At 62.7% G+C, this 115,343-nt stretch carries 87 protein-coding genes, 1 tRNA gene and 6 pseudogenes (1 of these 94 running past the window's edge); 57 read left to right on the top strand and 37 right to left on the bottom strand.

Annotated elements, in window-relative coordinates; all coding sequences use genetic code 11:
* From dapE to H7F35_RS31725, 8 genes are all read right to left on the bottom strand, one after another.
* A protein-coding gene (gene dapE, locus H7F35_RS31760; RefSeq protein WP_187110461.1) for a succinyl-diaminopimelate desuccinylase crosses the window boundary here: on the bottom strand, window positions 1–700 show its 5' portion. 479 nt of this gene lie to the left of the window's left edge; 700 of the gene's 1,179 nt are visible here — the first part of the coding sequence; the start codon lies at window positions 698–700; the stop codon falls past the left edge of the window.
* A 16-nt stretch (window positions 701–716) separates the two neighbouring features.
* Complete coding sequence (locus H7F35_RS31755; RefSeq protein ID WP_187110460.1) at window positions 717–1,865, bottom strand: PilT/PilU family type 4a pilus ATPase; 1,149 nt, start codon at window positions 1,863–1,865, stop codon at window positions 717–719.
* Between the two features lie 64 nt (window positions 1,866–1,929).
* Window positions 1,930–2,763 (bottom strand): 2,3,4,5-tetrahydropyridine-2,6-dicarboxylate N-succinyltransferase, encoded by an 834-nt coding sequence (gene dapD, locus H7F35_RS31750; protein WP_187110459.1) that lies wholly within the window; start codon window positions 2,761–2,763, stop codon window positions 1,930–1,932.
* Window positions 2,764–2,806: 43 nt separating this feature from the next.
* A complete protein-coding gene (gene dapC, locus H7F35_RS31745) occupies window positions 2,807–4,027 on the bottom strand; it encodes a succinyldiaminopimelate transaminase (protein ID WP_187110458.1) in 1,221 nt (406 codons plus the stop codon).
* Between the two features lie 93 nt (window positions 4,028–4,120).
* A complete protein-coding gene (locus H7F35_RS31740; protein ID WP_187110457.1) occupies window positions 4,121–5,116 on the bottom strand; it encodes a DUF3829 domain-containing protein in 996 nt (331 codons plus the stop codon).
* Between the two features lie 126 nt (window positions 5,117–5,242).
* Window positions 5,243–5,881 (bottom strand): LysE family translocator, encoded by a 639-nt coding sequence (locus H7F35_RS31735; RefSeq protein WP_187110456.1) that lies wholly within the window; start codon window positions 5,879–5,881, stop codon window positions 5,243–5,245.
* 36 nt (window positions 5,882–5,917) lie between these two features.
* Entirely contained in the window at window positions 5,918–7,264 is a 1,347-nt protein-coding gene (argA, locus tag H7F35_RS31730; RefSeq protein WP_187110455.1) for an amino-acid N-acetyltransferase, read from the bottom strand.
* Between the two features lie 40 nt (window positions 7,265–7,304).
* The gene (locus tag H7F35_RS31725; protein WP_187110454.1) at window positions 7,305–9,275 is read right to left on the bottom strand and encodes an AAA family ATPase; all 1,971 of its coding nucleotides are present in this window, start codon (window positions 9,273–9,275) and stop codon (window positions 7,305–7,307) included.
* A gap of 284 nt (window positions 9,276–9,559) precedes the next feature.
* Here H7F35_RS31725 and hrpA point away from each other — a divergent pair, with 284 nt between their 5' ends.
* The gene (gene hrpA, locus H7F35_RS31720) at window positions 9,560–13,537 is read left to right on the top strand and encodes an ATP-dependent RNA helicase HrpA (RefSeq protein WP_410010745.1); all 3,978 of its coding nucleotides are present in this window, start codon (window positions 9,560–9,562) and stop codon (window positions 13,535–13,537) included.
* A 45-nt stretch (window positions 13,538–13,582) separates the two neighbouring features.
* Here hrpA and H7F35_RS31715 read toward each other — a convergent pair whose 3' ends face one another.
* The 7 genes from H7F35_RS31715 to lptF form a co-directional block, all read right to left on the bottom strand.
* Complete coding sequence (locus tag H7F35_RS31715; RefSeq protein ID WP_187110452.1) at window positions 13,583–13,741, bottom strand: DUF3309 family protein; 159 nt, start codon at window positions 13,739–13,741, stop codon at window positions 13,583–13,585.
* Window positions 13,742–13,908: 167 nt separating this feature from the next.
* Window positions 13,909–14,283 (bottom strand): rard protein, encoded by a 375-nt coding sequence (locus H7F35_RS31710; protein WP_187110451.1) that lies wholly within the window; start codon window positions 14,281–14,283, stop codon window positions 13,909–13,911.
* A 27-nt stretch (window positions 14,284–14,310) separates the two neighbouring features.
* Window positions 14,311–15,483, bottom strand: a complete 1,173-nt coding sequence (locus H7F35_RS31705) for a pyridoxal phosphate-dependent aminotransferase (protein WP_187110450.1) — start codon at window positions 15,481–15,483, stop codon at window positions 14,311–14,313.
* Window positions 15,480–16,421 carry a CysB family HTH-type transcriptional regulator gene (locus H7F35_RS31700; RefSeq protein WP_187110449.1) on the bottom strand — a complete coding sequence of 314 codons (942 nt, stop codon included), beginning with the start codon at window positions 16,419–16,421 and terminating at the stop codon, window positions 15,480–15,482. The genes H7F35_RS31705 and H7F35_RS31700 overlap by 4 nt, the downstream gene beginning before the upstream one ends.
* 63 nt (window positions 16,422–16,484) lie before the next feature.
* Window positions 16,485–16,862 carry a sirohydrochlorin chelatase gene (locus H7F35_RS31695; protein ID WP_187110448.1) on the bottom strand — a complete coding sequence of 126 codons (378 nt, stop codon included), beginning with the start codon at window positions 16,860–16,862 and terminating at the stop codon, window positions 16,485–16,487.
* Window positions 16,859–17,968, bottom strand: a complete 1,110-nt coding sequence (gene lptG, locus H7F35_RS31690) for an LPS export ABC transporter permease LptG (protein WP_187110447.1) — start codon at window positions 17,966–17,968, stop codon at window positions 16,859–16,861. Before lptG ends, H7F35_RS31695 begins: the two co-directional genes overlap by 4 nt.
* Entirely contained in the window at window positions 17,965–19,107 is a 1,143-nt protein-coding gene (gene lptF, locus H7F35_RS31685) for an LPS export ABC transporter permease LptF (protein WP_187110446.1), read from the bottom strand. The genes lptG and lptF overlap by 4 nt, the downstream gene beginning before the upstream one ends.
* A gap of 21 nt (window positions 19,108–19,128) precedes the next feature.
* Between lptF and H7F35_RS31680 the strand changes: the two genes are divergently transcribed.
* The 4 genes from H7F35_RS31680 (at window position 19,129) to H7F35_RS31665 (ending at window position 22,848) form a co-directional block, all read left to right on the top strand.
* On the top strand, window positions 19,129–20,658 hold the full coding sequence (locus H7F35_RS31680; protein WP_187110445.1) for a leucyl aminopeptidase: 1,530 nt from the start codon (window positions 19,129–19,131) through the stop codon (window positions 20,656–20,658).
* Window positions 20,655–21,095: a DNA polymerase III subunit chi gene (locus H7F35_RS31675; RefSeq protein ID WP_187110444.1), complete on the top strand. Its 441-nt coding sequence runs from the start codon at window positions 20,655–20,657 to the stop codon at window positions 21,093–21,095. Before H7F35_RS31680 ends, H7F35_RS31675 begins: the two co-directional genes overlap by 4 nt.
* 1 nt (window position 21,096) lies before the next feature.
* Window positions 21,097–21,504 (top strand): hypothetical protein, encoded by a 408-nt coding sequence (locus tag H7F35_RS31670; protein ID WP_187110443.1) that lies wholly within the window; start codon window positions 21,097–21,099, stop codon window positions 21,502–21,504.
* A 135-nt stretch (window positions 21,505–21,639) separates the two neighbouring features.
* Window positions 21,640–22,848: a branched-chain amino acid ABC transporter substrate-binding protein gene (locus tag H7F35_RS31665; RefSeq protein ID WP_187110442.1), complete on the top strand. Its 1,209-nt coding sequence runs from the start codon at window positions 21,640–21,642 to the stop codon at window positions 22,846–22,848.
* Window positions 22,849–22,931: 83 nt separating this feature from the next.
* Here the strand turns inward: H7F35_RS31665 and H7F35_RS31660 are convergent, their stop codons facing one another.
* Together H7F35_RS31660 and H7F35_RS31655 are read right to left on the bottom strand one after the other, a co-directional pair.
* On the bottom strand, window positions 22,932–23,321 hold the full coding sequence (locus H7F35_RS31660) for a response regulator (protein ID WP_187110441.1): 390 nt from the start codon (window positions 23,319–23,321) through the stop codon (window positions 22,932–22,934).
* Between the two features lie 100 nt (window positions 23,322–23,421).
* A complete protein-coding gene (locus H7F35_RS31655) occupies window positions 23,422–23,778 on the bottom strand; it encodes a hypothetical protein (protein ID WP_187110440.1) in 357 nt (118 codons plus the stop codon).
* 370 nt (window positions 23,779–24,148) lie between these two features.
* Here H7F35_RS31655 and H7F35_RS31650 point away from each other — a divergent pair, with 370 nt between their 5' ends.
* Both H7F35_RS31650 and H7F35_RS34955 read left to right on the top strand, forming a co-directional pair.
* The gene (locus tag H7F35_RS31650) at window positions 24,149–25,441 is read left to right on the top strand and encodes a tyrosine-type recombinase/integrase (protein ID WP_187110439.1); all 1,293 of its coding nucleotides are present in this window, start codon (window positions 24,149–24,151) and stop codon (window positions 25,439–25,441) included.
* Window positions 25,434–26,333, top strand: coding sequence for a helix-turn-helix transcriptional regulator (locus tag H7F35_RS34955; protein ID WP_261803435.1), 900 nt, complete (start codon window positions 25,434–25,436; stop codon window positions 26,331–26,333). The genes H7F35_RS31650 and H7F35_RS34955 overlap by 8 nt, the downstream gene beginning before the upstream one ends.
* Before the next feature lie 16 nt (window positions 26,334–26,349).
* Here the strand turns inward: H7F35_RS34955 and H7F35_RS31640 are convergent.
* Window positions 26,350–26,559 (bottom strand): annotated as a pseudogene (locus H7F35_RS31640) (JAB domain-containing protein); the annotation flags it as partial.
* A 1,184-nt stretch (window positions 26,560–27,743) separates the two neighbouring features.
* Here H7F35_RS31640 and H7F35_RS31635 point away from each other — a divergent pair.
* The 13 genes from H7F35_RS31635 to H7F35_RS31575 all read left to right on the top strand — a co-directional run bounded on the left by H7F35_RS31635 (window position 27,744) and on the right by H7F35_RS31575 (window position 48,870).
* Window positions 27,744–28,418, top strand: a complete 675-nt coding sequence (locus H7F35_RS31635) for a hypothetical protein (protein WP_187110438.1) — start codon at window positions 27,744–27,746, stop codon at window positions 28,416–28,418.
* Window positions 28,419–29,578: 1,160 nt separating this feature from the next.
* Complete coding sequence (locus H7F35_RS31630; RefSeq protein WP_187110437.1) at window positions 29,579–29,863, top strand: hypothetical protein; 285 nt, start codon at window positions 29,579–29,581, stop codon at window positions 29,861–29,863.
* A gap of 86 nt (window positions 29,864–29,949) precedes the next feature.
* Window positions 29,950–30,513 (top strand): hypothetical protein, encoded by a 564-nt coding sequence (locus H7F35_RS31625; protein ID WP_187110436.1) that lies wholly within the window; start codon window positions 29,950–29,952, stop codon window positions 30,511–30,513.
* 163 nt (window positions 30,514–30,676) lie between these two features.
* Window positions 30,677–31,504, top strand: coding sequence for a hypothetical protein (locus H7F35_RS31620; RefSeq protein ID WP_187110435.1), 828 nt, complete (start codon window positions 30,677–30,679; stop codon window positions 31,502–31,504).
* Between the two features lie 249 nt (window positions 31,505–31,753).
* Complete coding sequence (locus tag H7F35_RS31615; protein WP_187110434.1) at window positions 31,754–32,149, top strand: hypothetical protein; 396 nt, start codon at window positions 31,754–31,756, stop codon at window positions 32,147–32,149.
* Window positions 32,150–32,627: 478 nt separating this feature from the next.
* Window positions 32,628–43,091 carry a hemagglutinin repeat-containing protein gene (locus tag H7F35_RS31610; protein ID WP_187110433.1) on the top strand — a complete coding sequence of 3,488 codons (10,464 nt, stop codon included), beginning with the start codon at window positions 32,628–32,630 and terminating at the stop codon, window positions 43,089–43,091.
* A gap of 1 nt (window position 43,092) precedes the next feature.
* Window positions 43,093–43,347: a hypothetical protein gene (locus tag H7F35_RS31605; protein ID WP_187110432.1), complete on the top strand. Its 255-nt coding sequence runs from the start codon at window positions 43,093–43,095 to the stop codon at window positions 43,345–43,347.
* Between the two features lie 460 nt (window positions 43,348–43,807).
* Complete coding sequence (locus H7F35_RS31600) at window positions 43,808–44,356, top strand: hypothetical protein (RefSeq protein ID WP_187110431.1); 549 nt, start codon at window positions 43,808–43,810, stop codon at window positions 44,354–44,356.
* 76 nt (window positions 44,357–44,432) lie between these two features.
* Window positions 44,433–46,145, top strand: a complete 1,713-nt coding sequence (locus tag H7F35_RS31595; RefSeq protein ID WP_187114479.1) for a ShlB/FhaC/HecB family hemolysin secretion/activation protein — start codon at window positions 44,433–44,435, stop codon at window positions 46,143–46,145.
* 17 nt (window positions 46,146–46,162) lie between these two features.
* Window positions 46,163–46,876, top strand: coding sequence for a hypothetical protein (locus tag H7F35_RS31590; protein ID WP_187110430.1), 714 nt, complete (start codon window positions 46,163–46,165; stop codon window positions 46,874–46,876).
* A gap of 129 nt (window positions 46,877–47,005) precedes the next feature.
* Window positions 47,006–47,602: a hypothetical protein gene (locus tag H7F35_RS31585; protein WP_187110429.1), complete on the top strand. Its 597-nt coding sequence runs from the start codon at window positions 47,006–47,008 to the stop codon at window positions 47,600–47,602.
* A gap of 46 nt (window positions 47,603–47,648) precedes the next feature.
* Window positions 47,649–48,092 carry an AP2 domain-containing protein gene (locus H7F35_RS31580; protein WP_187110428.1) on the top strand — a complete coding sequence of 148 codons (444 nt, stop codon included), beginning with the start codon at window positions 47,649–47,651 and terminating at the stop codon, window positions 48,090–48,092.
* A 151-nt stretch (window positions 48,093–48,243) separates the two neighbouring features.
* Window positions 48,244–48,870 (top strand): protein-export chaperone SecB, encoded by a 627-nt coding sequence (locus tag H7F35_RS31575; RefSeq protein ID WP_187110427.1) that lies wholly within the window; start codon window positions 48,244–48,246, stop codon window positions 48,868–48,870.
* 176 nt (window positions 48,871–49,046) lie between these two features.
* Here H7F35_RS31575 and H7F35_RS31570 read toward each other — a convergent pair.
* Window positions 49,047–49,196, bottom strand: a pseudogene (locus H7F35_RS31570) (transposase); the annotation flags it as partial.
* 36 nt (window positions 49,197–49,232) lie between these two features.
* Between H7F35_RS31570 and H7F35_RS31565 the strand changes: the two are divergent.
* From H7F35_RS31565 to H7F35_RS31540, 6 genes and pseudogenes are all read left to right on the top strand, one after another.
* Window positions 49,233–49,420: pseudogene (locus tag H7F35_RS31565) on the top strand (integrase core domain-containing protein); the annotation flags it as partial.
* 189 nt (window positions 49,421–49,609) lie between these two features.
* Window positions 49,610–50,686 (top strand): SPFH domain-containing protein, encoded by a 1,077-nt coding sequence (locus tag H7F35_RS31560; protein WP_187110426.1) that lies wholly within the window; start codon window positions 49,610–49,612, stop codon window positions 50,684–50,686.
* 16 nt (window positions 50,687–50,702) lie between these two features.
* Window positions 50,703–51,386, top strand: coding sequence for a hypothetical protein (locus tag H7F35_RS31555; RefSeq protein WP_187110425.1), 684 nt, complete (start codon window positions 50,703–50,705; stop codon window positions 51,384–51,386).
* A gap of 16 nt (window positions 51,387–51,402) precedes the next feature.
* On the top strand, window positions 51,403–53,577 hold the full coding sequence (locus H7F35_RS31550; protein ID WP_187110424.1) for a tetratricopeptide repeat protein: 2,175 nt from the start codon (window positions 51,403–51,405) through the stop codon (window positions 53,575–53,577).
* Window positions 53,574–54,275, top strand: a complete 702-nt coding sequence (locus tag H7F35_RS31545) for a hypothetical protein (protein ID WP_187110423.1) — start codon at window positions 53,574–53,576, stop codon at window positions 54,273–54,275. The genes H7F35_RS31550 and H7F35_RS31545 overlap by 4 nt, the downstream gene beginning before the upstream one ends.
* A gap of 578 nt (window positions 54,276–54,853) precedes the next feature.
* On the top strand, window positions 54,854–55,576 hold the full coding sequence (locus tag H7F35_RS31540; RefSeq protein WP_187110422.1) for an SDR family oxidoreductase: 723 nt from the start codon (window positions 54,854–54,856) through the stop codon (window positions 55,574–55,576).
* A gap of 566 nt (window positions 55,577–56,142) precedes the next feature.
* On the opposite strand, the gene H7F35_RS31535 is transcribed toward H7F35_RS31540, so the two are convergent.
* The 4 genes and pseudogenes from H7F35_RS31535 to H7F35_RS31520 all read right to left on the bottom strand — a co-directional run bounded on the left by H7F35_RS31535 (window position 56,143) and on the right by H7F35_RS31520 (window position 59,309).
* Window positions 56,143–56,529, bottom strand: a complete 387-nt coding sequence (locus H7F35_RS31535) for an H-NS family nucleoid-associated regulatory protein (protein WP_187110421.1) — start codon at window positions 56,527–56,529, stop codon at window positions 56,143–56,145.
* A 236-nt stretch (window positions 56,530–56,765) separates the two neighbouring features.
* On the bottom strand, window positions 56,766–57,110 hold the full coding sequence (locus H7F35_RS31530) for an OST-HTH/LOTUS domain-containing protein (RefSeq protein ID WP_187110420.1): 345 nt from the start codon (window positions 57,108–57,110) through the stop codon (window positions 56,766–56,768).
* A gap of 806 nt (window positions 57,111–57,916) precedes the next feature.
* A pseudogene (locus tag H7F35_RS31525) lies at window positions 57,917–58,078 on the bottom strand (ATP-binding protein); the annotation flags it as partial.
* A gap of 142 nt (window positions 58,079–58,220) precedes the next feature.
* The gene (locus tag H7F35_RS31520; protein WP_187110419.1) at window positions 58,221–59,309 is read right to left on the bottom strand and encodes a LacI family DNA-binding transcriptional regulator; all 1,089 of its coding nucleotides are present in this window, start codon (window positions 59,307–59,309) and stop codon (window positions 58,221–58,223) included.
* A gap of 98 nt (window positions 59,310–59,407) precedes the next feature.
* On the opposite strand from H7F35_RS31520, the gene H7F35_RS31515 reads away from it, so the two are divergent.
* From H7F35_RS31515 to H7F35_RS31470, 11 genes and pseudogenes are all read left to right on the top strand, one after another.
* A complete protein-coding gene (locus H7F35_RS31515) occupies window positions 59,408–60,397 on the top strand; it encodes a tripartite tricarboxylate transporter substrate binding protein (protein WP_187110418.1) in 990 nt (329 codons plus the stop codon).
* Window positions 60,398–60,545: 148 nt separating this feature from the next.
* Complete coding sequence (locus tag H7F35_RS31510) at window positions 60,546–67,856, top strand: autotransporter outer membrane beta-barrel domain-containing protein (RefSeq protein WP_187110417.1); 7,311 nt, start codon at window positions 60,546–60,548, stop codon at window positions 67,854–67,856.
* A gap of 36 nt (window positions 67,857–67,892) precedes the next feature.
* Window positions 67,893–69,278, top strand: coding sequence for an ATP-binding protein (locus H7F35_RS31505; RefSeq protein ID WP_187110416.1), 1,386 nt, complete (start codon window positions 67,893–67,895; stop codon window positions 69,276–69,278).
* Window position 69,279: 1 nt separating this feature from the next.
* Window positions 69,280–69,642, top strand: coding sequence for a response regulator (locus tag H7F35_RS31500; protein ID WP_187110415.1), 363 nt, complete (start codon window positions 69,280–69,282; stop codon window positions 69,640–69,642).
* Window positions 69,639–69,854, top strand: a pseudogene (locus H7F35_RS35195) (MASE2 domain-containing protein); the annotation flags it as partial. The gene H7F35_RS31500 and the pseudogene H7F35_RS35195, both read left to right, overlap by 4 nt.
* A gap of 85 nt (window positions 69,855–69,939) precedes the next feature.
* Window positions 69,940–70,974 carry a sensor histidine kinase gene (locus H7F35_RS31495; RefSeq protein WP_261803434.1) on the top strand — a complete coding sequence of 345 codons (1,035 nt, stop codon included), beginning with the start codon at window positions 69,940–69,942 and terminating at the stop codon, window positions 70,972–70,974.
* Window positions 70,971–71,450: an ATP-binding protein gene (locus H7F35_RS31490; protein WP_187110413.1), complete on the top strand. Its 480-nt coding sequence runs from the start codon at window positions 70,971–70,973 to the stop codon at window positions 71,448–71,450. Before H7F35_RS31495 ends, H7F35_RS31490 begins: the two co-directional genes overlap by 4 nt.
* A gap of 16 nt (window positions 71,451–71,466) precedes the next feature.
* Window positions 71,467–71,811: an STAS domain-containing protein gene (locus H7F35_RS31485; RefSeq protein ID WP_187110412.1), complete on the top strand. Its 345-nt coding sequence runs from the start codon at window positions 71,467–71,469 to the stop codon at window positions 71,809–71,811.
* Window positions 71,808–72,698: a patatin-like phospholipase family protein gene (locus H7F35_RS31480; RefSeq protein WP_187110411.1), complete on the top strand. Its 891-nt coding sequence runs from the start codon at window positions 71,808–71,810 to the stop codon at window positions 72,696–72,698. Before H7F35_RS31485 ends, H7F35_RS31480 begins: the two co-directional genes overlap by 4 nt.
* Window positions 72,658–73,626, top strand: coding sequence for a GNAT family N-acetyltransferase (locus H7F35_RS31475; protein WP_187110410.1), 969 nt, complete (start codon window positions 72,658–72,660; stop codon window positions 73,624–73,626). Before H7F35_RS31480 ends, H7F35_RS31475 begins: the two co-directional genes overlap by 41 nt.
* Before the next feature lie 825 nt (window positions 73,627–74,451).
* The gene (locus H7F35_RS31470; protein WP_187110409.1) at window positions 74,452–75,147 is read left to right on the top strand and encodes a hypothetical protein; all 696 of its coding nucleotides are present in this window, start codon (window positions 74,452–74,454) and stop codon (window positions 75,145–75,147) included.
* 81 nt (window positions 75,148–75,228) lie between these two features.
* Here H7F35_RS31470 and H7F35_RS31465 read toward each other — a convergent pair whose 3' ends face one another.
* Together H7F35_RS31465 and H7F35_RS31460 are read right to left on the bottom strand one after the other, a co-directional pair.
* Entirely contained in the window at window positions 75,229–79,134 is a 3,906-nt protein-coding gene (locus tag H7F35_RS31465) for a tetratricopeptide repeat protein (RefSeq protein ID WP_187110408.1), read from the bottom strand.
* 251 nt (window positions 79,135–79,385) lie between these two features.
* Window positions 79,386–80,393 carry an inovirus-type Gp2 protein gene (locus tag H7F35_RS31460; RefSeq protein WP_187110407.1) on the bottom strand — a complete coding sequence of 336 codons (1,008 nt, stop codon included), beginning with the start codon at window positions 80,391–80,393 and terminating at the stop codon, window positions 79,386–79,388.
* A 972-nt stretch (window positions 80,394–81,365) separates the two neighbouring features.
* Between H7F35_RS31460 and H7F35_RS31455 the strand changes: the two genes are divergently transcribed.
* Window positions 81,366–82,955 (top strand): DUF3987 domain-containing protein, encoded by a 1,590-nt coding sequence (locus tag H7F35_RS31455; protein ID WP_187110406.1) that lies wholly within the window; start codon window positions 81,366–81,368, stop codon window positions 82,953–82,955.
* Between the two features lie 1,129 nt (window positions 82,956–84,084).
* On the opposite strand, the gene H7F35_RS31450 is transcribed toward H7F35_RS31455, so the two are convergent.
* The 3 genes from H7F35_RS31450 to H7F35_RS31440 form a co-directional block, all read right to left on the bottom strand.
* Window positions 84,085–84,175, bottom strand: a tRNA-Ser gene (locus H7F35_RS31450).
* A 35-nt stretch (window positions 84,176–84,210) separates the two neighbouring features.
* Entirely contained in the window at window positions 84,211–85,140 is a 930-nt protein-coding gene (locus H7F35_RS31445) for an SPFH domain-containing protein (RefSeq protein ID WP_099789315.1), read from the bottom strand.
* 37 nt (window positions 85,141–85,177) lie between these two features.
* Entirely contained in the window at window positions 85,178–85,603 is a 426-nt protein-coding gene (locus tag H7F35_RS31440; RefSeq protein WP_187110405.1) for an NfeD family protein, read from the bottom strand.
* Between the two features lie 214 nt (window positions 85,604–85,817).
* Here H7F35_RS31440 and H7F35_RS31435 point away from each other — a divergent pair, with 214 nt between their 5' ends.
* Entirely contained in the window at window positions 85,818–88,115 is a 2,298-nt protein-coding gene (locus H7F35_RS31435) for an arginine/lysine/ornithine decarboxylase (RefSeq protein ID WP_187110404.1), read from the top strand.
* Window positions 88,116–88,154: 39 nt separating this feature from the next.
* Here the strand turns inward: H7F35_RS31435 and H7F35_RS31430 are convergent, their stop codons facing one another.
* Window positions 88,155–89,009, bottom strand: coding sequence for a DNA ligase (locus H7F35_RS31430; RefSeq protein WP_187110403.1), 855 nt, complete (start codon window positions 89,007–89,009; stop codon window positions 88,155–88,157).
* 70 nt (window positions 89,010–89,079) lie between these two features.
* The gene (gene fabI / locus H7F35_RS31425) at window positions 89,080–89,862 is read right to left on the bottom strand and encodes an enoyl-ACP reductase FabI (protein ID WP_187110402.1); all 783 of its coding nucleotides are present in this window, start codon (window positions 89,860–89,862) and stop codon (window positions 89,080–89,082) included.
* 58 nt (window positions 89,863–89,920) lie between these two features.
* Between fabI and H7F35_RS31420 the strand changes: the two genes are divergently transcribed.
* The 12 genes and pseudogenes from H7F35_RS31420 to H7F35_RS35190 form a co-directional block, all read left to right on the top strand.
* On the top strand, window positions 89,921–91,732 hold the full coding sequence (locus H7F35_RS31420; RefSeq protein WP_261803432.1) for an extracellular solute-binding protein: 1,812 nt from the start codon (window positions 89,921–89,923) through the stop codon (window positions 91,730–91,732).
* A 19-nt stretch (window positions 91,733–91,751) separates the two neighbouring features.
* Window positions 91,752–92,765: a microcin C ABC transporter permease YejB gene (locus H7F35_RS31415; protein ID WP_187110400.1), complete on the top strand. Its 1,014-nt coding sequence runs from the start codon at window positions 91,752–91,754 to the stop codon at window positions 92,763–92,765.
* Between the two features lie 10 nt (window positions 92,766–92,775).
* Window positions 92,776–93,801: an ABC transporter permease gene (locus H7F35_RS31410; RefSeq protein ID WP_410010744.1), complete on the top strand. Its 1,026-nt coding sequence runs from the start codon at window positions 92,776–92,778 to the stop codon at window positions 93,799–93,801.
* Window positions 93,801–95,432: an ABC transporter ATP-binding protein gene (locus H7F35_RS31405; RefSeq protein ID WP_410010743.1), complete on the top strand. Its 1,632-nt coding sequence runs from the start codon at window positions 93,801–93,803 to the stop codon at window positions 95,430–95,432. The genes H7F35_RS31410 and H7F35_RS31405 overlap by 1 nt, the downstream gene beginning before the upstream one ends.
* Window positions 95,433–95,448: 16 nt before the next feature.
* Window positions 95,449–96,651, top strand: a complete 1,203-nt coding sequence (locus H7F35_RS31400) for a YbfB/YjiJ family MFS transporter (protein ID WP_187110397.1) — start codon at window positions 95,449–95,451, stop codon at window positions 96,649–96,651.
* A 188-nt stretch (window positions 96,652–96,839) separates the two neighbouring features.
* Complete coding sequence (gene rimP, locus H7F35_RS31395) at window positions 96,840–97,493, top strand: ribosome maturation factor RimP (RefSeq protein WP_187110396.1); 654 nt, start codon at window positions 96,840–96,842, stop codon at window positions 97,491–97,493.
* A 16-nt stretch (window positions 97,494–97,509) separates the two neighbouring features.
* Window positions 97,510–99,003, top strand: coding sequence for a transcription termination factor NusA (gene nusA, locus H7F35_RS31390; RefSeq protein ID WP_187110395.1), 1,494 nt, complete (start codon window positions 97,510–97,512; stop codon window positions 99,001–99,003).
* A 24-nt stretch (window positions 99,004–99,027) separates the two neighbouring features.
* A complete protein-coding gene (gene infB / locus H7F35_RS31385; protein ID WP_187110394.1) occupies window positions 99,028–102,003 on the top strand; it encodes a translation initiation factor IF-2 in 2,976 nt (991 codons plus the stop codon).
* A gap of 21 nt (window positions 102,004–102,024) precedes the next feature.
* Window positions 102,025–102,396: a 30S ribosome-binding factor RbfA gene (rbfA, locus tag H7F35_RS31380; protein WP_187110393.1), complete on the top strand. Its 372-nt coding sequence runs from the start codon at window positions 102,025–102,027 to the stop codon at window positions 102,394–102,396.
* Between the two features lie 2 nt (window positions 102,397–102,398).
* Window positions 102,399–103,376: a tRNA pseudouridine(55) synthase TruB gene (gene truB / locus H7F35_RS31375; protein ID WP_187110392.1), complete on the top strand. Its 978-nt coding sequence runs from the start codon at window positions 102,399–102,401 to the stop codon at window positions 103,374–103,376.
* Window positions 103,373–105,202, top strand: coding sequence for a translational GTPase TypA (typA, locus tag H7F35_RS31370; protein WP_187110391.1), 1,830 nt, complete (start codon window positions 103,373–103,375; stop codon window positions 105,200–105,202). The genes truB and typA overlap by 4 nt, the downstream gene beginning before the upstream one ends.
* A 39-nt stretch (window positions 105,203–105,241) precedes the next feature.
* A pseudogene (locus H7F35_RS35190) lies at window positions 105,242–105,343 on the top strand (permease); the annotation flags it as partial.
* A 69-nt stretch (window positions 105,344–105,412) separates the two neighbouring features.
* On the opposite strand, the gene H7F35_RS31365 reads toward H7F35_RS35190, so the two are convergent.
* The 6 genes from H7F35_RS31365 to smpB all read right to left on the bottom strand — a co-directional run bounded on the left by H7F35_RS31365 (window position 105,413) and on the right by smpB (window position 109,780).
* Window positions 105,413–106,864 carry a hypothetical protein gene (locus H7F35_RS31365; RefSeq protein ID WP_187110390.1) on the bottom strand — a complete coding sequence of 484 codons (1,452 nt, stop codon included), beginning with the start codon at window positions 106,862–106,864 and terminating at the stop codon, window positions 105,413–105,415.
* A gap of 99 nt (window positions 106,865–106,963) precedes the next feature.
* On the bottom strand, window positions 106,964–107,359 hold the full coding sequence (locus H7F35_RS31360; RefSeq protein ID WP_187110389.1) for an ATP-binding protein: 396 nt from the start codon (window positions 107,357–107,359) through the stop codon (window positions 106,964–106,966).
* A gap of 73 nt (window positions 107,360–107,432) precedes the next feature.
* A complete protein-coding gene (locus H7F35_RS31355; protein ID WP_187110388.1) occupies window positions 107,433–108,254 on the bottom strand; it encodes an anti-sigma factor family protein in 822 nt (273 codons plus the stop codon).
* 19 nt (window positions 108,255–108,273) lie between these two features.
* Window positions 108,274–108,789: an RNA polymerase sigma factor gene (locus H7F35_RS31350; RefSeq protein ID WP_187110387.1), complete on the bottom strand. Its 516-nt coding sequence runs from the start codon at window positions 108,787–108,789 to the stop codon at window positions 108,274–108,276.
* A gap of 33 nt (window positions 108,790–108,822) precedes the next feature.
* Window positions 108,823–109,203, bottom strand: coding sequence for a hypothetical protein (locus H7F35_RS31345; RefSeq protein ID WP_187110386.1), 381 nt, complete (start codon window positions 109,201–109,203; stop codon window positions 108,823–108,825).
* Window positions 109,204–109,303: 100 nt separating this feature from the next.
* Window positions 109,304–109,780 (bottom strand): SsrA-binding protein SmpB, encoded by a 477-nt coding sequence (gene smpB / locus H7F35_RS31340; RefSeq protein WP_093432407.1) that lies wholly within the window; start codon window positions 109,778–109,780, stop codon window positions 109,304–109,306.
* A 63-nt stretch (window positions 109,781–109,843) separates the two neighbouring features.
* On the opposite strand from smpB, the gene H7F35_RS31335 reads away from it, so the two are divergent.
* Window positions 109,844–110,290, top strand: a complete 447-nt coding sequence (locus H7F35_RS31335) for a type II toxin-antitoxin system RatA family toxin (RefSeq protein ID WP_187110385.1) — start codon at window positions 109,844–109,846, stop codon at window positions 110,288–110,290.
* Between the two features lie 3 nt (window positions 110,291–110,293).
* Window positions 110,294–110,629 (top strand): RnfH family protein, encoded by a 336-nt coding sequence (locus H7F35_RS31330; RefSeq protein WP_187110384.1) that lies wholly within the window; start codon window positions 110,294–110,296, stop codon window positions 110,627–110,629.
* Window positions 110,630–110,648: 19 nt separating this feature from the next.
* Here the strand turns inward: H7F35_RS31330 and H7F35_RS31325 are convergent, their stop codons facing one another.
* Entirely contained in the window at window positions 110,649–111,167 is a 519-nt protein-coding gene (locus tag H7F35_RS31325; protein WP_187110383.1) for a DUF4124 domain-containing protein, read from the bottom strand.
* A gap of 128 nt (window positions 111,168–111,295) precedes the next feature.
* Here H7F35_RS31325 and guaB point away from each other — a divergent pair, with 128 nt between their 5' ends.
* The 4 genes from guaB to guaA all read left to right on the top strand — a co-directional run bounded on the left by guaB (window position 111,296) and on the right by guaA (window position 115,202).
* The gene (gene guaB, locus H7F35_RS31320; protein WP_187110382.1) at window positions 111,296–112,765 is read left to right on the top strand and encodes an IMP dehydrogenase; all 1,470 of its coding nucleotides are present in this window, start codon (window positions 111,296–111,298) and stop codon (window positions 112,763–112,765) included.
* Between the two features lie 130 nt (window positions 112,766–112,895).
* Window positions 112,896–113,144: a type II toxin-antitoxin system Phd/YefM family antitoxin gene (locus tag H7F35_RS31315; RefSeq protein WP_187110381.1), complete on the top strand. Its 249-nt coding sequence runs from the start codon at window positions 112,896–112,898 to the stop codon at window positions 113,142–113,144.
* An 11-nt stretch (window positions 113,145–113,155) separates the two neighbouring features.
* The gene (locus H7F35_RS31310; RefSeq protein ID WP_093239586.1) at window positions 113,156–113,575 is read left to right on the top strand and encodes a type II toxin-antitoxin system VapC family toxin; all 420 of its coding nucleotides are present in this window, start codon (window positions 113,156–113,158) and stop codon (window positions 113,573–113,575) included.
* A gap of 10 nt (window positions 113,576–113,585) precedes the next feature.
* Window positions 113,586–115,202 carry a glutamine-hydrolyzing GMP synthase gene (gene guaA, locus H7F35_RS31305; protein ID WP_187110380.1) on the top strand — a complete coding sequence of 539 codons (1,617 nt, stop codon included), beginning with the start codon at window positions 113,586–113,588 and terminating at the stop codon, window positions 115,200–115,202.
* Window positions 115,203–115,343: the final 141 nt, after the last annotated feature.

The raw sequence follows: 115,343 nt of genomic DNA, 5'->3' as shown, positions 1-115,343 counted from the left end.
CGGCGTCCCAGCCGCCGGCCGTGTTGAGCGCCACCAGCTCGGCCAGCGCGGGCGCCACCGAGTGCACCGGGTTTTTGGCCAGATGCGGGTAGGCGATGTGGCCCTGCACGCCCTTCACCGTGAGCTTGCCGCTCATGGTGCCGCGGCGGCCGTTCTTGATCATGTCGCCGCAGCGCTCCACCGCCGTGGGTTCGCCGACGATGCAGTAGTCGATGACCTCGCCGCGTGCGGTCAGCGCATTGCAGACGATGACGGTGCCGTCGACGCCGGGGCCTTCTTCATCGCTGGTGAGCAGCAGGGCCAGCGTGAGCCTGGGCTCGGGCGTGGCCTGCAGGAACTCTTCGATGGAGGTCACGAAGGCCGCCACCGAAGTCTTCATGTCGCAGGCACCGCGGCCGTAGAGCTTGCCGTCGCGGTGCGTGGGCGTGAACGGGTGGCTGGTCCATTGTTCGACCGGGCCGGTGGGCACCACGTCGGTGTGGCCGGCGAACACCAGCGTCTTCGTTGCAGCCGCATGGGCCGGGCGGCGCACCGCCCAGAGGTTGGTCACGCGAAAGTCGGCCGGGCCGCTTTCGATGGTCTCCAGCGTGAAGCCCAGTTGCGCCAGCCGTTCGCCGAGGATCTGTTGGCAGCCCGCGTCGTCGGGTGTGACCGAGGGGCGCGAGATGAGTTGTTCGGCGAGCTGGAGCGTGCGGGACATCGGGAAAAGGCTTGGTTCAGAACTTCACGTCGAGCGTGATGTCGGTAAAAGTGGGCTCGTCGACCTGGTCCGTGAGGTTGCGGTCTTCGACTTGCGGCTTGGGTGCGGCGCGGTTCTGCAGGCGCCACAGCAGGTTGGTGGGCGAGTCGGCCTGGGCCAGGCCTTCTTCGCGCGTCACGCGTTCCTCGATGATGAGGCGCGCAATGTCTTCCTCGAAGGTCTGCGAGCCGTCGGCCATCGAATTCACCATGGCCTCCTTGACGGCGGAGAAGTCGCCCTTTTCGATCAGCTCGGCCACCAGCGCGGTGTTGAGCATGACTTCGAGCGCCGGCACGCGGCTGCCGGCCGGTGTGCGCAGCAGCCGTTGCGACACCACGGCGCGCAGGGCCGAGCCCAGGTCGCCCAGCATCGTGGGACGCACTTCGACGGGGTAGAAGCTCAGGATGCGGTTGAGCGCGTGGTAGCTGTTGTTGGCGTGCAGCGTGCTCACGCAAAGGTGGCCCGACTGGGCGTAGGCAATCGCGGCACTCATGGTTTCGCGGTCGCGGATTTCGCCGATGTGGATCACGTCGGGCGCCTGGCGCAGCGCGTTCTTGAGCGCGACCTGCAGTGACGCCGTGTCGTTGCCCACGTCGCGCTGGTTCACCAGCGACTTCTTGTTGGTGTAGGTGAACTCGATCGGCTCTTCGACCGTGAGGATGTGGCCGCTGGCGTTTTCGTTGCGGTAGTCGAGCATCGAGGCCAGCGTGGTGGTCTTGCCCGCGCCGGTGGCGCCCACCATCAGGATCAGCCCGCGCTTGTCCATGATGAGCGTCTTGAGGATGTCGGGCAGGTTCAGATCGGCAAAGCTGGGGATCTTCGAGGCGATGTGCCGCACCACCACCGCGTAGCTGCCGCGCTGGCGCATGGCGCTGATGCGGTAGTTGCCGGCGCCTTCGAGGGCAATGGCCAGGTTCAGCTCGCCCGTGCGCTCCAGCTCCTGGATGCGCTCGGCGGGCACCACTTCGGCCAGCAGCGCGAGCGGCGCCGCGGGCGGCAGCACCTGCGCGTTGATGGGCACGCAGTTGCCGTTGATCCGGATCTGTACCGGGGAGTGAGCCGAGAGGTAGATGTCGGAGGCCTTGCGCTCGGCCATCAAACGAAGAATTCGCTCCATCATGTTCATCGGTCTCTCTCCTCGGGTGCTGTTTTTCTAAGGGGAAGGATCAGTGGCGCAAGGCCGGCTGCATTCAGTCGCGCAGAAGGTCGTTCAGGCTGGTCTTGGAGCGCGTCTGCGCATCGACCGTCTTGACGATGATCGCGGCGTAGGTGCTGTAGTCCTGGCCCGACTTGGTCTTCTTGGGCAGGTTGCCGCTGATGACGACGCTGCCGGACGGCACGCGGCCGTAGGAGGTCTCGCCGGTTTCGCGGTTGAAGATCGGGGTGCTCTGGCCGAGGTACACGCCCATGCCGAGCACCGAGTTTTCTTCGACCACCACGCCTTCGACCACTTCGGAGCGGGCGCCGATGAAGCAGTTGTCTTCGATGATGGTCGGGCCGGCCTGCAGCGGCTCGAGCACGCCGCCGATGCCGACGCCGCCCGACAGGTGCACGTTGGCGCCGATCTGTGCGCATGAACCCACGGTGGCCCAGGTGTCGACCATGGTGCCTTCGCCCACGTAGGCGCCGATGTTCACGTACGAGGGCATCAGGATCGCGCCCTTGGCGATGAAGCTGCCGCGGCGGGCCACGGCCGGCGGCACGATGCGCACGCCCGATTCCTTCAGCTCACCGGCCGACAGGTGCGAGAACTTGGTTGGCACCTTGTCGTAGAAGCCGAGCGAGCCGGCCTGCATCTGTTCGTTGTCCTTCAGGCGGAACGACAGCAGCACGGCCTTCTTGATCCACTGGTGCACGGTCCACTTGCCCACGCTTTCGCGGGTGGCCACGCGCAGCTTGCCGTTGTTGAGCTCGGTGATCACGTGCTCGACGGCGTCGCGCACTTCGGCGGAGGCGGCGGCGGGCGAGATGTTTGCGCGGTCTTCCCACGCGGCGTCGATGATCTGTTGCAGTTGCTGTGTCATGAAGAAAGTCTCGGGTGAAAAATGGAGCAGGGAAGCGGGGCGGTCAGCGGCGGGCGTCTTTGACGAAGCGGACGATGCGCTCGGCGGCCTCGACGCATTCGGCCGTTTCGGCCACCAGCGCCATGCGGATGCGGCCTTTGCCTGGGTTCGCGGGGTTGGCGCTGTGCGCCGTGTCACGGGCCAGATAGCTCCCCGGCAAAACCGTGACATTGTATTGAGCGTAGAGCGCGCGGGCGAAGGCTTCGTCGTCGCCAGCCCACACTTCGGGCACGCCGGCCCAGAGGTAGAAACTGGCGTCGGGCAGGCGTACGTCGAGCACAGCTTCGAGCAGCGGCGTGACTGCGGCGAACTTGGCGCGGTACTTGGCGCGGTTCTCCACCACATGGGCCTCGTCGCCCCAGGCCGCGATGCTGGCGCCGGCCACGGTGCCGCTCATGGCGCTGCCGTGGTAGGTGCGGTAGAGCAGAAACTTCTTGATGATGGCCGCGTCGCCCGCCACGAAGCCGCTGCGCAGGCCGGGCACGTTGCTGCGCTTGGACAGCGAGGTGAGGGCGATCAGGTTCCTGAAATCCGGTCGGCCGAGCTTCACCGACGCTTCCAGGCCGCTGAGCGGGGGCTCGTCGCGGAAGTAGATCTCGCTGTAGCACTCGTCGGCCGCGATCACGAAGCCGTGGCGGTCGGACAGCTCGAAGAGCTTCTTCCATTCGTCCAAAGCCATCACCGCGCCCGTGGGGTTGCCCGGCGAGCAGACGAACACCAGTTGCGTGCGGGCCCAGATGGCCTCGGGCACGCTGTCCCAGTCGACGGCGAAGTTGCGCGACGGCACGCTCGGCACGTAGTAAGGCTCGGCGCCCGAGAGCAGCGCGGCGCCCTCGTAGATTTGATAGAACGGATTGGGCGACATCACCACCGGCTGCGGCGAGACGGTGGCGTCCACCACGGTTTGCGCCAGCGAGAACAACGCCTCGCGCGAGCCGTTGACCGGGAGCACCTGCGTGGCCGGATCGAGCGCAAGGCTGTAGCGGGTCTTCAGCCAGTCGGTGAAGGCGGTGCGCAGTTTCAGATCGCCGGCGGTGGCCGGGTACGCGGCCAGCGAACCGAGGCTGGCGCTCAGTGCTTCCTTGATGAAAGTCGGCGTCGCGTGCTTGGGCTCACCGATGCCCAGGCTGATGGCAGGGAATTCGGGGTTGGGCGTGACACCCGCGAACAGTTGCTTCAGCCGCTCGAAGGGATAGGGCTGCAACCTGGAAAGCAAGGGATTCATGCCCGGGATTATCGGCGACGGGGTGTGTCTTCACGGCGCCAGGGCCTCGGCGCGTCGTTTTTGGCGCCCCGTGGCCCCGGGACGGTCATCGCCTCAGCACAGCGGGTGGTTGAATTGGCCGATCATGTTGGCGAAGTTCTGGTTGTAGCGGTTCGCCGAGCTGACGATGCTGGAGCTGCGCATGTACGCCGGCAACCCGGCCATGGCGCCGGTTTCCTTGCGCTTGAACACGCCGTTCCTGATGTCCTTGACCATCGAGCGCGACTGGCCGATGAACTCGTTGATCTGCAGCATGCCGCCGCTGCAGCTCTTGCCGCTCTGGGCCGACTGCTCGGCGGTCTTCTTGCTCCAGCCCGTGGCCGAGTCGGCCACCAGCGCCAGCGACGCTTCGAACGCCGCCAATGCCTTCGGATCGTTGGGCGATTCGAACAGCGTGCGCGCATCGGCGTGGTTGAGCTTGCCGTGGTAGATGAGGCCGGCGCGGTAGTAGGCGGCGGTGTCCTTGGGCGCTTTCTCGAAGGCTTCCTTGGTCAGGGCCTGGTCGCGGGCGCTCAGGCCCTTGTCGAACGCGGCCTCGGCCTGCGCAACCGTGGTGAGCGCGGCCAGGTAGTCCTTGTTCATCTGGCGCGCCTTGTCGCCGTTGTCGGCCAGGTAGCCCTTGGAGTTGGCGTAGTCGTTCAACTCGCGGCTCAGGGGTGACAGCACCTTGAGTGCGGCCGAGAACGCCTTGGCCGATTCGTCGATTTCGGGCAGCGGCGCGTCGATGGCTACGGCTGCATCGAGCTTTTTGGCCGAACGGTCGACCAGGATGTCGTTCTGGATGCGCAGGCTGGTTAGCGGCGCCTTGGCCTGGAGCGGTGGCAGCTGGCTTTCCACGTAGCTTTCGCGCGCCTCCTGGAACGAGGTGCTCAGGCTGTTCGAGACGTCGACGTAGATGTTGTATTTTTCGACCAGCTGTTGCTCGGTGTTGCTCTTTTGGGCCTGTGCTTGTGAAGCCGCTTGCGCCGGCTTGTCTGCCTTGTCGCCGCAACCGGCCAGCAAGGCCAAGGCCGTGACAAGCGTTGCGCTCAGGATCGTCCAGTACTTCATTGATTCCTCCGTTGAAAAAACGCAGGCAAGCCTTGCTCTGCTTGCCGATAGGCCGTCGGAGCCATCAAGGCCCCGGGAAAACATCGTGGGGATGGCCGCCGTGCGAAGACGGCGGCGCTGCCGCGCTCAGGCGGCGCCGCGCCGGTAGAAGGCCAGCGAGCCGGCCAGCGCCAGCAGCATGCCGCCGCAGGCGCGGTCGATCCAGCGGGTGGCCGACACCGTCAGCAGCCGGATCGCACGGGCGCCGACGAAGGCGTAGGCCAGCATCACCGTCATGTCCAGGCCCGCGAAGATCAGCGCAATGATCAGGTACTGCGGCGCCTGTGCGGCCGAAGGATCGATGAACTGCGGCAACAACGCCGAGCAGAAGATGTAGCCCTTGGGGTTGGTCACCGCCACCAGGAATGACTTGAAGAAGATCCGGCGGCTTTCGCCCGCGGTCACCGACGCGGCGGCATCGGCGTTCGGCAGCTGGAAGCCGCCCTTGGAGCGCAGCATGCGCAGCCCCAGCCACGCCAGGTACACCGCGCCAACCCACTTCAGCGCTGCGAACCAGAATTCGGATGCCGCCAGCAACGCACCCAGGCCCAGCGCCACCGCGCCGACCAGCACGAAGTCCGACAGCACCGCGCCGAGCATGCCCGGCAGCGCGCGCCGCACGCCGTGCCGCGAGCCATTGCTGAGTGCCAGCAGCACGGTGGGGCCGGGCGTGGCGATGGCGGCGAAGGCCACGATGGCGAAGAGCAGGGCGGTGGCGAGCGTCATCGGGGCAGTCTCCTTCTTTGCTGAAGATTCAGGTCGTCAGAACTTCTTGACGAGCACCTGGCTCTTGCGGTCCCAGTTGTACTTGCGCTTGCGCGCCTCGGGCAGCCAGTCGGGGTTGACTTGCTGGAAGCCGCGCTTGAGGAACCAGTGCATGGTGCGCGTGGTGAGCACGAAGATGCTGTCCAGGCCCATGGCCTTGGCGCGGTGCTCGATGCGCTTGAGGATGCGTTCGCCGTCGCCCTGCGACTGCGATTGCGGCGACACCGTGAGCGCGGCCATCTCGGCGGTGCGCTCCTCGGGGTAGGGGTAGAGCGCCGCGCAGCCGAAGATCACGCCGTCGTGCTCGATCACGGTGTAGTGGCCGACGTCGCGTTCGATCTCGGTGCGGTCGCGCTTGACCAGCGTGCCGTCGCGCTCGAAGGGCTCGATCAACTGCAGGATGCCGCCGATGTCGTCGACCGAGGCTTCGCGCAGGCTTTCGAGTTTCTCGTCGATCACCATGGTGCCGACGCCGTCGTGCACGTACACCTCCAGCAGCAGCGAGCCGTCGAGCGCGAAGGGCAGGATGTGGTTGCGCTCCACGCCGGCCTTGCAGGCCTTGACGCAGTGCTGCAGGTAGAAGGCGGTGTCGGTGGGGCGCTGTGCGGGCGGCAGCGAGGCCAGCAGCTTTTCGGCGGCATCGAGCGGCAGTTCGGTGTCGATCGGGTTGTCCTCGCTCTCGGGCAGTTCGCTGTCCATGCGGATGCCCGGGATCTCGGTCAGGAAGATCAGCTTGTCGGCCTGGATGGAAATGGCGACGCTGGTGGCGACCTCTTCCATAGTCAGGTTGAAAGCTTCGCCGGTGGGCGAGAAGCCGAAGGGCGACATCAGCACCATCGCGCCGAAATCGAGCGTGCGGCGGATGCCGGCTGCATCGACCTTGCGCACCAGGCCCGAATGCTTGAAGTCGACGCCGTCGACCACGCCCACGGGGCGCGCAGTGATGAAGTTGCCCGAGATCACTCGCACCGTCGAGCCGGCCATTGGCGTGTTCGGCAGGCCCTGGCTGAAGGCGGCCTCGATCTCGTAGCGCAACTGGCCGGCGGCCTCTTGCGCGGAGTCGAGCGCCACCGCGTCGGTGATGCGGATGCCGTGCGAGTACTGTGCCTTGTGGCCCTTGGCGGCCAACTGCTCGTTGACCTGCGGACGGAAGCCGTGCACCAGCACGATCTTGACGCCCATGCTCTGGATCAGCGCCAGGTCTTGCGCGATGTTCTGCAGCTTGCCCGCCGCAATGGCTTCGCCCGCCAACCCGACCACGAAAGTCTTACCGCGATGCGTGTGAATGTAGGGCGCGACCGAGCGGAACCAGGGCACGAAGGTGAAATTGAAGACGGTGGACATGGGGCGTGATTGTGCATTCATGAAGTGAGATTTGCCTGACTCAGGCCAGGGCCTTGAGCACCCGGGCCGCGCCGGCCCTCGGACCCCTGGCGCGAGCCGGCACCGGGACGGCCGCCACGCGCGAACGGAAGTCCGTCAGCAGCGCCGCGTAGGCGTCGGTCGACTCGCCGGGCACGGGCGCCGGCAGGTCGAGCATGGCCGCCAGTTCGGCCGGCGCGATCGAGCCTTCGCGCATCAGCGCGTCGACCACCGCCATCAGCGCCGGCGTGTGGGCTTCGAGCAGCGCCAGCGCGCGTGCATGCGCCTGTGCCAGCAGGGCCTCGATCTCGGGGTTGGTGGCCGCCAGGTCGGTGTTGAGGTTGTCGTTCGCGTCGTTGGCGACGTCGGTGCGGCTCAGTCGCGTGCCGAAGGCGAAGTGGCGCACGTACTGCGCGGCATTCGACGTGGCCTGCATGAAGTCTTGCGAGGCGCCCGAGGTGCAGGCCTGCTCGCCGAACACCAGTTGCTCGGCGGCACGGCCAGCGAGGCTCACGCAGATGCGGTCGCGCAGGTTTTCCTTCGACCAGGTCTTGCGCTGCTCGTAGCTGTTGTAGCCACCCTCGAACGAGGCCACGTTGATCTTGATCTCCTGCGGCGCGCGGCCGAACAGCAGGCCGTAGACCACGCCATGGCCCGCCTCGTGCACGGCGAGCAGGGCGCGGAAGTCCTCGCTCGAACGTTGCTTGAGGCGGTTGAGTTCCAGGGCAATCGGAAACTGTCGTCGTGCCTTGCGGTACTTGGCCGCGATGCACGAGACGCCCGCATCCAGCGTCAGCCACACCGGCTCGCTGCCATTGGCGCCTTGCTCCAGCGCCCACAGTGCGGCGTTGACCAGCGTCGCGCTCAGGATCGCGTGGATCGACGAGAACAGCGGGCGCGTGCCCTGTGCCGGGAACACGGCGTTGGCGTAGATCTGCTCATACACGCTGGCGTCGAGCACGAAGCGCACGCCGGAGCTTTCCTGGATCTCGCCCACGTAGCGGTCGCAGATCGACAGGATCAGCCGCACGTAGGTCGCGCGGTTGAACGACGGGTAGATCACGTGGTTGTTGCCCAGCCGCGCGATCTGCTCGGGGCGGAAGCGCTCGGCCAGCGCCTTCTTGACGTCGATCATCGAGAGCTTCTTCGTGAGCGCATGGAAGATGTCGGCGTCGGTGTCGCAGTCTTCGACGCGCTGGGCCATCTCGGCATACATCTCGTCGAGGTTGCCCGAGACGAACACCAGCAGCTTGCTGTAGTCGGTTTCCCAGTTCTGCTGGCTGTCGCGGAAGGCGCGCAGGCGCGCATGCACCTCGGCGGGCTTCCAGGCCATGATCTGAAGCAGGGTTTCGGAGAGCTTCAGGCAGCGCTTCACTTCCTGCGCCTCCCAGGGCGAGAGATGCAGCTTGCGCTTCTTGAGCTTCTTCTTGTCGGCGGGACCGTCGCGGTCGTGCTCGAACTCGGCTTGCGCGAGCGACGATTCGATCTCGCCCAGCATCGACAGCGCGGGCGGCAGGCGGCCGTCGGACAGCAGGGCCCACACGTCCTGGTAGCGCTCGACCTTGGCGTCGTTGCCGTTGCCGTCCCGCGTGCGAAAGCGCTGGAACTCGTCGAGCACCAGAATGCCCGGCGTGCCCTCGGCAATGCCCGATTCGGCCAGCATGGCCGAGATCGAACCGCCGCTGTGGTAGCCCGAGCCGTGGCTGAAGCCGTCCATCTGCACTTCGATGAAGCGGTCATAGAAGCCCAGGTGCTGCGCGAGCTTGCGCACCAGTTGCGTCTTGCCGGTGCCGGTCAGGCCCCAGAGGCAGACGATGACGGGGCGGCTGATGAGCTGGGGCAGCACATACCAGGCGCGCAGCGAATCGATCACGCGATCGATGATGTCGTCGATGCCGAACAGCTCGGCCTTCAGCGCTTCGGCGACGGTCTGCAGGTGCCGGGTGCGCTCGGACAGCTCGGCATGCAGGTTGGAATGAATGTCTTTGGACATGATTTTTTTATGAAACGGACAGGTACGAAAAAGCGGCCGTTCCTTCGGGACGAAGGACACGGCAGGCAGACGCTGTGGGATTCAGTTGCGGCGCTTCTGTGCTCGAAGCGCGCACGAGGGCGCAGGCTTCAGGCCGGGCGAGGCAACTTGGCCCTTCCATGCGCGGCGGGCGCATGGCTTGCGCAGCGACTGCGCAAGGTGGTGAGGGCAAGGCGATAGGACATGGGAGGCGATCGTAGTAGCGGTTTACAGTTGAGTAAAGACTATTTACGCCACCTGTTGCAATGAAGCAGCGTGCTGTGGATGTCGTGCAACAACTGCAGTGGCCGCCGATAATCGACGGTTTGCCTGCCTGCCCCCGTGCAACCCCGGCGCGCGCGACCGACGACTGCCTTCCCTTGACGACCACGACACCCCTTCGCATCGAATTCCCCGAATCGCTCCCTGTCTCGGGCAGGCGCGACGAAATCATGGCCGCCATCCTGGCGAACCAGGTCGTGATCGTTTGCGGCGAAACCGGCTCGGGCAAGACCACGCAGTTGCCGAAGATCGCGCTGGCGCTCGGGCGCGGCAAGCTCAACGCCGAATCGGGCAAGGGCCGCTGGATCGGCCACACGCAGCCGCGCCGCATTGCCGCAAGCTCCGTGGCCAAGCGCATCGCCGAAGAACTGAAGACGCCGCTGGGCGACGTGGTCGGCTTCAAGGTGCGCTTTCAGGACCGCCTGAGCCGCGACGCCTCGGTCAAGCTGATGACCGATGGCATCCTGCTGGCCGAGACGCAGACCGATCCGCTGCTGAAGGCCTACGACACGCTCATCATCGACGAGGCGCACGAGCGCTCGCTGAACATCGACTTCCTGCTCGGCTACCTGCGCGAGATCTTGCCGCGCCGGCCTGACCTGAAGGTGATCGTGACCTCGGCGACCATCGATGCCGATCGCTTCGCGCAGCACTTCGCCTCGGCCAAGGGGCCGGCGCCGATCATCTACGTGTCGGGCCGCACTTTCCCGGTGGAGCAGCGCTACCGCCCCTTCGAGGAATCGCGCGAGCACGACATGAACGACGCGATTGCCGACGGCGTCGACGAACTCTGGCGCGATCCGCACAACGCGGGTGACATCCTCGTCTTCCTCCCCGGCGAGCGCGAGATCCGCGAGGCCGCCGACCATCTGCGCCGCCACCTGAGCCACCAGCCCCTGTTTCGCAATGCCGAAGTACTGCCGCTGTTCGCACGCCTGTCGGGCCCCGAGCAGGACCGCATCTTCGACAGCCACACGGGCCGTCGCATCGTGCTGGCCACCAACGTGGCCGAAACCTCGCTCACCGTGCCCGGCACCCGCTATGTGATCGACACCGGCACGGCGCGCGTCAAGCGCTACAGCTTCCGCAGCAAGGTCGAGCAATTGCTGGTCGAGCCGATCAGCCAGGCGGCCGCCAACCAGCGCGCCGGCCGTTGCGGCCGCGTGGCCAACGGCATCTGCATCCGGCTTTACGACGAGAAAGACTTCGACGGGCGCCCGCGTTTCACCGATCCGGAAATCCTTCGTTCCTCGCTCGCGGGCGTGATCCTGCGCATGAAGTCGCTGCGGCTTGGCGACGTCGCGCGCTTTCCCTTCCTCGAAGCGCCATCGCCGCGCGCCATTGCCGACGGCTACCAACTGCTGAACGAACTGGGCGCGGTCGACGACGCCAACGAACTCACGGCCATGGGGGGCGAGCTGGCCAAGCTGCCGCTCGATCCGCGCGTGGGCCGGATGATTCTGGAAGCCCGCACGCGCGGCGCGCTCGAAGAAGTGCTGGTGATCGCCTCCGCCCTCAGCGTGCAGGACGTGCGCGACCGGCCAATGGAAGTGCAGCAGCAGGCCGACCAGGCGCACTCGAAGTTCGACGACGAGAAGAGCGAGTTCAGCGGCTACCTGCGGTTGTGGAAATGGATCGGCGACGCGCGCGGCGGCCACGGCGATACACACAAGCTCAGCAACCGCCAGTACGAGCAGTTGCTGCGCCAGAACTTCATCAACATTCGCCGCGTGCGTGAATGGCGCGACATCCATTCGCAACTGCTCACAGTGGTGACCGAGCACAAGTGGCGCATCAACGCCGAGCCTGCCGGCTACGAACCGCTGCACCTGTCGATGCTCGCGGGCCTGCTGGGCAACGTCGGCTGGAAACTCGAAGACGATGAGGCCTATCTGGGCGCGCGTGGCATCAAGTTCTACAAGCATCCGGGTGCGCACCTGAAGAAGAAACCCGGCCGCTGGATCGTGGCAGCCGAACTGGTCGAGACCACGCGCCTTTTCGGGCGCGGCGTTGCCAACATCGAACCGCAGTGGCTGGAACAGGTGGCGGGGCATCTGCTGAAGAAGCAGTTGCTCGACCCGCACTGGGAGAAGAAAGGCGCGCAGGTCTCGGCGCTGGAGCGCGCGACGCTCTACGGCCTTGTGGTCTACAGCGGGCGCCGCGTCGATTTCACGAAGGTCGATCCGATCGCGGCGCGCGAAATCTTCATCCGCGAAGCGCTGGTCGGTGGACAGTGGGAAAGCAAGTTCCCGTTTCTCACGGCCAACCGCAAGCTGGTGCGCGAGGTCGAAGGGCTGGAGCACAAGGCGCGCCGGCAGGACGTGCTGGTTGACGACGAACTGATCTTCGCCTTCTACGACGCGCAACTGCCTGCCGATGTGGCGAGCGGCATCACCTTCGAGAACTGGTATCGCCACGCGTCGAGGGACCAGCCGCGCCTGCTGTTCCTCACGCGCGACGAGTTGATGCGCCATCAAGCGGCCGGCATCACGACGCAATCGTTTCCGGCCACGCTGCGGCTCGGCGGCGTCGATTGCGCCGCCACCTACCTGCACGAACCCGGCGACGCGAAAGACGGCCTGACGGTCAGCGTGCCGCTCTTCGTACTGAACCAGGTGAGCGAAGAGCGTTGCGAATGGCTGGTGACGGGCATGCTCAAGGACAAGATCCAGGCGCTGCTCAAGAGCTTGCCGCAGCGCCCGCGCTCGCGGCTGGTGCCGCTGCCTGAGTCGGCCTCGAAACTGGTCGAGGCCTTGTCGGTGCCCGAGCTGTTCGGCACTGGTTCGCTGACCGACGTGCTGCTCAAGCGCGTGCGCGACATGACCAGCATCGACGTGAAGCGCGCCGACTTCAAGCTCGACATGCTGCCGCCGCACATGTTCATGAACCTGCGCGTGATCGACGAGCATGGCCGCCAGCTCGGCATGGGGCGCAACCTTGGTGCGCTGAAGGCGGAGCTGGGTGCGCAGGCGCGTGGCGCGTTCCAGGCGCTGGCGGGGCTCAACGTCAAGGCGTCGTCTTCAGCGCAAAAAGTGCCCGCAACGGCCGATGGGCGGTCGCAAGCCACTGCAAAAACCGCAGCGGCCGAGCCGTCCGCCCCAGCCTTGCCCGCCGGCCAGCGCTACACGACCTGGAGCTTCGGCGAGCTGCCGGAGCTGATGGAGGTGCGCCGCGGTGCGCAGTCGCTGATCGGCTTCCCCGCACTGCGCGACGAAGGCGACGCCGTGACCATCGAGGTGTTCGACGAGCCGGCCGTAGCCGCCGCCAAGCACCGCGCCGGCCTGCGGCGCCTGTTCGCACTGCAGCTGAAGGACGCGCTCAAGTACCTCGAAAAGAACATCCCCGACCTTCAGAAGATGTCGGTGGCTTACATGCCGCTCGGCACTTCCGAAGAGCTGCGCACGCAGATCATCGACGTGGCGATCGACCGCGCGTTCTTGCTGGAGCCGCTGCCGACCGACGAGTTCGCGTTCAAGCGCCGGCTGGAGGAGGGCCGGGGACGGCTCACGCTGATTGCCAATGAAGTGGCCCGGCTCGCCTCGACCATCCTCATCGAGTACGCAGCCGCCGCGCGAAAGATCAAGGATACGAAGATCCAGCCTGAAGCCGTGCAGGATGCCGCGCAGCAACTGCAACGCCTGGTCGGCAAGCGCTTCATCGCGGATGCACCGTGGACACAGCTGCAGCACTTCGCGCGCTACCTCAAAGCCATCGTGCTGCGGCTCGACAAGCTGCGAGCCGACCCGGCGCGCGACACCGCCAAGCTGGCCGAGTTGCGTCCGCAGGAGCAGCGCTACTGGCGCCTCGTGGCCGAACGCAAGGGCGTGGTGGACGACCGCATGCTCGAGTTCCGTTGGTTGCTCGAAGAGCTGCGCGTGAGTTTCTTCGCCCAGGAACTGCGCACGCCGCAGCCAGTGAGCGTGAAGCGGCTGGACAAGGCCTGGTCCCAGTTGCAGGCATGAAAAAGCCCGCAGAGAGCGGGCTTCTTCATCAACTGGCGCGGGGCTCTATATGCGACCCATGAGCACCAGGATCACGACGATCAGCACCACGAGGCCCAAGCCACCACTGGGCCCGTAGCCCCAGTTCCGGCTGTGCCCCCAACTCGGCAATGCGCCGATCAGCATCAGGATCAGGACGATCAGCAAAATGAACGAGAGGGACATGGTTTTCTCCTGGGGCGTTTGTTGTAACGAGCCTCCATGCTCCGCGCCTCGGCGCGTGTAAAACGCGGGAGAGCCGCCCCTTCGGCGGTCAGGACTGTCCTACCGTGTCGTCGGCGCTTTGCCGGTGCCTCTGCAGGCGGGAGGTGCTTGGCAGTGACGAAGGCCCCTCAGTTCTGCAACTGCTCGACCAGCAAGGTCCCGACAGCGGACAGTACGAGGCCCCCCACCAGGAAGCCCGCGGCTTTGAGCGTGGCGCTCAACGCCTGCCGCCAGGGACGGGTGCGGAAGAAGTAGATCGGCAGCCCCAACAGCGGAAAGAGGCCGGCGACCAGCGCCGAGCGGCCGGGCGGAACGACGCCGCGTGCCAGCCCTTCGGCCCTGCACCATGTGTAGCTCAGAGCTCCGATGAAGAACGCGTGAACCGCGTCCAATGCGGTGTAGTCCTTGCCCCTCAGCAGGGGAAGGAAGGCGTCCGCCGCGCCGACAACGAAAAAGGACAGGCCCAGAACCAGCAGGATCCAACGCGGACGGTTCATCGTCATGCCGGCGTTGGGTCCGTGGGGTCGATGTCAGAGCTTGGCGAGCCGCTCGAGTGCGGCGAGCAGCGTCTCGTCTTTCTTGGCGAAGCAGAAGCGCACCACGCGCTGGTCGAAGCCGTCGCCGTAGAACGCCGACAGCGGAATCGCCGCCACGCCGATCTCGCTCGTGAGCCAGAGGCAGAAGTCGGCTTCCGAGAGATCGCTCACTGCCGAGATGTCGACGCACTGGAAGTAGCTGCCCTCGCTGCGCAACAGCTTGAAGCGCGTCTTCTCGGCCAGGCCGGCGGCGAACAGGTCGCGCTTGCGCTGGTAGAACGCCGGCAGTTCGAGGTACGGCTTTGGGTCGGCCATGTACCGCGCCAGTGCATGCTGCATCGGTGTATTGACGGTGAACACGTTGAACTGGTGCACCTTGCGGAACTCCGCCATCAGCGGCGCAGGCGCGGCCACGAAGCCGACCTTCCAGCCGGTGACGTGGTAGGTCTTGCCGAAGCTGCTCACGATGAAGCTGCGTGCCGCCAGGCCGGGGAAGCGAGCCACGCTCTCGTGCCGTGCCTGGTCGAACACCATGTGCTCGTAGACCTCGTCGGCGATGACGAACACGTCGGTCGGCGCGAGCAGCTCTTCGAGCTTGCGCATCTCGGCTTCGGTCCAGACCGTGGCGCTCGGGTTGTGCGGCGTGTTGATGATGATCGCGCGCGTGCGCGGGTTCAGGGCCGCGGCGATCTTGTCGAAGTCGGGGCGGAAGGTGCCGGGCACCAGCGGCACGCGCACCACGCGGCCGCCGGCCAGGTCGATGTTGGGCACGTAGCTGTCGTAGCAGGGCTCGAGCACGATCACTTCGTCGCCCGGCCGCACGATGGCGAGGATGGCGGTGATGATGGCCTGGGTGGCGCCGGCAGTGACGGTGATCTCGGTCGCCGCGCTGTAACTGCGACCATAGAGCGCCGAAATTTTGGCGGCGATGGCGTCGCGCAATGCCGGGATGCCGGGCATCGGCGGGTACTGGTTGTGGCCTGCGGCCATGGCGGCCGTCACGTCTTCGAGCAGCTTCGGATCGCAGTTGAAATCCGGAAAGCCCTGGCCCAGGTTGACCGCGTTCTTCTCGGCGGCCAGGGTCGACATGACCGTGAAGATGGTGGTGCCGACAGCGGGCAGCTTGGTCTCGATGGGGGGCGTGCGTGGGGAAAGCACAGTACTCATAGTTCGTAGTCTTGTTGATGGCCGCTCAGGGCTTTTGCGATCAGGTTGCGGTCGAGCCGGTCGGACAGCAGCTCGGCGAACTTGAAGACGAAGTTGCGCAGATAGGCACTGCGCTTGAAGGCGACACGCGCGATATTCTGGCCGAACACATGGCCCATCGGGCGCACCACGAGGTCGGCATTCGACTCGTCGCGCACTGCCATTTCGGCCACGATGCCCACGCCCAGGCCGAGGCGCACGTAGGTCTTGATCACGTCGGAGTCGATGGCTTCGAGCGCGATGCGCGGCGAGAGCTTCTTTTGCGCGAAGGCGTGGTCGATGCGCGTGCGGCCGGTGAACGACGGGTGGTAGGTAATGATCGGCTCGAGCGCCAGGTCTTCGAGCGAAATGCGCTCCTTGGCCGCCAGCGGATGGTCCTTGGGCAGCACCAGCACGTGCTGCCATTCGTAGCAGGGCAGCGTCACCAGCTCGGCATAGCCGTCGAGCGATTCGGTGGCAATGCCGATCTCGGCGATCTCGTCGATCACCATGCGTGCCACCTGGTCGGGCGAGCCTTGGTGCAGGCTCACGTTGACCTTGGGGTAGGCCTCGCGCAGGTTGGCCACGGGCACCGGCAGCACATAGCGCGCCTGGGTGTGGGTGGTGGCAATGGAAAGGGTGCCGCTGTCCTGTGCGCTGAACTGTTCGCCGATGCGCTTGAGGTTGCCGACCTCGCGCATGATCAGCTCGATGCTGGCAATGACATGCTGGCCGGGTTCGGTGACGCGCTTGAGGCGCTTGCCGTGGCGCGCGAAGATTTCGACGCCGAGCTCTTCCTCGAGTTCGATGATCGCCTTGGAGACGCCCGGTTGCGAGGTATGGAGCGCCTTGGCCGCCTCGGTGAGGTTCAGATTGCGGCGCACGGCCTCCTGAACAAACTTGAACTGATGCAGATTCATATCAAATTCCGTCTTATTACGGAATTCATTATGCCTTCGGAATCTATCGAAATTGCCGGATGTTCAGGATTTGATGGCAATTTTGGCCATCAGGTCGACCAGTTCGGGCTCTTCGCCCACGATGCGGGCGAGCGAAAAGTCGATGTCCGGGCGGGATTTCTGAAGCGCCTCGAGTTGCAGCGGCAGGTCTTCGCGGGCGTGCTTGCCCATGCCCAGGAACAGCGGAACCACGCGGATGGCGCGGGCGCCGCTGGCAATCAGGGCCGCCGCTGCCGTTGGCAGGTCGGGCATTGCCAGTTCCATGTAGGCGCAGGTCACGCGGGCGTCGGGCGCGTACTGGCACACGCGCGCGGCGACTGCCTCGATCGGCTCGCGCCAGCGCTCGTCGCGCGAGCCGTGCGCCAGCAGGACGATGCCCAGCACCGATCCGGAGGCGGTCATCTTCGCAAGACCAGCCAGCTGAAGGCTGTCAACGACATCACCGAATAAATCATCCCCGGCGCGGCCGCCGTCAGCCATGGCGACCAGTTGCTGAGGTTGCCCAGATAACCGAACACGTTGTTCAGCAGGAAGAAGCTGATGCCGATCATCACGCCGCCGAACACATAGGTGGTGATGCCGGCCTGGCGAAAGTGCAGGTAGGCGAAGGGCAGGGCAAGCACCACCATCACCAGACACGAGAGCGGATAGAACACCTTGCGCCAGAACTCGATTTCGTAGCGCTGCGCGGTCTGCCCGTTGGCGTCGAGGTGGCGGATGTAGTCGAACAGGTCGATGGTGCTCATGCGGTCCGGCCGCAGCAACGCGACCGACACCATTTCGGCGGTCAGCGAGGTGGGCCAGTCCATCTGCGGGATCTTGGTGGTGGTGATGCGGGCCGTGTCGGTCTTGCCGCGCGTGTCGTAGTCCTGTTGCTCGACGTCGGACAGCAGCCAGTGCCCGTCGTTGATGCGCGCGGTACTGGCGGACAGTTGCTTGCTCACATAACCGTTCTGGTCGAATTCAAAAATGCGTGCGTTCCGCAGTTCGCCATTGCGGGAAATCGCCAGCACGTTGACGGCATAGGACACATCGCCGCGCTTCTCCTTGAGCCAGGCGCCGGTGTTGCCGACGAACGAGTAGGTTCCCTGATAGCGCGACTTGATCAACTGGGCCGTGCGGCCGGAGATCGGCGCCACGTAGTCGCCGATGGCGAAAGTCAGGATGACGAAGCCCATGCCCAGGAGGAGCAGCGTGCGCAGCGCACGCCAGGGGCCCAGGCCACTGGTGCGCAAGATGGTGTATTCCGAACTCTGCGCCAGCCGCGCCATCACGAAGATACAGCCGATCAGCACGGTGATCGGCAACAACTCATAGAGGTGGTTCGGAATCATCAACGTGACATAGATGAGCGCCTGCACTGGCCCATAAGCCAGGCTTTCCGGCCTGCCGACCGATTGCAACTCGTCGACGAAGTCGAAGAAGAAGAACAGGCTCAGGAAGCCGAGCGTCACGAAGGCCACCGCCTTCAGTGCCTCGACGTAGATCAGTCGTCGGATGGTTTTCACGAAGTGGGGTCGATCTTTGAAGGCGAAAGCGTCTGCAGCGAGGCCGCGCCCTGGGCGGCGCTGAGCGTCTTCTTTCGGCTCCAGTTGTTGTTGCGCAAGGTCAGCCATGCGATGGCGACGAGGAACACGCCGCCGTGCAGAAGGAACATGAACGAGCCGAGGCCATAGCGGCCGGAGCTGACCCAGCTCTGCCCGAGGTTGAGCATGTTGTAGTAAAGAATGAACGCGAAGAGCGCCAGCACCAGGTTGCCGCTGCGGCCCACGCGCGGGTTGCCGCTCGAGACGGTCAGAGCCAGCAAGACGAAGTTGACGGCGGCCAGCAGCATGCCGATGCGCCAGCCCAGTTCGCCGAGGTTGGCGCTGCTGGGGTCGCGAAGGAGGGCGAGGGTGTTCAGGGCGCGTGGCGGGGTCGTGTCGCCGGTGAGTCCGGAATCGCCGCCGGACCGGGTGCCGTAGGACTTGAACTCGCTGATCTTGAGTCCTTCGGTCGGCATGAAGGGGCGCTCCAGCCGCTGACCGTTTTCCAGAATCAGGTAGCGGGAGTTGCCGATGGTGTCGATGTGGCCGCTGCGCGCAGACGTGGTCACTTGTTTGAGGGTTTCCATCGACCAGATGAAAACGTTCGTGGCCATGGCGTCACCGGGCGTTTCCTTGTCGACGAAGAAGACGCGGATGCGCCCGGCCGACTCGCGGAACTCGCCGGGCGAGACGCGCTCGATGTCGCTGCGCTGCTCGTACTGCTGGCGCATGCCGATGGTCTGCGAATTGGCCCAGGGCCAGCCGATCAGCGCCATTGCGGTGATCAGCAGCAGCACGGGCCAGGAAAAGCGGAACAGCGGCTTGACGAAGTCCACGAGCCCGCGGCCGCTGGAAAACCAGATGACCATTTCGCTGTCGCGATACATGCGCGAGAGCGTGCCGACAATGGCGATGAACAGGCTCAGGCTCAGGATGGTCGGCATGTAGCCGAGCACCGTGTAGGCCATCACGAGGAACACCTCCTGCGGATTCACACTGCCCTTGGACGCGAGCCCGAGGGTACGGATGAGCATCATGGTCATCACGATGGTGACCAGAACCACGAGGGTCGCTCCGAAGCTGCGTGACAGCTCCTTGCGTAGGGAAGAATGGAATAACATCGTTCGAGGAAAAAAAGGATTATGGACTTTCAACTCAAGACCCTCACCGTCGCCCAGGCCGCAGCCGAGAAATCCGATGTCCTGATCGTGCTCGTCGGCAGCGCTGCCCTCACCACCAAGGACCCGCTTTCCGTGTTGGCCGCCAGCGCCCGCAAGGCCGGCGACCTGCCTGACAAGGCCGGCAAGTTGCTCACGCTGTACCGCCCCGACGACGTCGTGGCGTCGCGCGTTGTGCTCGCGGCCATCAGCGACGGCAAACCCGCGTCGGTCCGCAGCGGCGTGACCGCGGCGGTCACTGCGGCCAAGGCCCATGGGCCGAAGCGGGTGGTCGTGGTGTTCGCGCAGGCAGCGGACGGTGCCTCGGTGGCCTGCGCCGTCGCGGCTGCGGCCGATGCCAGCTATGTCTACACCACCACCAAGTCCAAAGCCGAGCCGCGCAGCATTCGGCACCTGACTGTCGGCGTGGCCGATGCTTCAAGCGTGAGCGACACCTTCAACGAGGCTCGCGCCACCGTGCTGGGCATCGAGTTGGCCAAGGAATGGGGCAACCGTCCCGCCAACCATGCCACGCCCACGCTGCTGGGCGCCGCCGCCAAGGACCTTGCCAAGCTGCCCCGTATCAAGTGCGAGGTGCTGGGCCCGAAGGAAGTCGAGAAGCTCGGCATGGGCTCGTTTGCTGCCGTGGCACAAGGCTCGGCCGAGCCGCTGCGCTTCATCGTGCTGCGCTACCAAGGCGCATCGAAAGACCTGGCGCCCGTCGTGTTGGTCGGCAAGGGCATCACCTTCGACACCGGCGGCGTGTCGCTCAAGCCCGCGGCCGAGATGGACGAGATGAAGTTCGACATGTGCGGTGCCGCGAGCGTGCTCGGCACCTTCCGCGCGCTGGGCGAAATCCAGCCCGCCATCAATGTCGTCGGCCTCATTCCCTCGTGCGAAAACATGAACGACGGCCGCGCGGTCAAGCCGGGCGACGTGGTGACCAGCATGAGCGGGCAGACCATCGAGGTGCTCAACACCGATGCGGAAGGCCGCCTCGTCCTGTGCGATGCGCTGACCTACGCGAAGCGCTTCGACCCGGCTGCCGTGATCGACATTGCCACGCTGACCGGCGCCTGCGTGGTGGCGCTCGGCGGCGTGCGCAGCGGCCTTTTCTCGAGCGACGAGACGCTGGCTGCCGCGCTCGAGGCGGCCGGCGAGGCGTCGCAAGACCGTTGCTGGCGCCTGCCGCTGGACGATGACTACGCCGAAGGCCTCAAGAGCAACTTCGCCGACGTGGCCAACATCGCGGGCCGTGCCGGCGGCGCCATCACCGCGGCCAAGTTCCTGCAGCGGTTTGCCGGCGACTTTGCCTGGGCGCATCTGGACATCGCCGGCACCGCATGGAAGAGCGGCGCGGCCAAGGGTTCGACCGGCCGTCCGGTGGGCCTGCTGGTGTCCTACCTGACGAGCCGCGCGCGCAGCGGCGCAGCCGACAAGGCCGCGAAGACCGTGCGCAAGGCATCGCCCAAGGCTGTGGAAGCTCCGGCTCGAAAGGCCCGGTCCGCGAAGTGACGGAAATCGGTTTTCACTACAACGCGCCCGACAAGCTGAACTACGCCTGCCGGCTGGTTCGCAAGGCCGTGAATGCGCGCGGGCTGCGCGTGGTGGTCGTGGGCGACCCGCAGATGCTGGACGCGGTGGATGCCGCGCTCTGGCAACTGTCGCCGGTGGACTTCGTTGCGCACTGCCGTGGCGATGCGCCGGCCCATGTGGTCGCCCGCTCGCCCGTCGTTCTTTCCGCGGATGGCGCCGATGCGGCGTTGCTGCCGCACCGCGAGATGCTGGTGAACCTCGGGCTCGAAGTGCCCGCTGGTTTCGAGCGCTACGAGCGGCTCATCGACATCGTGAGCGACGAATCCAACGACCGGCAGGTCGGCCGATCGCGTTGGCGCCACTACGCCGACCGCGGCTACACCATCCAGCCGCACGACTTCGCAAAGAGTTCCTGACATGGCCAGCACGCTGCGCACTCCGCCACGGTTCGTTCCCACCCTGACCACGGTGCTCGAGATGCCGGCGGAGCTCGCCGCGGCCGAGGCGCCGCATGGGGCGTCCACCGCGCCGACGCCCCAGCCCGATCCGGCGAGCGCTGTGGCCTTGCCCCCGACGGCACAGCTTTCGCAGGCGGAAATCGTCAGCCTCGAAGAGCAGCTTTTGCATCGTGTGCTGCAGCGCGTCGACCTGTCTCTGGAAGAGCGTTTAAGCGACACGGTGTCAGCTGCCATTCAGCATCAACTCGATGCAATGGTGCCGCGTTTGCGTAATGAAATCGAAGCTGTCCTGCGTGCTTTGGTGATCGAGGCGATGGCCGCCGAACTCTCCGAAAACACAGGGTCTACGCCAGCTTCCAGCGCGTAAATCCTCGGCTAAACTGCGCCGCAGGTCGGAAGGGCGTGAGGGTGCCACTGGTCTGCGGCGCGAAACTTGCGAGGTCTGCGCGCCCGGATCAAACGACCGGTTTTTATTCTTTTCATCCAAGTTCTGGAGGTTCCCATGCAATTGAAATGGACTGCGGTCGCACTGGCTGCAATCACGCTTGTGGCTTGCGGCAAGAAAGAAGAAGCTGCTGCACCCGCGGCAACGCCGGCGCCCACGGCTGCGGCTCCCGCACCTGCAGCACCTGCCGGAGACACCTTGGTCGTCAAGATCGGTCACGTGGCACCTACCAGCGGTCCCATCGCCCACTTGGGCAAGGACAACGAGTTCGGCGCCAAGATGGCCATCGAAGACCTGAATGCAAAGGGCCTCAAGATCGGTGACAAGGTTGCCAAGTTCGAACTGGTCGCCGAAGACGATGCAGGCGATCCGAAGCAAGGCACGGCAGTTGCCCAGAAGCTCGTGGACGAAAAGGTCAACGGCGTGGTCGGTCACCTGAACTCGGGCACCACCATCCCCGCCTCGAAGCTGTACAGCGACGCTGGCATTCCGCAGATCTCGCCCTCGGCAACCAACCCCAAGTACACGCGTCAAGGCTTCAAGACCACGTTCCGCGTGGTGGCCGACGACACGCAACTCGGTGGCACGCTGGGCAAGTACGCCGTCGAAACGCTCAAGGGCAAGAACATTGCCGTGATCGACGACCGCACGGCCTACGGTCAAGGCGTTGCCGAAGAATTCGAGAAGTCGGCCAAGGCTGCTGGCGCCACCATCGTGGGCCACGAATTCACCACCGACAAGTCGACCGACTTCAACGCCATCCTGACCAAGCTCAAGGCCACCAAGCCCGACGTTCTGTTCTTCGGCGGCATGGACGCTGTCGGCGGCCCGATGCTCAAGCAGGTCAAGCAACTCGGCCTGAACGTCAAGTTCATGGGCGGCGACGGCCTGTGCACCGGCGAACTGCCGAAGCTGGCTGGCGATGCCATCGGCGAAGACATGGTGGTCTGCGCCGAAGCCGGTGGTGTCGACGGTGACTTCAAGCAACCGCTGGAAGACTTCAAGGCTCGCTTCAAGACCAAGAACGGCGTCGACGTGCAGATCTATGCACCGTACGTCTACGACGCGGTCAATGTGCTGGCCCAGGCAATGGTCGCCGCAGGTTCTTCCGACCCGGCAAAGTACCTGCCCGAAGTCGGCAAGATCTCGTACAAGGGCGTGACCGGCCCGATCGCCTTCGACGAAAAGGGCGACATCAAGAATGGTGCACTGACGCTGTACACCTACAAGGGCGGCGTGCGTACGCAGATCGCCGTGGTGCGCTGATCGCATTGGCAACTGCGCGGCTCTGGCCGCTAAAGAGAAAAGGGCCTTCGGGCCCTTTTTTTTATGGCTGTTTTTGAACGGCCTCAGAGCATGGCGAGGCCTGAAGGGCGATCGGTGTTGCAGTACTCGATGAAGGCGTCGAGGTCGCGTGACTTGTCGAAGACTGCATCGGCACCCAGTGCCTCGCAGCGTGCGCGGATGTCCACTGTCACGTAGTTGCTCAGCACCACGACACGCTGGCCCGGCTTGCGCGTCTTGCGCCCGGCCAGCACGCCGAGGCCGGAGCCTTCTTTCAGGAAGAGGTCGACGATCAGCAATTGCCAATCGTCAGGGTGAGCAGCCAGCCAGGCAAGCGCATCCGACTCGGTCTCGGCAAAGCCGACCACATGGCCATTGACCAGGTCCTCGAGTGCCGGGACCAGGTTGTCCCTGATGGTCTTGTTGTCCTCGACGAGGAACGTGATGAGGGCCATGCCGTGGTTTCGCTTTGAGAACCAATAGCGTAGCTTGCCTGGCGCTGCCTCAGCGTAGGAGAAGGGAGACGGACCGAAGGTTCGGAGGGTGATCCGCAGGTCAGCCCGTGCCCTCGGCGCGGATCTTGGCCTTGAGCTTTTCGGCCAGCGCCTGGCTTTCGTCGCGCTCGGCTGTCACTTCAAGCCGCTTCTCGATTTCTTCGCTCAAGGCCGCATTGACCTCGGCCAGTTTCTTGGCCGACTTGGCCAGTTTTTCCTCGAGCTGGCTCGTGTGTTCGATCGCCTGCGCCACTTCGCCGACCTGCACTTCGTCCGGCAACTCCTGTTCGAGCACCGTGCTCACCACGGCGAGGTTGTCCGATGCCCGTTGGACGTCGGCGGCTACCTGTTCGCTTTTGGCGAGGGTCTTGTCGAGCGATGTCGTGCCACGCGGCGAGGTTTCGGGTTGTCCAGCCATCGAGGCTCCTTTGCAGGCTTGAAAGTAAAACCTTTGGATCGTACGCCAGACGAAAGAGCCCGCGCGCGTGATCCCCAGTTGTTGCAAAGCAACGCGCCGTCTTGCAGGTCAGGCAACAAAAAAGCCCAAGTGCTTGTGGCGACTTGGGCTTCTTGCTATCTGCATGTTCGCGAACGGTTACGAACAATCAATCTCTGGCGGAGCAGGCGTCCCCAGAATTTCGGTCCAAGGAAATCCGATGGAATCCATAAGTTATTGATTTAAAAAGATATTGTCCTGAGGCCAGTCCAGCCAAGTCTGGTCGAATCCCATGACGGCCGGTGTTTTATGTGGGCACAATGTGGGACAGAAAATTTGACAAACTCTCCCCGTGCCCAAGATCGCTCCAGAACTCTCAGCCCGCGCTGTGGCGGCCCTCAAGGCCGAAGGTCGCCACGCAGTCGGCGGCGCCCCAGGCCTGCATCTGCGGATTGCCAACGGTCATCGCGGCTGGGTGCTGCGCGTCGTGGTCGGCGAACAGCGCCGTGACTTGGGCCTGGGCCCGTTTCCAGAAATCGGCCTTGCAGAGGCCCGCCAAAAAGCGAGGGAGATGCATCAGTTGGTCCGACAGGGCATCGACCCGCTGGTCACCAAGCGGGCCCTTCGCAGCGCACTGAACGCCAGGCAAGCCACCGAAAAGAAGTTTGACTGGTGCGTCACTGAATTCATCCGGTCCAAGTCGGACGAATGGAAGAACGCAAAACACCGACAGCAGTGGGAAAACACCCTCAAGACGTACGCCACGCCACACATCGGGCACTTGCTGGTGCAGGACATCGATCTTCAACACGTCTTGCTTTGCCTAGAGCCGATCTGGAAAACGAAGAACGAGACCGCCTCTCGCTTGCGCGGGCGCATCGAATCAGTTCTTGACTGGGCTTCGGTCTGCAAGTACCGCACGGGTGAGAATCCGGCGCGCTGGAAGGGCCACCTGGACAAGGTGCTGGCGGCGCCGATGAAGATCCAGAAGGTGCAGCATCATCCTGCGGTGTTGATCGACGATATGCCCTCGTTCATCTTGGCCCTGCGCCAACGTGTCGGTCTGGCCGCCCGTGCGTTGGAGTTCACCATCTTGACGGCGGCGCGTTCTGGCGAGACGCGCGGTGCCACTTGGGGGGAAATCGACACCGACGCGCGCATCTGGACGATTCCAGGGCCTCGCATGAAGGCTAAGCGCGAGCATCGGGTGCCGCTATGCAATGCGGCGATCGAGCTTTTGCAAAAGTTGCCAAGGACTAAGGACACCGACTTGGTCTTTCCTGGGGCCGAGGGCCGACCTTTGTCAGACATGAGCCTGACGGCCGTGATGCGCCGCATGGAAGTCGAAGCCGTGCCGCACGGTTTTCGCTCAACCTTCCGCGATTGGGCAGGTGACCGAACAGACTTTCCGCGCGATCTTGCAGAATTTGCCTTGGCTCATGCCATTGAGAGCAAGACCGAGGAAGCCTATCGGCGCGGCGATGCGCTGGAACGCCGTCGCGTCATGATGACTGCCTGGTCGACGTTCATCGGCTACCCTCGCACTGTTACCGCATTCGATCCGACAGAGCACGGCGCGCATCACAACAGCGAGGCGCTGTCGGAGACATCACCTACCCAGCACATCATTTCTTCTCATGAATGAGCGCGAAGTACCCGAACCTGAGGTCAGCTTGCCTGCCGTGTCAGGAAGCCGATCACCCAAGCGCTGCATCGTGATCCTGCCGCAGGCGGATTTCATCACCTGCATGGAGCTAGCCCATCAGATCGCTGATGCCGTTGACCCTTGGCGTTCCAATGGCCGAAGCGGCTACCCTGCGCTACGAGCGGCCTGGTCGGATGCCATCACCAGTGATTCGCGCTATCCGAGGTCGCAACAAGCGCGGCTGCTCATCCAGCGTCTGCGGTGGTATCGAGGCGCCCCTTATTCCAATCGATGGGATCCTTCGATGGTGAGTCTCAAGGAAGGTGACCCCCACCTGGCTCGATGGCTTGAGGAGGTCGAGCACCGTTTGAACGATCTGCAAAAGTGGGTGGAAAGAGGCGAGATATCGATCTTCGGGAGTGACTGGGTCAAGTACTCACGGGCGGGACACGACACCTATATGAAGCGCCGGGACGCAGCGCGGTATTGCCTTGAGTCCGGCTTTGAAGTAGCGCCCCCGCATGCAACGACGAATGGCGCGACCAGCGCCCCGTCGGTACAGGAGTTCAGGGTGCCTTCGGTTGCAGAGCAGCCGCAAGAGCCAAAGGAGCCACCGCCCCGCAGGGGAGATGCAGGTTCGGCGCCACGAAAGCAAAGCGCGGCGCAGCCTGACATTCCGGCCAGTGCTCCAGTGGGCGCGATGCTGCGCCCCAAGCAGGTCATGGCGCGTACAGGCTTGGCGAGGTCGACGTTCTATGAGCGTCAGAACCCCAAGGGCCGGTACTTCGATCCCACTTTTCCGCAGGCTCGATCGCTGGGTGAGGGCTCGGTGGGCTATCTGGAAACAGAGATCGACCGATGGGTTGCCGCTCGGCCCACGGCAAGGCGATAGCAGCGATATTCAGCGGCTAGCTATGGCGCGCTGGCACCCGCACGTTGACCAGCGAGAGAGCGCTCTTGAGCGTGCTGGTTAGCACCTCATCGGCGCGGCTCGGCGTTGCACGTCCGCTCGGGTGGCAGTGCACCAGCAGGAGCGCGGAACTGTTCCTGGACAGCGCATCCCTGACCACCTCGCGCGGATACATCGACGTTTGGCTCACCGTCCCCCGGAACATCTCAACGTAGTGGCGGGATTTCGCAACGAGAACAAAGCATTTCTTTTGGGAGGCAGCGGTGATTGGAAAGATAAATCGAATGTGTGTAGTGGCCTTCGCCACCGCGCTTGCGGGCAGTGGTCATGCAGGGATCTATGTCCCACCGAATGAAGGGCCATGGGCTGAAGTCACATTCACCAACTCTGCTGACTATGGGACGGACTTCGTCATCTATCAAGAGGCAGAGCAGTGCAAGGGGCCGCGATACGTGCAATCCCCCAAGGATCAATCGCGGACAACTAGAGTCAGGGCGGGTGCCCCAACGGCGTTTGCTGTCGGCTCTCCGTACACGCTCGGTTGCTTCATCAGCTTTCGTCTGACACCTGAGGGTGGGCGTCATTACCTTTTTGACTATTCAAAGACTGTTGTTTTCGATGGCGCCTTTTTTATACGCGCAAACTGCTCACTTTCCGTTCGACTGAGCTCGGTTGAAGGCGCCCCCACGCCAGTTTCGGGAATCGAGGAACTTAAGACCGTACAACCGTTCTTTCAGTCCGGCTCTTGGTGCGCAGTGAAGGAGTAGCGAATCGGCGCCGATCAATCAAGCACATCGCGCTTGTGGCCCTTGTTGATGCCCAAGCCGTAGCCACGGAGTTCCGCGATGCAGCGGGAACCATCTGAGCTCGCATAAGTCTGGGGGCTATTGGCTCACGGTCTATCCTGGGGGAGGGACGCATGAACATCACCCTGTGCGGGCGAGCGGCGTACGACCATCGGACATGGTTCCTCGCTGACAAGATAGCTCGCCGGCATCGACGTCAGGCCCGGTGTGTAGGAATGGGGTGAAACGCGTTTAGCAGGCCTTGTTCAGCCCCCCAGCTGATCGAACGTTCGACCTCAGTTTGTCGAACGACTCCGTCGTCATGGAGGCAATGATCGGAAGAGGCACCTGTCTGCTCTCCACCGGCGACTGCATTTGGGCCGCGCAGCAATCGCCCCCTGAGCGTCTGCTCTCGGCGAGGCTGATCGGCTCCTTAGGGCCCGTTCACGACGGCGGCACGACCGGCTACAGTCGGCCAAGACCGGACGTTCGACTCTGCCTCCCAAAGCGCGTGCGCGCCGACCAAGGCTCGGATCACAATCGGCCGATCACGGATCGTTCATCGCTCGGTTCAATTCGAACGGCATCTATTGAGGAAAAAAGCTAAATGCTTAAGAAAGCTTGGTTTCTTGGAGCAACTCTTATTTGGGGACTTTTCCTTGCCGCCACTTCGGCGTGGGCTCAGTCATGCATCTGCGTGGACTGTGGATGGTCTCCAGAGCAGCAGCATAGGCAAAAGGAGTGTGAAGAAGCGCGAAAACCTGCGGCGGAGAGAGAAAAGACAAAAGATAGCAGGTCAGCCAAACAAACTCCTGCCCCTGTCATTTCCTTTGACGGCTCTGATACTCCGGCACCTTCCGCCAAGCGGACTCTCACCGTTACCTCTAAGACAGCAAGGCATTTGCCAGTTCCCGTGAAATGGTTCGAGAGTGCGGAAGTGATGTTTGAACGTGATGCGGTGGCACTGGGCCCTCAGGGCCGCGAAATCATCATGTCCTTGTTGGGGCGAGTACAAGGCCCTCAACATTGTGAAGTGCAGGGGGTGACAGTGGTCGGCAGCACTCGATCGGATGAAGGAGGTACAAAAGAGGGAGCACGGAAGCTTGCGGAGCGACGCGCCGGATATGTCGCGGATCTCCTCCAGGATCTGGGTGCATTGCGCGACAACATTCACACGCAGAACGCACAGGCCGAAAGCCCGATTGGTAGCGTATGGATCGGGGCGGTCGCGTTGCGCGCAGGCGCAATCAATGCTCGAGACGGATGCGTGGACGGGTCATAGTTGCCATTGCTGCCGTACTAGAAAAATTTTCAAACAGAGATCGTCAAGCGTTGCCAAGGTGCTTCGTCAGCGCAGTATACGAGAGCGAGTTTCTTATGTGCTTCGCCTTTGTCTCGGTCAACTCCACGCTCTCCCGAGCGAGCCCGTATTTTGAGGTCGGATTCTCTTTGGCGACCGGCGCGCATGCCGAAGATGCGCCGACGTTCACTTTGACCGTGAAGGCGATCGTCGGTATCCCATTTCCTTTGCCGTAGTGAAGCACGAGGCCGCAGACAAAGCCGAGGCCGCGCTACGACCACGGCCTTGCTTGGTCATCTTCTGCGGCCGCTTTCGAGTGACACCGATGTCGGGTTCGGGCCCGTTCACGACGGCGGCACGACCGGCTAAAGTCGGCCAGAACCGGTCGTTGGCCGCTGCGGCAGAATTCAGCCAATAGCGGTCACTCGCGAAAGCGTCTATTGGACCTTCCTCGCTTCTGAAATCTGAGTAACCCTTTCTTCAGCAAATCAACCATGCGACGCCGTCACGCACTCTGTGCTCTTTTTACGTCCTTTGGAGTAGCTGGTTGTGGCTCTTCTGGCCCAATCTTTAAGTCGGTTCCAGATCACCGCCCGGGGCGTGCAGTTGTTTACGTTTTTCGGCCCGCAGCCAAAGGAGCGGCGATCTTGTCCGCGCTCATCGACGTCGATGGAGCAAACGTGGCTACATTGGAGAATGGTGAGTATGTATCGTTGTCGGTCCCATTGGGTGCGCACACGATCACTCAGCGATGGAAGGCTGGCCTACTCGGCAACTCAAAATTCGAGAACCGTCCGATTTCACTACCATTGGTCGTCAATACAGAAGACGAGAGCTTCGTCCGACTTGGCATGAGAAGTTCCTGGGACGTTCGCGCGGGCCTCACGGTACACAATGAGTGGGATTGGAATTTGGAATTGGTTCCAAGGTCTGCTGCAATGCCTGAAATCACACTTTGTCGCAGAGGCCAACTTAGGGCCGATCTCGGATGACGCCCTTTGAGTGGACCGCTTGGGAGCGGACGGAAGGTCGCCTTAGAGCCTATTCGCCGCAGTGGCGCGACCGGCTACAGTCGGCCACAACCGGCCGTTCGTTGAGCTGGCGAGTCCGGTCGGTCACCGACATTTTTTTGGAGAAGTGCCATGAAGCGTGCAAGCGCCTATGCAGTACTTGCAAGTGAGCTAGAGGCGTTCCGCCTGTTGCCTTGGCCGATACTTTCGGAGCATGTCATCGCCGGCCCGACATCCAAAACGGTTGACGTAGAAGGCGAGGAACTCCAGCTTGAAATTCAAGTGTCAAAGGCGACGACGCGCCAGCAAGCGGTGAGGGTAACTGCTGTTGCCTTCGGCCCGAGCCACTTGCAGATGGAGCGCCTCGAAGAGAGCGTGACGGTTGCAAAGCCTGATACGGCCCAGGCGCCCCAGTGACCTCCGACGTCCAACTGCGGACACTTGCCATGCCGGCATCGCCAGCCTGGAAGCGGTCACTACAGTTCATCTCCCTAAAACTTTTCATGAATGCAATCGTCCTCGCGCTCGCCCTTGCATTGCATGCCTCGGGTAGCGTCGCTGCAGATTTAGTCCTGCCGACTCCTGTTGTGGCGCAACATTACCAACTTAAAGATCCAGAGGACTTGACCGACGACGAATTCAAGGATCTTCTATCGAAGAGCGCAGCAGCACGGCCAGAGCGACCTGTCATTCCTTGGGACTTTCGTCCGAGCGGAACGACGGATTTTTACGAAGACTCAACTGGATTGAGCGCTGCAGCCAGAGAGAAGCTCGCGGCTTCTATGAATAGTTTCGAGAAACTCGATTACCCATACAGTTCTCTCTACTGCTACCGAGAGCTGGTCGTTCAGGGCTCCAAAAAATCCGATGCAAAAACTCAAGCGTTGGTGCTTGCTCGGGTGGCGTCAGTAGCAAGATGGTTTATCGAACATGGCTATGACTCGACGCTGATTCAGACGTATGTGGATGGGGCAAGCGCGGCCGACAGGGTTGACTGGGAAATTGTTGGTGGAATAAGCACACGGCGGCAGTGTGAACAACTGCGCGATGCGGTTCGCCGTAAATAGGTCATCCGTGACCACTCCAAGATAGGTGCCAACCGACTTTCGATACGTACCGGGGAACGTTGTGAACGTCCGCTTCTGGGAGATGGCTACTTCTGCTTCGGGCCCATTGCGTCAGGCCTACGACCAGCTACAGTCGGCCACAAACGGCCATTCAAACTTGATCATGAGCTTACTTGCACCAGTACCACTCTCTTGGTGTCTTGCTGCCGGCCTTAGCCTGCCTGTAGTGGCTATTGCTCAAGATCAAATGAGTCAACCGGGCTACGAAAAATTCGATGCTGCACGGCGCATCATGAAGCAGCGCTTCTCCGGGGATTTGGAGTTGCGAGGCAAACCTTTGCCGGAGGCACTCACCTTGTTGATGCAACAGCATTTTCTTTGCGGCATCGGCAGCGACGAGGTTCCGGGGTTTGAACCTGAGCGATGGGGTTCGCCCAGAAAGATTGTCTGTGTGCAACGCCCGTCATTTGATGAAGCGAATTGCAGAGAGCTAAAACTATCTTTAATAGGAAGCTGGCCCACGTCTACTCTGTCCCCAGAGCAGATCTACGACCAATTGGAGACATCGACAGTCAAAGGTTACAACGTGATATGCCCGTGGCCTCAAAGGGTCTCGCTGCAATCTTTGATGATCGAGCGACCTAAGGCCGAGGTGAAGTTCGCAGCGTCAATAGAGCGATTGATGCTTGCAGGAGGATCTGCACGCGAGGCCTATGGCCATTTCATGAAAGACCGCTTCAACTGTGGTTTACAAGTGGAGGAAGGAGCGGCAACGGCCGGCCAATCGCCACAACTGGTATGCGCCAGAACGCCGTCAAGGATCACTGGGTGTTGGGAGGGGCGGGTAACGATGACTGTGCAGTGGCCTGACCCAACCAAAATTTCTTCCAACGTGTTCCATCAGATGGATACGGCGCGTGTCTCTATGGTCAAGACGGAGTGTGCCGTCCCCTACGATCTGGAAGATTCGAACAAGAGTCTCAAGGGCTAGTCACTGCTGCCCTGATCTGTCTGAATTGGCTCAACGGAAGATATCTTGAGAGGCCGCTATCGGGGAGGCGCGGTGACAGCAACGGGCCCACTTGCGACATTCCTTGTTCTCGAAAGCGGTCTCTGGAGTACAGCTCAGACCTGCATGTACGGCATGGCGCGCATTGCACAATAGGCAGATGCTAGGCCTGAGTGAGCCGGAAAACGGCGAACTGTGTACGCAGGAAATTGAGCGGATGGCTCACCAGTCGTGCAGGGCGGATACGCTACGTTCGGTATCACGCAACCCGCTCGAAAATTTCTGAACAATGCTGAAAACAATTCTCAAGGCTGCGGCGCTCGACTATTTGGGCGGTTTAAAAAAACGTATGACCGCGGCCGTGCCGACTTCTTGGAGCGGAAGCCAAGCGCGGCAGAGAAAGCTCAAGCCCAAGCTGAACTGCAACAACGCCGTGTGCGCGAGTTGCGCGATGAGCAAAATATCTGGGTCCTCGCTGTATACCTGAACCGTCAGCTTTGGACTCATTTCTACTATCCGACAGAGGAACTGCGCCGGGATGCGGCTACTGGCTGGTGGGTCGAGCACTTTGATTTGCTGGGACTGCGCTCGGAGTACGACTTTAAGTACCTCGACCCTCGTGACTAACTGAGAAAGAGGACTGACAGGCGCGCACGGAAAAAAGGGCCCGCGCGAGGCAGGCTTTTCAAGCTCTGGAGTCGGGCGGCTTATGCGGTCTTCTGACGCTTCGCAGCCTGCGGGCCGCTGCGAACGTCCGCTCTGCAGAGTAGGGCAGTCGTCGCCTCCTGCTTCGCGATCTCTTCATGCCGCATCTCGAACTTGCAGTCGATTCTCGCGCGTAGAGGTGCCCAGGAAATCGACGACTAAGCATATGCCGCCAGCATTGGCTGTTCTCTGCAGGAGCACGATCCTGAGTGGCTGTGAGTACCCAGGTATTAATCTGGAAAATCTTGACATGTGCTGGCCCTCAATTTGTGATCTTGTGCGCAGGGCTGACATGTGGCGTCCCTCTGCCTAGGCCTTTCGTACCCTGATAATTGAGTTTCGATGCGTTTTGATACAAAACCGTCGCAGGTACTCAAAAAAATCCCAGGGAGGTCAGGACATGAATCGCCATTTGCACCGTGTTGTCTTCAATGCCGCCAGGGGCATGCGCATGGTGGTTCAGGAGACCGCTTCCAGTACGGGCAAGGGCGCCAGCAAGGCGACCAAGTTGGTCGTCGCCGGCACGCTTGCTGGTTCCGCGGCCTTGGCGCCGATGCTGTTGGGCGCCGCACTTGCTGGTATCTTGGCTTCAGCACCCGTGCATGCACAGATCGTTGGAGCGCCCAACGTATCCCCCAGTCTGCGTCCGACTGTGCTGGTGGCCCCCAACGGCGTCCCTCTGATCAATATCGCGACCCCGAGCGCGGCGGGTGTCTCTCGCAACGTCTACAACCAGTTCAACGTCGCTCCCAACGGCGCGATCCTGAACAACAGCCGGTCGAACGTCCAGACGCAATTGGGCGGGTACGTGCAGGGCAATCCGTTTCTGGCCACGGGGCCGGCGCGCATCATCCTGAATGAAGTCAACGGCGGCTCGCCGAGCCAGCTTCGCGGTTACATCGAAGTGGGCGGCCAGCGCGCGGAAGTGGTCATCGCCAATCCGGCCGGTATCAGCGTCGACGGCGGCGGCTTCATCAACGCGAGCCGTGCCACGCTGACCACTGGCACACCGCAGTTCAGCCCATCGGGAAGTCTTGACAGCTTCCTCGTGCGCGGCGGTACCGTCACCATCGACGGCGCGGGCTTGGATGCTCGCACGACCGACTACGCGGCAATTCTTGCGCGTGCCGTGCAGACCAACGCCGGCATCTGGGCCAGTGAGCTCAAGGTGGTCACGGGCGCGAACCAGATCAGTGCCGACCACACGCAGATCACACCGACAGCGGGCACGGGTGCTGCCCCGACCTTCGCCCTGGATGTCGCTGCCCTTGGCGGTATGTATTCTGGAAAGATCGTGCTCGTGGGCACGGAAGCAGGCCTGGGCATGCGCAATGCCGGCGCCATCCAATCCGCGCCAAGCTCTCCTGCGATGGCGGGCGCAGGTCAACTCGTGGTCACCAGCGCAGGCCGCCTCGAAAACATCGGCACGATCCAGGCCACGGCCGACGCGAACATCGCGGCATCGGGCGTTGCCAACAGCGGGCGCATCAGCAGCGGCGGCAACCTCAAAATCGCCACGCAGGACACGCTGGCCAACTCCGCCAACGGCACGGGTGGTGTGCTGGAAGCGGCGCGCCTTGAACTGTCCAGTGCGGCAGGCAACATCGACAACCGCAACGGCGGCACGCTCCGCCAGAGCAGCAGCGCCGCGCTGAGCATCTCCGCTGCGACCGTAAGCAATACCGCAGCCGGCGTGATTGGGCCTGAGCCTGTGTCCGACACACCCGCGCAGCCCAGTGGCGGCACGAACCCTGGCACACCAGGCAACTCAGGCACCGGCACCACCACGGCCTCAGGCGCACCCGCAACGACGGGCAGCACCGGCCCCGGCGCAACCATCACCCCAGCGCCGTATGTCCCGCCATCGCCCGGCTCCATCACGGCGGCGGGCGCGGTCCTCAACGGCGGCAGCCACATCTTCGCGAGCGGTCCGATCACGCTACAGACCGCGAACCTCGTGAACAACGGGGGCACGCTGTCGGTTGCGAGCATGACGCTCAATCAGCCGAGCTTCCAGAATGTCGGGGGCAAGCTGAACGTTTCGGGCGCATTCACCGCCAACCTGGGCACCTTCAATAACTCGACAGGCACTTTGCGCGCCGGCAGTCTCGACATCACAACCACGGGTGACCTGAACAACCAGGACGGTGTGTTGACCAGCGACGCCAACGCGAACCTCACTGTTGGTGGCTTTGCCAACAACACCCGAGGAAAAATCTCGGCCACAGGCGCGCTGACCACCAACGTCGTCGGCGCGATCCAGAACACATCGGGGACTCTGGTCTCGAACCAAAACCTCAGCGTCAGCGGCCAGTCCCTCGACAACAGCCAAGGCCATGTGCAATCGGCCAGTGGCAACGTCCAAGCCACCATTGACCAGCAGCTTCTCAACACCAACGGCCAAATCGCGGGTGGCGCCAACGTCACGATCCAGACTGGCAGTCTTGATGGCACCAAGGGCACCCTGCAAAGCACCGGTGACCTGAACGTCACGGCTGCTCAAGGACTGACCGCCACGGGCACCAACGTCGCCGGTGGCAAAGCCACGCTGCAAGGCGCATCCGTCGACATCTCCGGGAGCCAGACAGCAGGTACCAACATCGGCCTCGAAGCCACCCAAGGCAACGTGACCACCAGCGGTGCCACTGTTGTCGCGCCGGGCACGTTCGCCATCACGGCCAATGCGCAGCCCGGCCAGACCTTGGTGAACAACGCCGGCACCCTGAATGCGGGCCAACAGCAAATCAACGCCTCGAACATCGCGAACACCAACGGCGGCCAGATCGTGCAGACAGGTGTGGGGGCTACCACCTTGGTGGCCAGCGGCAGCATCGACAACTCCGGCGGCCGCATTGCCAGCAACAGCCAGGACCTGAGCCTGCAAGCAACAAGCATCGTCAACACAGCGGGCAAGATCGAACATGCCGGTACCGGCACGCTGAATATCGCCGGCGGCAGCTACAGCGGTGCGAACGGCACCATCACCGGCAACGGTGCGCTGGCTGTCAATGTCACAGGCGCATTCAACCAGGATGGCGGCACGACCACCGCGCAGCAGATCACCGTGGACACGGGCTCGCTGAGCAACCGGGGCGGTCAGATCATCCAGAGCGGCACGGGTGCCACGCGCATCGCGGCGACCGGCGCAATCGACAGCAGTTCAGGTCTCATCGCCACCAATGGCCAGAATCTGACCCTCAAGGCCGCGTCCATCACGAGCGCCAGCGGCAAGATTGAACACGCCGGCACTGGCACCCTGAACATTGCAGGAGGCAGCTATAGCGGTGCCAATGGCGAGATCACCAGCAACGGTGCGCTGGTCGGCAATGTCACAGGTGCGTTCAACCAGGATGGCGGCAAGACCTCGGCGCAGCAGATCACCCTGGCAGCAGGGGCACTGAGCAACCAGGGCGGCAGCATCGTTCAGGTGGGTACCGGCGCCACCACCTTGACCGTTGGCGGTGTCCTCAACGACAACCAGGGCGTCATCGCGAGCAACGGCACGATCACCGTCACCGCAGGCTCGATGACCAATCAGGGCGGCAAGCTGCAAGCAGCCGGCACCTCCGACCTGAACCTTGCCGTCACCAACCAACTCGACAACTCCGCGGCCGGCAAGATCCTCGCGGGCGGCAACGTCACCGTGGCGGCCGGTAGCCTGAACGACAACGCGGGCAGCATCACCGCTGTCGGCAATCTCAATGCAACCGTCTCCGGCGCGGTAACGAACCAGGGCGGCACCCTGGCCGCCAACGGCAACACGATCCTGGCCGCAGCGAGTCTGGACAACAGCGGTGGGACCACCGCCGCCGTCACCGGCGACTTGACCGTGACGACCTCGGGAGCCACTACCAACAATGCGGGAACCCTGCAAGCAGGGGGTATCACCACATTGAGCAACGGCGGCTTGAGCAACCTTGGCGGCAAAGTCTTCGGCAATGCCCTGGCGATAGAGGCGCACGGGAACGCCGTGAACAACAGCGCCAAGGGCACCTTGGCCGCGACCACCACCGTCGATCTGAAATCGGGCGCTCTGCAGAACGACACCGGCCTTGTGCAATCCGGTGGCGCGATGACCATCAATACCAATGGTCAAGGCCTGACGAATACGAACGCTGCCGGCTACAGCAACGGCCAGGGCGGCATCACCAGTGCCGGCACCTTGACGCTCAAAACGGGGGCAACGAACAACAACGCCGGCTTCATCGGCGCCAAGGGCGACCTCAATGCCTCCACTGGTCAGCTCACGAACGCCAACGGTGGCACCGTGCTGGGCCAAGCCAACGTCGCCATCAATACGAACGGCGCGACTTACGACAACCGAGGCGGCCAGACGCTGGCGGCTGGCGATCTGACGATCAATGCTGGTGGCGGCACCATTGACAACACATCCAGCCTGTTGCGCTCCAGCGGCACGACGACGTTGAATGCCGCAGCGGTCACCAATGCCACCACCACCGGCACCAATCAGGGCATAGAGGGCACCCACGTCGCGATCAATACCGGGACCCTGGGGAGTCAAACTGGGGCGGTGCGCGCCGCTCAGAACCTCACGGTGACCAGCGGCGGCACCATCGACAACTCGGCGGGCGGTCTGCTCTCGGCCGGCGACACCCTCAAGGTCATCGACCCGAACGCCGCCAACCCCAGCACTAAGACCCTCAACGTCATCAACACCAACGGCACACTGGTGGGGACCAAGAGCGTCCAGCTCGACGCAGCGACCTTCAGCGGAGACGGCCAACTCGTCTCCGGCAAGGATCTGTCCGTCGCGCTGACCCAAGACATCGTCAACAACGCCGATGTCATTGCCAACGGCAATCTCAGCTACGGCACCACGGGTCATCTGACCAACAACGGCAAGCTCATCGCGGGCAACACCCTCACGGTGAGCGGCAATCTGGTGGACAACACCGCCAACGCCGAGATGTCGGGCACCAACACCACGTTGAACCTCGGGACCCTGAACAATCGCGGTCTCATCGACAGCGCCGACAGGACCCGCATCAACGCTGGTGCCGTGAACAACGTGGGCACTGGGCGCATCTACGGCAACCAGATCGCCATTGCCACGGGCTCTCTGACCAACGATACCGAGACGGCAAACGGCACCACCAAGGCCGGCACCATCGCCTCGCGCGGCAACCTGGACATTGGTGCATCGACCATCACCAATCGCGAGCATGCGCTGATCTTCAGTAGTGAAAATATGGCCATCGGTGGGAGCCTGGATGCCTCCGGCAAAGCCACAGGGCAGGGCGGGACGCTCAACAACCTGAGCGCCACCATCGAATCGCTGGGCAATATGTCGATCTCGATGGGGCAGACCAACAACTGGGATACGCATGTCCAGTTGGGGCCGCAGACCACGACGACCAAGCAGGCCATCAGCGTCGCACCGGTCGGCGGTGGCGGCTTCTACACGATGGACCAGGTCATCGTTGTTCCTGGTCAGCCTTTCGTGTGGGCACGCAACCCCGACGGCGGCAAGGGCGCCCTGCTGTACAGCAACGGCTACGGCATCTGGAACACCACCTTCACGACGACCGCCGATACCGCGATCAACGCCGACCCGGCAACCATCTCCTCGGGTGGCGATATGACGCTCGTCGGCGCTGTCTCCAATCGGGACAGTCGCATCATCGCGGGCGGAACGCTGACGGCCTCGAATGTCACGAACACGGCGCTGCAAGGAAGTTACAGCACGAGCAGCGTGGCCGTCGTGACCAGCGACACGGGCCAGATTCAGCCGTTGGTCATTGGGCCGTCGTCGAGTGGGATGATGGATGTGGGGGCTTATCAAAAAGTCGACCACGTCAATGCCACGAACAACTACAACTCGGGCGCTGCTGCCACGGGCGCAACCAATGCCAGCGGTGGAGGCGCCAGCGGCGCGAGCGGCGGCTCGCGCACGGGCACCATCGTGGAGGTGGCGGCCAACGTCGGAGGGGTTGCCGGAACAGGCGGCACGGGCGCATCGGGCGCCAATGGAACGACGGCCGGAGCTGCCGGCAACGCCAGCGGCGCGACCGGGCAGACCATCCCGATGGTGGTCCGTACCAGCACGCCGAGCCTGGCGGTTCCGCAGGCCAGCCTCTTCAGCACCCGCCCCGATCCATCAAGCCACTTCTTGATCGAGACGGACCCGCGCTTTGCCAACTACCGAAATTGGCTCAGCAGCGACTATCTGCTGAACAGCCTTGGGCTCGATCCGAACAACATCCTCAAGCGCTTGGGCGATGGGTTCTACGAGCAGAAGCTCATTCGCGAGCAGGTGGCGCAACTCACGGGTTATCGCTATCTAGATGGCTTCAATGATGACGGTCAGCAGTACGCCGCGTTGATGAATTCAGGGGCGACCTTCGCGAAGCAGTATGGCCTTACACCAGGAATTGCGTTGAGCGCAACGCAGATGGCGCAGCTCACCAGCGACATCGTCTGGCTGGTGGAGCAGACGGTGACCTTGCCCAATGGGACGACGCAGCGAGTGCTGGTGCCGCAGCTCTATGTGCGCGTGCGGCCGGGGGATATCGACGGATCGGGCGCGATCTTGAGCGCGGATGCGACGGTGATCAAGAGTTCGGGCGATCTGGTCAACACAGGCACTATCGCCGGTCGAAGCTTGGTCAAGATCGATGCCGAGAACGTCAACAATCTGGCGGGGGGGCGGATCGCTGGGGGCAGTGTCGGTATCAACGCGCGCAACGACATCAACAACATCGGCGCGAGCATCACGGCGGACGATGCGGCGATTCTCACGGCGGGGCGTGACATCAACGTGCGCACGACGACGGCTTCCGGCGCTGCGGGCAACAGGAACATCGACCGTGTGGCGGGCGTGTATGTGAGCAATCCGGCCGGCGTACTCATCGCTTCCGCTGGACGTGATGTCAATCTGATCGGCGCCGCACTGATCAGCGGTGGTGCTGTTTCGGTCGGCGCGGCCCGCAACGTCAACCTGAGCACAGTGACTGAATCAAGCACTGCGTCGGCTCTCGGGCAGAACATTGCCGGCATCGCCAGTCAAAGCCGCGACGTCGGCTCGATCATTCAAGGTCAGGAGGATGTGCGCCTTGCCGCCGGCAATGACCTGAATATTCGTGCCAGCGCGGTCCAGAGCCTCAACGGCGCGTTGGTCGCCACAGCCAAGAACGACATCAACGTCACTTCGGGAGTGGCCACCTCCAACGTGGCGACTGCCACCGTGCATTCGTCGAGCACGCTCTTCACGAAGAAGAGTTCCAGCGCCTTCGACAGCAGCAACACGACCGATGTGCTGTCCAGCAGCCTGAGCGGCAAGAGCATGGCGCTGGTGGCCGGCAACGACATCAATCTCCAGGCCGCGCAACTGCGCTCCGACAATGCCATGAGCCTGGCGGCGGGTCACGACATCAATCTCACCACGGCCAACAAGACGGACCAGGAACTGCACGCCAGCCAGACCAAGAGCAGTGCCACCGGGCTTGGCAACGCCATCGGCATGTCCATGGGGCCGGACCAGCCGACCGGTGCCGCCATGATGGGAGCCAAGTCCGGCACCCAGGCCAGCGCCAGTTTCACCACCGAAGCCGTGGGCACCAGCATCTCCGCCGGTAGCTTGCAGACCGTCAGCGGCCGTGACACCACCTTGCAAGGGGCCACGGTCGTTGCGGACAACGACATCACGATGATCGCAGGGCGCAATCTCACTATCGAGAGTGCGCAGAACACCAGCGTCAGCAGCAGCTACAACGGCAGCAGCAAGAGCGGCATGGTCGGCACCTGGTACAACCCGGCCGTCGGCAACATCAAGGGCTCGCAAGCCAACGCTACCGCCACCACGACCCAGCAAGCCAGCCAGGTTGCCAGCCTCTCCGGCAACGTCTCCATGGTGGCCGGCGACACCTATCGCCAGACCGCCAGCAGCGTGATGGCGTCGGGACAGGCCGGGCCGCTGGCGGGCGGTGACGTCAACATCCTTGCGAAGAACGTCGTCATCAATGCGGCCGACAACACCTCGCTGTCGGTCACGCTGGACAAAAGCTCCAGCAGCATCCTGGGCGGCAGTGCGAACTTCGCTGGCGTCAGCACGAACAATGTTCAAGGGGCAGTCAATACCGTCAGAGCAATGGGGGATACCGGCGGCGATGGGCGTATGCAGGCCCTGGGTGCTCTCAATCTAGCCATGAGCGGCAAGCAGGCCTACAACGCCGCACAAGCCATTGGAGGTTCGGGCCAGTTGAGCTACGGCGTGAGTGTCAACGTCAGCCGCAACACCAGCCAGAGTACCAGCTTCACGAGCAGCACAGAGGCGGTGGGCTCTGGCATCGTGGGCGCCAACAACGTGAACATCGTGGCCACGGGCGGCGGCAAGGGCTCGAACATCGATGTCGTGGGTTCGACCATCGCGGCGGGCAACACGGTGAACATGGCGGCCGACAACAACGTGACCCTGGAAGCCAGCGCCAACACCAGCGTCACGACTGGCCAAAACTCCAGCCACGGCTCCAACGTGGGTGTCACCTTCGGCGGCGGCGCGCAGAACGGCTTCAGCATCCAGCTGGGCGTGAGCAACGGCAAGGGCAGCAACAACCAAAATGACGTCAGCTACAACGCCACCCAGGTCAGCGGCGGCAAGGCGGTCAACATCTCTTCGGGCGGTGACTTGACGCTCAAGGGCGCCACGGTCCAGGCCGACCGCGTCGCGGCCGATGTGGGTGGCAATCTGAACATCGAGAGCCTGCAAGACGTGAGCGTGGGCAAGTCCAGGCAAAGCAGCTCGGGCTTCAACGTGAGCCTGTGCATTCCGCCGATCTGCTATGGCATCGTCGCAACGGCCAGCGCCAGTGCGGCAGGTGCCAAGGCGGACGGCGTCTTCGTCAGTCCGGCCGTGCAGTCCGGCATCAAGGCCGGGGACGGTGGCTTCAATGTGAAGGTCGCGGGCAACACCGACCTGAAGGGGGCGGTCATCGAGAGCACGCAGGCGGCCATCGATGCGGGCAAGAACAGTTTCGCTACCGGTGGAACGCTCACCATGAGCGATCTGAAGAATGTGAGCCAGTCCAGCGGTGACAGCTACTCGGTCAGCGGAGGTATCGGCATCGGGTACACCACGGCGCCGACGGCCGGGACTGCGACGACACCGGCACAGGGCATGGGCGCCGCGTGGTCGGGGCCGAACAATGTGCCCAGCGGAAGCGCGGGTGTCGGCAGCTACAGCGGCAGCAACCAAAGCAGCGTCACGAAGTCCGGTATTTCAGGTATTGCGGGCGACCAGAGCGTGAGGACCGGTGACAACAGCAGCGCTGGCACTTTGGTCAAGGACTGGAACACCAAGGAAATTATCAAGAACGTCCAAGCGCAGAGCTATTTGACTGAGCAATTCAATGGTTCGGCAGCGAAGGCAGTCGGTGAGTTTGCCAACGGTGAAACGCGCAAGTACGAGGATGCGAGTCGCTTGGCAGACGCTGCAGAGAGAGTGTTAGGCGACCCCAATTTGACGCCGGAACAGCGACGGCAAGCAGAGGACGCGCGTGATGACGCTTTCCGCGTTATGGCCCGCGAACAGACCACCTATGACCAGTGGAAGGAGGGAGGTCTTGGCCGAGTGGCCGCACACATGATCGTCGGCGCGCTGGGCGGCGGCGCGAATGGCGCATTGGGCGCATCGAGCGCGGCACTGGCAGCGCCATTGATAGACGAGTTCACGGCGAGCCTACCAGATGGAGTGAAGAATGCAGTTGGTGCGGCAATCGCTGCTGGAATCGGGGCGGCTGCTGGTGGGAGGGCTGGGGCGGTAGCGGGGTACAGCGAGGATGCGAATAACAGGCAGCTCGCACAAGCTGAGCGAGATTGGCTTGCTGCAAACAGAATGCGCGTGGCGAACGAAGCGAGAGCAAGAGCTCCCGGCGCTTTTGCATTACTCAGTGATGAGCAAATAGCGGGCCTTGTAGATAAATTTGCACTTTTGAATCTTGATGACGCCACCACCCAAATGCTTGTTCAGCAATATGGGAAAACCGCAATCGCGGCAATGGGGGCTATTCGAGTTTCACTTCTTTCTGATACGCAAGGGATGGTGATTACTGATAAAAATGGCATCACGTTGCAAATGTTCACCAATACGGCTGTGACTCGGGGGGGGCTCACGCCTCAACCAAATTATTACTACGATTCCAGCATGTATAGTGAATCGCTGCCGACAACAGCGAGCGCCATTGCTGAATTTGTTAGTCGATATGGATATCCGCCGCCGCTTAATAAAAATCAAATTGCTGCACTTGATGACGATGCCAAGTCCGCTTTGGGGGTTGCTGCTGGCAACCAGTTGCTGGCATCGTCTGGAAATATTGCAATTACAATTCTTAATATTGTCGAGATTTTTGGAGGGTCCGGAATAGGAAAGGGATTGAATCTTAATGGGGTTCCAATTGGGCGTGGTGAACCTGCCGTTGCACCGATCGATCCTGTGAAAATAATAAATGAGTCTTTGGGGAAAACGCCAAGCATACTTGGGGCAGACGTGCCACCAGCAGGCACGACATTGAATCAAGGTGCGAGAATTGCTTTGTATTACAAATCTCTTGAGGGCGCTCCAGCAGCTACCAATGCTAAAGAGGCTTTTAATTTAATTGCAAACACACTAAATGCAGTTGAAAATGCATATAGCGGTGTTCCAGCGGAGGCAAATCCGGGGCTGGCGTACAAGGGGAGAATGTATCCCCCCAGACCAGATTACACGACTACTAATCCCGATGGAAGTCTGACTGCCACCACAAAAGGTAATAAAATTGATATGGCCGTAGATGGCACAATTACCATCTACAAATTAAATGCCGATAGAACGGTGGGCCCCGTTGTTCTTGTGAAGCCAGGTGCGAAGTAAAATGAATTACGAAGAATTTTTGGTTGCAATAAAAATTCAGTTTCCGATGGCGAAAATAGGGGAGACTCAATCGGGCGCGTGTATTTGGGTGGGTGTTGACAATTTAATTAATTCATTTGTCGTGCAAATAACTCCGCTGGAAGGAGTTGGGGTCTCATTGACCAATCCTTCGCTTGCCATTGATTTCTCGGGACATGATGAGGTTTTTAAAGATCTTGCTATGGCATTTGATTTTATTAAATCAAATTTCAATTGAAGGGGGTCTGGCAAATAACTTTGGAAGCTGAGATTTTGGAAATAGAATTATCATGATTGTGGATGAATTTTGATCGGTCTTGATTTCTTTGCGGTTATTGAGAAATTAGGGGGAAGAAAAGAGTTCGGAGAGGGATATTCGCATATGCACTCGTATCTTCCTGAATTGTTTGAGGAAGCGACCGCTCGGCGACTCGCAGGCGATCCATTGCTGGATGTTGAATTGCTCCGGTATGCGGAGAACTTGGGCCCCGAAAATAGGGGCGATGCCTCGAACCTTTGGGTTGATCGACGCGCTCGGTGGTCTTCTGAATGGCATGCGTTCTGCAGCAGCCTTTCCCCCAAGGACTGGTCTCCAGCGGCCAGTTGGCGAGTCCAATCGTTTCCATCGGATCGATAGCTCCGGCCGGTCATCCCAAGAATGAAATGCGCAGAATTTTTTCTCGACCCTTGTTGCTGCCATGCTTTCAGCATGTACCTACAGTGAAATCAACCCTAACGCGGCACTCGCCGACATACGCGCCAACAACGGCTATTACGAATTGCGTGATGTTGAACCCGACACAGCCAAGCTCATATTGCGGTCCGCTGGATCGGGCTACCCGGCAAACTTCTCTGTCAGCACGTCACCACAAGCTTGTCAGGACTTCACTTCCCTGGGCAGCGTGGCCTACGCTGGTCGCGGCATCGTGTACCCGTGGATCGCTAATGCGGTGCAACGCGGGCGCAGGACCGAGCCCTATATCGTTCAAGACGCGAAGCCTGGCAAGCCGATTCAGGTGCGCAGCTATGGCTCTTGGGCGGATGGCATGGGCTCGGGATATCGCTCTGGCAATTGCGGCCCCGTCGTCGCGAAATTCACGCCGCAAGACGGGCGCGCCTACGTCGTCGAATTCCTGTGGGGCAGCAAGCCGGCCTGCAGCTTGAACGTCGTGGATGCGACCGATCCAGATGCACCTGTTCCCGTTCCAGCAGAAGCCATTCCTGGTTGTCCCGCGCCGCTTCGCTGAGAGTTGTCGCTTGGGCCGATGAGGCCTCGGTCAAGAAAAATGAGATAGGGAGTTCAAATTGAAATACAACCTGCTGATGGTCACTGTGGCCATTTGCCCGATGCTGGCTGTCGCCCAGCAATCACCCTCCACACCGCAACCTTTCGTCGAGCAGCAACGTCAGCAAGAGCGCGAACGCGCCTTACGCGAGCAGAACGAGCGCACTGTTGATCAGCGTCCACAAGCAGCTCCACCGGCACCCCCACACCGCATCCCCGAGTCCGAGTCCCCGTGCTTTCGCATCGACCGCGTGTTGCTTGTTGGTGAGCAGTCCGAGTCCTTCCAATGGGCCATTGCCGATCTGTCTGGCCCCGATGGCAACGATTCACCCATCGGCCGATGCCTCGGCACAGCCGGCGTCAACGTAGTCCTTGCACGCGCCCAGCAAGCCGCCATCGCTCGCGGCTACGTGACGACCCGCGTTCTCGCCGCGCCACAAGATCTCTCGACCGGCACCTTGACGCTGTCGCTCGTGCCGGGCCGCATCGCAGCCATTCGTACGACCGCCGACTCTTCATCGACATTGCTCGGCAGCTCAGCCTTGCTCGCCACAGCCATCCCCGCCCGCCCCGGCGACCTGCTGAACCTGCGCGACATCGAGCAAGGCCTGGAAAACCTCAAGCGTTCCCCCACCGCAGAAGCCGACATCCAGATCGAGCCTTCGACCGCCGCCAACGCCAAGCCCGGCGACAGCGACCTTGTCGTCAAGTACGTCCAATCCAAGAAGTGGCGCGTCACCCTGAGCCTGGACGACAGCGGCACTGAAGCCACGGGCCGCTACCAATCCGGCGCCACCGTCTCGCTGGACAACCCTCTCGGCCTGAACGACTTGCTCTACGTGAGTGCCAACCACAGCATCAACAACCACGTCTTCGGTGACCCGGCCAAGGGCACCGAAGGCCAGACCGTTCATTACTCGCTGCCCTACGGCTACTGGCTCCTGGGCTTCACCGCCTCCAACAGCCAGTACCACCAGAGCGTGGCTGGCCTGAACCAGGACTACATCTACGCCGGCAAGAGCAACAACGCCGAGATCAAGCTCTCGCGCCTGATCTATCGCGACCAGCAGCGCAAGACCACGGTGGCCATCAAGGGCTGGCGCCGCGAATCGCGCAACTTCGTGGACGACACCGAGGTCGAGGTGCAGCACCGCGTGGTCGGTGGCCTGGAGTTCAGCCTGAACCACAAGGAGTTCATCGGCGATGCCACGCTCGAAGGCACGCTGGCCTACAAGCGCGGCACCGGTGGCTTCGGCTCGCGCGCCGCGCCGGAAGAAGAGTTCGGCGAGGGCACTTCGCGCCTGAAGCTGTACACGGCCGACATCAGCCTCAACGCGCCGTTCAAGCTTGGTGAGCAGAAGATGCGCTACTCAGGCCTGATTCGGGCGCAGTGGAACCGCACACCGCTGACGCCGCAAGACCGCTTTGCCATCGGCGGGCGCTATACGGTGCGCGGCTTCGATGGCGAGACGAGCCTACTGGGCGAGCGCGGCTGGCTGCTGCGCAATGACATCGGCTGGGCGGTGGGGCAGAGTGGCGCGGAGCTTTATGCAGGCATGGACTACGGCCACGTTGGCGGCCGCTCCACGGTCGACCTTCTGGGGCGAAGCCTGGCGGGAGCAGTCATCGGCGTGCGGGGCCAGTGGACCAAGCTGAGCTACGACTTCTTCGTCGGCGCGCCCATCCGCAAGCCCGAGGGCTATCGCACAGCCAAGGTCACGCTGGGATTCAACCTCAACGCGAGCTTCTAACCAAAGGGAACATAAAAATGAACAAGCAAATGTTTGCAAAAATGGCTGCGCTGCTCACTCTTGGTGTGTTGTATGGCAGCGCAGCGAGCGGTCAAAATCTGAACGCACCCGCTGCGCCAATCGCCAGCACCGCATCATTGAATGGCGCACGATTGGCATTGGCCGTACCAGAATCGCCCAGCTTTTTGGCTCGCACACCGCCAGATTGGAAGGACACCGCGGTTGGCGCGGTCGGAGGCATGGTCGGCGGCGCAATTGGTGGCGTAGCGCGTGCATCGTCTCAAGCCAGCGATGGTGATCGCATGGTCAAAGAGTTCGCCATTGCCGATCCGGCTCTGCCGATCGGCCAAGGGCTCGCCACGCGGCTGCGCACGACCTATCGCATGACCGAGGTGCCGGCCACACCCGCGCCGGTCACACAAACTGTCGACGCCGTGATCGCATCGGCACCGACGACCGACATGATCCTCGATGTGCGAAGCCAGGTTTTCGGCTTGAACTACACGCCGAAGGAACCAACGAATTTTTTTGTCATGAGCATCAGTTGGGCTCGACTGATCGACGCGCGCTCGCACGCTGTGCTCGCGGAGGCTCGCTGCATTCCGGTCAAGTCACCACCGATGCAGAAGTTCGATCAGCTCGTTGCGAACAATGGAGAAGGCATCAAAGCGGGCTTAGCAGCTTATGTGGATCCTTGCGTCGAGCAACTGGCTGAGAAGATGAAGTTATGACCTCAGCTGGTGCGCTCAATCTTGGCGTGAGTCCTGATTTGACCCGCGGAAAGCGCACGATCGTGCCCAAGACTGCCGGGGGCGTCAGAGTGGCCTTCAATCTCAACGCGACCTACTGATTCAAGAAAAATGAAAACCAAACTGGGAGGCGCCCTTTGGCTATCTGTGCAACTTCTGATCTCTGTGACGCTGCTGAGCGGGTGCATCTTTGCGGGCTATCGAACGCCAACAGCAGACGAGCCTCATGCGGAACTCAGGATCGATACAAAGGATCGTCTTCGCATCCTCCTGCTCAACGAAAAAGGATGCATGACTCACTCTCAAGGGCTTGCCGAGGGGCCATCTTTTCTGGGTATGGTGTCGTCGCGCTCCGACCCATCGGTGTCGCATCTCCTGCGCACAGACCAAGATGTCATCCTGGAATACGCAGCACCGTCGTTTGGCAAGATTTGTCGCATCACTTTTTCATTTCGTCCGGAGAACGGCGAGCGCTATCGGTTCGTCGGCGGCCGTTTCATCGACCCCAAGGGTGACACGTTCTTCGGCAAGGAAGTGTCGGCGGAGAAGTGCGGTTTAGCCGTCATGAAAGAAGAGGGCGCCGGCGGGCAGCAGACCTCCGTGCCTATCCAGCGACTTGCCGCCGACTTGGCGTCCCCCATCTGCACCAGATTTATCACGCCTGAGGAGGCGCTTAAAAAGCGTCCTCCTGCAGTTCCTCAGTTCTGATTCACGCGCACTCGTCGCGAGTTGCTGGCTTGTTGGAGACTCAATCATGCCAAAGGGCATACCGAATCCACCGTCCATGCGCGGCATTTGGCGCATGGAAGACCGCTGGGAAGTCTCGATCATTCGACAGGGCCAACGCCACCGCCGAGTGTTCTTGTTCAGCACGCACAGTGGAGTTCGCGCTTCGCTGAAGGTTGCCAAGCAATGGCGCGACGAGGTTGAGGCCAAGAAGCCGTTGACGCCCCGCTATGTACAGGCATCCAAGCCGCGCGTCGATTCGCCCAGCGGCATCGCCGGCGTGACCTGCATTCGTTGGGCTCCAGATGGTGCCCCCTCCGTTTGGCGAGCCCAGACACGTGTTGACGGTCGAAACTTGAACAGATCGTTCAGTATCGGGCGCTACGGAGAGCGTGCTCAGGACTTGGCCATCGAAGCTCGTGAAAAGCAACTTGAGCAAATGAAGCAGTGGCTGCTATCACGGAATGCGTGAGCAACGACCTCAGTGAGGCATTTCGCGGCTCACTGGCCCAGATCGGTGAGCTTGGGTAGATGATTCAGTGAGGCTGATGAGGATCATTCGTCGGTCGTCGGTCGTCGGTCGTCGGTTGGTGGACGACTGTTGTGGCCCCCGCTCCTCGCTTATGCTGTCCGACCACGCTCCGTGGAACAGAAAGCTGGCTGTTGATGCGACCACGCATACGGCTGGCAAGGACTTCCATCTTCATATCCTGACGCGCATCGACATGTTTGCCTTTCAATCAATACGAACGTGCCGCGTCTCGGCCTTGTGGTTCTTGGTTCTCGAGGCCTTAATCTGCTGGAGCTTGTCGTTCGGCGTCCAGGCGCAAGATGCCAAGTTCTTCAAGATCGAGCGAATCTATCTGAAGCAGGCATTTGTGGAGCAGCCCAGATCGCCCTATGTGTTTCTCGAAACAGAGTTGCCCGATGTCAACATCATGATCGATACCTCGACCCAGGACATCGGCAAGGACCTGATCGAAGTTTCCGTGCTCGCGAAGATTTCAGTGATCAATGCCAAAGGCGTTGTCTTCACACTGAGTGCAACCCAGGCGGGCGTGTTTGAGATCAAGGGCCTTTCGCCGGCGGAGATGGAAATACAGAAGAAGGTCACGCTACCGCAGTTGCTCTACCCGTACCTACGCGCGAACGTGACTGACCTTGTAATGAAGGCTAGCTTTCCACCGGTGATCCTTGCCGAGATTGATTTTCGACAGTTGAAGAGGCCGAAAGAGGATGCTCGGAAGTAGCTCGACTTTTCGACGAACTTCTGCCGCATTGCAGACTGCCATCGCGCTGATCTCCAACCATCCCTAGAACGCATCTGGACTCAGAGCGTGTAGCGGCCATCGGCTAGGAGCAGCCGGTCGCAAATGACAGCTATCAAGAGAGATATATACAACGCACCAGAGCTGGGTGGGGGCTGGGCCGCGCAGCCGACCTCGGTGATGCCTTGGGTGAAGCTGGCCTTGTACCCCGCATAGTCATCGCAGACCAGCTTGCCCTTCCATGGCTCATTGCCCCGTTGCAGGAACGCTCGAGCATGCTCGCCGGCACGGCTGTCCGCGAAGTCGTAGAAGCGCGCGGCCCGCTGGACATCGGTGAGCACCTCGAGCGATTCATCCAGACCTGTCTGCGCGAGGGGGCCTATGGCCGCGTCTCGGCCAATAGCAAGGAGCGCACAACATGGTTGGCTGCGTTCCTGAGCTATTACAACGCCTGGAGAGGCCGCATTCGGCCTTGGGCTACAGACCTCCAGTTTCCCGACTTGGCGGGAATAACCTATTGCATCTCGACAATCAGTTTGTCGTCCGATGCGCGATGCGCGTCGGTCGCAGTGCCCGTCAAGTCCGCGGTTTGTTAGGTCACCCTCAGACCCAAAACGCCAAAAGCGTGAAGAACCGCACGTTGCCGCCTGTTGGTAAGAAATTTCTGACATTTATCGTTTCACGATGTTACGATTAATACAAAACTACAAAGGTGGAGCGCGTGGCAGTAATAGATCTGGTGAAGTGGGATGGCACCCCAAACATCGTTGCATGGAAATATCCGAGCACCGAGCTCTCCACTTGGACGCAGCTCATCGTCAGTGAGTCTCAAGAAGCATTTCTTGTGCGTGGGGGCGTCTATGACGGCCCGTTCGGTGCAGGCAGACACACGCTCAGCACTGAAAACCTACCCCTCCTGCGCTCGCTGATCGGCATACCTTTCGGGGGTAAATCACCGTTCAGCGCAGAAGTTTGGTACGTCAATCGCGTCACCAACCTGGACGTGAAGTGGGGCACGGCCGATGCAATTCCGCTTCAAGATCCCAAGTACGGCATCATGATTCCGGTGCGCGCTTTCGGGCAGTACGGCATTCGGATTGTGGATTCGAAGCGCTTTCTTCTCAAACTCGTGGGCACGCTGCCGGGGTTTGACGTCGACACGCTTTCCAGCTACCTCAAAGGCGTCCTGATCACGCGGATCAAGACCGAAATCGCGACTTGCATCGCTCGCGCAGGCATTTCGATTCTGGAGGTCGCTACGCAGCTTGATACGCTGTCGGCGTCTCTCAAGGCCGCACTTATCCCTGAGCTTGCCGAATATGGCGTGGCGCTTGCTCAGTTCAATATCCACTCTATCAACGTCCCGGAAAACGACGAGGCGGTGATCACGCTGCGCAAGGCGCTCGCCAAGCGCGCCGAGATGGGAATTATTGGTTTCACATACCAGCAAGAACGCAGCTTCAATGTGATGGAGACCGCCGCAGGTAATGAAGGTACTGCCGGCGGTGTCATGGGCGCCGGTTTGGGATTGGGAATGGGCATTGGCATGGGCCCGAGCATCGGCAGCAACTTTGCCCAGGCTGCAGCCGACATCCGGCCATACGCAGCGCCGCCGCCCCCAGCATCTGCCCCGGAGGCGGTTCCTCACGCCCCGCCGCCACCGCCTGTTGCCGCCCCAGCCAGCGTGGGGCCGTCGGAACGGATCCGACTCCTGAAGGAGTTGGCGGAATTGAAGCAATCCGGCGTTTTGACAGACGCGGAGTTCGATAGCGAAAAAGCTCGAATCCTCGCGAGCTGAAGGATCCCCCATGTCAATGAAAATGAAGTTCGGCTTGGCCGGGTCCGTCGTTGCGCTCGCCGCAATTGCCATCCTGGTTGTACTGCTGCCATCGGGCGTCTGGAGCGCCCCGGTTATTGCAGCTACCGCATTGGTAGCAGTTTTGCTGGGTGGATTTTTCTACTTGCCCGCGCCTCTGGCACCCTCGTCCAGGTCGGAGGAATCGCGCCTTGCGCTGATTGGACCGAGCGGCGCCGTGATATCGCTGGCTTTGCTCGGCGCGCTCGCCGCGTTTGCGGTGGGTCTGGCGGGGTACAACGCGCTTTCCTGGTCGCTGACAATCTTGACGTCGGCAGGCCTCATCGTGAGCGCATTGGTTCTCCATGCTTCGTCTGGCGTGATAGATCAAGCAGTGGCTTCCCAGCCCGACAACAGCGACCGAATGGAGTGGCAAGGCCTCCTGAATGAGGCGGCATCGCGCAATGCGGGCCGCCCACACACGGAGCGGTGTGCACGTCTGATCGAATCGCTTCGATATACCGCATCGAGCATCAAGAACCAGACGGTTGCCGAAGACGCGGCGATCCGAGCCAAGCTGGTTCAGTTGCTCGGATTCTCCCCATCGGAAAGCGACGCCGCTTTTATACAAGCAATGGACGAGATCGAAGCGCTCGTCATGCGCCGTCAACAACAACTCGTGGCATCACGCTCCAAAGCGTGAGCCGATACAGCACCTCATGGATAACAACACGCTCAAACTGATTTGCAGCGGCTGCGGCTCTTCTCTGGAATACTCGGCCGGCAATCGCGCGCTCAAGTGCATGTATTGCGATGCGATCACCGAGATCGAGCAGGCTCCGAACGATGATGGAAGACCATCCAATGCGGAGCTTGTGGTCCCGCTGGGTGTTACAAGGGCCGCGCTCGAGGATGTCGTCTACGCGCATCTTGCGCAGGGAGACCTGACACCAGATAACCTGCTAGAGCACGCAGTGTTCAGCAAGGTCGAACAGTTCTATGTGCCCGCCTTCATCTACCGCGGAACGTACGAAGCCGATTGGACCGCAAGCTTCGGTTTTGACCGGCAGGAGCAGTACACGGTTTACGAAAAGGACTCACAAGGAAGATCGCGCCCCGTCACCAAGACGAAGACCGTCACTGACTGGCGGCCTGTCAACGGCGCCGACCGGGGTGACTTCACAGCCATCGCCTACGCTGGAGAGCGGCTGTCCTCAGCCGGATTGGACCTTCCACGGATCTTCGTGGAACGCCCGGCAGTGGACGAGCTCAAGCCATTTGATACGTCATACGTGACAGGCTTCGAAGCCGAAGCGTTCACCGTCAATGCGCAGGAGGCATACACCGCGCGCGGGTCCGATCTCGTCGATGCACAGATCGATGCGGGAGTGAGGCAGCATGCGCAGGGCGATCGTCAGAAGGACTGGCGCTGGAAGGCCACGACGTCCAAGACCGACGCCAGTGTTTTTCTGCCCATTTGTCATGTCGTATATGACTACGAGGGCCGTACCTACAACGTGTGGACCGATGGTACGACAGGCGAAAAGCTGGTTGCTGATCCCGCGCCGGTCGACCACGAGCGAAAGAAGGCGATCCGCTGGGGCTATGCGCCGCTGGTCGTGTCACTCCTTGCGGCCGGTGGCGGTTATGCGTACGCGGAAGCGCATCGAATCGCCTTCAGCCCAGGGCTGGCCGCCGGCGCCGTGGTCGCTGCATTCGTATTCGCCGCCTGGCGCAAGCATTCGATCTTGTCGTACTCAAAAGGCATCCGGCAGGCACTTTTGAGCCAGCGACAGCTGAAGAGCGTGGATTCGCTGCAGCTCGGTTCTGCCGAGCGCCAGGCGCTGCTCGAGAGCGGTACCAGGCCGAGCCGTCCATTTCTTTCACTGACGTCCAAGGATGCAATGCTCATCCCTGCGGTCTCGTCGATCGCCGCCGCAATCTTCCTGGTACCCCTGATACCCGCGAGTTTCAAGGGTTCGCCGAATCCGAGCTATGCGAGCGCATCTACGCCCTCCAGGCCCCAAGCACCTGCGGCACCCCCGCCGGTTCAAGTCCCCCCGCAGCAGCGCGCGCAGAGCGTCGAGACTTCCGTTTCTGCCGCACCTGTTGCACCCGTCGCGGTAGCTGCGGTGGCGGCGGTCCCTGTCGTCGCACAGGTGCCAGCAGCCCCGGTGGCAGCGACACCAACGATCCAGTTTGACCCGCAGTTGATGCAAATGCTGATCGCCGCAAGCAAGCACCAATGGGACGTCGTCGATTCGGCGACTGCTGCGCCGCTGGCGCTGCGCAACGTGAATCGGGATCGTTCGGCCGGACGCGCCGCGAATGCCGAAGGTAAAAGCGCTTTGCAGCGCGGAGAGAACCAGGCCGCGATCGAGGCGTTCACGCGCGGCGTCAAAGCCGATGCAGTTGATCCTGAGATCGTGAATAACCTTGCCTTCGCCTACCAGGAGAGCGGAGCACATGCCGAGGCGATCGACGCCTTGAACGAGACTTTGCTCCTCGCGCCGCGTCGTGTGGCTGCGTGGGCGAACTTGTCCGCGTCGCTTGCAGAAACAGGCGACCGTGCGGCATCGGCGGCCGCGCTTTCGTTAGCGCTGCACTATTCGGGCAGTCGCCAGAAGACGCTCACGTTTCTGGGCGAACAGGCGCAGAACGGGCGCTCCGATGCAGCCCGCGCAGTCGCCAGCGCCGTCCTTTCCGCGGCAGATGAGATTCCGACGCTGGGCGATAACGTAACGACGGCTCGCGCGGACGTTCCGGCGCGTGCCATGTCGCCGCGACCGGCACGCACAGACGCACCTCCTTCGCAGATCAAAGCTGAAGAGGCCTACGCGAAGCAGATGAATCGGCAACTTGAACAACAACTCAGAGAACTGAGCCAGAAATGATGACCACGCGTTTCCGACTTTCATCCGTTGCAGTTTTTACTGCTCTCCTATTTGCGGCGTCTGGCTGCGCAAACAACCAGGGCAGAACTGTCACTGGCTCGAACGCAACGGACCAAGCTGCTCTGGGCGCGGGCATCGGCGCACTGGCTGGCTTCGCTGCCTGTAGGGCTGTCGGCGGTAAGGGCTCCTCGTGCGCAACTGCTGCGGTGGCGGTGGGCGCCGTCGGAGGTTTTATTGGCTGGCGCAACGGTAAACAGAAGGACTTGGCAGAAGCCCAGGCATTTGATGACGCGATGCGCGCCAACCACATGGCGGTCGTTACAGATATTGCTCCGATCCAGCGTGCCAACGACCAGGGTCGCCCGGAAGCTGTGAACGCGTGGAAAGGAACCACTGTGGGGTTGCCGTCCAATTTGTTGGCGCGCCGAAGCCCGGACGTGCAACGCAGTGTTGAACTGGCCGGCAAACTTGCCTCGTCGCGCACGGATCCTTCCCGCGTGCTGGTCAGCGTGCCCAATGGGGACCGCGACGCAGTGCAGGGCTGGTTGCGTACGGGCTTCAGCCAAGGAACCGCACGCGGCCCGCGGCCTGAAGTCCAAGTTCTGGACGCCTCGGCAGGCTCGGTGCCGTTCGTGCGTGTCGAGCCAGCCAACCAGGTTCAATTTGGGATGAGCGCAGAAAAGTCGAACCAAGGATAGCAACCTGCGGCAAACATCGCGCGTTGGCTAAATGCGATAGCGATCAACTGGTCGACTCATGTGTCGGGGAGGCTGAGGCCCCCGCCCAGTCCGGCAGATATGAGACCTTGCTATGAAGACGACGATTTCGCGATCCTACTTGCCGCCGGTGCTGACACTTCCAGCACCGGCGCCCTGACATCGGCGGTCGACTCGGGCTCGTGGCGGACATCGAAGTCCCGGTCGAACGGCTGGTTCCATGGGCCGTTGCTTCTGGCTTGCCAGGCGGACTGGTGGCCAATTGCTGATGACCATCGAGTTCAACACGTATTTAGCCATGATTGCGGCAGCGTTCGCTGCCCGTGAACTGGATGGCGCTGGCGATGCTCAGGCCGTCGGCGCTGAAGCCCAGCGCGGTGTCCCGCATCGCTTGTCCAGTGGCACCGTGGCCGACTGTAGCCTGTCGTCTCCTCGGCGCTTCGGGCCCATAGGGTCCTGCGAACTTATCCGAAGCTGGCTCTCACTCTATGGGGTGGCGAGCTCGACGCTGGGCGCCTGTATATTTCCCAGCTTGCGACGCTCAAAGCGGGAACCTGCCCATGACTTCTACGAATCTCGACGGCCAGGTTGCCGTTGTCACTGGCGCCACAGGAGGCATCGGCCTTGCAGTGGCGAGAGAACTTCACTCTCTCGGAGTGAAACTTGTTCTGACAGCGCGCTCCGAGGTCCAACTGTTGCGCCTGCAACATGAGTTGGGCGCATCGTTCATCGCGGCGGACATCACCGAGCCCGACCTCCCAAGTCGATTGCTCGAGTTGGCACTGTCGACTCACGGGCGTTGTGACATCGTGTTGAATAACGCGGGAGTGATCGAGGTCGGCGCGATCGATGCCATCGACATCGACAAAGTTTGCGGCATGGCGCGTGTCAATGTCGAATCCACTTTCCGAGTCGCCTATACCTTCGTGCGTCATTTTCTGGCGCAGCATGGTGGGCATCTGATTAATATCTCAAGCGTTCTCGGCACCAAGGTGCGTCCTACGGCGGGGGCCTATGCAGGAACCAAGTTCGCAATCGAGGCGCTTTCGGAGGCGCTCCGTATGGAATTGGCGGGCACAGCCGTGGCTGTCACCTGCATCGAGCCTGGTTTGGTCATGACGGGGCTGCATCGGGACTGGCAAGTCCATCCCAGTGAAGGCATGAACATCCAACGCCCCTTGCAACCCGAGGATGTCGCACGATGCGTGAGCTTTGCACTTACCCAGCCCAGCCACGTCAGAATTCCCAAGCTCATGGTGCTGCCGGGCGAGCACCAGATATGAACCCCGCTACGTGCAGTACGTTTCGGATTTTCTGCGCGGCCGGTTGTCGTGCCGTATAGGAGATCGATGAGTTCAGCGGGCCGGCCGCACGCCCATCGCCGTCAAGACTTCCGATCCGATGAACGACAAGCCCGCCAGCCGGTTGCCCCATACCGCGTGCCGGGTCGCTCCGCCGAAGCGAGGTGCGACCAGCCCGGCGTCCTGCACGTAGATCGGGTCAGTGCAGAACGCGATGCCGATGAAGACTCCTGCCGCTTATAGCGTGTGGGCTGCTCAAGATCACCTACGACCTCACGCTTTGGCGCCCCATGCGACGGGATCGGCTGGATGGGGGGAGTAGCTGCACAAAGCCCTCCTGATCTGGAGTGCTTCAGTAGGCTAGAAGCACCTATGTGCGAGTGCCTTCTACGCCGGATGGCGAACGATCACAATGATCGGCATGAGACGCCTGTCGAATGATTCTTCAGGCGGCCGTTGCGGACTGACGGTGGTTCTAGACCAGCCCGCAACGTGCAGAACTCTCACAACGCAGAACTTGCTCTTCTTGGGTGGACCATTCAAGCCTGCTAAGCATCTGTAGCGAAGGACGCTGCACTCTTGCCGGCGTTAATCTGGGCCTGAAGCCATCCGACAACGCGGCCTTTTGCGCCGGCGATCCATGTCTCGCCTGTTTCGGGATTCTTGTATGTCGTGCCGGTTTCGACCTCGCGCGGCGGACGCGGTGCAACGCCCGAACGCCTGGCCTTTGTCGTGTCGTATGGCGCCAATGCATTGATGCCCTCGGAGATTGAGAATCCTCCGGCTTGGAGCTTCTTCGCATATGCGTCGGCGAGAACCTTGATCTCTTCACCACGCTTTGCTTGGAGCGCTGCCTCAAGCACTGCACGTTCAGCATCCATGTCTTTGATCCGCTTCTGGATCTCGGCATAACTCATATTTTTTGCTTCTGGCATCGGCTGTTTTCTCTTGGTAGGTAGGTGACTGATTTTTGAAAGGGCATCATCGTCGCCGAATTTTCCGGCGAGTCGGCCTTCCGCTTGTTGGCACTCAGGATGTCCCAGCTCAAAAAGCCGATGGCCACGACCTGCAGGACAGGCCACAGCCCGGTTGATGGGGCCTCGCTCTCTGTAGGAGGGGGCGGTCCATACGAGTGAGGATCGACCGCTGATCGTCGGCAGAAAAAGCCACGTTATTTCAACCGAACCTCGACGTGCACGAATCCTGTGCCGTCGGGTGCATCTACCACGTCAAGGTACGGCTGGGCGCGTACCAACTCGCTCAGCTTCTTGAAGCCATAGTTTCTCGGATCGAACGATGTGTGCGTCTTGCTTACGAGTCCGCCAACAGTCGACAGTCTGGACCCTCCGCTGTCCCTGATCGTCTCTGGGATGGCGTGGGTCAGCAACTCCCTAAGATCTTGCTGTGCGGTCAGATGCACGGTTGCCTGACCACCTGGGATGTCGTGAGAAGCGTAGAAGCCGACATCCTTCGAGGCCAGATCCTTGATCACTTCTGCAGCATGCATATCCATCATTCTCTTGCCAACCCAGATCTGGAAAATTGGATATTAGTTCTCCGAGTGGCACATGGAAAGGGCAGGCACATCTGGTCGATGTGGGTGATGTGCGCTTTCAGGGGATGAGGCATCAGTAGTTCGGCGAGATGGGGAATGTAAGTAGGGTGCACGGGCGCACGATTCCTCGGCGTGCTAGTTGCTTGACTCGTTACGGCGATAGTCGGCAACAAGTACCGGCGCCAGTTCAGGGAACAGCAACTCCAGCAGCGCGTCGTACGCGCCTGGCCTCGCTGTGGTGGATCACCGTGTGTCTCAACGTCGTGCTCGCTGTCCGCGATGGCAGGACGCTTCGGGCGGCCGGATACGACACGTCGAAGATGGGTGCGTTCTGGATCGTGCCTGTCTATCTGTACAAGCGAGCCAAGGCGCTCAAACAGAATCAGGCACCGTTGATCATCTGGTGTGTTTGTTGGCTGGGGATGATTCTGGTGGTAGCTGAGTAACTTCAGAGAGTGTTCTCGAAGCCGCGACCTCCCGCCGCTGGAAGTACTTCCGCAGAACCGCATTCCCTGTCAACAAGCTCTGATAGTCAAGCTCCTCGCTCTCACCGTTCGCGGTGGGGGTGCAGAGCGGTCTCTTTTTTTCTTCACTCGACCTTGGGGAGCGCGACTCTGATATTGAGGGCGTAGCAAGAGGCTGTGTATCACCTCGGCTTTGGCCGGCCGCAGCCTGGTATCTGACGAACCAGAAGCAAGGTGTCAGCGCCTTGGGGTTGCTACCGCCAGTGCCGGAAGCTGCCTGCGCCGAGCAGGATACGCAGCTGCCTCCGGCAGGCGTGGCACGCGCAGGTATAGCGCCGAGTAGCTTTGCCGACGCGCATACTGCGCCAGCGCGCAAGCCAGCCATGTCTTTCCCAGGCCCGTAGCGCCAGAGAAGCAACTGGTCTCGCCGCGTTCGATCCGCGACGACGACAGCGTCAGGCTCATCAACGCTGAGCGATCGATGCCACGGATGAACACGATTCGCCTGCGCTTCGCGTAGATGCTGCAACAACAACCGATGGGTACGCCGCTGTAGACGCGCGAGCGCGGCGGCGTTCGCAAGGTGACTTCGAGGAAAGGCCGCCCCTCAGGCCGAGTCGCGCATGACCAGCTCGAAAGGTCGCTCAAAGCCGCGGCCTGGTTGGTCCGCGTCGAGGCCGTCCAATCGCGCAATCAGCAACTCGGCTGCAAAGCGGCCCATCTCGTGTTCGAAGCGGCGCACCGTGGTCAACGCAGGATGCAGCAGTTGCGCAGAGGGAATGTCGTCGAAGCCGGCCACCGCGACATCGTCGGGAATGCGTCGGCCTGCCGCGCGCAACGCTGCCATGGCTCCGATCGCCAGCAGATCGTTGGCCGCGAACACGGCGCTGCAATGGAAGTGCTCGGCCAACTCGGCTTCCATGGCACGCAAGCCCGCCACTTGTGTGAAGTCGTCGGCGGTAATGAGACTGGCTGAAAGCCCCGCCTTCTGCATCGCGGCATGAAAGCCACGCTGGCGTTCCGCGCCCGGGCCTCTCGGGCAGGAGAGCATGGCGATGCGTTGGTGCCCTTTGTCGATCAGAGCCTGTGTCATGGCCTGCGCCGCCGCTGCGTTGTCGATATAGACCTGGTCGATGTCGCCGGACGGCCGGTACTCGCTGACCATCTGGACCACGGCAATGCGGCCGTGCAGCGCCTGCGCCAGATCGGCGTCGTCGAAGTGAAAGAACAGCGCCATCACGCCGTCCACATGCCCCTGCGACAGCCACTGCAACGCCCGGCGCTCGCGCTCGAGCGTGCCGTCGGTGTCGAAGATCATCGTGTCGTACCCTGCCGCGTCGGCAGCGGACTGGAAACCCCGCACAAGGGCGGGAAAGGTCGGGTTCGTGATGTCCGGGATGATGCACGCCAGCGTGTGCGTTCGCGCGGACTGGAGGTTGCGGGCCATGCGGTTGGGCACATAGCCCAGCCGCTGTGCGGTCTGCAATATCAGTTCACGCGCTTCCGCCGACACCGTGGACGGCTCCACGCGGTTGAGCACCAGGGACACGGCGGTCTGCGACAAGCCCGTGGCGAGGGCGATGTCACGCTGCGTGGGGCGTCGCTGGCCCCTCGCAGGCGCCCTGGCCTTGCTGCCGGATGCCACCGAGGGGCCGGCCCCGATGGGAGCGGGTTTGCCGGCCGTGGGATTTTTCATGCTTGACTGTCACCAATAATACGTATTATTTCTCACCCCCTGTCTGGTTCCAAGAGGTATTAGTCCGGATGATGCCCCGAAAAACGAAGGATTCCGCCATGACCATCTCGCGCCGTGCGATCGCCCTGTCGGGCATGGGCGCAGCGCTGCTCGCCGGCACATCCCGCGTTTGCGCCCAAGCCCGTACCGGCACTCTCACCATCCTGGTGGCGCAGCCTGCCGGCGGCGTGACGGATGTGTTCGCGCGGGCTGTTGCGCCGGCGCTGGGTCAGGGGCTGGGGCGTGTCGCGGTGGTGGAAAACGTCACCGGGGCGAGCGGCTCCATTGCCGCCAACCGCCTGCTGGCCGCCGTGCCCGACGGCAGCACGCTCTTCGTGGGATCGCCCTCCGAGACCGTGCTCGCACCGCTCACCCTGCGCGCTGTCAGGTACAAGGCCTCGGATTTCCGGCTCCTGGGCTTGATCAACGATTCGCCACTGGCGCTGTACGCGCGCCGCGACTTGCCTGCAAACAACCTTGACGAACTCATCGCACTGGCGCGCAAAGGCGTCGAGCGGCCCCTGAGCTATGGCAGCACGGGTCAAGGCTCGTTGTTCCACCTCGTAACGGAGACGTTGCTGTCCGCCACGGGCATCCAGGCGACGCACGTGCCTTACCGCGGCGGCATGCCCATGCTGACCGACCTTCAGGGCGGCGTCATCGACTTCGCGGTGATGCCCGTGGACGCGCTTCTGGGCAGCATGGTCGCCGGCGGCAGGTTGAAGGTGTTGGGCGTCTCGTCCGCGCGGCGGCTCGCGCGGTTCCCCGCCGCTCCAACCTTCGACGAAAGCCGAGCCGCGCCTGCCATCGGTCGCCCAAGCATCTGGGTCGGCCTGCTGGTGCCTGCCGCGATGAGCGAGAGCGACAGCGTGCAACTGCACAAGATCGTCACGCAGGCGCTCGGCAATGCGGATGTGCGCAAGACCATCGATGCCGCCGGGGGGGCTGTCCCGCCTCCGATGTCACGGCTCGACGCCGCGCGTTTCTATGCCGCGGACATCTTGAAGCTGCAGGCGCTCGCAAAGGCTGCGCAGGTCGAGCCGATGTAATCGGCGTCGAGCCGGTTTCAGCCAGCCAGGTGATTGCCTCGGGATCGATTGAATCATCAAAGTAATACGTATTACAATAATTCTAGCCCTTGTCTTGCGGCTGCTCCTCATGCGTGGGCAGCTCGCGCATCTGGAGAGATTTCCTGTCATGAATATCAGCTACCGAAGTGTCTGGAACCGTTCCATCGGCGCGTGGGTTGCCGTGTCGGAAGTCGTCCGTGGTCGCGGCAAGCGCGGGCGCGGTGCGGCGGCGCGTGCACTGGCCGTTGCGGCGCTGGCGTTGACAGGCGCGGGCAGCCATGCCCAGACCATCGTGGATCAAGGCCCTCTGGTGGTCAGCTCCGACGCCCAGCTTGGCGCCGATTCCGTCGTCGTGGACAACACGCTCAACCGCAATGCCACGCTGAGGATCAATTCCGGCGTCAGCATCGGCAACGAAATCATCCTCAACAACGGGGGCACGCTGAACAACGCCGGCACCATCTCGCGAACCGCCGTCGACGATACGGCGGTCCGCTCCGATGTGGGCGGCGCCACGGTGAACAACGCCGCCACTGGACGGATCTTCGGCGAGTATGTTGGCGTGGGCCTGGAGGACGGCGGCACGGTGAACAATACCGGCGGCACCATCAGCGCCGCGGCGGCGGATGGGGACGACAAGGGTGTGTACATCCAGGGCAAGCCGGGTGCCGTCACCAACCAAGCCGGCGGCAGCATTATGGGTGTCGCGGTCGGCGTCAAGATGGAAGCCGGCGGCACGGTAAACAACATCGGCGCCGGCAGCGTCATCAGCGTTGGCGGTACAGGCGTGACCATCAGCGGCGGCAATGGCACAGTGACCAACAGCGGCACGATCGCGGCCAGCGGCGTTGATGGCCAAGGAGTGGTCATCGGCGGCGGAACTGCGCAGGTCACCAACTCCGGCACCATCCAGGCGCTTGGCAGCGGCGGACGGGCCATCTACCTTTATGCGGACCCAGGCGACACCCTCACGGTGAACAACCAGGCGGGGGGGAAGATCATCGGCGCGGGAACCGGTGTGCAGCTCAATGGCAATGGCACGGTGACCAACAGCGGCCAGATCAGCACAACTGCCGCGGATGGAATGGGCGTGTACTTCGGCACCGCCGCAGGAGCGGTCGTCAACACGCAGGGCGGAACGATCACGGGCGGGGCCGCCGGCGTGCAGTTTGACTTCGGTGGTGACGTGACCAACACCGGCGGCACCATCCGCGCGACCACGGACGGGAAGAACCTCGATGGCGGCCACGGCGTGGCGATCGTCGGCGGCCTGGGCACCGTCATCAACCAAGGCGGCGGCACCATCGCGGGCAAGCTCTACGGAGTGAGCCTTGCCGACGGCGGCACGATCACCAACATCGCCAGCACGATCAGCGCCGATGGGATGGACCCGCTTGCCGCTGGCGTGGGCATCAGTGGCGCGCCGGGCACGGTCACCAACACCGGCGCGGGCAGCCTCATCAAGGGCCCCGCGGCAGGCGTGCGCCTGATCGATGGGGGCACGGTGATCAATGGTGCCGGCGCCACCATCCAGGGCAAGTCGGCGGTGGAAGTCATTGCCGGGAACGCAACACTCAGCAACGCTGGCGCCCTGGTGGGCAATGTGGTGCTGCGCGGCGCCAGCACCAACAAGGTCACGCTGTTCACTGGTTCCAGCATCACGGGCAACCTGGGTATCGGCACCAACGCCGCGTCCATGCTCACGCTGGACGGCCTGGGCGATCAGCTTTATTCAAACGCCGTGACCGGCACCACCACGCTCGGCTCGGGCAGCGTGGTCAAGGTCGGCAGCGGCACCTGGACCATGGACAAGGCTATGACGCGCAGCGGCGCCACGCAGGTCGCCGCCGGAACGCTGGTTGTCGCCAACAACACGGCGCTGGGCACGGGCAGCGTCACCGTGGACAACACGGGCAAGGCCGCTGCCACGCTGCAGGTCGACGCTGGCTTCAGCATCACCAACCAGGTCGTCGTCAACAACGGGGGCACGCTGAACAATTCGGGCACTGTCACGCGCACGGGTGCGAACCAGATCGCCGTCGAGACGAAGGTCGGAGGGGGCACCATCAACAATACCGGTGGCCGTCTTGCGGCCACAGGCACCAACACCATGGGTGTCAAGGTCACCAACGGCGTTGGCACGGTGACCAACCAGAAAGGCGGCACGATCGCAGGCGGGGAGGCCGGTATCTGGCTGACCGGCGGTGGCTCGGTACGCAATACCGGGGCCGGCAGCGCCATCAGCTCGGGCGCCAGCGCAAGCCTTGGCTACGGCGTGTACGCGACATCTGCCACAGCCTCCGTGACTGTCACCAATGAGGCCGGCGCCAGCATCGCCGGCAAGGCATCGGGCGTCTACCTCGGCGCTGGGGGCAGCGTGATCAATGACGGCCTCGCGAGCAAGATCAGCGCTGACGCGAACGGCAGCGTTGGGGTGTCGATCGGCGCATTAAGCGGCACGGCATTGGGCATCGTCAACAACCTGAACGGCGCGACCATTCAGGGCGCCAATGGCGGCGTCGTCCTGTACAACGGCGGTGAAGTATTCAACGATGTCGCTTCAGTGATCAAGGCCAATACGGCGGTGATCGTCATGTCCGGAGGCACCAGGCTCACCAACAAGGGCCAGTTGATCGGCGGCGTGAATCTGAATTTCCAGAACCCACCCCAAGCGCACCAGGTCACGCTGTTCACTGGCTCCAGCATCACCGGAAGCCTGGGCATAGGCAGCAACGCCGCGTCCACGCTCACCCTGGACGGTACAGGCCAGCAGCGCTACGCCAATGCCGTCGGCGGCACCACCAGCTTCAGCGCCGGCACCCTCGTCAAGCAGGGTCTGGGCACCTGGACGCTGGACCAGGCCATGACGCGCAGCGGCGCCACGCAGGTCGCCGCAGGCACGCTGGCGGTCGCCCACGGTTCGGGTCTGGGCAGCGGCACCGTAACCGTGGACAACACAGGCCGTCTCGGCGCCACCCTGGCGGTCGACTCGGGTGTCAGCATCGGTAACGCGGTCATCGTCAACAACACGGGTACGCTGAACAACACGGGCACCATTTCGCAAACGGCTACGGGCCAGAAGGCAGTGATTTCAGATACAGGCGGCGCCACGGTGAACAACGCGGCCACCGGACGGATCGAGGGGGACACACGTGGCGTGGATCTGGTTGATGGGGGCACGGTGACGAACGCAGGCGGCACGATCCACGCCAACGCCGCAGGTAGCTATGGCGTTGCGACGGGGGGGGTAGCCGCCACGGTCAGCAACACATTGGGCGGCACGATCTCGGGCGTACAAGCCGGCGTGGCGGTGTGGGGCAGCAGCGGCAACACGGTAGACAACAACGGGGCCACTATCACAGCCTCCATCGGCCATGCCGTGTATGTCCAAAACAGCGGGGCAACGGTCACCAACAGGGGGGGCGGAAAAATCACCGGCGAGGCAGCCGGCGTGTTATTTGTCGCGGGCGGCACGCTGATCAACGACGCCGATTCGACGATCGAGGGGACAGCAGGCGCGGCGGTGCTTTCGAACCTCGGAGGCGCCGTCACGCTACGCAATGCAGGCAAGGTGATTGGAGACGTGAACCTGGCCTCCTCTGGGGCCAATGAAGCCCACGAGATCACGTTGTACACGGGCTCCAGCATCATGGGCCGATTGCAGGCGGCTACCCAGGCTTCCACGCTGACGCTGGACGGTGCGGGTGATCAGCTCTACTCCAAGGCCGTCACCGGCACCACCACCTTCGCCGGCACCCTCGTCAAGAAGGGCCTTGGCAACTGGACGCTGGACCAGACCCAGAACGGCCTGACCACCGGCAACGCCCGCATCGATGCAGGCACTTTGAACGTTGCGACCAAACTGAACAGCACCCGTGTCGACGTCCTCAGCGGCGCGACGCTGACCGGCAGCGGTACTCTGGCCGGCGCGGTGAACATCGCCGACGGCGGCCATCTGGCCTTGCTCAGCGGCAGCACCCTGTCGGCAGCCTCGCTGGTGCTTGGTGCGAACAGCAACCTCGACGTGGCCCTGGGCGCGCCGTCGGACACCCGCTTGCTCAACCTCACCGGCAACCTGACGCTGGACGGCAAGCTGAACGTCACCGACGCGGGCGGGTTCGGGCGTGGTGCCTACCGACTGATCGACTACGGCGGCAGCCTGACCAACAACGGCCTGGACCTGGGCGACCTGCCCCTGGGCTACAAGGCTGGCGACATGACGGTGCAGACCAGTGTCGCCAAACAGGTCAACCTGGTGGTGGGCGCCAGCTCCGGAACCCTGCGGTTCTGGAATGGCAATGTGCTGCAGGCCGATGGCACCGTCCATGGTGGCGGCGGCACCTGGAACGCCGGCAGCACCAACTGGACCACGACCGACGGCAGCGCGAGCCAGGCCTGGGCTCACGACTTCGGCATCTTCTCGGGCAGTGGGGGCACCGTCACGGTGAACGGCACTCAAGGCTTCAGCGGCCTGCAGTTCTCCGTCGACGGCTACGCGTTGGTGAATGGCACCAATGGCAAGCTGACGGCGGTCAACGACAGCGATGGCTACGCGCAGATCCGCGTCGATGCGGGCGCGACTGCCCGCATCGCGATTGCCATCGACGGCGGCGGCAAGTTGGACAAGCGCGACCGAGGCACCCTGGTGCTCAGCGGGGCCAACAGCTACACCGGCGGCACCGCCGTGCATGGCGGAACACTGGCAACAGCCAGCAACACGGCGCTTGGCACCGGCACCGTCACGGTGGACAACAGCGGCAACTTCGACGCCAGGTTGGAGGTCAACGCGGGCGTGCGCATTGGCAACCAAGTCATCGTGAACAACCTGGGCGCGCTGGACAACTCAGGCACCATCCTGAGAACTGCCGCAGGCCAGAAGGCGGTGGTTTCGGCAACTGGCGGCGCCACGGTCAACAACGCGGCCACCGGACGGATCGAGGGCGACACGCGTGGCGTGGACCTGGTCAATGGAGGCACGGTGACGAACGCAGGTGGCACGATCCACGCCAACGCCACCATCAACGGCACTGCCGTCGCGACGGGTGGCGTGACAGCCACGGTCAACAACACACTCGGCGGCGTTATCTCGGGCCAGGAAACTGGCGTGGCGATGTATGGCAGCGGCGGCAACACGGTAGTCAACACCGGGGCCACGATCCGCGCCGACAAGGCCGACTATTCGGGGGTGTATGTCATTGGCGGCGCAGCCAACATCACCAATACCGAAGGCGGCCTCATCGCAGGGGACGGAAATGGCTTGTTCCTGCAGGCCGATACCGCAACGGTGGTAAATGGCGCGGCCTCGACCATCCAAGGAAAATATGCATCGCTGTATGCGTCCAAGGGCGACGTCACTTTCAGCAACGCGGGCAAGATGATCGGCAATGTCGCGCTGTCGGATGCCGGCACCCACAAGGTCACGCTGGTCAGCGGCTCCGTCATCGAGGGCACCTTGGAGATGGGCACCAACGCAGCCTCCACGCTGACACTGGACGGCACGGGCGTTCAGCTCTACTCGCGGGCGGTCACCGGCGACACCACCTTCGCCGGCACCCTCATCAAGCAGGGCAGCGGCACCTGGACGCTGGACCAGGCCAGTGCGCGTTCAGGCGGTACGTCTCTCAAGGCCGGTCGCCTGAATCTCGGCCACAGCATGGCCCTGGGCACGGGCACGCTGTCCATGGACGACGGCACCACCCTCGGCTTTGCTACCGATGGCTTGACCATCGCCAACGCCATCCACATGACCGGCAGCAACGATCCGGTGATCGACACCGGTGCCTTCAGCGAAACCCTCGCCGGCGTGATCTCGGGCGGCGGCTTTCTCACCAAGCAGGGCACGGGTACCCTGATCCTTGCTGGCGCGAATGTCTACACCGGCGCCACGAACGTGGCCGCAGGCACCTTGAGGGCAGGCGCCGCGAACACATTCGCCTCGAGCAGCGCCCACAGCGTGGCCGCCGGCGCCACCTTCGATACGGCCGGCTTCGACCAGACCGTTGCCGCTCTCGCCAATGCCGGCACCGTCAACCTGCGCAGCGCTGGCGGTGCCGTGGGCAGCACGCTCACCGTCACCGGCCCCTACGTGGGCAACAACGGCGTGCTGCAGATCGCCACAGCGCTGGGCGACAGCACCAGCACCAGCGACCGGCTCCTGCTGAGCGGTGCCAGCGCCGTCGCCAGTGGCAGCACGCAGGTGCAAGTGACGAACGTCGCCGGCCTGGGCGCGCTCACCAAGGGCAACGGCATCCCGGTGGTCGTGACCGAGAAGGGCGCGCGCATCGAGCCCAACGCGTTCAGCTTGCCTGGCGGCCACGTCGATGCCGGCGCCTTCGAATACCGCATGACCACCAACGCCAGCGGCGCCTGGCTGAACTCGAACGTCCCCCCCGTGGACCCGATGAACCCTGCAGACCCAGTGAACCCTGTGAACTCCGGGGGCGCAGGCACGCCAGGACCATCTGCGCCCCTGTACCGTGCCGAAGTCCCGCTGATCGCCGCGCTGCCCGAGCAACTGCGTGAAGCCAACCTCGCGATGCTGGCCAACCGCAGTCAACGCGTGGGCGACAGCGTGGGCGCCGATGCGCCTGCAGGCTCCCGCCAGGCCTGGGGCCGCGTCCTCAGCGTGCAGCGCGACATCGCCCAGGGCGGCGCCGTCAGCCCGCACAGCCGCGGGCGCCTCACCGGCTTCCAGGCCGGCACCGACCTCTTCGTCGGCGGCAGCGCCGATGCGCAATGGCAGGTCGGCGTCTCCGTCGGCCAGCTCGACGGCGACATGAGCGCCAGCGGTTTCGCACGCGGCATCGCGAACCTGCAGGTCGGGCGCAACAACCTGAGGAACCAGTACCTGGGCGCCTACGGCAGCTACCAGGGCAGGAGCGGCCTGTACGCCGAAGCCGTGCTGCAGGCCGCACGCCATCGCTATGGCGTGGAGGCGATCACGAGCAGCAGCGCCAACGGCAAGGGGTCGAGCCTGCTCGCCTCGCTGGAAGTCGGGCAGTCCTTCGAGCTTGCGCCGGGTTGGCGCATCGAGCCGCAGCTACAGCTCATTCGCCAATCGCTCGACCTGGACGATCTCGCCCTGGGTGGCCTCACCACCGTGGGCCAGAACACGAAGAGCGGCTGGAGCCTGCGCATGGGCATCCGGGTGCAAGGCGAACTGGCCACCGCCATCGGCACGCTGAAGCCCTATGGCCGGCTGAATGTCTACAAGAGCCCGAACGGCACGGACAGCGCCAGCTACCGCACGCCGGCTGCGCTCACCGTGATCGGCACGCCCACCGGCGGCACGCGCACGGAAGTGGCCATGGGCGCCACGCTGGCGCTCAGCGAGCGCACCAGCCTGTATGGCGAAGTCGGGCAACTGAACGCCAGCGGCGGCAACACGCGCACCGAGGGGGGCGTGAACGCGAGCGTGGGCTTGAAGATGCGCTGGTAAGGGCCCGGACATGGAACTGCACGGAGTCTTTGCTCGATGACCGCCGTACGGGGCCTGCCATCCCCGAGGCCGCGGCCGCGCGTCCATCCGACCGTGCGCCTGGACTATGGCCTGCGCGTGGTGGGACACGGGTTCTTCGGTGCCGTGGCGCTCTCGGTATTGCAACTGCGGCCGATGCCTGTCGGCATCTTGGTGCTGATGTGCGGCACTGCCTTGCTGTGGCCGCACCTGGCCTACCTGGCGGCGAGCCGCGCCCGCGACAGCAAGGCCGCCGAGCGGCGGAACCTGCTGATCGACAGCTTCCTCATGGGCGCATTCACGCTGCTGACCGGCCTCGACCTATGGATCTGCGTGGTGTCCTTCACGGCCATCAACGCTGCCAACCTGAGCATCGGCGGGCTGCGCCTGGGCTTGGCCGGCGCCGGGTGCTTCGTGCTCGGGATTCTGGCCGTGGGGCTCAATGCCGGTTTCGACGTGTTGCCGGTCCCGCTGCTGGCACACGTGATGACGGCGCTCGCGGTCACCACCTACACGGCCGCGTTTGGCCTGGCGTCGCATTTCCGGACGCGCCAGGCCATTGGCGCGAAGCGGGAGGTGCATGCGCGCAACCAGGTCATCGAGCAACAGAAGGCGGATCTCGAGCAGGCCGGCGTGATTGCCGAGCAGGCCCGCGAACAGGCGGAGACCGCCAACCTGGCTAAGAGCACCTTTCTGGCGAACATGAGCCACGAACTGCGCACGCCGCTCAATGCGGTGATCGGCTACACCGAGATGCTGGAAGAGGACCTGGCGGAGCGCGACGAACTCGACACCGCGCTCGCCGACCTGGGCCGCATCAAGGGTGCTGCGCGGCACCTGCTGCAAATGATCAACGACGTGCTCGATCTGTCGAAAATCGAGGCCGACCGGATGGAGCTGCATGTCGAGTCCTTCGAGCTGGCCGAGCTGCTGGACCAGGTGCTCTCGACCACCCAGCCTCTGATGACCGTGAACCGCAACAGCTTGCAGGTGCGGTGCGCACACGGGTTGAGCCTGATGCAGTCCGATCTGACGAAGCTGCGGCAAGTGCTGATCAACCTGGTGTCGAACGCGGCCAAGTTCACCAGCAACGGCCGCATCTCGATAGCCACCACCGGCGACGTCGATGCGAGTGGCCAGCCTGTCGTGGTTTTCGAGGTCAGCGACACCGGCATCGGCATGACTCCTTCGCAGTTGGGCCGACTCTTCCAGCCCTTCGTGCAAGCCGAATCCCGGACGACGCGGAAATACGGCGGAACGGGCCTCGGATTGGCCATCAGCCGCCGTCTGTGCCGCCTGATGGGCGGCGACGTGACCGCCGTCAGCACGCTCGGCGTGGGCAGCCGGTTTCGGGCGGTCGTGCTCGCGAAGTTGCCCCTCGCAGAAAACGCAGCCGAGGACTGACATGCCAAAGATCCTGCTGGTCGAGGACAACGAGTTGAACCGGGACATGCTGTCGCGGCGGCTGTCGCGGCGCGGCTACGACATGGTGATGGCCTTCGACGGCGCGGATGCACTGATCGCGGCCACGAGCGCTAGGCCGGCGCTGATCCTGATGGACATGAGCCTGCCGGTCATGGACGGCTGGGAGGCCACGCGCCGCCTGAAGGCCAACCCTGATCTGCGCGACATCCCGGTGATCGCACTCACCGCGCATGCCATGGACGGAGACCACCAGCGCGCGATGGACGCGGGCTGCGACGACTTCGACACCAAACCGATTGAACTCGAACGGTTGCTAGCGAAAATCGAGGGCCTGCTGTCATGACGGCGCCGCGGCGCCTGTACGGCGGGGTTCGGGTGAACTACCCGGTGCGTATCGGCGCCCATCTGGCCGCCGGCCTGCTGCTCGGCTCGGTCTTCACCACGCAGCCGCCGATCGCGCTGTGGTGGGCGGGCGTGGTCATGCTGACGTGGCCGCATCTGGCCTACTGGCTGAGCTGCCGCGCCGCCGATGGCAGGCGCAGCGAGATGCGCGCCTTGCTGGTCGATTCTTTCCTGATCGGAATCTACGGCGGACTCTCGGGCATCAACCCCTGGATCATCGTCGCGTTGGGGGGGGGCCATGCATGCATCGAACGTGGGTTCAGGCGGCGTGCGCCACGCCTTGCGGGGCCTGTTGGCCGTTGTGCTCGGTATCGTGACGGGCGCCGCCGCAACGGGCTTCGAGTTCCGTCCAGACACCTCCTTGCTGACCATCTCGCTGTCGGCCGTGGCCGCGGCGCTCTACCTCTCGCTCTTCGGGCATGCGATTCACGCCGAGTCGCTGCGCACCGCCCGCACGCGTGCGGCATTGCAGGAGCGCAATCGCCAGATCGAAGCCCAGGCCCTGCACCTCGAACAAGCGCGACAGGAGGCAGAGTCGGCCAACAAGGCCAAGAGCGCCTTCCTGGCGAACATGAGCCATGAGCTGCGAACGCCGCTCAACGCCGTGATCGGCTACGCGGAGCTGCTCGAAGAAGAACTGACCAACAGCGTGCCCGCCGCAGCCCACGCGGACCTGAGACGCATCAAGCATGCGGCGAAGGAGTTGCTGTCGATGATCAATGCCGTGCTGGACCTGACCCGGCTGGACGCCGACAAGATTCAGCTGCACCTTGAGGACTGCGACCTGCACGGCCTGCTGACGTCCGTGGAGGCCGCCGTGCGGCCGCTGCTGATCGCCAACGGCAACCTCATGCGGACAGACGTGCAGCAGGGCCTGGTCCTGGTCGATGTGGACGCTCTTCGCCTGCGGCAAGTGCTGATTGCGCTGGTGTCCAACGCGGCCAAGTTCACGACCCAAGGTCGCGTGCAACTGCGCGCGTCCACACGCGAGCGGCAAGCCGGCGCACTGGAGGTGCGCTTCGATATCGAGGACACCGGCATCGGCCTGAGCCCCGTGGAGATCGGCAAGCTGTTCCAGCCCTTCCTGCAGGCCGACGAGGGCAGCACGCGGGCTTTTGGCGGCAGCGGCCTGGGCCTGGCGATCAGCCGCCGCCTGTGCCGCCTGATGGGCGGAGACATCGAGGTGACCAGCACGCCCGGCGCGGGCTCGTGCTTCACCGTCTGGCTGCCCCAGCCGCCGTCGTCGGACGCGCCATCGAAGAGCCGGGCATGACAGAGCAGCGCATCTCCCCCCTCGGACTTGCCAGCGCGCTCGATCGCATCACGTGCGGAGCCGAGCTCGCCAACCTGCCGGCGTTGCTGGCCATGGTTGCCGCCATGTGCAGTCGCGAGTTGATCGACGAGCAGACATGCCACGACCTTCGGCTCATTGCCGAGGAGGCCTGCGTCAACGTCATGCACCACGCCTACCCCGTGGGCCAGGTCGGCCCGTTGACGCTGGAGCTGCGGATCGTGCATCAACGCGGCCCACGCCGCATCGTGTTGACGCTGGAAGACCAGGGCAAGCCCTTCGATCCGCTGACGGTCGCGCCTGTGGACGCCACCGCGGTGCTGCAGGCACGTGCGCCGGGCGGCCTGGGCGTTCACCTGATCCGTGAACTCTCCGACCGCCAGCACTACCAATGCCGCCCGCGCCGAGGCAACGTCCTCACCATCGAGAAATACCTGGTGCCGCTCGCATCCTACTGACCCCTGGAGAAAGCTCGTGCAGATCAACATCACACAACACGATACGGTGGCCGTGCTGGCCATCACCGGCAGCGTGGACAGCCTCAACGCCGATGCGCTGACCCAGCGCTTTGCGGCGTCGATCTCCGGGGGTGACGTGCGCCTGGTGGCCGACTTTTCGCTGGTGAACTACACCAGCAGCGCCGGCCTGAGGTCCTTGCTCGGCACCGTCAAGAGCTGCCGTCTCGCCGGCGGCGACCTGCGCATAGCCGCCGTGCAGCCTCAGGTCAGGCGGGTGCTCGAGATCGCCGGCTTCACCAGCATCCTCAAGATATTTCCCGACGTGCGCCACGCGGTGGAGAGTTTCACGGAGGCCGCATGAAACGCGCGCCGGTTCAGGGGCCTGCGGTCACGCTGGTGATCGGCTCGGGCAGCGTCAAGTGCGCGGCCTCCATCGGCGTGGTCAAGGCGCTGACCGACGCGGGCATCGGCATCGATCGCGTGGTCGGGTGCAGCGGCGGCGCCTTGTTCGCGGCCGGCGTTGCGCTCGGCTTCGACGCCGCCAGGATGACCGACGTCACCTTGCGCACCTGGACCCGCAAGATGACCTCCAGGCGCAACCATATGGGCTTCCTGCGCCTGCTGGCACCCAGGCTCTTCGGGTTTCGGGCGGACAACTTCGGCTTGCGCGACGATGGCTCGATGCTCGCGGCCTTTCGCCATGTCTTCGGGCAGCGGCGCATCGAGGACACACCGATTCCGCTGCACATCACGGCCACCGACTTCATGAATGGCGAACTGGTCGACATCACTCGCGGCGACATGGTCGATGCGATTCGCGCCAGCGTCTCGCTGCCGCTGGCGTTTGCGCCCGTGAAGCTGGGCGGCCGGCTGCTGGTCGACGGCTACATGTCCGACCCGCTGCCGGTCAGCGTGGCAATGAAGAACGGCAGCCGCGTGATCGTCGCAGTGGGCTTCGAGAGCCCATACCAGGACAATATCCGCAGCGCGAGCCGCTTTGCGGCCCAGCTCAGCGCGATCCTCGCGAACAACCTGCTCCAGTCACGCCTGGCTTTCCAGAGCGCGGCGCACCACTCCGAGATGATCCTGATCCTGCCGCAATTCAAGCAGCGCGTGCGCCTGTTCGACACCGACAAGGTGCCCTACATCATCGAAGAGGGCGAGCAGGCCGCCTTGCAGCAACTGCCGTACCTTCACGCGTTGCTCGATGCAGATCGCCGCGAACGCGTTGAGTCCGTCGCGGCCTGAGTCGATGCCGATGCCAACGCAGCCGCCAGAGCGCCCGATGCACATCCTGGTGGTCGACGACCTCGAGATCAATCGCGACCTGCTGGTGCGGCGCATTCGACGTCTGGGCCATGAAGCCGGCGTCGCCGTGAATGGCCGCGATGCGCTCGACAAGTTGCACCAGCAGGACTGGGACCTGGTGCTGCTGGACATCACCATGCCCGAGATGGATGGCTACGAAACCCTGCGATGCATCCGCGCCGACCCCCAGTTGGCACAACTGCCCGTGGTGATGGTCTCGGCCATTGACGAAAGCGAAAGCGTGGTGCGTTGTCTCGAGCTGGGGGCAGACGACTACCTGCCCAAGCCCTTCAACCCCGTGGTACTGCATGCGCGCATCGAATCGTCGCTGGCCAAGAAGCGCCTGCAGGATCACAAAAGCCAGTTGCTGCAGGCGCTGTCCCGCGAATTGCAGATCGGCCAGAAGATCCAGCAAGGCTTTTTGCCTGCGCAGCTGCCGAGTCTGCCTGGATGGTCGGTGCCATCGCGGCGAAACCGTTTCCATGGCGGCGTGAGCGGCGCCTCGCCGAAGCTGGTGGCCTACCTGGTCAACGCCGATGGCATTCGGCATGCGGCCTGGGTGGCCTGCATCTGGGGTACTGACGGAGAGGAAATCATCGGCGAAGCAGGCTGGTTCGTCGTGGACCTCGAACGCGGCAGCGCCGAGCTGGCCCTGAGCGTGCTGGATGGCTGGCAGGGCTGCGGCGTGGCAGGCCGGCTGATGTCCACCCTCATGACAGGTGCCCGCGACGCAGGCTTGCGCCACCTCTACGGCGATGTGCTCGACGCCAACCTGCGCATGCTGGCCTTCATGCGAAAGCATGGGCTGGAACCCGGTTTCGACGAGCCCCCCGACCGAGGTGTGGAGCGCGTCAGCTGCCGGCTTTGACCTACCTGCGTGCCCACCTTGGCCTCGAAGAAGCAGCTCTCACGAAGCTTGAGTCGTGCAAGCAGCACAAGCGATTCCTGATCGTGAAGCTGCCGTTGCGACCGCCGCTGACCGAGTTCATGTACAGGGAGTACAGGAAGGACCACGTATCGATGTTGAGAAGATCCTCGCCGAGTATCGGGCGCAGGAGCCAAGACTCAGCGTCCGAGGCTTGGACTTTTCCTCGGGGAAGGCGTTCGGACCACTTGTCGTAGAAGCAGTTATCGCTGTGCACGATGCTCTTTCCCAGCTCTTCCCACGCTCTGGCGTGCCGCATCGCGTTTAGGAGAGGGCTCTGAGTGATCGCCCCCTCCTGTGCTCCGACGAGTTCACGCTGGCTGTAGCGAATGGCGCGTGCTGTCCAGACTTCGTCGATTGTTGGGGCACTGTTGATGGAATGCATGGGTGACCTTTTTAAGGGGTGGTGCAGCCGGAGCACCAAGGGGATGGAGAAGATGAAAGGCACGAGCAGCGGCTTGTGCCATCCCATCTGTCATCGCGTTATTTTTTGTGCGCAAGCGCTCGCATAGGTCTGCGCGCGTCGGCACATGTTCCATCGTCGTTTTGACAGCGCGGATCCTGCTCGTCAGCACAAGTGCAGGTCCAGAGATCCCGCAATCCGTGACTAGGTGCATCGCACAGGCACGTGTTGCCGAAGGTCGTGAAATCTTCCTTCGCGGACGATTCGCTAAGCTTCCGGGTGCGTTCTTGGACGTACGATTCAATGGTTCAGTCCCAAACCTCGGCAGCGCGTCTTAGAAATCGAATCACAGCGGAATCTGATCCTTGAAGAAATCAACCATTGCCACTGCGATCCTCGGCCTTCTTGGCGCCATCGTTACCTATTTCACTCAAGCGCCCGCGTCCGAGAAGGCTGCGTCAATCCAGCAAAGTGGAACAGTTGCGATTGGAAATGGAAATCGGCTGAACAACGTCACGATAGTCAACCAGGCGCCCAACAAGGCGGCTGGCAGTGAAGCAGAAGGCGAGAAGTCGCAAACCTTCCCAGAAGCCTTGGTGGGCCGATGGAAAGGCGTGGCGCGGTATGTGCTGCCGGAGGGGGAGATTATTGCCACCGGCTACACACGATTTCAGCAGAATGGCGCCTACAACTTCAGTGGGGAATGCATCATGCGCATTCATGGGGAGTCAACGCCAAGCAAAACAGTTGTCTGGACGGTTTCTGAAACCGGCACGTGGCGTGCGGCGGGCAAAAGTGTTTCGATCACGTCGATCGATCTGAAGTCGCTCAAGACCGTGGTGCGTCAGACCGGCCAACCGGACCTAGACATTGATCGCGTGACGGCCCTTGCGCCGACAGTCGGAATGCCGCCACCACCACGCTATCGCCTGGAAGACCTGACGCCTCGTGGAGGATCACAGGAATACTCGATTGTCGAGTTGACGGAAACAGGCCTGCGTACGGCCGGAAAAGATCTACGTGGCAACAACATGGAGTACGTCGCAACACGGCAGCCGTGATCAACTCCTAAAGAGTTGAACGGCAGGCGTGGACGCTTCAGCCAAGAGCATTCACACGGGCTTCTTTCGTCGAAAGCGGGACTATCGGCCTCGCTTGCGTTGCGGCCACGCAGTTTTCGGTTGCTCGGCTCGGAGCCGTAGCGGAGCTTTGCGTAGGCCGACATCCTGGAGCGATCGCAAATGGCTTTTGCGCCAAGCATCCATAGCTAGTGCTGATTGTTCTGAATACGGGCTGGGAAGGCTACGCCGTACAAATCGAAAAAACGTGCCGTACACCAACCGAAGCTCATGTGTCGCGTGCCGACTCAGTGACGACAAGGCCGTCACAAGTACGGCGGACAGAACGCCGACGGCCACCCTGCATTCAGCCAATCGCTGCAGATATTCAGCCATTACTCGGAGCCCACTTGGCAGGTCCAGCAACGGAATTCGCAGGTAGCGAATCATCTCGAGCACCCCAGGAGTGACGGACGTCGCCTCCACGTCCGTGAGGGTCATGAGGTCCTGTGCATTGAAGGAGATGAATTCATAGTTCGCCGTTGCAAACGCTCGCAAGACCTGCGCGTGCTCGATGGCCGTGATCCGCCCCTTGACTGCTGCCTCTCGGAAAAGCGCGGTGGTAGGCACCTGTAAGGCCCCCGAGGTCGCGGCCAGCGCTTCAAGCGCAATGTCGTCGGCAACCAGGACTCGATTCTGAAATGCTGCCAACTGCATTCCGTCAGCGATGTAGTGGGGCCAATCGATGCGCATGTCTGCATACACTTCTTCCTGCAGGCCGCTGGCCGGCGCTGGGACCACCTGGACATGGTCGTCCACCCATCTCATGATCCGATCGAAACGCTCGATCTCCTTCGCGTTTATCTCCGGTGTGATCTCAGTTCTTTCATAGAACCCGTTTTGCGTGCTTGCGCCCAGGAGTGTCTGCGTCTTGCCTTGATTTTTCGCGAGAATCAACTGCTTGCTGCGAATGAGATCCACAGCGGACACGGTCATCGAAATAGCGCGTGTGGACTTCAAGGCGGAAGGAAGCAGTCCGAACGCATCCCAGCTCACAAGCGCCAAGGGGTCAAGAACAATGTCGAGTGACCCTTGAAGACGTTGGGAGAACCTCGCCGCCGACTCGGCGCCAGCCGACATGGCCTTGACACGCCGATGCGTCCCGACCAACTTCGCCCAGACGTCAATCGGATGCCGATGCATCGCATGGGCCAGTACCCCGATAGGGATCAAGGTATCCGCGTAGAAGGACAGGGCTGCATCCGATGCTCGCTTGCTATCGTCCAGCATCTTGAAGAGTGCGGAGAAGTCATATTCGCCGCCTTTCCCTTTCACGGAAAAGCTGCGTAAGGAATCCACCATGGGAAGCTGGCTGCCATAGCGGCGTTGGATGAGCTGAAAGGCACCAACAAGCACACCCACAATCGACTCAATTTTGAACGGTCCGCCGGGGAAGGCATTGAATTCGATCCTCGCCTTGCGCGGCTGGCCGAGTAGCGCTGAGATTCGATCGGAATGTGGCGTGAACCAGCCGCTCGCGACGTCTTCAGGAAACCGTTCGTCGATCACGATCCAATGCGATTGGTGGTCTCCGGCGGTCGCCTTGAGGCAGACACCGCACTGACGTTCGACCGCCGAAAGCCCAAGAGGAACTGGGCGCTCCTTCTTGTCGAGCAGTACGTAGGAGAGGAACCATGCGGCGTTCTCCGGGACATCGCCGTGTTCACGGATCCAGCGATATGCCAGATCGTCGGCCATCGATTCTCGACCCAGTGCACGTGCCTCCCTCGTATAGAGGCTTACAGCATCCAACGATGCATGGGACTGGTACGCCGTGTTATCAAGTAGAGACACTGCCTCAGCAACCTGTCCACTCTCGCGCAGCAACACGATCTCCATCATCTGGAGCTTGAGCTCCGCCGGTCTGCGCGCCAGCGCGAGGTGAACTGCGCTCAGCGCGGCGGAACGATCCCCACGCGCGAGTTGGTAGTCGATGCGGTAGGCATCGAAGCGTCGGGCGTCGGAAGCTTTCGGATCCAATCCCAGCAGCAGTTTGCCGAGCGATTCGAGTCGATGCAGTCGCAGCAAACAGAAGGCCACGCGCTCCTCCAGCAGCCCGCCCTGAGGTTGATCCAGATTCACGTGCGGAAGCAACAGTCGGAGTGCTTCCTCCTTTTCTCCGAGCGTCAAGTGGGCGTCAGCGATGAAAAGCAAGAAGTCGGGGGCAGCCCGTTTCTGGTAAAGAGCAATGGCTTGACGCGAATACTGCAAGACTAGCTCCGGGTGACCCAGGCTTCGTGCGTTTTCCGCGATGCGGCGACATGCAGACAGTTTGTCATGTGCCTGCTCGTAGTAGCCTCGCGCCATTGTTTCGAGGCTGGCGGACGGGTGCGTTTTTGAACGCGCTGCCAGTAGCATCCAGCGCAAATCATCGGCTTCGTGGCCTTCTGCCGCCGACTCCGCCGCCGCCAGCGTTGCTTCGGCTTTGCCGAAGTCTCCAAGGTGCATCCAGGCGCTGGCTCGGGACAGCTGCAGCATGACGCTTCCAAAGCCCTTCGGTTTTGACAGATCCAGTGCGCGTTGCTCGTGGCCACCCTCCGCCATTGCAAGAATAAGCCTGTCGAAGTGCTCGTCCACGTTGCCCAGTACGTCGAAGATGCGGGCGGCGAGGTCGGCAGCCTCTTCGTGCTGATCGAGCATCTTGTACGCGGTCACGAGGTTCAGGGCAGAGGGAAGCCAGCCGCCTTTTTCGCGTACAGGGTCGCGTTTATCGAGAGAGGCGCGGTAGAGCGATAGAGCGGCCTCCACTGCACGGCGTTCGCGACCTGACACGAGGCGGCTTCGAGGGCTCTTTGGATCGCCAATGGCCTCGTGCATCAGCAAGTCGGCTTGCAGTGACATCACATCGGCATCATCCGGGTTGTCCCTGGCGACTTCGTCCAGTGCTTCCTCGGCCAGCGCGAATTGGCCGTCCACCGCGGCCATATGCGCCCGGATCAAGCCCACGTCACGATCGGACTTGAGGCGCCGGCTCAGGCGTGCATCAATTTCAGCCCGTCTTCCAAGATGTTGGCTGCTGATCAATGCTGCCAGCGCTGCCAGCGTGGAGGGCGGGTCAAGTGCAAGTCCGGGAATCGCTGCAGCCAATGCCTCTTCATGGCGCCCCTCGAACACCAAGGCTTGCGCCAAGCGGCCGTGTCGGAGGTCCTCGGATGGCTCTGCTTCGGCGGCCTTGCGCCACAGTCGCGCCGCCTCTGGCGCGTTGCCTGCCCGCCCCACCAGCACGGCCTTCTGGCCGTATGCTCGCGCCAACTCGGCGTCAGGCAGCGCGTCTTTGCGCTTGAGGACCAGATCAACCAGCGCTGTGGCACCAGCGATATCGCCGTCGGTCATGTGCAGCTTGACTTCGTCCAGCATGACCAGGTAGGTCGCGGCCGTGCTGGCACGGCTCGTGACGGCATCTTGAGTGATGACGCCGGCTTCGCTCGGCGGCTTGGAGACCGCGTGCAACGCTTCTTTTGTCGGGGTGCTTGCAAGCGTGTCGCCGCCTGTGCCATCCAGTCGATCAAAGAGGTTGTAGCGCCGCACTTCCTCTTCAAAGTCGCGCCACATCGCGTATTCGAAGGATCTGCCTTGGGCTACAACGGCGGGGCGCAGGGCGTCCAGCGCGTTGGTCGTCTTGGCATCGCTTGGCGCCGATGTATAGAGCAGGAACTTGGTGATTGGCGGAACGATCGCTTGAGAGGCCTTGATGTCTTCCGCGACCTGGGCGACGTTCAACCGACTGCCGAGGGCGACAAACTTGCACTGGATACCCACGCGCGCATCGCCGTCATAGACTACGAAATCGATGCCGTCCTGGGCTTGTCCATGGCGTCCGTACGCGTTGGCTCGACTTCCAAATTTGGATTCGAGGACGTGCGATACCCAGGACTCCCACACCTTTTCATTGGCGGGCAGGTGGACGCCCCGTCCATCTACGTTGGCCACGGATATGCGAGTGTTGAAATGCGGTTCAGGTGTCGAAGGAACAGGGCGCTCGCAGCCTCCTTCGGGCTGTCGGCGGCACCTGCGCATCTGATCATTATTGACCACCTCTGGTCTATGGACGCCGCAGGCAACTAGCGCCGCGATCAGGGTAGCCCGTGGCCGTCGAGCACTTCAACGAGCTTCCTGGGCCCCACCTGAAGATGAAATTCTAAAAAAGAGCCCACGCGGCTTCGAGCACGTGATCGGGACTCTCAAGCAAGAGGATCTGAGGCCAGCCTCATGATCCTGTCGCGGTGAACAGGTCGAGGCTTATGCCGACTGTTCGTCTTGGCCTTGCTCGACGGGCGAGGGCGCAGCGTAATGTTTGGCTTCTTGCCCGGCTTCGAGAGCGCTGGCCGCTTCTTGGGCGGCCGACCGCGGCGAACAATGTTTTTCTCCGGCATCTCGCTTCTCCAGAACGTCAGATCGCCTTGCGGCATGTGCGCTTTGATGAAAGGATCGTGCTTGCGCAGGTAGCAGGCGGTGCGTTCCAAATTCTTCCTGCCGAGCGGGTCACGGCGGTGGATCATTCCGATGCCCAGCAGACCCCGTTGCCTGTAGCTTTCCTTATTGACGTGGCAGTTGTAGTAGTGCCCTCGCTGCGCGGTAATTACCTCTTTCCAATACTCGCCGATTTCTCGCGCGAGCAGTTCGTCGCGCCGGTGCTTGCTGCCTTTCAAGAGCACGAGCAGGTGGTAATGAAACCCCTTGTCCAGGCCGTATTCGAGGCGTAATGCATACCCCACCAGGGTTTTAGGAAATCGCTTGCGCAAATACGCTATCAACGCTTCACGCGCTTCCCTAACCTCTGCGTAGGATACAGATCCTTCAAGCGCATCCCACGTACCCTCTGCTGGTGTGTTCCATCCCAGGTCCACACGCAGCACCAGAATGCGGCGATGATTCAGAAAGTGGGTGCCCAGGAATTTCGTGATCAAGCCGTTGCGCTGCTCGACCAGATCTTTTTGGCGACGAAGCTTCTCCTTGAACTCCAGGCTACCCCCCTCGGAGCGAATCGCATAGACAACGTTATTGAGCAGCTTGATCTGCTGCGCTGCGACGTCCGAATCCATGCAGACGAAATCCCACTCAAGGTCTTGCTCAAAGAGATTAGAGGCATGTATGTGGCGAACCAACAATTCCGCATGAGCATGGTCTATCCATGAAATTGGATAACCATCCGTCATGTAGGTGGCTTGCTCGCGGCGCAGGAATTCCACGAATGGCTTCATTGCTGGACCCCATTTGATATCAAATCTATTGCGGGGGAGCTGCGTACACTGTATACGCCCAGCGCTTTCGATCAGTGCGCAGCACATGTTGACATACCGCGTCATTCTTCGAGAAAGAGGGCCTTTCTCGTTTTCTTCGTCAAGTGGACTCCAAGCGCATTGTTCAGCATCGTCCTGCGTGGTTGAGTTTTCGGTGGTGAAGAGAGTAAATGGTTCCATAAGAGGATTCCTGAGGCTCGGGTTGAGATGGAATGCATGGCTAACGGTCATGCATGGAAGAGGCTGACGCTCGTTGCAAAGCAAGCTAGGTTCTATTGCAATAATGACTGGCCGCTTCCTATCTCATAAGAGCCCTAGTTAAAATTTACTCAAATCAATGCGTTGAAAATAGATTTTTCCTCGAAAAATGAGGGGAATTGAGCGTGGAGAAATGAGTGAATTCCCCCGGCAAGTTGATGGGGCATCGCGTGATGCTTATTCGGGATTTGCGCTTGGTGCAAGAAGGTTGAGCGAATCTGATCATCGCAAACTGTGCCGCTATGGGTGCTCAGCGCAGATCAATCGCTGAAGTCGTAGGGGCGGAGAGCTTGCGCGCGAAAAAGGGGTGGGGGCTGAGGCGGATCGGATCCATCGAACAATGGCGTAAGAGAGATTGAAGTGACAGGCGACTAGTCGGCGAAGCAGTCGAGGCACCGCGAACGATGGCAAATTGGCTGCTCGGCATTCTGTCGATGATCAGCAACAGCACCAAACTTTCGTTTGCTGGCAGGCGCTTGCGCCGGCACACATGTCACCCGGATTGCTCCCTAAAACTGCCATCGCTTCGCACTCGATAGCCAGCGACGACCCGACTGATGGTGTCGTACTGAAACCTCAATGTCGAGTAAATTTAGAAAAACGGAGAAAAACCATTGCTAAGCTTTGCTAAAGTAGCAGTCATTAGCAAAAAATTGGTAGGCAATGGACAAATCGAGCCTTGATGATTTGTGGGACGTTCCTCGGATGTCTAGAAGCGAGATCGACGAGAAGTACGGATCCTGGCAAGCGCGTGAAGAGGAGGCCTTGAAGGCGGTAGGGCTTGCACACCCAGGTGGATGGGCGACAGCTGAAGGCTGCCCGATCAGCTACGAGATTTTGAAACCATCAACTCCTTGGTACGAAGAACCCCGCGCGCCTCCTTTTCCGACGGACTATCTGCTTGAGCCCTTGCGAGAAGCAGTTGAGGAGGTTCGTGCGCTGGTTGGCGCGCCTGCTGCATTGATCAGTGGGAGTTTGATTGCAAGCCTATCCGCGGTATGCCAAGCTGGCATCAAAGTGCAGCGCCCAGGTCTCGAACCCAGCTCCTGCGGTCTGTTTTTGGTAACCGTTGCGGAGAGCGGTGAACGGAAGACTGCAGTGGACAACATTTTCACCGCACCCCTCAGAAACTTCCAGGAGAAAGTCGATCTTCAAATGAGCGAATCGCGACTTGAGTTCAAGGCGAAGCACAGAACCTGGACAGCCCAAGTCAGAAAAGCAAATCGTTTATATAACAAGGCCAGCGGCGGCAGTGAGGCAACCGCCTTGATCGAGCTGCATAAATTGAATAGGCAGGAACCCACGCCTCCAGTGGTTTTGAAATTACTTCAAGAGGCCGCGACATTTGCTGCTTTCAAACGCGCGTTTTCCCAATGTGTTCCTGTTACTTCCCTTATTTCAAGTGAAGGACTGAATGTCACAAAATCGGGTGCAATGGAGGAATTGGGTTTTTTGAACTCTCTTTGGGATGGGAGAAATGTCCATCTAAAAAATAGAGACTATGACATTGCTGTCAAGGATCCTCGCTTCACATTAGGTCTGATGATTCAGCCGCAGGGATTTGAGAAGCTCATAGCAAAGCGAGATGGAGAGTTTGCTGAAAGTGGGATGCTGGCGAGGTGCCTTGTTTCTCACCCTGAATCAACACAAGGACAGCGGTACGGTATCCTTAGAAAGAGTCGAAACTATGTTCAAAAGATTTTGAAGAATTTTGACGCGCTATTGGCGCAGCAGGCACTAATAGATTTCGATGTCCGTCAGGCGATAATTTTGACATTTGATCATCGAGCAGCACAAGCATGGATATCTTTTGTCCGGCACCTAGAAGAATCCGTGACGAAAGGCGGGCGTTTCAAAAATATCCGATCTGCGGCAGCCAAGGCAGCCGAAAATGCTGCCAGGCTTGCAGCTTTGTTTTCCAAAATGGAATCAGATGATCCAAATATTCGTCTTTACCACATCACGAGTGCGATAAAACTGGTCATTTGGCACTTGAATGAAATGAATTATGTATTGTTCGAGAGGAAAGCTTTTGACCAGCTTAAAAGTGATGCAGATCAATTGCTTAATTTTTTGGAAAAAAGATGGACGATGACCGATTTTCAGCCGATTTCTCGAACTGAGATTGCTCATTATGGGCCTGGTCGTCCAAAGATAAGCGCATCTCAACGCGCCAGAACATTGGAATACTTGGTGCGAGAAAATAGAATTGTTGCTCGGGCTGACGGCATTGTCCGCGCGTGGGCGCGCTAATTTTTTAGATGCACGAGTGTTGATGCCCCACTCAAAGTCCTTCATCTGGTAACGGTGCGGGACGGCGTGCTAGTTCGACTGAGGCAATTCAGTCGCCATAACGATCGTCGCCGGCAAGTGGCGATACATGGGCGGCGCCCAGTGGGGACCTGAGTGGCCGCTGCGCGGTCCGTGGTCGGGGCTATCGCCTCGCCGTGGGGCGGGCGGCTATCCGTCGATCGCCCTCTGTTTCCAGGTAGCCCGCCCAGCGATCGAGCCTGCGGAGAACTAGGATCGAAGTATCGGCTTTTGGGGTTTTCTGACGTTCATAGAACGTCGACCTCGCCAGGCCCGTGCGCGCCATGACCTGCTTGGGGCTCAGCATCGCGCCCGTCGGAGCGCTGGCCACGGCCTCATGCCGCGCAGTGGCTTGTCCTCGTGGTGAGGAATCGGCGCCGGCTTTGGACAAGGTCGAATGGTGCGGCCGCTCGGCAACGGAAGGTGCCGTGACTTGTTGTGCCAATGTGGCGTGCGCCGAGTCACTCGTCGTTGTGTCGCCCCTCGTCATTTCGAAACCAGACTTCAGGCAATACCAAACTGCATCGTGGAACTTCATGTAGGTTGGGAGCGCTGTAGCGTTCGAAGGAGCGCGTCAGGTGGTGGTTGATCAGCAACGCTTTTGCGTCTGCCGCGAGATCCGTTCGTCAATGTCCCGCTCTAGAAATCAGCGTGCGCGTCGGCCAATTTCGACGCGTTTCGGAAAACCTGGATCAGAGTCAGCGTAAAACGGATTGATCCGGTTGAAGACGCTCGTGCGGCCTGAGCCTGTTTGTGCCCGTGCCTTGTTGAGGCGAAGCACCTTCGATCCTGCGTATCGACCCTGCGTCTGGGCTCGCGGGTCGACGTGTGGGTGGACGCAGCAGTAGCGGGAAGGGCCAGCCACTAGGGGGCGGCCGGCGCAAATAGTTCTCGGGATCCGGAGCGGAAACTTCAGGCAAAGCTACAAGGCAGGCGGCTGGGTGACAAGCCTCCGGCGCGGATTGCGGTCTGAAACAAAAAAGCCGCTGCTCAAAGAGCAGCGGCTTTATGTGGGTTTCTATGTGGGACAAAACCCAAAAACAGATCTAAGTTATTGATTTACTTAGATAACTGGCGGAGCAGGCGGGATTCGAACCCGCGGAGGGCTATTAACCCTCACACGCTTTCCAGGCGTGCGACTTAAACCGCTCATCCACCGCTCCTGAGCCCACGATTATAGCGTGGCTTCGGGCCGTTTTCAGGTCGGGCCGGAGCTCTTGCCGGTCTGAATCATGCGCATGGCCGACGAGATCAGTGCGGCCGTCTCGGTCATGTTGCTCGGCACGATCAGCGTGGTCTTGGAGTCTGCGGCGACCTTGCCGTAGGCATCGACGGCGCGCTCAGCCACCTTGAGCTGCACGGCCTGCTCGCCGCCAGGCTTCTGGATGGCGGCCGCCACGCGCTCGATGGCGTCCGCCGTGGCGGTGGCCACGGCGGTGATGGCCGCGGCCTCGCCCTGGGCGTTGTTGATCTGGGCTTGCTTTTCACCCTCGGAGCGGGCGATGAAGGCTTCGCGTTCGCCGGTGGCGATGTTGATCTGTTCCTGGCGACGGCCTTCCGATGCGGCGATCAGCGCGCGCTTGCCGCGCTCGGCGGTGATCTGCGCCTGCATGGCCAGCAGAATTTCCTTCGGCGGCGTCAAGTCCTTGATTTCGTAGCGCAGCACCTTCACGCCCCAGTTGAGCGCGGCCTCGTCGATGGCGGCGACCACCTGGGCATTGATGACATCGCGTTCCTCGAAGGTTTTGTCGAGTTCGAGCTTGCCGATCACGCTGCGCAGCGAGGTTTGAGCGAGTTGCGTCACGGCCACGATGTAGTTCGACGAGCCGTAGCTCGCGCGCATCGGGTCGGTCACCTGGAAGTAAAGGATGCCGTCGACCTGCAGCTGCGTGTTGTCGCGCGTGATGCAGATCTGGCTCGGCACGTCGAGCGGGATTTCCTTCAGGCTGTGCTTGTAGGCCACCCGGTCGATGAACGGAATCAGGAAGTTCGGGCCGGGCGTCATGGTGCCGTGGTACTTGCCCAGGCGCTCGCGCACCCATGCGTTCTGCTGCGGCACGAACTTGACCGACTGGCTGATGAAGATGATCGCGATGACCAGGATGATGAGAGGTACGGAGAATTCCATGGTGCGCTTCCTTTTCTGAGTTCTGTGTTCTGACTGACTAGACTTTGTCGACGACGAGCCGGGAGCCGATCATCTCGACCACGCGGTGCTCGCCGGTCGAGGGCGTATGCCCCGCGCGCTGCACCACGGTCCATTGCGCGCCGCGATAGCGCACGGTGGCGGTGCCGTCGGGGTTCCATGCATCGACAAAGACGCTTTCGCCGATGTCGAGGTTCACGTCGCGGTTGGTGCCTGTCGGCGGTGCTGGCGGGCGCTTGCGCTGGATCGAATACCAGACCAGCACGGCGCCCACGCCGATCACTGCCGCCACCAGCAACTGTGTGACGGTGCCAAAGCCCAGGTGCGCCGCAATCGCCGCGGCAGCGAAGCCGGCGGCCAGCAGCAGCAGGTAGACAGTGCCGGACAGCAGCTCGACCACGATGGCGGCCCCCGCTATCAGCCACCAGACGGTGGAATTCGCCATGACAACTCCTCTTTGTGCTTGTTCGATTCGCGCCATTCTGAGGCATACCGTTTCAAGCGCTTGTGTTACGTAGGGGTACTGTCCCCACGGAAGGGCCCCTTGCCGCCATCGCTGGAATGTCTTGCGTCAGGCTGACCAGATTCTTCATCTGAATTCCGTACACTTCGCGCCTCGTCTCATTGCCTCGCCTTACTGCCTGTCCGGAGCCCCGCTCATGAAATTTCGCTTTCCCATCGTCATCATCGACGAGGACTTCCGCTCCGAAAACACTTCGGGCCTCGGCATTCGCGCGCTCGCGCAGGCCTTCGAAAGCGAGGGCTTCGAGGTGCTGGGCGTCACGAGCTACGGCGACCTGAGTCAGTTCGCGCAGCAGCAAAGCCGCGCCAGCGCGTTCATCCTGTCGATCGACGACGAGGAGTTCACCGTCGGCCCCGACCTCGATCCGGCCGTGCTGAACCTGCGCACCTTCATCGGCGAAGTGCGCCGCAAGAACGCGGACGTGCCGATCTACATCTACGGCGAGACCAAGACCGCGCGCCACATCCCGAACGACATCCTGCGCGAGCTGCACGGCTTCATTCACATGTTCGAGGACACGCCGGAGTTCGTGGCGCGCCACATCATCCGCGAGGCCAAGAGCTACCTCGAAGGCGTGCAGCCGCCGTTCTTCAGGGCGCTGATCGACTACGCGGAAGACGGCTCGTATTCGTGGCACTGCCCGGGCCATTCGGGCGGCGTGGCGTTCCTCAAGAGCCCGGTGGGCCGGATGTTCCACCAGTTCTTCGGCGAGAACATGCTGCGCGCCGACGTCTGCAACGCCGTGGAAGAACTGGGTCAACTGCTCGACCACACCGGCCCGGTGGCAGCCAGCGAGCGCAATGCGGCGCGCATCTTCAATGCCGACCATTGCTTCTTCGTGACCAACGGCACCAGCACCAGCAACAAGATGGTGTGGCACCACACGGTGGCGCCCGACGACGTGGTGGTGGTCGACCGCAACTGCCACAAGTCGATCCTGCACGCGATCATCATGACCGGCGCGATTCCGGTGTTCATGAAGCCCACGCGCAACCACTTCGGCATCATCGGCCCGATCCCCCAGAGCGAGTTCGAGCAGAGTGCCATCAAGGCCAAGATCAAGGCCAACCCGCTGCTCGCGCATGTCGATCCCGAGACGGTCAAGCCGCGCGTGATGACGCTCACCCAGTCGACCTACGACGGCGTGATCTACAACACCGAGACCATCAAGAACATGCTCGACGGTTACGTCGACACGCTGCACTTCGACGAAGCGTGGCTGCCGCACGCGGCCTTCCACCCGTTCTACGGCGCCTACCACGCGATGGGCAAGCGCCGCGTGCGCCCCAAAGACTCGCTCGTGTTCGCCACGCAATCCACGCACAAGCTGCTCGCCGGCATCAGCCAGGCCAGCCACGTGCTGGTGCAGGACTCGCAGAACCGCGCGCTGGACCGTGACCTCTTCAACGAGGCCTACCTGATGCACTCGTCGACCAGCCCGCAGTACGCGATCATCGCGAGCTGCGACGTGGCCGCCGCGATGATGGAGCCGCCCGGCGGCACCGCGCTGGTGGAGGAGAGCATTCTCGAAGCGCTCGACTTCCGCCGCGCCATGCGCAAGGTCGAGGAAGAGTTCGGCAAGGAAGAGTGGTGGTTCAAGGTCTGGGGCCCTGAAAAGCTCGTCGACGAAGGCATTGGGCGCGCCGACGACTGGATCATGAAGGGCGAGAAGGAAGCCAAGCGCAAGACCAAGAAGTCGCCGCGCAACTGGCACGGCTTTGGCGACCTGGCCGACGGCTTCAACATGCTCGACCCGATCAAGTCGACCATCGTGACGCCCGGCCTCGATCTTGAAGGCAACTTCGCCGAGACTGGCATTCCCGCCAGCGTGGTGACCAAGTTCCTCGCGGAACACGGCGTGATCGTGGAGAAGACCGGCCTGTACAGCTTCTTCATCATGTTCACCATCGGCATCACCAAGGGCCGCTGGAACACGCTGCTCACGGCGCTGCAGCAGTTCAAGGACGACTACGCGCGCAACCAGCCGATGTGGCGCATCCTGCCCGAGTTCTGCCAGCAGCATCCGGGCTACGAGAAGCTCGGCCTGCGCGACCTCTGCCAGCACATCCACAAGCTGTACGCGCGCTTCGACGTGGCGCGCCTCACGACTGAGATGTACCTGAGCGACCTCACACCAGCCATGAAGCCCAGCGACGCCTTCGCCCATATCGCGCACCGCAAGACCGAGCGCGTGGAGATCGACGAGCTCGAGGGCCGCATCACCACCAGCCTGATCACGCCTTACCCGCCGGGCATTCCGCTGCTGATCCCGGGCGAAGTGTTCAACAAGAAGATCGTCGACTACCTGCGGTTCTCGCGCGAGTTCAACACCCAGTGCCCGGGCTTCGAGACCGACATCCACGGCCTGGTAGCGCGTATCGACGAGACGGGCAAGAAGCGCTACTACGCAGATTGCGTGCGCAAGATCGACTGACGGTGATCAAAAAGAAGGGGCGCCACAATGGCGCCTCTTTCACGAGCGCGGTGCGTCTTCCCGAATCCGCATGAAGCGCGCGAAGCGGGGCAGGCCGCTCGGGTTGACGCCGTTGTAGCGATAGGTGACCCAACTGCCGATGGGCGGCGGGTTCTCCCGTTCTGCATCAGTCAGGCCGGTGCCGAGCTTGAAACGCTTGCCCTCGGGCGTCTCCACCATCAGCGCGCCGAGCCGGCCGCTGTGCTTGCCCTTGCCGGGCACGTGCTCGATCACACGTGCTTCGGCGTCGTCGAAGGGCTTGACCTTGAGCAGGTCGTTGTTGCGGCCACCGAGGTAGAGCGAGCCGCCACGATGCAGCATCAGGCCTTCGCCGCCCATCTTCACCGTCTTGTCGAGCAGTGCTTGCAGTTCTTCGTGCGTGGTCGCCCGCTGCTGCGGCACGGGCACGACCCAGGGTGCATCCGTGACCGGCAGCAGCTTGCGCAGTGCCGCCAATCGCGCGGTGAAGTCGCCGCCTTGTGCCGGCAGATCGAACACCATGAAGCGCATCTCGTGCCAGGCAACGTCGCTCGGGCTCTGGCTGCGCACGGTCGAGACCGCGTGAGAGAAGCGGCCGCGGCCCGCCCACAGCTCGCCGTCCAGCGGTTGCTTCGGCAGCGGGGCGGTGAACCACGCTGGCGCCACGACCTTTTCGCCGCCACGCGTCCAAAGCTGCTTGCCGTCCCAGTAGCCGCGCACGCCATCGAATTTCTCGCTGACCCAGTAGTCGCCCAGCGACATGCCGCGACGGTAGACCTCGGCAAGCATCAGCGATGGTGCGGCGTCGCGCGCGAACGCGTCGCGCAGCAAGGTCGCGCCAAGGCCGGCCAGAAGGAGGGAGCGTCGATTCAACATGATGATGCTACGAAATGAATAGCGAAAAGCGGCCGCTGGGCGGCCGTTTCAAGCCGGTCGAGTTCAGCGGTTATTCCGCCATGCCCCCGACCACATTGCTGAAGCCGCCGTCCACGTACGTGATCTCGGCGGTCACGCCGCTGGCCAGGTCGCTCAGCAGGAAGGCGGCCACGTTGCCGACTTCCTCGATCGTCACGTTGCGCCGGATCGGCGAAGCGTCTGCCACGGCGGCCAGCATCTTGCCGAAGCCCTTGATGCCGCTGGCTGCCAGTGTCTTGATCGGGCCGGCGCTGATGCCGTTCACGCGCATGCCCTTCGGGCCGAGCGACGAAGCGGTGTAGCGCACCGAGGCTTCGAGCGAGGCCTTGGCCAGGCCCATGGTGTTGTAGTTGGGCAGCGCGCGCTCGGCGCCCAGGTAGGTCAGCGTGAGCAGGGCCGACTTGGCGTTGAGGTAGGGCAGGGCCGCCTTGGCCATCGCCGGGAAGCTGTACGCGCTGATGTCGTGCGCGATCTTGAAGCCTTCGCGCGAGAGGCCTTCGAGGAAGTCGCCCGCGATGGCTTCGCGCGGTGCGAAGCCGATGCTGTGCACGAAGCCGTCGAAGGTGGGCCAGGTCTGCGCGAGATCGGCGAAGAGCTTGTCGATCTGCGCGTCGTCGCCCACATCGCAGTCGAAAATCAGCTTCGAGCCAAAGTCTGCGGCATATTCGGTGATACGGTCCTTGAATCGCTCGCCGACATAACTGAAGGCGAGTTCGGCGCCCTGTTCATGACAGGCCTTGGCAATGCCATATGCAATGGAGCGATTGCTCAACACACCGGTGATCAACAGTTTTTTGCCGGAAAGAAAGCCCATGAAGTTGCCTTGTGAAAATCTTGGGCAGAATTCTCGCATGCGAGGTTGGCTGCTCCTGATGTTGGCTCTCTTGGCGCTTCCCTCGTGGGCAGCGCATGGCCTGGGCATGGGTTACGAGCCGAAGTACCCGGCGTCGTTCAAGAATTTCGATTACGTGAATCCCGATGCCCCCAAGGGCGGCGAGCTGACGCTGTCGGCCAGCGGTAGCTTCGACAAGCTCAATCCGTTCACGCTGCGGGGCGTGCCGCCGGTAGGCATGGGCTATAGCGCCAACGGCTTCGTGTTCTCCGAGTACGGCCTGATCTTCGATTCGTTGACGACGCCCAGCGAAGACGAGCCCTTTTCCCAGTACGGATTGCTGGCGGAAGATGTGCAGCTTGCTGCCGACCGCCTGAGCGTCACCTTCCGCCTGAATCCCAAGGCCCGGTTTTCTGACGGCTCGCCGGTGCTGGCGAAGGACGTGAAGTATTCCTTCGACACCCTGATGAGCAAACTGGCAGGGCCGACCTTTCGTTCCTACTGGGCTGACATCAAGGATGCCGTGGTGGTGGGGGAGCGCACGGTTCGTTTCGATTTCAGGCGCCAGAACGCCGAACTGCACATGATCATCGGCGGGATGCCGGTGTTCTCGAGCGCCTGGGGCATGGGCAAGCCGTTCGACCAGATCGTGAGCGAACCGCCGATCGCGAGCGGGCCGTATGTCGTGGACAAGGTCGACTTTGGCAAGTTCATCTCGTACCGCCGGCGGCCGGATTACTGGGCAGCCGATCTCCCGGTGCGCAAGGGGATGTTCAATTTCGGCACGGTGTCCTATCAGTACTTCAAGGATGCACTGGGCGAGGAGGAGTCGCTCAAGGCTGGCTCACTCGATGCGATGGAAGAACGCTCGATCATCGCTTGGGTGCGCCGCTACAAGGGCCGCCGTTTCGATTCTGGTGAGCTGGTCAAGGAAGAGATTTCGCATCGCCGCTTCACAGGCATGCAGGGCCTTGCGCCCAACCTGCGGCAGCCCCGTTTCACGGACATGCGCGTGCGCCGCGCATTGGCACTGGCTTTCGATTTCGACTGGCTCAACGAGCATCTCTTTTATGGGCGCAGAGGCCGCACGACGAGCTACTTCCAGAACAGCGACGACCTGATGGCACAGCCCGAGGTCAGCCCCGAGGAGCAGATGCTGATCGACCGCCTCAAGAACAAGCAGCGCTACCTCGACAACGTGAAGGGCGAACTGCCGCGTCCCGACAGCAGCGGAGGCACCGCCGAAGGCCTGCGGCGCAACCTGATTCGCGCGCAGGAACTGCTCAAGGAAGCGGGCTGGACCTACCGCGATGGTGCGCTGCGCGACAAGGGCGGCACGCCTTTCGTGATCAATTTCGACATTGCGGACCGCAGCTCGGGCGTGGTGCTGGCGCCCTATGCGCGCAACCTCGCCAAACTGGGAATCGCGCTGGAGTACCGCTTGCGTGACCCGAGCCTGCTGAAGAAAAAACAGGACGATTTCGACTTCGACATGGCCATCAATATCGCGGGCGGTTCGTCGAGTCCCGGCAACGAGCTGTATGACGACTTCGGCTCGAAATCGGCCGCCGAAAAGGGGAGTCAGAACCTCAGCGGCATCAGCGATCCGGTGATCGACGAGATTCTCGAAGTGATCGTCAACAGTTCGGACCGCAAGTCGCTCGCGGCGGCTGCGCGGCTGCTGGATCGCTACCTGCTGCACCAGCACTACGTGATCCCGATGTACTACGGCAAGCAATATTTCATTGCCCACAAGCGCAAGCTGCGCCGTCCTGATGCCCCTTTGCCACAACGTCTTCTCGCCGGCTCGGCGATGCTGACGATGTGGTGGATCGATCCGGCGACGAAGTAGACAGACACAGACAGACCGCATGGCCGCCTACCTGCTCCGACGCCTTTTGCTGATCATTCCCACGCTGTTCGGGGTGCTGCTGCTCAATTTCGCCATCGTTCAATTCGTTCCGGGTGGTCCGGCCGAGCAGTTGCTGTCGCAACTGACCAACAAGGAGAACCGCATCTCGGGTGGCCCCACCGGGCGTACTCTCGATGCCAGGCAGGTGGCGGAGATCAAGGCTCTTTACGGCTTCGACAAGCCGGCGCCAGAGCGCTTCTGGCAGATGCTCAAGCAGTTCGCGCGCTTCGATCTGGGCAAGAGCTTTTTCCAGAGCAAGGACGTGTGGCAGCTCATCAAGGAGAAGCTGCCGGTTTCAATCAGCTTGGGACTCTGGACCTTCTTCATCAGCTACCTGATTGCGGTGCCGCTGGGCGTCGCGAAAGCGGTTCGCGCAGGCTCGCGTTTCGACTTCCTGACGACGTTGCTCGTGCTCGTCGGCTATGCCATCCCGGGCTTCGTGTTGGGCGTGGCGCTGCTCGTGATCTTCGGCGGCCAATTGCAATGGTTTCCGCTGCGCGGGCTGACTTCGCCGAACTGGGAGTCGCTGAGCTGGGGTGCGCGCATCGTTGATTACCTGTGGCACATCACCTTGCCGGTGACAGCCATGGTGCTCGGCAGTTTCGCGATCACCGCGATGCTCACCAAGAACTCGTTCCTCGAAGAGATCCGCAAGCAGTACGTGCTGACGGCGCGTGCCAAGGGGCTGGCCGAGCGTCAGGTGCTCTGGAAGCACGTGTTTCGCAACGCGCTGATTCCGATCATCACTGGTTTTCCGACGGCCTTCATCGGCGCTTTCTTTTCGGGCGCGTTGCTGATCGAGACGCTGTTTTCGCTCGACGGAATGGGCTTGCTCAGCTACGAAAGCGTTCTGCGGCGCGACTACCCGGTGTTCCTGGGAACGCTCTATCTGTTCACGCTGATCGGTCTGGTGACCAAGCTCATTTCCGATCTTTGCTACGTCTGGGTTGATCCGAGGGTGAAGTTTGACTAAAGCGCTTGCTGTGTCCGTGAGCCCCGGGCGCCGTGCCTGGCGCCGTTTTCGCCGCAATCCGCTGGGGTTCTGGAGCCTGTTGATCTTCTCGGTGCTGGTGGTGCTGAGCCTTTTTGCCGACGTGCTTTCCACCGACAAGCCACTCGTGGTGCGCTACGAAGGGAAGACGTATTTCCCAGTGTTGCGGGATTACTCCGAGAAGACCTTCGGCGGCGATTTCGAGACGCCGGCCGACTACCTCGATCCGTTCGTCGAGCAACGCATCACCCAGGGTGGCAACTGGGCGCTCTATGCGCCCAATCGTTACGGCCCGAGCACGCTCAACTATTTCTCGAAGCCGCCGAACCCGGCGGCACCCTCGCGCGAGAACCTGCTCGGCACGGACGAGCGAGGGCGTGATCTGCTGGCCCAACTGATCTATGGCTTTCGCATGAGCGTGCTGTTTGCGCTTGCGCTCACGGTGATCGGCGTGGTGGTGGGCATTGCGACGGGGGCCGTGCAGGGGTTCTTCGGCGGGAAGATCGACCTGACCTTCCAGCGGCTGATCGAGATCTGGGGGGCGATGCCCGAGCTGTACCTGCTGATCATCTTCAGCGCGATCTTCACGCCCAGCGTGGCGCTGCTGCTGATCCTGCTGAGCCTGTTTGGCTGGATGGGGCTTTCGGACTACGTCCGTGCCGAGTTCCTGCGAAATCGCCAGATGGACTATGTGCGCGCGGCGCGCGCGCTCGGCGTGGGCAACCTGCAGATCATGTGGCGCCACATCCTGCCCAACAGCATGGTGCCTGTCGTTACTTTCTTGCCATTCCGCATGAGTGCCGCCATTCTTGCGCTGACCTCGCTCGACTTTCTTGGCCTCGGCGTGCCGCAAGGCACGCCATCGCTCGGTGAACTGTTAAGCCAGGGCAAGGGCAACATCGACGCCTGGTGGATCTCGCTGTCCACCTTCGCTGTGCTGGTCGTCACGCTGATGCTGCTGACCTTCATGGGCGACGCGCTGCGCGATGCGCTCGATCCCCGGAAGGCCGACAAATGATGAGCGACAAGAAGAACCAGCCGCTGCTCGACGTGAAGGGCCTGCGCATCGCGTTCAGCGGCAAGGAGGTGGTGCACGGCATCGACTTCCACATCGCCGCCGGCGAAAAGCTCGCGCTCGTTGGTGAGTCGGGTTCGGGCAAGACCGTCACGGCACTGTCGCTGCTGCGCCTGGTGCAGAACGCCGATCTTGCCGGTGTTGCAAGGCTTTTCGGCCCGGAACGGCCGCAGGACGTACGTGACCTGCTATCGATTCCAGAGCGGGAGCTGCGCGGCATTCGCGGCAAAGAGATCGCGATGATCTTCCAGGAGCCTATGACCGCGCTCAATGCGCTCTACAGCGTCGGCGACCAGATCGCCGAGGTGCTGGAGCTGCACGAAGGGCTGTCGGCCCGTGCCGCGCAGGCAGCAGCCGTCCAGTTGCTGGCCGACACCGGCATTCCCGAGCCCGAGCGACGGGCGAGGGCGTTCCCGCATCAGCTCTCGGGCGGGCAGCGACAGCGCGCAATGATCGCGATGGCGCTTGCCTGCAAGCCCCGCCTGCTGCTGGCCGACGAGCCGACCACGGCGCTCGACGTCACGGTGCGCGCGCAAATTCTGGAATTGCTGGCCGACCTGCAGCGCAAGTACGGCATGGCTGTGCTGCTGATCACGCATGACCTGAACCTGGTGCGCCGTTTCGCCGACCGCGTGGTGGTCATGGAGAACGGCCATGTGGTCGAGCATGGCGCGGTGGCGCCTGTGTTCGACGCGCCGCAGCACCCCTACACCCGCAAGCTGATCGACAGTCATCCGGAGCGCGATGTGGCCGCCGTGGCGGCACGGGCTGATGCGGTGCCGGTGCTCGAAGCCAAGGCGCTGCGCGTGATCTATCCGGTGCCGCGGCCAGGTTTTGTCGGCTGGTTCCGCAAAGGCGAATTCGTCGCCGTGCAGGGTGCGGACTTCCGCATCGTGCCCGGCGAAACGCTGGGTGTGGTCGGCGAATCGGGGTCGGGCAAGTCGACGCTCGCACTCGCTGCGCTGGGGCTTTTGAAGCACAAAGGCACGCTGAAGGTGGACGGCAAGGGCTGGGCGGTCGGTCGCGCATCCGACTTGGGCCTGCGCCGCGTGATGCAGGTGGTGTTCCAGGACCCGTTTTCCTCGCTGTCGCCGCGCATGACGGTGGAGCAGATTGTGGGCGAGGGGCTGCGCGTGCATGCACCCGAGCTCAACACCGAGGCGCGCCGCGCTCGTGCGCTCACGGCGCTGGCCGACGTGGGGTTGACCGAGGCGCAGTTTCCTTCGTTGCTCGACCGCTATCCGCACGAGTTCTCGGGCGGGCAGCGCCAGCGGCTGGCCATTGCCCGTGCGCTGATCGTCGATCCGCAACTGCTGGTGCTCGACGAGCCCACAAGCGCGCTCGACGTGACGATCCAGAAGCAGGTGCTGAGCCTGCTGCAGCGCCTGCAGCGGGAGCGGGGGCTGAGCTACCTGCTGATCACGCATGACGTCGAGGTGATCCGGGCGATGGCGCACCAGGTCATCGTGATGAAGGACGGGGCCATTCTCGAAACCGGGCCGGTCGAGCGCGTGCTCGATGCGCCCGAGCATCCCTATACAAAAAAGCTGGTGGCCGCCGCGCTGCTGGAATAAACGGAGACTGCAAGAAATGTCGGAAATCGGACGCGACCAGCGCGGTGCCTGGCGCGCGGCGCTGGCCTGTATGGTCACCCTGGCGGTGGCGATGGGCCTGGGGCGCTTTGCCTTCACGCCCATGCTGCCGATCATGTTGCACGAGGGAAAGTTGGAGCTGGCAGCCGGCGGTGTGCTGGCGTCGCTCAACTATCTGGGTTACTTCTTCGGGGCCGTCAGTTGCGCGGCCATCGGGGTCAAGGCGTCGAGCATGGTGCGCGGCGGGCTGGTCGCCACCGCAGCGCTGCTGCTCGGCATGGGGCTGCTGCACAGCTTCGTCGGCTGGGGCGTCCTGCGTACGGCTGCGGGCGTGATGAGCGCCTGGGTCTTCGTTTTCGCTTCCGGCTGGGGCATGCGGCGGCTGGCTGAAACCAATGCACCAACGCTGGCGGGAGTGATCTACACCGGGCCGGGCATCGGGATCGCGATGACCGGATTGCTGGGCGGGGTCTTGGGGCGCTGGGGCTCGGAGGCCGGATGGATCGGCCTCGGCTTTCTGGCGATCGTGCTGATCGCCACGATCTGGCGGGTGTTCGACGACCGCGAACCGCCCGCAGTCGGCAATGGCGCTGCACCGGCGCCTGTGGCGGCAGCGGGTGTTGCGGGGTCGGCATCGGCCCGCAGCGACGCGATCTGGCTGGTGGCGCTCTACGGTCTGGCCGGCTTCGGCTACATCATCACTGCGACCTTTCTGCCCGTGATCGCCCGGCAAGCGCTGCCCGGTTCGTCGTGGCCCGATTTCTTCTGGCCCCTGTTCGGGCTGGCCATCATTCCGGGCGCCCTGATTGGCGCGCGCGCGCCGACGCATTGGGACAACCGGTTGCTGCTGGCCGTGGCCTATGCACTGCAGGCGCTCGGTGTGGTGCTGTCGGTGGCATGGCCGACCATCGGCGGTTTTGCGCTCGGCAGCTTGCTGCTGGGCATGCCGTTCACCGCCATCACGCTTTTTGCGATGCGGGAAGCGCGCCGCCTACGGGGCAATGCCGCTGCCGGACTGATCGGCTATGCCACGGCGTCCTATGGGGTGGGGCAGATCATCGGCCCGTTGTTTGCGGCGCCGTTGGCGCAGCGAACCGGGTCTTTCGAGCTGCCATTGCTGGTTGCCGCTGCCGCCTTGGCCCTCGGTGCGGTGCTGTTTGCGGTGGTTTGGTCTAAATCTCGTGCGCCCGTGGCTGCTTGAGTGCGAATGCCCCTTCATTTATCACACGAATAGCATATAATTCGAGGCTCACGACCAAACGGGCGGGTACCAACCGCCCGTTTTTTTTGGTCTATTCATTCTTGAGCATTCATTGAGATTGTTGGGATTCGGGTATCCGTAGCGGGCGGGTGAAACGAATTCGGTATTTAAAAGGCACTTTCGAACACGTGGCATTGCAGCAAATAGTTGAACAAACCGTGGCCGGTCTTGGCTACGACCTGGTTGAGATCGAGCGCTCGGCCGGGGGATTGCTGCGCGTGACGATTGATTTGCCGTGGACGGCCCCCACCTCCGAAGACGTGGCTGCCGGCGTGCCAGAGCCTTTCGTGACGGTGGAAGACTGCGAAAAGGTCACGCGTCAATTGCAGTTTGCGCTGGAAGTCGACGGTGTCGAATACAAGCGGCTTGAGGTTTCCTCGCCCGGTATCGACCGTCCGCTGCGCAATGAACAGGATTTCGGACGTTTTGTGGGTGCGGTGATCGACATCACGCTCAAGGCGCCCATGGGTGCGGCGGCTGCAGGCCAGGTCTCGGCCACCCGCAAGAAATTTCGCGGCACGCTGGAGCGTGCTGAAAAGGCAGAAGGGGTTGCGGCGGATGCGGCTCCGGTTTGGCAAATCGTCTGGAGCGACGAGCCCAAGACCAAGCCAGGTCAAAAAGTGAGCAAGAAGCGCGCGCCTGCACCGTTGCATGCGCTGGGCTTCGTGCTGGGCGAGCTGCGCGATGCGCGGCTTGCGCCCATTGTGGATTTCAAGGGCCGCAAGGCCAAAACCCAACCGGGTTTTTCGGATATTGACGACGGAACGAATGTTCCGGACTGAACAGAGGAGTGGTGGCATGAATCGCGAAATGTTGATGTTGGTGGATGCGATCTCGCGCGAGAAGAACGTCGAGCGTGACGTCGTCTTCGGCGCGGTCGAATCCGCACTGGCGCAAGCCACCAAAAAGCTCCATCAGGGTGACGTGGACATCCGCGTCTCGGTCGATCGCGACAGCGGCGACTACGAAACCTTCCGCCGCTGGCACGTCGTTCCCGATGAGGCCGGCCTGCAGCTGCCCGACCAGGAAATCCTCCTGTTCGAAGCCAAGGAAGAAATGTCGGACATCGAAGTCGGCGAGTACATCGAGGAATCGGTGGACTCGGTGCCTATCGGCCGCATTGGCGCCATGGCTGCCAAGCAGGTCATCCTGCAAAAGATCCGCGACGCAGAGCGCGAGATGCTGCTCAACGACTTCATGTCGCGCGGCGACAAGATTTTCGTGGGCACCGTCAAGCGTCTGGACAAGGGCGACATCATCGTCGAGGCCGGCCGCGTCGAAGGCCGCCTGCGCCGCAGCGAGATGATCGCCAAGGAAAACCTGCGCAATGGCGACCGTGTGCGCGCCATGATCATGGAAGTCGACCTGACGCTGCGCGGCGCGCCGATCATCCTGTCGCGCTCGGCGCCCGAGTTCATGATTGAGCTGTTCCGCCAGGAAGTGCCCGAAATCGAACAAGGCCTGCTCGAAATCAAGAGTTGCGCCCGTGACCCGGGTTCGCGCGCCAAGATCGCCGTGCTCTCGCACGACAAGCGTGTCGACCCGATCGGCACCTGTGTTGGCGTGCGTGGCACCCGTGTCAACGCCGTGACCAACGAGCTCGCTGGCGAGCGCGTCGACATCGTGCTGTGGAGCGAAGACCCGGCTCAATTCGTGATCGGTGCCTTGGCTCCGGCCAACGTGTCGTCGATCGTCGTCGATGAAGAAAAGCACGCCATGGACGTGGTGGTCGACGAGGAAAACCTCGCCATCGCCATCGGTCGCGGCGGCCAGAACGTGCGCCTGGCTTCCGACCTCACCGGTTGGAAGATCAACATCATGGACGCCAACGAATCTGCGCAAAAGCAGGCCGTCGAGACCGATGCCAGCCGCAAGCTCTTCATGGAAAAGCTCGATGTCGACGAGGAAATCGCCGACATCCTGATTGCCGAAGGTTTCAACAGCCTTGAAGAAGTGGCCTATGTGCCGATCTCCGAGTTGCTCGAAATCGAAAGCTTCGACGAAGACACGATCAACGAGCTGCGCACGCGAGCCAAGGACGCGCTGCTCACCATGGAAATCGCCAAGGAAGAGGGTGTCGAGGTGCAGCCGCAGGTGTCCCAGGACCTGCATGACCTCGAGGGCCTTGACCCCGAGCTGATTCCCAAGCTGGTCGAGGCGGGTGTGAACACCCGTGACGACCTCGCCGACCTCGCGGTCGATGAACTCACCGAGATCACCGGCCACAGCGCCGATGACGCCAAAGCCCTCATCTTGAAAGCCCGCGAACATTGGTTCGCCGGCCAAGAGTGATGGTCATGGAGGCACGAAACCAATATGTCCAGTACCACTGTCGCCGAGTTCGCGAACGAGCTCAAGAAGACTCCCGAAACCTTGCTTGACCAGCTCAAGAGCGCAGGCGTGCCCAAAGCGGCCGCCACCGATGCGCTCACGGAGGCCGACAAGCAGCGCTTGCTCGGCCACCTCAAAGCCAGCCATGGCACCGTCGAGCCGGAGCGCAAGAAGATCACGTTGACCAAAAAGTCGACCAGCGAGATCAAGCAGGCCGACGCCACCGGCCGCGCTCGCACCATCCAGGTCGAGGTGCGAAAAAAGCGCACCTTCATCCAGCGCGATGAAGGCCACCCGGCCACGCCGGAGCACGCACAGCAATCCGCCGAAGCCCCGGCAGCTGCGCCGGCCGCTCCCCAGGTCGACGAGGCCGAACTGGCCCGCCGCGAGGAAGAAGCGCGCCGCCAGGCTGAGCTGATTCGCCGCCAGGAAGAAGAGCTGGTCGAAAAGCGCCGTCTGCGTGAAGAGACCGAAGCCCGCGAACGCGAGCAGGCCGAAAAGGCCGAGCGCGCCGAACAGGCCGAGCAGGAAGCCGCACGCATCGCCGCCGAAAAGAAGGCCGCCGCGGCCGCAGCTGCTGCAACCGCAACGGCCAAGGACACGCCTGCCAAGCCGGTCGCCACCCCTGTTCCCGCAGTGACGGCCGCCGCCGCTGCCGCCGAGCAGCAGGCCGCCGACACCAAGCTCGCAGCCCAGACCGCCGCGACGCAAGCCAAGGAAGACGCGAAGGCCAAGGCCGCCGCCGAATCGAAGGCCCGCGCCGACGAGGAAGCCGCGCGCGCCAAGGACCTCGACGAGCGTCGCCGCAAGGCCCTCGCCGAAGCCGAAGCCATCCGCGCCATGATGAACGCACCGGCCCGCGTGCTGGTGCCGCACAAGGCGCCCGAGAAGCCGCAGCCCGAAAAGGCTGCGGTCAAGGGCACGCTGCACAAGCCGGCCACTCCTCCGGCCCGCCCTGGCGCGCCTGCTGCGCCTGGCGCGGCAGCAGCACCTGGTGCTGCTGGTGCAGGCAAGGAAGTCAAGTCCGCGAAGCTCTCGTCGAGCTGGGCTGGCGATCCTGCCAAGAAGAAAGAAATCAAGACCCGCGGCGATGCCAGCGGTGGTGTGGGTCGCGGCAATTGGCGCGGAGGCCCGCGTGGCCGTCGCGGCAACGACCGAGGCGGTCATGACGAGCAGCACGCACCGGCCGCACCGGTCGAGGCACGCGTGCTCGAAGTGCACGTGCCTGAAACCATCACCGTGGCCGAACTGGCTCACAAGATGGCCGTCAAGGCGCAGGAAGTCATCAAGCAGCTCATGAAGCTCGGCATGATGGCAACCATCAACCAGTCGCTCGACCAGGACACCGCGATGATCATCGTGGAGGACATGGGTCACAACGCGGTGGTTGCCGCGCTCGACGATCCGGAAGCCTTCACTGACGAAGACGTGTCGGCGCAAACCGCCGAAGCCCTGCCGCGCGCACCGGTCGTGACCGTCATGGGTCACGTCGACCACGGCAAGACCTCGCTGCTCGACTACATCCGCCGCGCCAAGGTCGCAGCGGGCGAAGCCGGCGGCATCACGCAGCACATCGGCGCGTACCACGTGCAAACCGAACGCGGCATGGTGTCGTTCCTCGACACCCCGGGTCACGAGGCCTTCACGGCCATGCGTGCCCGCGGTGCGCAGGCCACCGACATCGTGATCCTGGTGGTGGCGGCCGATGACGGTGTCATGCCCCAGACCAAGGAAGCCATCAAGCACGCGAAAGCGGCCGGTGTGCCGATCGTGGTTGCCATCAACAAGGTGGACAAGCCCGACGCCAACCTGGACCGCGTGAAGCAGGAACTGGTGGCCGAAGAGGTCGTGCCCGAAGAGTACGGCGGCGATGTGCCGTTCGTGCCGGTGTCGGCCAAGACCGGCCAGGGCATCGACGACCTGCTCGAACAGGTGCTGCTGCAAGCCGAAGTGCTGGAACTCAAGGCGCCGGTGGATGCCGCCGCCAAGGGTCTGGTCATCGAAGCCCAGCTCGACAAGGGCCGCGGTCCGGTGGCAACGGTGCTGATTCAATCCGGCACGCTCAAGACCGGCGACGTGGTGCTGGCGGGTTCGACCTATGGCCGCGTGCGCGCCATGCTCGATGAAAACGGCAAGACCATCAAGACTGCGGGTCCGTCGATCCCGGTCGAGATCCAGGGCCTGACCGAAGTACCGCAAGCGGGCGACGAGTTCATGGTGATGGCCGACGAGCGCCGTGCGCGCGAAATCGCCACCTACCGTGCCGGCAAGTTCCGCAACACCAAGCTGGCGAAGCTGCAAGCCGCGAATCTGCAGAACATGTTCACCGACCTTTCGGCCGGCGAAGTGCAGACGCTGCGGATCATCATCAAGGCCGACGTGCAGGGTTCGCAAGAAGCGCTGGCCCAGTCGCTGCTCAAGCTGGCGACCGAAGAGGTCAAGGTCCAGATGGTGTACGCGGGTGTCGGCGGCATCAGCGAAAGCGACATCAACCTCGCCATCGCCTCCAAGGCGGTCGTGATCGGTTTCAACGTGCGTGCCGATGCCGGTGCGCGCAAGCTGGCCGAAAACAACGGCGTGCAACTGAACTACTACAGCATCATTTACGACGCTGTGGACGAGATCAAGGTTGCGATGTCGGGCATGCTGGCACCGGAGCGCCGCGAAGAGATCATCGGCTCGGCCGAAATCCGCACGGTGTTCGTGGCGTCGAAGATCGGTACTGTGGCCGGCTCGTACATCACTTCTGGCTCGGTCAACCGCAGCGCGCATTTCCGCCTGCTGCGCGACAACGTGGTGATCTACACCGGCGAAGTCGACTCGATCAAGCGCATGAAGGACGACGTCCGCGAAGTCCGCGAAGGTTTTGAGTGCGGTATCAAGCTCAAGAACTACAACGACATCAAAGAAGGCGATCAGCTCGAATTCTTCGAAATCAAGGAGATCGCCCGGACGCTGTAAGCGTTCGACGCGACCCCGGCCATGCCGAAAAGAAAAGCCGCCGCCCCCAACCGCGCGTTCAAGGTTGCCGACCAGATCCAGCGGGATCTGACGGAGCTGATTGCGCGCGAGTTGAAGGACCCGCGCGTGGGCATGGTCACGATCCAGGCGGTCGAGGTCACACCCGACTATGCGCACGCGAAGATCTACTTCAGCATGCTCACAGGCGACGTGACCGCGACCACCGACGCGCTCAACCAGGCCGCAGGCTTCCTGCGCAACGGCCTGTTCAAGCGCCTGCACATCCACACGGTGCCCACGCTGCACTTTCTGTTCGACCGCACCACCGAGCGTGCGGCCGACATGAACGCGCTCATCGCGCAAGCCGTCGCTTCGCGTTCGAAAGACGACTAGCCATGAATGCGCCACGCACAAGGGTGCAGCGGCGCCCTGTGCATGGGGTGTTGTTGCTCGACAAACCGCTGGGACTCTCCAGCAACCAGGCCTTGCAAAAGGCCAAGTGGTTGCTGCGCGCCGAAAAAGCGGGCCACACCGGCACGCTCGATCCGCTCGCCACGGGTGTCCTGCCGCTTTGCTTTGGCGCGGCCACCAAATTCAGCCAGTTGCATCTGGATGCCGACAAGACCTATGAGGCCACGGCCCGTCTCGGCGTCAAGACCGCGACCGGCGATGCCGAAGGCGACGTGATCGCCGAACGGCCTGTCAATGTCACGCCACAAGACCTGGCGCGTGTGCAGGCGCAGTTCACCGGCCCGATCCGGCAGGTGCCTCCGATGCACAGCGCGCTCAAGAAGGACGGCAAGGCGCTGTACGAGTACGCACGCGAAGGCATCGAAGTCGAGCGGGCGCCGCGCGATGTCATCATCTACAAGCTGGACCTGACCGAACTGGTCGAGTCGGCCGCACGGCAAGGGCAGCGCGCCATCGGGATCGCTGCGACCGTGAGCAAGGGCACCTACATTCGCACCCTCGGCGAAGACATCGGCGAGGCACTCGGCTGCGGTGCGCACCTGACATCGCTGCGCCGCACGGCGACCGGCGACTTCGGGCAGGCGCAATGCATCACGCTCGAAGCGCTCGAAGCCATGGACGAAGAGGAGCGCCTGGCGCAGCTCTTGCCTGCCGAATCGCTGGTGGACGGCCACAGCCGCGTCACGCTCGGCGCGGAAGATGCGGCTCGCTTTCTTTCGGGCCTGCGCCGCCGCGGCGGCTGGGCCGACGCGACAGAGGTGGCCGTGTTCGGCAGCGAACCGCATGCCTTCCTCGGCACGGCCCACGTGGTGGCCGGCGAACTGATCCCGGGGCGCTTGCTGAACCCCATCGAAATTCAGCAAATTCTTTTGAACGCACAACAGACCGAAGCGACACCATGAGTACCAAGCAAATCCGCAATATCGCCATCATTGCCCACGTGGACCATGGCAAGACCACCATGGTCGACCAACTGCTGCGCCAGTCGGGCACCTTCGCCGATCACGAGAAAGTGGTCGACACGGTGATGGACAACAACGCGATCGAAAAAGAACGCGGCATCACCATCCTGGCCAAGAACTGCGCCGTGACCTGGGAAGGCACGCACATCAACATCGTCGACACCCCCGGCCACGCGGACTTCGGCGGTGAAGTGGAACGCGCGCTGTCGATGGTCGACGGCGTGGTGCTGCTGATCGACGCCCAGGAAGGCCCGATGCCGCAGACGCGCTTCGTGACCAAGAAGGCACTGGCCCTGGGCCTGAAGCCGATCCTGGTGGTGAACAAGGTCGACAAGCCGGGTGCCAACCCCGACAAGGTGGTCAACGCCGCCTTCGACCTGTTCGACAAGCTCGGTGCCACCGACGAACAGCTGGACTTCCCCGTGGTGTACGCCTCGGGTATCAACGGCTGGTCGTCGATGGAAGAGGGCGCTGCCGGTGAACAGTGGGGCCCCGACATGTCAGCCCTGTTCAACACCATCCTGAAGCACGTGCCGGCGCAAAAGGGTGATCCTGATGCACCGCTGCAACTGCAGATTTCCGCGCTCGACTTCTCGACCTTCGTCGGCCGTATCGGCGTGGGCCGCATCAGCCAGGGCACCCTGAAGCCGATGATGGACGTGGTCGTGATGGAAGGTCCGGACGGCAAGGCCGTCAAGGGCCGCGTCAACCAGGTGCTGACTTTCCAGGGCCTGGACCGCGTGCAGACGACGGAAGCCGGCCCGGGTGAAATCGTGCTGATCAACGGCATCACCGACATCGGCATCGGCGTCACCGTGACCGACCCCACGAACCCGGCGCCGCTGCCGATGCTCAAGGTCGACGAACCGACCCTGACGATGAACTTCTGCGTCAACACCAGCCCGTTGGCCGGCCGCGAAGGCAAGTTCGTCACCAGCCGCCAGATCTGGGACCGCCTGCAAAAGGAACTGCAGCACAACGTTGCGCTGCGCGTGAACGAGACCGACGAAGAAGGCATCTTCGAAGTGATGGGCCGCGGCGAACTGCACCTGACCATCCTGCTGGAAAACATGCGTCGCGAAGGCTATGAAATGGCCGTCTCGAAGCCACGCGTGGTGTTCCGCACCGTCAACGGCGAGAAGCATGAGCCCATCGAACTGGTGACGGCCGACATCGAAGACCAGCACCAGGGTGGCGTGATGCAGGCACTGGGCGAGCGCAAGGGCGAGCTGGTCAACATGGAGCCGGATGGCCGTGGCCGCGTGCGCCTGGAGTACCGCATTCCGGCGCGTGGCCTGATCGGCTTCACGAACGAATTCCTGAACCTGACACGCGGCTCGGGCCTCATCAGCAACATTTTCGACAGCTACGAAGCGCACAAGGGCGACATCGGCAGCCGCAAGAACGGCGTGCTGATTTCCATGGACGACGGTGAAATCTTCACCTACGCCCTGGGCAAGCTGGACGACCGCGGCCGCATGTTCGTGCGCGCCAACGACCCGGTGTACGAAGGCATGATCGTCGGCATCCACAGCCGCGACAACGACCTGGTGGTGAACGCCACGCGCACCAAGCAGCTGACGAACTTCCGCGTTTCGGGCAAGGAAGATGCGATCAAGATCACGCCCCCGATCGAACTCACGCTCGAATACGGCGTGGAATTCATCGAGGACGACGAGCTGGTCGAAATCACCCCCAAGAGCGTGCGCCTGCGCAAGCGCTTCCTGAAGGAACACGAGCGCAAGCGCGCCGGCCGTCCCGCCTGATCCTGCACGGGCCCTGCGCCTGAAGCGCCTGGCGCACAGGCGCACAGTTTCGAGATCACCTTCTGGCGCAGCTTCTTCACGATGCTGTCGCTGCTGGTGATTTTGTCGTTTTGGCGGGGCGCACGACCTCGGCACGCTGGCCTTTCTCGGCGTGTTCCAGCTCGCTAGGCCGCTGCGCCGCGGGGTTCGCGTCGTTCGGTTCGTCCGGCCTTAACGCGGCGTGGGCTCGAATGCGGGCATGGCGGCGTCCATGACGCCCAGGCTGCTCAAGCGGGCTTCGAGCACCTTCCGCGTGAAGGTCTGTGGAAAGTCGTCTCCCACGCGCCAGGTGCCGTCTTCCTGCACGAAGGTGAATTCGCCGCTCACCGGAAGCGTTGTGTCGCCGCTGCCAGCGATGGCACCCAGCAGGCGGTCGTTGTATTCGACGACCAGTGGGCAGGTCTGGCCTGTGCGGCTTTCGAGCGGCCTGCAGGGGCCGGTGAGTTCGATCTCGGCAATCTCGCGCGAACGGTCGGGGTCCCGGGTCAGCAGGCCGGATTCGGTGTGTCGGCGCAGGACATCCTTGGCGGAAGACGAACGCGCACTCAGGGGCGCTGCGCCTTCGCGAAAGGCCTTCTCCAGCGCCTCGCGACCGATGGGCTCTGCGTTGTAGAGCGGCTTGCCGCTGGCGTCGAGGTGCCCGAATCGGGCCTCGACGATGGCGACATCCGCGCCCCGCACCACGATCTCGTCGCTCTTCGGCGAGCGGGGCCCGATGGTGTAGGCCATCGATTCGGTGCTGTCGCCTTGCTTCATGAGCGCGACGCAGCCGCGCACGCGCTCCGGCTTGCGGTAGCCGACCTCACGCATGCTGCCGACCGAGGGCGTCTGGATGGAGGAACTGCTGCCTGGGTCGAGGTTGCGCATGCGCACGTCCATGGCCACGCGGACCATCAGGCTGTCGAGTGTCTTGCGCGTGGAGGCGGCGTCGCAGGCGGGCACGCTGCCCGGCGCAAAGAAGAACCAGCCGAGCCCGCCGGCCACGACCAACGTGCCCAGGATGAACTTCCATGCGCCGAGCCGGCGGGTGCGTTGCGCCTGGCGCCTCCATGTGCGCACGGCCTGCTCGTCAGCGTCGATCAGAACTTGCGCTTCGGCCACGATGCGCTGCCGCTCGGCGGTCATTGCGAAGCCCGGCTCGGTGGCGACCTGGGCGCGAGTGGCGTCGAAGGTTTCTTTTTCGAGAAGGCCTTCGGTCACGAGCCAGGCCAACGTGGTCGCAGGCGCTGCGGGCACGGTGCCCACGACGGGCGTTTCCCGCCGCGCCATGTCGCGCGTCTCGGTGTCGATGAGGCCGTCCTTGCAGAGCGACTCGACTGCTTCATGCGTGATGCCACGTTCGGCCAGCTCGACGAGGTCGTCGGCGTCGATGGCGGTGTCTTGCGCGTCGTCCAGGTTGGGGTCGGCGGGGGTGGCCGCTTCGAGCTTCTCGAGGGCCGCGTCCTGCTGCTCTGTGGAGATCAGGCCTCGCACGCGCATCCAGGCCAGCGCATGGGCCGGACTCGGAAGCGGGGGGAGGGTGGCGGTCTCGGGATGGGCCAGCACGGCATCGTGCTGCGCGTCGGTGATGAGGCTCTGCGTCAGCAGGGCCAGGAACGCATCCGGATTGGCGTCAGAAGTCATGCGGGGATTCTGCCGTGGGTGGCAGAGGCCTTCGTGCCAGGAAAAGCGGACAAAAAAACGCCGGCATCGGCCGGCGCTTCTTTTCAGATCCTCAGGGGATCAGGGACGGGCAACCTTCCAGGCGCCGTTGGCCACGCCATCACCGGTCTTGTCGCCAGCCTTGGCGTCCTTTGCCCAGTAGTACAGCGGCCAGCCCTTGTAGGCCCACTGGCGCTTGCCATCTTCGCGAATGATGATGGTGTAGCCGCCCATGGGCTTGGCGGTGTCGGCCACGCCGAGCGCGGGCCAGTTGGCGGCGCACTGCGCGTTGCAGGCGGAGGTGCCGGCGCCGGCCGTGTCCTTGGCGAAGGTGTAGAGCGTCATGCCGTTCGGTCCGACCAGCACGCCGTCGGCGGTGCGGGTGGGCGCGTCGGGTGCGCTGGCGGTCTTGTTGGACATGCCGCCGCAGCCGGCGAGCAGGGCCGCCGCGAGGATCGAGGCGCTGAGCAATTTCATGCAGTTTCTCCTTCAGTTGAAAAATCGCGACAACAAGCCAGGTGATTGCGCGAGCCGGCAGTTTATGCGGTTGCTAAGACAAATCGCGGTAGGCCAGCGTCGCCAGTTTGAGCAAAACTTCTCGCGGCAGCTTGCCGGCAAGGGCGTAGCCGAAGCCCTGGTCGACCCAGTAGAAGCTGGGCACGGGGCCTTCGGAGGCGAAGCGGAAGGCCGTCTCGCGCGATGCGGTGGCGTCTGCGGCGCGGGCGTCGAGGGTGCCGATGTACAGCGTCACGCGCTCGCCGGTGGCGTTCTCGAACATGAATTGGGCGCGCGCGCCGGTTTCTCCGGGCAGCAGGCGACCGCCGACCAGCGTGTAGCCCTGGGTCGACAGGTCGGGCACCTTGAGCGGCCTGTCGAGGCGCTTGGAGAGCCACTGCACCAGGTGCTGCTGCTCGGTGGCGGCGACCTCGACGGGGTGGCGTTTCTCGGGGGCGTAGACGGCGTGTGCGACGGATGCGTCGTGCACGAACTCGCGCACGGCGGGGGCACGTGCCAGTTGAGCGCCGGCACGCAGCGTGCCTGACCATTGGGCGCTGCCGAGCCAGCCGGCGGCAAAGGCGACCAGCAGGCCGGCCGCCATGCCGCCCCAGCGCAGCCAGGCACCGCGCCGGGTGTGCCGAGGCAATTGGCGGTCGAGCGCGCTCATCAGAGCGGGGGGAACGGGTTCGCCGAGCAATTCGCCGTGCAGCCGCCGCAAGGCGTCGCGCTGCGTGTGCCATGCCGCCACCTTGGCGGCCACGGCCGGATCGCGCGCCAGCGCCTCTTCGACTGCGCCGTGGCGATCGGGGGCCAACTGGCCATCGACCCAGGCGTGCAGCTCGTCGTCGGTAGGGGGCGGGGCGGGGCGGTTCATGGTGGTGCGGCGGCGGTTGTCATTTGAGGCGGCGCAGGCCGGGGCGAATGGGCGCGGATGCGCCATCCATCAGTTCCTGCAGCCGGGCGCGGGCACGCGAGAGGCGCGACATCACGGTGCCGGCAGGAATGCCCAGCACCTTGGCCACCTCGGCATACGACAGGTCCTCGAGGGTGACGAGGAGCAGCACGGCGCGCTGCTCCTCGGGAAGCTGCATCAGACAGCGCTGCAGGTCGATGCCTGTGCCCTGGTCGCGGCCCGGATCGACGCCGCCATGCAACTCGTGCGGCACGTCGTCGAGCGACACCACGCTGTGCGGCGGCGGTGTGCGCCGCACCTGGCTTGCGAAGATGTTGTGCATGACGGTGAAGAGCCACGCACGCAGGTCGCTGCCCACCACCCAGAGCCTCCACTTGCTGCAGGCGCGTTCGAGCGTGTCCTGCACCAGGTCGTCGGCAGCCCGCGCGTTGCCCGTGAGCGCCCGCGCGTAGTGGCGCAGGCTCGGGATGTGCTCGACCAGCAGGCGGGCGTCCATGGGCGGGCGGGGTGAGGGCGGGCGATCGGCCGATCAGGGCTTGGCGGTCTTCCAGGTGCCGTTGACGCCGTCGCCGGTCTTGTCGCCCGGCTTGCTGTCCTTGGCCCAGTAGTAGAGCGGCCAGCCCTTGGCGGCCCATTGCTTCTTGCCGTCGTCGCGCGTGACGACTGTGAAGTCGCCGGCAGGCTTGTCGCTGTCAGCGGCCATGAAGGGCGGCCAGTTGGTCGCGCAGCCTCCGTTGCAGACCGATTTGCCGTTGCCGGCCGTGTCCTTGTCGAAGGTGTAGAGCGTCATGCCATTCGGCCCGACCAGCGCGCCGTCAGCGGGCTTGGGCTGTGCGAGCACCGGGAGGGCGAGAACGCCGCCCAGCAGGATGGCGGCGAGACCGACGGAAGAAGCGCGAAAAGGCGACATGGAAAGACTCCTGTGTGGGTGTTGGCATCGGCGATCCGATGACAACTGCACAAACGCCCGCAGCCGACCTTTTATTCCAACGCTCGCAAAAAAATATTTTTTAGCGGCTGCGGCTCTTCATCGCGCGTTCCACCTCGCGCTTGCCTTCGCGGTCCTTGATGGTGTCGCGCTTGTCGTGTTCGGCCTTGCCCTTGGCCAGTGCGATGTCGCATTTGACCTTGCCGGCCTTCCAGTGCAGGTTGAGCGGCACCAGCGTGTAGCCCTTCTGCTCGACCTTGCCAACGAGACGGCGGATTTCCTCCTTGTGCAGCAGCAGCTTCTTGGTGCGGATCGAATCGGGGCTGACGTGGGTCGACGCGCTCTTGAGCGGGTTGATCTGCAAGCCCACGACATACAGCTCGCCATCGCGGATCACCACGTAGCCGTCGGTGAGCTGCACCTTGCCTTCGCGCAGGGATTTGACCTCCCAGCCTTCGAGGACCATGCCGGCCTCGAAGCGTTCTTCGAAGAAATAGTTGTAGGCGGCCTTCTTGTTGTCGGCGATGCGGGAAGAGGTATCTTGTTTCTTTGTGGCCATGACTCAGGAATGTTGGGGCTGCATGGCTTCAATACAATCCGTCGCGCACGCTGCACCGATTCTATGAAAACAGTCAACAAGTCCGTCCTCATCTGGTACAGCGCCGAAGAGATGTATGCGCTCGTCACCGATGTGGCGAAGTATCCGCAGTTTCTTCCATGGTGCGACAAGTCGCGAATCATCGAGGAGGACGAGGCTGGCATGACCGCCGAAGTCGGCCTGTCCTTCGGTGGTTTCCACCAGAGCTTTACCACCCGCAACACCCACGTCCCGGGGCGCGAGGTGCAATTGAAATTGGTCGATGGGCCGTTCTCCAACCTCGATGGCACCTGGAAGTTCGTGCCCGTGGGCGAGCAGGGCGAGCGCGCCTGTCGCGTCGAGCTGCACATGAGCTACGGCTTCAGCAATTTCGCCCTGCAGGCGCTGGTGGGCCCGGTGTTCGACACCATCGCCTCCAGCCTCGTCGAAGCCTTCGTCAAGCGCGCCGAGCAGGTCTACGGCGCCACCTGATCGATGATCGAAGTCACGCTGAGCTGCTCGCCCGCAGCACGCGAGGTGTTCGAGCAGGTCTTGCAGCTCGCGCCTGGAACAACGCTGGTGGATGCCGTGCAGGCCAGTGGCCTTGTGCCGCGCTTTCCCGATCTGGACTGGCGGCATGCCATGACGCCGGGCATCTGGGGCAGGGCGGTCGAGTGGGATCAGGCCTTGAAGGACGGCGACCGCATCGAGCTGTGCCGCCCCCTCAAGGTGGACCCGAAAGTGGCGCGCCGCGAGCGCTTTCAGCGGCAAGGCGCGCGGGGCACGGGTCTGTTTGCGACTCGCCGCAAGGGCGGCAAGGCCGGCTACTGACGGACTCTGCCAGCGCTGCTTACTTGCAGTCGCTGTCGATCACGGTCTGCAGGCGTTTCTGCTCAGCAGCACGGGCCGTGTCGTCCATGATTTCGCGTTCACCTTGCGCATTGACCTTCGCGATGCGGATGCCGCTGTCGACCGTGGCCTTGCCCTGGCGCGCGAGCGCGCAGTTATCTGCCCTAGCCTTGGCGACCTTGGCGGCTTCCGCTGCTTCCTTGGCCTTTTGCTCGGCCTCGGCCTTCTTTGTCTTCTCTTCGAGTTCCTTGTCGACGCCCGTGGGCTTGGGTGCCTTGGATGCAGCACTGCTGGAGGCATCGGCTGCCGGTGGTGCGTCGGTATTGGATGCATCGACGGTCGCGCGTGCCGGCGGCGGCGAACCTGAGCGGCGCAGGATGTTCTTGTCGGGAACGTCGGGCGGCGGCGCCTGATCGCTGAAGACCTTTTTCCCGTTCTTGTCGATCCATTGCCATTGCGCGCTCGCACAGAGCGGCATCGCAGCAACACATCCCAGTAGCAGCCAGTGTGCGAATTTCATCCCCGAAGTTTAGCTGCGCCTTACTTTTGGCAACATCCGGATTGGGTGCTTTTGCAACGGTCCTGAAAGTCCCGGGCCAGCGGACACCCCGGCCCCCTCGTTACAATCCGTCTTTTGGAGCTTCACCCATGCGCCTTCTCGGCAAAGCGCTCACCTTCGACGACGTGTTGTTGGTGCCAGCGTTCTCCCAGGTCCTGCCCAAGGACACCTCTCTCGCCACCAAGTTTTCCCGCAACATCACGCTGAACCTGCCGCTCGTCTCTGCGGCCATGGACACCGTGACGGAAGCCCGCCTCGCAATTGCCATTGCGCAAGAGGGCGGCATCGGGATCGTTCACAAGAACCTCACCGCGCAACAGCAGGCCGCCGAAGTGGCCCGCGTGAAGCGCTATGAATCGGGCGTACTGCGCGACCCGGTGGTGATCACGCCGACGCACTCGGTGCGCCAGGTGATGGCGCTGTCCGACCAGCTCGGCATCTCGGGTTTCCCGGTGATCGACGGCGGCAAGGTCGTCGGCATCGTGACGGGGCGCGACCTGCGCTTTGAAACGCGCTACGACGTGCCGGTCAGCGAAATCATGACGCAGCGCGACAAGCTCATCACCGTGCCCGACGGCACCACGCTCGCCGATGCCAAGGCGCTGCTGAACAAGTACAAGCTCGAACGCCTGCTGGTCATCAACAGCGACTGGGAGCTCAAGGGCCTGATCACCGTCAAGGACATCACCAAGCAGACCAGCTTCCCCAACGCAGCACGCGACCCCAGCGGCCGCCTGCGCGTGGGCGCGGCGGTCGGCGTGGGTGACGGCACCGAGGAACGCGTCGAAGCACTGGTAAAGGCCGGCGTCGATGCCATCGTGGTCGACACCGCGCACGGTCACAGTGCTGGCGTGATCGAGCGCGTGCGCTGGGTCAAGCGCAACTATCCGCAGGTCGACGTCATCGGCGGCAACATCGCCACCGGCGATGCAGCGCGTGCGCTGGCCGACGTGGGCGCCGATGCGGTCAAGGTCGGCATCGGCCCTGGCTCGATCTGTACCACCCGTATCGTGGCCGGCGTGGGCGTGCCGCAGATCATGGCGGTCGACAGCGTCGCCATCGCGCTGCAAGGCACGGGCGTTCCGTTGATCTCCGACGGCGGCGTGCGCTACTCGGGCGACATCGCCAAGGCGATTGCCGCCGGTGCCAGCACTGTGATGATGGGCAGCATGTTCGCCGGTACCGAAGAGGCTCCGGGCGAAATCGTGCTGTACCAGGGCCGCAGCTACAAGAGCTACCGCGGCATGGGCTCCATCGGCGCAATGCAGCAGGGCAGTGCCGACCGGTACTTCCAGGAATCGACCACCGGCAACCCGAACACCGACAAGCTGGTGCCCGAAGGCATCGAAGGCCGCGTGCCCTACAAGGGCTCGATCGTCTCCATCGTCTACCAGATGGCCGGCGGCGTGCGCGCCAGCATGGGCTACTGCGGCTGCGCGACCATCGAGGACATGCAGAACAAGGCCGAGTTCGTCGAGATCACCACGGCCGGCATTCGCGAAAGCCACGTGCACGACGTGCAGATCACCAAGGAAGCGCCGAACTACCGCGCGGAGTAATGTGGCCCCCACGCGCCCCCACTGCGTGTGGGGCGGCCCGGCGTCGGCCTAGCTTCCAATCTGGCCAGACCTTGAAAATAAGGCCAGATTGGGTTTAGAATTTGGGCCAGATTCAATTTTTCTGGCCCAAATGCAATCCATCGGCATCGCTGAAGCCAAGAACAACTTCTCTGCCCTGATCGACTCGGTCGAAAAGGGCGAGGAGGTTCGCATCACCCGCCACGGCAAGGAAGTCGTGCGCATGCTGCCGGTGCGCCGCAAGCCGATCATCACCGACGAGCAGATCGAGCGCGAACTCGGCCAGATCGACGCGCTGCACGCCACCATCCAGCCGGGCCTTTCGGTGCGCGCATTGCTCGACGAAGGGCGCCAATCGTGACAGCCTTCGTCATGGACGCTTCCGTCACCGCCGCCTGGCTGCTGCCCGACCAGGCCAGCGAACACACCCGCAAGCTCTACGCCGCCATTCGCCGCGACGAGGTCGAGCCGCAGGCGCCCAACGCCTGGCAATGGGAGTGCGCCAACATCCTTGCCAACGGCGTGCGCAGCGGTCGCATTCCATCGTCCGCGGTCGAAGGGCTGTGGAGCGTGCTCGATGCCATCCGCCACCGCGTCGAGCTGCACGAACTTGCACCGGCACAGCACAAGGCCGTGCTGGCCGTGGCCATCGACGCCGGCGTGTCGCTCTATGACGCGGGCTATCTCTGGCTCGCCAAGTCGCTCAATCTCCCGCTCGCCACCTTCGACGAGCATCTCATCAAGGCCGCGCCCCAAGCGGGCGTCAAGCTGTTCGACATTTCAACGCTCTGAGTCAACGCCCATGCAACACGACAAGATCCTCATCCTCGATTTCGGCTCGCAAGTCACCCAGCTCATCGCACGCCGTGTGCGCGAAGCGAATGTGCTGAGCGAAGTGCACCCCTGCGACGTCACCGACGAATGGGTGCGCGAATACGCCGCCGACGGCCACCTGAAAGGCGTGATCCTTTCGGGCAGCCACGCGAGCGTCTACGAAGAGACCACTGACAAGTGCCCGCAGGCCGTGTTCGACCTCGGCATTCCGGTGCTCGGCATCTGCTACGGCATGCAGACCATGGCCCACCAGCTCGGCGGCAAGGTCGAAGGCGGCCACAAGCGCGAGTTCGGCTTCGCGGCCGTGCGCGCTCTTGGCCACACCGCGCTGCTCAAGGACATCGCCGACTTCACCACGCCTGAAGGCCACGGCATGCTCAACGTGTGGATGAGCCACGGCGACAAGGTCACCGAACTGCCGCCGGGCTTCAAGCTCATGGCCAGCACTGACAGCTGCCCCATCGCCGGCATGGCCGACGAGGCGCGCCGCTATTACGCGCTGCAGTTCCATCCCGAAGTCACGCACACCGTGCAAGGCAAGGCGATCCTCGAGCGCTTCGTGCTCGGCATCTGCAACGCCAAGCCCGACTGGGTCATGCGCGACCACATCGCCGAAGCCGTGCAGAAGATCCGCGAGCAGGTGGGCGATGAGGAAGTCATCCTCGGCCTGTCGGGCGGTGTCGATTCGAGCGTGGCCGCTGCGCTGATCCATCGCGCCATCGGCGACCAGCTCACCTGCGTGTTCGTCGACCACGGCCTGCTGCGCCTGAACGAAGGCGACATGGTCATGGAGATGTTCGAAGGCAAGCTGCATGCGAAGGTGATTCGCGTCGATGCAAGCGATCTGTTCCTGGGCAAGCTCGCCGGCGTGAGCGACCCCGAAGCCAAGCGCAAGATCATCGGCGGCGAGTTCGTCACCGTGTTCAAGCAGGAAGCCGCCAAGCTCAAGGCCGGCGACGGCGGGCACAAGGGCGCGACCTTCCTGGCGCAAGGCACGATCTACCCCGACGTCATCGAGTCGGGCGGTGCCAAGAGCAAGAAGGCCGTCACCATCAAGAGCCACCACAACGTGGGCGGCCTGCCCGAACAGCTCGGCCTGAAGTTGCTCGAGCCGCTGCGCGATCTCTTCAAGGACGAAGTGCGCGAACTCGGCGTGGCCCTCGGCCTGCCGCCCGAGATGGTGTATCGCCATCCGTTCCCCGGCCCGGGCCTGGGCGTGCGCATCCTTGGCGAAGTGAAGAAGGAATACGCCGACCTGCTGCGCCGCGCCGACGCGATCTTCATCGAGGAACTGCGCAACTTCAAGGACGAGACCGGCAAGAGCTGGTACGACCTCACGAGCCAGGCCTTCACCGTGTTCCTGCCCGTGAAGAGCGTGGGCGTGATGGGCGATGGCCGCACCTACGACTACGTCGTCGCGCTGCGCGCCGTGCAGACCAGCGACTTCATGACCGCCGACTGGGCCGAGCTGCCGTATGCGCTGCTCAAGAAGGTGTCGGGCCGCATCATCAACGAAGTGCGCGGTATCAACCGTGTGACCTACGACGTGTCGAGCAAGCCGCCGGCGACGATCGAGTGGGAATGAAGTAAGCCCGCAGCCTGCGTGACCCGGCCCTGCGTTTACACGCACCGGGTGCGTGGGCAATGCACCATCGCTACGATGACCGCCTGTTCGTCGCCCTGTCGAACGATGGTGCAACGGCTTCGCCTTTCGCTTCTTTCTTCT

This window comes from Variovorax sp. PAMC26660, assembly GCF_014302995.1.
Classification (GTDB): domain Bacteria; phylum Pseudomonadota; class Gammaproteobacteria; order Burkholderiales; family Burkholderiaceae_C; genus Variovorax.
Note: the sequence above shows the minus strand (reverse complement) of the source record. Positions and strands in the feature narration are given on the sequence as shown.

Coding starts and splice junctions, on each gene's coding strand:
- H7F35_RS31755 (WP_187110460.1), bottom strand. CDS start 1,865: ATGAACATGATGGAGCGAATTCTTCGTTTGATGGCCGAGCGCAAGGCC.
- dapD (WP_187110459.1), bottom strand. CDS start 2,763: ATGACACAGCAACTGCAACAGATCATCGACGCCGCGTGGGAAGACCGC.
- dapC (WP_187110458.1), bottom strand. CDS start 4,027: ATGAATCCCTTGCTTTCCAGGTTGCAGCCCTATCCCTTCGAGCGGCTG.
- H7F35_RS31740 (WP_187110457.1), bottom strand. CDS start 5,116: ATGAAGTACTGGACGATCCTGAGCGCAACGCTTGTCACGGCCTTGGCC.
- H7F35_RS31735 (WP_187110456.1), bottom strand. CDS start 5,881: ATGACGCTCGCCACCGCCCTGCTCTTCGCCATCGTGGCCTTCGCCGCC.
- argA (WP_187110455.1), bottom strand. CDS start 7,264: ATGTCCACCGTCTTCAATTTCACCTTCGTGCCCTGGTTCCGCTCGGTC.
- H7F35_RS31725 (WP_187110454.1), bottom strand. CDS start 9,275: ATGTCCAAAGACATTCATTCCAACCTGCATGCCGAGCTGTCCGAGCGC.
- hrpA (WP_410010745.1), top strand. CDS start 9,560: ATGAAGCAGCGTGCTGTGGATGTCGTGCAACAACTGCAGTGGCCGCCG.
- H7F35_RS31715 (WP_187110452.1), bottom strand. CDS start 13,741: ATGTCCCTCTCGTTCATTTTGCTGATCGTCCTGATCCTGATGCTGATC.
- H7F35_RS31710 (WP_187110451.1), bottom strand. CDS start 14,283: ATGACGATGAACCGTCCGCGTTGGATCCTGCTGGTTCTGGGCCTGTCC.
- H7F35_RS31705 (WP_187110450.1), bottom strand. CDS start 15,483: ATGAGTACTGTGCTTTCCCCACGCACGCCCCCCATCGAGACCAAGCTG.
- H7F35_RS31700 (WP_187110449.1), bottom strand. CDS start 16,421: ATGAATCTGCATCAGTTCAAGTTTGTTCAGGAGGCCGTGCGCCGCAAT.
- H7F35_RS31695 (WP_187110448.1), bottom strand. CDS start 16,862: ATGACCGCCTCCGGATCGGTGCTGGGCATCGTCCTGCTGGCGCACGGC.
- lptF (WP_187110446.1), bottom strand. CDS start 19,107: ATGTTATTCCATTCTTCCCTACGCAAGGAGCTGTCACGCAGCTTCGGA.
- H7F35_RS31680 (WP_187110445.1), top strand. CDS start 19,129: ATGGACTTTCAACTCAAGACCCTCACCGTCGCCCAGGCCGCAGCCGAG.
- H7F35_RS31670 (WP_187110443.1), top strand. CDS start 21,097: ATGGCCAGCACGCTGCGCACTCCGCCACGGTTCGTTCCCACCCTGACC.
- H7F35_RS31665 (WP_187110442.1), top strand. CDS start 21,640: ATGCAATTGAAATGGACTGCGGTCGCACTGGCTGCAATCACGCTTGTG.
- H7F35_RS31660 (WP_187110441.1), bottom strand. CDS start 23,321: ATGGCCCTCATCACGTTCCTCGTCGAGGACAACAAGACCATCAGGGAC.
- H7F35_RS31655 (WP_187110440.1), bottom strand. CDS start 23,778: ATGGCTGGACAACCCGAAACCTCGCCGCGTGGCACGACATCGCTCGAC.
- H7F35_RS34955 (WP_261803435.1), top strand. CDS start 25,434: ATGAATGAGCGCGAAGTACCCGAACCTGAGGTCAGCTTGCCTGCCGTG.
- H7F35_RS31635 (WP_187110438.1), top strand. CDS start 27,744: ATGCTTAAGAAAGCTTGGTTTCTTGGAGCAACTCTTATTTGGGGACTT.
- H7F35_RS31630 (WP_187110437.1), top strand. CDS start 29,579: ATGAAGCGTGCAAGCGCCTATGCAGTACTTGCAAGTGAGCTAGAGGCG.
- H7F35_RS31625 (WP_187110436.1), top strand. CDS start 29,950: ATGAATGCAATCGTCCTCGCGCTCGCCCTTGCATTGCATGCCTCGGGT.
- H7F35_RS31620 (WP_187110435.1), top strand. CDS start 30,677: ATGAGCTTACTTGCACCAGTACCACTCTCTTGGTGTCTTGCTGCCGGC.
- H7F35_RS31610 (WP_187110433.1), top strand. CDS start 32,628: ATGAATCGCCATTTGCACCGTGTTGTCTTCAATGCCGCCAGGGGCATG.
- H7F35_RS31605 (WP_187110432.1), top strand. CDS start 43,093: ATGAATTACGAAGAATTTTTGGTTGCAATAAAAATTCAGTTTCCGATG.
- H7F35_RS31600 (WP_187110431.1), top strand. CDS start 43,808: ATGCTTTCAGCATGTACCTACAGTGAAATCAACCCTAACGCGGCACTC.
- H7F35_RS31595 (WP_187114479.1), top strand. CDS start 44,433: ATGGTCACTGTGGCCATTTGCCCGATGCTGGCTGTCGCCCAGCAATCA.
- H7F35_RS31590 (WP_187110430.1), top strand. CDS start 46,163: ATGAACAAGCAAATGTTTGCAAAAATGGCTGCGCTGCTCACTCTTGGT.
- H7F35_RS31585 (WP_187110429.1), top strand. CDS start 47,006: ATGAAAACCAAACTGGGAGGCGCCCTTTGGCTATCTGTGCAACTTCTG.
- H7F35_RS31580 (WP_187110428.1), top strand. CDS start 47,649: ATGCCAAAGGGCATACCGAATCCACCGTCCATGCGCGGCATTTGGCGC.
- H7F35_RS31575 (WP_187110427.1), top strand. CDS start 48,244: ATGCTGTCCGACCACGCTCCGTGGAACAGAAAGCTGGCTGTTGATGCG.
- H7F35_RS31555 (WP_187110425.1), top strand. CDS start 50,703: ATGAAAATGAAGTTCGGCTTGGCCGGGTCCGTCGTTGCGCTCGCCGCA.
- H7F35_RS31550 (WP_187110424.1), top strand. CDS start 51,403: ATGGATAACAACACGCTCAAACTGATTTGCAGCGGCTGCGGCTCTTCT.
- H7F35_RS31545 (WP_187110423.1), top strand. CDS start 53,574: ATGATGACCACGCGTTTCCGACTTTCATCCGTTGCAGTTTTTACTGCT.
- H7F35_RS31540 (WP_187110422.1), top strand. CDS start 54,854: ATGACTTCTACGAATCTCGACGGCCAGGTTGCCGTTGTCACTGGCGCC.
- H7F35_RS31535 (WP_187110421.1), bottom strand. CDS start 56,529: ATGCCAGAAGCAAAAAATATGAGTTATGCCGAGATCCAGAAGCGGATC.
- H7F35_RS31530 (WP_187110420.1), bottom strand. CDS start 57,110: ATGATGGATATGCATGCTGCAGAAGTGATCAAGGATCTGGCCTCGAAG.
- H7F35_RS31520 (WP_187110419.1), bottom strand. CDS start 59,309: ATGAAAAATCCCACGGCCGGCAAACCCGCTCCCATCGGGGCCGGCCCC.
- H7F35_RS31515 (WP_187110418.1), top strand. CDS start 59,408: ATGACCATCTCGCGCCGTGCGATCGCCCTGTCGGGCATGGGCGCAGCG.
- H7F35_RS31510 (WP_187110417.1), top strand. CDS start 60,546: ATGAATATCAGCTACCGAAGTGTCTGGAACCGTTCCATCGGCGCGTGG.
- H7F35_RS31505 (WP_187110416.1), top strand. CDS start 67,893: ATGACCGCCGTACGGGGCCTGCCATCCCCGAGGCCGCGGCCGCGCGTC.
- H7F35_RS31500 (WP_187110415.1), top strand. CDS start 69,280: ATGCCAAAGATCCTGCTGGTCGAGGACAACGAGTTGAACCGGGACATG.
- H7F35_RS31495 (WP_261803434.1), top strand. CDS start 69,940: ATGCATGCATCGAACGTGGGTTCAGGCGGCGTGCGCCACGCCTTGCGG.
- H7F35_RS31490 (WP_187110413.1), top strand. CDS start 70,971: ATGACAGAGCAGCGCATCTCCCCCCTCGGACTTGCCAGCGCGCTCGAT.
- H7F35_RS31480 (WP_187110411.1), top strand. CDS start 71,808: ATGAAACGCGCGCCGGTTCAGGGGCCTGCGGTCACGCTGGTGATCGGC.
- H7F35_RS31475 (WP_187110410.1), top strand. CDS start 72,658: ATGCAGATCGCCGCGAACGCGTTGAGTCCGTCGCGGCCTGAGTCGATG.
- H7F35_RS31455 (WP_187110406.1), top strand. CDS start 81,366: ATGGACAAATCGAGCCTTGATGATTTGTGGGACGTTCCTCGGATGTCT.
- H7F35_RS31445 (WP_099789315.1), bottom strand. CDS start 85,140: ATGGAATTCTCCGTACCTCTCATCATCCTGGTCATCGCGATCATCTTC.
- H7F35_RS31440 (WP_187110405.1), bottom strand. CDS start 85,603: ATGGCGAATTCCACCGTCTGGTGGCTGATAGCGGGGGCCGCCATCGTG.
- H7F35_RS31435 (WP_187110404.1), top strand. CDS start 85,818: ATGAAATTTCGCTTTCCCATCGTCATCATCGACGAGGACTTCCGCTCC.
- H7F35_RS31430 (WP_187110403.1), bottom strand. CDS start 89,009: ATGTTGAATCGACGCTCCCTCCTTCTGGCCGGCCTTGGCGCGACCTTG.
- fabI (WP_187110402.1), bottom strand. CDS start 89,862: ATGGGCTTTCTTTCCGGCAAAAAACTGTTGATCACCGGTGTGTTGAGC.
- H7F35_RS31420 (WP_261803432.1), top strand. CDS start 89,921: ATGTTGGCTCTCTTGGCGCTTCCCTCGTGGGCAGCGCATGGCCTGGGC.
- H7F35_RS31415 (WP_187110400.1), top strand. CDS start 91,752: ATGGCCGCCTACCTGCTCCGACGCCTTTTGCTGATCATTCCCACGCTG.
- H7F35_RS31405 (WP_410010743.1), top strand. CDS start 93,801: ATGAGCGACAAGAAGAACCAGCCGCTGCTCGACGTGAAGGGCCTGCGC.
- H7F35_RS31400 (WP_187110397.1), top strand. CDS start 95,449: ATGTCGGAAATCGGACGCGACCAGCGCGGTGCCTGGCGCGCGGCGCTG.
- nusA (WP_187110395.1), top strand. CDS start 97,510: ATGAATCGCGAAATGTTGATGTTGGTGGATGCGATCTCGCGCGAGAAG.
- infB (WP_187110394.1), top strand. CDS start 99,028: ATGTCCAGTACCACTGTCGCCGAGTTCGCGAACGAGCTCAAGAAGACT.
- rbfA (WP_187110393.1), top strand. CDS start 102,025: ATGCCGAAAAGAAAAGCCGCCGCCCCCAACCGCGCGTTCAAGGTTGCC.
- truB (WP_187110392.1), top strand. CDS start 102,399: ATGAATGCGCCACGCACAAGGGTGCAGCGGCGCCCTGTGCATGGGGTG.
- typA (WP_187110391.1), top strand. CDS start 103,373: ATGAGTACCAAGCAAATCCGCAATATCGCCATCATTGCCCACGTGGAC.
- H7F35_RS31365 (WP_187110390.1), bottom strand. CDS start 106,864: ATGACTTCTGACGCCAATCCGGATGCGTTCCTGGCCCTGCTGACGCAG.
- H7F35_RS31360 (WP_187110389.1), bottom strand. CDS start 107,359: ATGAAATTGCTCAGCGCCTCGATCCTCGCGGCGGCCCTGCTCGCCGGC.
- H7F35_RS31355 (WP_187110388.1), bottom strand. CDS start 108,254: ATGAACCGCCCCGCCCCGCCCCCTACCGACGACGAGCTGCACGCCTGG.
- H7F35_RS31350 (WP_187110387.1), bottom strand. CDS start 108,789: ATGGACGCCCGCCTGCTGGTCGAGCACATCCCGAGCCTGCGCCACTAC.
- H7F35_RS31345 (WP_187110386.1), bottom strand. CDS start 109,203: ATGTCGCCTTTTCGCGCTTCTTCCGTCGGTCTCGCCGCCATCCTGCTG.
- smpB (WP_093432407.1), bottom strand. CDS start 109,780: ATGGCCACAAAGAAACAAGATACCTCTTCCCGCATCGCCGACAACAAG.
- H7F35_RS31335 (WP_187110385.1), top strand. CDS start 109,844: ATGAAAACAGTCAACAAGTCCGTCCTCATCTGGTACAGCGCCGAAGAG.
- H7F35_RS31330 (WP_187110384.1), top strand. CDS start 110,294: ATGATCGAAGTCACGCTGAGCTGCTCGCCCGCAGCACGCGAGGTGTTC.
- H7F35_RS31325 (WP_187110383.1), bottom strand. CDS start 111,167: ATGAAATTCGCACACTGGCTGCTACTGGGATGTGTTGCTGCGATGCCG.
- guaB (WP_187110382.1), top strand. CDS start 111,296: ATGCGCCTTCTCGGCAAAGCGCTCACCTTCGACGACGTGTTGTTGGTG.
- H7F35_RS31315 (WP_187110381.1), top strand. CDS start 112,896: ATGCAATCCATCGGCATCGCTGAAGCCAAGAACAACTTCTCTGCCCTG.
- H7F35_RS31310 (WP_093239586.1), top strand. CDS start 113,156: ATGGACGCTTCCGTCACCGCCGCCTGGCTGCTGCCCGACCAGGCCAGC.
- guaA (WP_187110380.1), top strand. CDS start 113,586: ATGCAACACGACAAGATCCTCATCCTCGATTTCGGCTCGCAAGTCACC.